Origin of the sequence: Nonomuraea terrae, from assembly GCF_044465245.1 — a bacterium.
Classification (GTDB): domain Bacteria; phylum Actinomycetota; class Actinomycetes; order Streptosporangiales; family Streptosporangiaceae; genus Nonomuraea; species Nonomuraea terrae.
On sequence record NZ_JBITLL010000003.1, the window covers coordinates 841,746 to 954,311 of the forward strand.

General features: G+C 71.7%; 106 protein-coding genes and 1 tRNA gene (2 of these 107 running past the window's edge). 56 read left to right on the top strand and 51 right to left on the bottom strand.

The features are described from left to right. Positions 1-1,741, bottom strand: partial view of a CASTOR/POLLUX-related putative ion channel gene (locus ACIBP6_RS16355; RefSeq protein ID WP_397052855.1) — the 5' portion only. The gene continues 125 nt to the left of window position 1, outside the view; the window shows 1,741 of its 1,866 coding nt (coding positions 1-1,741); the start codon lies at positions 1,739-1,741; its stop codon lies beyond the left edge, outside the window. 171 nt (positions 1,742-1,912) lie between these two features. On the opposite strand from ACIBP6_RS16355, the gene ACIBP6_RS16360 reads away from it, so the two are divergent. Further along, positions 1,913-3,022 (top strand): DUF5925 domain-containing protein, encoded by a 1,110-nt coding sequence (locus tag ACIBP6_RS16360; protein ID WP_397052857.1) that lies wholly within the window; start codon positions 1,913-1,915, stop codon positions 3,020-3,022. Between the two features lie 145 nt (positions 3,023-3,167). Here the strand turns inward: ACIBP6_RS16360 and ACIBP6_RS16365 are convergent, their stop codons facing one another. Then, on the bottom strand, positions 3,168-6,464 hold the full coding sequence (locus tag ACIBP6_RS16365; RefSeq protein ID WP_397052859.1) for a DUF6493 family protein: 3,297 nt from the start codon (positions 6,462-6,464) through the stop codon (positions 3,168-3,170). Beyond that, the gene (locus ACIBP6_RS16370; protein ID WP_397052861.1) at positions 6,461-7,792 is read right to left on the bottom strand and encodes an SWIM zinc finger family protein; all 1,332 of its coding nucleotides are present in this window, start codon (positions 7,790-7,792) and stop codon (positions 6,461-6,463) included. The genes ACIBP6_RS16365 and ACIBP6_RS16370 overlap by 4 nt, the downstream gene beginning before the upstream one ends. An 83-nt stretch (positions 7,793-7,875) precedes the next feature. On the opposite strand from ACIBP6_RS16370, the gene ACIBP6_RS16375 reads away from it, so the two are divergent. The 4 genes from ACIBP6_RS16375 to ACIBP6_RS16390 are packed head-to-tail and all read left to right on the top strand — an operon-like array spanning position 7,876 to position 13,276. Further along, on the top strand, positions 7,876-8,964 hold the full coding sequence (locus ACIBP6_RS16375) for a C39 family peptidase (protein WP_397052863.1): 1,089 nt from the start codon (positions 7,876-7,878) through the stop codon (positions 8,962-8,964). Positions 8,965-8,968: 4 nt separating this feature from the next. Continuing rightward, a complete protein-coding gene (locus ACIBP6_RS16380) occupies positions 8,969-10,828 on the top strand; it encodes a dipeptidyl-peptidase 5 (protein ID WP_397052865.1) in 1,860 nt (619 codons plus the stop codon). Next, a complete protein-coding gene (locus ACIBP6_RS16385) occupies positions 10,825-12,099 on the top strand; it encodes a M20/M25/M40 family metallo-hydrolase (RefSeq protein WP_111184836.1) in 1,275 nt (424 codons plus the stop codon). The genes ACIBP6_RS16380 and ACIBP6_RS16385 overlap by 4 nt, the downstream gene beginning before the upstream one ends. Further along, on the top strand, positions 12,089-13,276 hold the full coding sequence (locus tag ACIBP6_RS16390; RefSeq protein WP_397052866.1) for an erythromycin esterase family protein: 1,188 nt from the start codon (positions 12,089-12,091) through the stop codon (positions 13,274-13,276). The genes ACIBP6_RS16385 and ACIBP6_RS16390 overlap by 11 nt, the downstream gene beginning before the upstream one ends. Positions 13,277-13,281: 5 nt before the next feature. Here the strand turns inward: ACIBP6_RS16390 and ACIBP6_RS16395 are convergent, their stop codons facing one another. From ACIBP6_RS16395 to ACIBP6_RS16405, 3 genes are read right to left on the bottom strand one after another with little or no spacing between them, the layout of a single operon-like run. Continuing rightward, positions 13,282-14,244 (bottom strand): hypothetical protein, encoded by a 963-nt coding sequence (locus ACIBP6_RS16395; protein ID WP_397052868.1) that lies wholly within the window; start codon positions 14,242-14,244, stop codon positions 13,282-13,284. After that, the gene (locus tag ACIBP6_RS16400) at positions 14,241-15,089 is read right to left on the bottom strand and encodes an ABC transporter ATP-binding protein (protein WP_397052870.1); all 849 of its coding nucleotides are present in this window, start codon (positions 15,087-15,089) and stop codon (positions 14,241-14,243) included. The genes ACIBP6_RS16395 and ACIBP6_RS16400 overlap by 4 nt, the downstream gene beginning before the upstream one ends. Then, on the bottom strand, positions 15,086-15,478 hold the full coding sequence (locus ACIBP6_RS16405; RefSeq protein ID WP_397052872.1) for a GntR family transcriptional regulator: 393 nt from the start codon (positions 15,476-15,478) through the stop codon (positions 15,086-15,088). Before ACIBP6_RS16405 ends, ACIBP6_RS16400 begins: the two co-directional genes overlap by 4 nt. Before the next feature lie 178 nt (positions 15,479-15,656). Here ACIBP6_RS16405 and ACIBP6_RS16410 point away from each other — a divergent pair, with 178 nt between their 5' ends. After that, positions 15,657-16,160 carry a hypothetical protein gene (locus ACIBP6_RS16410; RefSeq protein ID WP_397052874.1) on the top strand — a complete coding sequence of 168 codons (504 nt, stop codon included), beginning with the start codon at positions 15,657-15,659 and terminating at the stop codon, positions 16,158-16,160. Positions 16,161-16,208: 48 nt separating this feature from the next. Here ACIBP6_RS16410 and ACIBP6_RS16415 read toward each other — a convergent pair whose 3' ends face one another. The 5 genes from ACIBP6_RS16415 to ACIBP6_RS16435 form a co-directional block, all read right to left on the bottom strand. Continuing rightward, the gene (locus ACIBP6_RS16415; protein WP_397052875.1) at positions 16,209-16,901 is read right to left on the bottom strand and encodes a DUF427 domain-containing protein; all 693 of its coding nucleotides are present in this window, start codon (positions 16,899-16,901) and stop codon (positions 16,209-16,211) included. 90 nt (positions 16,902-16,991) lie between these two features. After that, positions 16,992-17,579: a hypothetical protein gene (locus tag ACIBP6_RS16420; RefSeq protein WP_397052877.1), complete on the bottom strand. Its 588-nt coding sequence runs from the start codon at positions 17,577-17,579 to the stop codon at positions 16,992-16,994. A 95-nt stretch (positions 17,580-17,674) separates the two neighbouring features. Further along, positions 17,675-17,896 (bottom strand): helix-turn-helix domain-containing protein, encoded by a 222-nt coding sequence (locus ACIBP6_RS16425; protein WP_397052879.1) that lies wholly within the window; start codon positions 17,894-17,896, stop codon positions 17,675-17,677. Further along, a complete protein-coding gene (locus ACIBP6_RS16430) occupies positions 17,896-18,393 on the bottom strand; it encodes a DUF2975 domain-containing protein (protein WP_397052881.1) in 498 nt (165 codons plus the stop codon). The genes ACIBP6_RS16425 and ACIBP6_RS16430 overlap by 1 nt, the downstream gene beginning before the upstream one ends. Positions 18,394-18,754: 361 nt before the next feature. Next, positions 18,755-19,222: an adenylyltransferase/cytidyltransferase family protein gene (locus ACIBP6_RS16435; protein ID WP_397052883.1), complete on the bottom strand. Its 468-nt coding sequence runs from the start codon at positions 19,220-19,222 to the stop codon at positions 18,755-18,757. A gap of 155 nt (positions 19,223-19,377) precedes the next feature. On the opposite strand from ACIBP6_RS16435, the gene ACIBP6_RS16440 reads away from it, so the two are divergent. Then, complete coding sequence (locus ACIBP6_RS16440; protein WP_397052885.1) at positions 19,378-19,839, top strand: ATP-binding protein; 462 nt, start codon at positions 19,378-19,380, stop codon at positions 19,837-19,839. Here the strand turns inward: ACIBP6_RS16440 and ACIBP6_RS16445 are convergent. Both ACIBP6_RS16445 and ACIBP6_RS16450 read right to left on the bottom strand, forming a co-directional pair. Next, positions 19,836-20,360: a hypothetical protein gene (locus tag ACIBP6_RS16445; RefSeq protein WP_397052887.1), complete on the bottom strand. Its 525-nt coding sequence runs from the start codon at positions 20,358-20,360 to the stop codon at positions 19,836-19,838. The two genes, ACIBP6_RS16440 and ACIBP6_RS16445, sit on opposite strands and share 4 nt — an antisense overlap. Positions 20,361-20,461: 101 nt before the next feature. Beyond that, positions 20,462-21,433: a response regulator transcription factor gene (locus ACIBP6_RS16450; protein ID WP_397052889.1), complete on the bottom strand. Its 972-nt coding sequence runs from the start codon at positions 21,431-21,433 to the stop codon at positions 20,462-20,464. A gap of 163 nt (positions 21,434-21,596) precedes the next feature. On the opposite strand from ACIBP6_RS16450, the gene thrS reads away from it, so the two are divergent. The 4 genes from thrS (at position 21,597) to ACIBP6_RS16470 (ending at position 26,408) form a co-directional block, all read left to right on the top strand. Continuing rightward, positions 21,597-22,838 (top strand): threonine--tRNA ligase, encoded by a 1,242-nt coding sequence (gene thrS, locus ACIBP6_RS16455; protein ID WP_397053402.1) that lies wholly within the window; start codon positions 21,597-21,599, stop codon positions 22,836-22,838. 89 nt (positions 22,839-22,927) lie between these two features. After that, positions 22,928-24,919 (top strand): TRAP transporter permease, encoded by a 1,992-nt coding sequence (locus ACIBP6_RS16460; protein ID WP_397052891.1) that lies wholly within the window; start codon positions 22,928-22,930, stop codon positions 24,917-24,919. Then, entirely contained in the window at positions 24,916-25,866 is a 951-nt protein-coding gene (locus tag ACIBP6_RS16465) for a TAXI family TRAP transporter solute-binding subunit (RefSeq protein ID WP_397052893.1), read from the top strand. Before ACIBP6_RS16460 ends, ACIBP6_RS16465 begins: the two co-directional genes overlap by 4 nt. 26 nt (positions 25,867-25,892) lie before the next feature. Then, the gene (locus tag ACIBP6_RS16470) at positions 25,893-26,408 is read left to right on the top strand and encodes a DUF1850 domain-containing protein (RefSeq protein ID WP_397052895.1); all 516 of its coding nucleotides are present in this window, start codon (positions 25,893-25,895) and stop codon (positions 26,406-26,408) included. Here ACIBP6_RS16470 and ACIBP6_RS16475 read toward each other — a convergent pair. Beyond that, the gene (locus ACIBP6_RS16475; protein ID WP_397052897.1) at positions 26,303-27,274 is read right to left on the bottom strand and encodes a magnesium transporter CorA family protein; all 972 of its coding nucleotides are present in this window, start codon (positions 27,272-27,274) and stop codon (positions 26,303-26,305) included. The genes ACIBP6_RS16470 and ACIBP6_RS16475 overlap by 106 nt on opposite strands. After that, on the bottom strand, positions 27,274-27,981 hold the full coding sequence (locus tag ACIBP6_RS16480) for a DUF72 domain-containing protein (protein WP_397052899.1): 708 nt from the start codon (positions 27,979-27,981) through the stop codon (positions 27,274-27,276). Before ACIBP6_RS16480 ends, ACIBP6_RS16475 begins: the two co-directional genes overlap by 1 nt. A 71-nt stretch (positions 27,982-28,052) precedes the next feature. Between ACIBP6_RS16480 and ACIBP6_RS16485 the strand changes: the two genes are divergently transcribed. Beyond that, a complete protein-coding gene (locus ACIBP6_RS16485; RefSeq protein WP_397052901.1) occupies positions 28,053-29,561 on the top strand; it encodes a YibE/F family protein in 1,509 nt (502 codons plus the stop codon). 4 nt (positions 29,562-29,565) lie between these two features. Here the strand turns inward: ACIBP6_RS16485 and ACIBP6_RS16490 are convergent, their stop codons facing one another. Then, on the bottom strand, positions 29,566-30,423 hold the full coding sequence (locus tag ACIBP6_RS16490; protein ID WP_132612341.1) for an NAD(+)/NADH kinase: 858 nt from the start codon (positions 30,421-30,423) through the stop codon (positions 29,566-29,568). 147 nt (positions 30,424-30,570) lie between these two features. Between ACIBP6_RS16490 and ACIBP6_RS16495 the strand changes: the two genes are divergently transcribed. Continuing rightward, positions 30,571-31,428, top strand: a complete 858-nt coding sequence (locus ACIBP6_RS16495) for a DUF72 domain-containing protein (RefSeq protein WP_397052903.1) — start codon at positions 30,571-30,573, stop codon at positions 31,426-31,428. A 73-nt stretch (positions 31,429-31,501) separates the two neighbouring features. On the opposite strand, the gene ACIBP6_RS16500 is transcribed toward ACIBP6_RS16495, so the two are convergent. From ACIBP6_RS16500 to ACIBP6_RS16510, 3 genes are all read right to left on the bottom strand, one after another. Next, entirely contained in the window at positions 31,502-32,824 is a 1,323-nt protein-coding gene (locus ACIBP6_RS16500) for an enolase C-terminal domain-like protein (protein ID WP_397052905.1), read from the bottom strand. Positions 32,825-32,832: 8 nt separating this feature from the next. Then, a complete protein-coding gene (kdgD, locus tag ACIBP6_RS16505) occupies positions 32,833-33,747 on the bottom strand; it encodes a 5-dehydro-4-deoxyglucarate dehydratase (protein WP_132612345.1) in 915 nt (304 codons plus the stop codon). Positions 33,748-33,881: 134 nt separating this feature from the next. After that, on the bottom strand, positions 33,882-34,805 hold the full coding sequence (locus tag ACIBP6_RS16510; RefSeq protein ID WP_397052907.1) for a LysR substrate-binding domain-containing protein: 924 nt from the start codon (positions 34,803-34,805) through the stop codon (positions 33,882-33,884). Between the two features lie 170 nt (positions 34,806-34,975). Between ACIBP6_RS16510 and ACIBP6_RS16515 the strand changes: the two genes are divergently transcribed. Genes ACIBP6_RS16515 through ACIBP6_RS16535 form a run of 5 tightly spaced genes read left to right on the top strand, consistent with a single transcriptional unit; the run spans position 34,976 to position 39,735 of the window. Next, positions 34,976-35,983 (top strand): tripartite tricarboxylate transporter substrate binding protein, encoded by a 1,008-nt coding sequence (locus tag ACIBP6_RS16515; RefSeq protein ID WP_397052909.1) that lies wholly within the window; start codon positions 34,976-34,978, stop codon positions 35,981-35,983. Between the two features lie 13 nt (positions 35,984-35,996). Next, complete coding sequence (locus ACIBP6_RS16520) at positions 35,997-36,533, top strand: tripartite tricarboxylate transporter TctB family protein (RefSeq protein ID WP_132612351.1); 537 nt, start codon at positions 35,997-35,999, stop codon at positions 36,531-36,533. 9 nt (positions 36,534-36,542) lie between these two features. Beyond that, on the top strand, positions 36,543-38,072 hold the full coding sequence (locus ACIBP6_RS16525) for a tripartite tricarboxylate transporter permease (RefSeq protein WP_397052911.1): 1,530 nt from the start codon (positions 36,543-36,545) through the stop codon (positions 38,070-38,072). Continuing rightward, entirely contained in the window at positions 38,069-38,464 is a 396-nt protein-coding gene (locus ACIBP6_RS16530) for a universal stress protein (RefSeq protein ID WP_397052913.1), read from the top strand. The genes ACIBP6_RS16525 and ACIBP6_RS16530 overlap by 4 nt, the downstream gene beginning before the upstream one ends. Beyond that, positions 38,461-39,735 carry a glucarate dehydratase family protein gene (locus tag ACIBP6_RS16535; RefSeq protein WP_397052915.1) on the top strand — a complete coding sequence of 425 codons (1,275 nt, stop codon included), beginning with the start codon at positions 38,461-38,463 and terminating at the stop codon, positions 39,733-39,735. The genes ACIBP6_RS16530 and ACIBP6_RS16535 overlap by 4 nt, the downstream gene beginning before the upstream one ends. A gap of 3 nt (positions 39,736-39,738) precedes the next feature. Here the strand turns inward: ACIBP6_RS16535 and ACIBP6_RS16540 are convergent, their stop codons facing one another. The 3 genes from ACIBP6_RS16540 to ACIBP6_RS16550 are packed head-to-tail and all read right to left on the bottom strand — an operon-like array spanning position 39,739 to position 42,743. Further along, positions 39,739-40,473 carry a FadR/GntR family transcriptional regulator gene (locus ACIBP6_RS16540; protein ID WP_397052917.1) on the bottom strand — a complete coding sequence of 245 codons (735 nt, stop codon included), beginning with the start codon at positions 40,471-40,473 and terminating at the stop codon, positions 39,739-39,741. Positions 40,474-40,483: 10 nt separating this feature from the next. After that, positions 40,484-41,611, bottom strand: a complete 1,128-nt coding sequence (locus tag ACIBP6_RS16545; RefSeq protein ID WP_397052919.1) for an L-talarate/galactarate dehydratase — start codon at positions 41,609-41,611, stop codon at positions 40,484-40,486. 4 nt (positions 41,612-41,615) lie between these two features. Beyond that, positions 41,616-42,743 carry an L-talarate/galactarate dehydratase gene (locus ACIBP6_RS16550; RefSeq protein WP_397052921.1) on the bottom strand — a complete coding sequence of 376 codons (1,128 nt, stop codon included), beginning with the start codon at positions 42,741-42,743 and terminating at the stop codon, positions 41,616-41,618. Between the two features lie 218 nt (positions 42,744-42,961). Between ACIBP6_RS16550 and ACIBP6_RS16555 the strand changes: the two genes are divergently transcribed. Genes ACIBP6_RS16555 through ACIBP6_RS16565 form a run of 3 tightly spaced genes read left to right on the top strand, consistent with a single transcriptional unit; the run spans position 42,962 to position 46,871 of the window. Continuing rightward, on the top strand, positions 42,962-43,780 hold the full coding sequence (locus ACIBP6_RS16555; protein WP_397052922.1) for an ABC transporter ATP-binding protein: 819 nt from the start codon (positions 42,962-42,964) through the stop codon (positions 43,778-43,780). Positions 43,781-43,791: 11 nt separating this feature from the next. Continuing rightward, a complete protein-coding gene (locus tag ACIBP6_RS16560; RefSeq protein ID WP_397052924.1) occupies positions 43,792-44,784 on the top strand; it encodes an ABC transporter substrate-binding protein in 993 nt (330 codons plus the stop codon). Next, positions 44,781-46,871, top strand: a complete 2,091-nt coding sequence (locus ACIBP6_RS16565; RefSeq protein WP_397052926.1) for an iron ABC transporter permease — start codon at positions 44,781-44,783, stop codon at positions 46,869-46,871. Before ACIBP6_RS16560 ends, ACIBP6_RS16565 begins: the two co-directional genes overlap by 4 nt. Here the strand turns inward: ACIBP6_RS16565 and ACIBP6_RS16570 are convergent. After that, the gene (locus ACIBP6_RS16570; protein ID WP_397052928.1) at positions 46,832-47,443 is read right to left on the bottom strand and encodes a hypothetical protein; all 612 of its coding nucleotides are present in this window, start codon (positions 47,441-47,443) and stop codon (positions 46,832-46,834) included. The two genes, ACIBP6_RS16565 and ACIBP6_RS16570, sit on opposite strands and share 40 nt — an antisense overlap. Positions 47,444-47,851: 408 nt before the next feature. On the opposite strand from ACIBP6_RS16570, the gene ACIBP6_RS16575 reads away from it, so the two are divergent. Continuing rightward, positions 47,852-48,106: a hypothetical protein gene (locus ACIBP6_RS16575; RefSeq protein WP_397052929.1), complete on the top strand. Its 255-nt coding sequence runs from the start codon at positions 47,852-47,854 to the stop codon at positions 48,104-48,106. 263 nt (positions 48,107-48,369) lie between these two features. After that, complete coding sequence (locus tag ACIBP6_RS16580; RefSeq protein WP_397052931.1) at positions 48,370-49,167, top strand: endonuclease/exonuclease/phosphatase family protein; 798 nt, start codon at positions 48,370-48,372, stop codon at positions 49,165-49,167. Between the two features lie 181 nt (positions 49,168-49,348). On the opposite strand, the gene ACIBP6_RS16585 is transcribed toward ACIBP6_RS16580, so the two are convergent. Next, positions 49,349-54,949, bottom strand: a complete 5,601-nt coding sequence (locus tag ACIBP6_RS16585; protein WP_397052933.1) for a GH92 family glycosyl hydrolase — start codon at positions 54,947-54,949, stop codon at positions 49,349-49,351. Positions 54,950-55,170: 221 nt separating this feature from the next. Further along, complete coding sequence (locus tag ACIBP6_RS16590; RefSeq protein WP_397052935.1) at positions 55,171-56,127, bottom strand: ROK family protein; 957 nt, start codon at positions 56,125-56,127, stop codon at positions 55,171-55,173. Between the two features lie 243 nt (positions 56,128-56,370). Between ACIBP6_RS16590 and mmsA the strand changes: the two genes are divergently transcribed. The 4 genes from mmsA to ACIBP6_RS16610 all read left to right on the top strand — a co-directional run bounded on the left by mmsA (position 56,371) and on the right by ACIBP6_RS16610 (position 62,286). Beyond that, on the top strand, positions 56,371-57,918 hold the full coding sequence (gene mmsA, locus ACIBP6_RS16595) for a multiple monosaccharide ABC transporter ATP-binding protein (RefSeq protein WP_397052937.1): 1,548 nt from the start codon (positions 56,371-56,373) through the stop codon (positions 57,916-57,918). A gap of 5 nt (positions 57,919-57,923) precedes the next feature. Continuing rightward, positions 57,924-59,213, top strand: coding sequence for a multiple monosaccharide ABC transporter permease (gene mmsB / locus ACIBP6_RS16600; RefSeq protein ID WP_397052939.1), 1,290 nt, complete (start codon positions 57,924-57,926; stop codon positions 59,211-59,213). Between the two features lie 89 nt (positions 59,214-59,302). Continuing rightward, a complete protein-coding gene (locus tag ACIBP6_RS16605; RefSeq protein ID WP_397052941.1) occupies positions 59,303-60,385 on the top strand; it encodes a substrate-binding domain-containing protein in 1,083 nt (360 codons plus the stop codon). Between the two features lie 116 nt (positions 60,386-60,501). Beyond that, positions 60,502-62,286 (top strand): bifunctional metallophosphatase/5'-nucleotidase, encoded by a 1,785-nt coding sequence (locus ACIBP6_RS16610; RefSeq protein WP_397052943.1) that lies wholly within the window; start codon positions 60,502-60,504, stop codon positions 62,284-62,286. A gap of 93 nt (positions 62,287-62,379) precedes the next feature. Here ACIBP6_RS16610 and ACIBP6_RS16615 read toward each other — a convergent pair whose 3' ends face one another. Beyond that, complete coding sequence (locus ACIBP6_RS16615) at positions 62,380-62,988, bottom strand: maleylpyruvate isomerase family mycothiol-dependent enzyme (protein ID WP_397052945.1); 609 nt, start codon at positions 62,986-62,988, stop codon at positions 62,380-62,382. A 143-nt stretch (positions 62,989-63,131) separates the two neighbouring features. Then, positions 63,132-63,692 carry a TetR/AcrR family transcriptional regulator gene (locus ACIBP6_RS16620; protein WP_397052947.1) on the bottom strand — a complete coding sequence of 187 codons (561 nt, stop codon included), beginning with the start codon at positions 63,690-63,692 and terminating at the stop codon, positions 63,132-63,134. A gap of 65 nt (positions 63,693-63,757) precedes the next feature. On the opposite strand from ACIBP6_RS16620, the gene ACIBP6_RS16625 reads away from it, so the two are divergent. Together ACIBP6_RS16625 and ACIBP6_RS16630 are read left to right on the top strand one after the other, a co-directional pair. Then, positions 63,758-65,281 carry an MFS transporter gene (locus tag ACIBP6_RS16625; protein WP_397052949.1) on the top strand — a complete coding sequence of 508 codons (1,524 nt, stop codon included), beginning with the start codon at positions 63,758-63,760 and terminating at the stop codon, positions 65,279-65,281. Positions 65,282-65,311: 30 nt separating this feature from the next. Then, the gene (locus ACIBP6_RS16630; protein ID WP_397052951.1) at positions 65,312-66,034 is read left to right on the top strand and encodes a DUF6461 domain-containing protein; all 723 of its coding nucleotides are present in this window, start codon (positions 65,312-65,314) and stop codon (positions 66,032-66,034) included. A 680-nt stretch (positions 66,035-66,714) separates the two neighbouring features. Here ACIBP6_RS16630 and ACIBP6_RS16635 read toward each other — a convergent pair. From ACIBP6_RS16635 to ACIBP6_RS16645, 3 genes are all read right to left on the bottom strand, one after another. Further along, the gene (locus ACIBP6_RS16635) at positions 66,715-67,071 is read right to left on the bottom strand and encodes a DUF488 domain-containing protein (protein WP_397052953.1); all 357 of its coding nucleotides are present in this window, start codon (positions 67,069-67,071) and stop codon (positions 66,715-66,717) included. 565 nt (positions 67,072-67,636) lie between these two features. Beyond that, on the bottom strand, positions 67,637-68,002 hold the full coding sequence (locus ACIBP6_RS16640) for a hypothetical protein (protein ID WP_397052955.1): 366 nt from the start codon (positions 68,000-68,002) through the stop codon (positions 67,637-67,639). 405 nt (positions 68,003-68,407) lie between these two features. Then, on the bottom strand, positions 68,408-68,806 hold the full coding sequence (locus ACIBP6_RS16645) for a lipoyl domain-containing protein (protein WP_397052957.1): 399 nt from the start codon (positions 68,804-68,806) through the stop codon (positions 68,408-68,410). A 765-nt stretch (positions 68,807-69,571) separates the two neighbouring features. On the opposite strand from ACIBP6_RS16645, the gene ACIBP6_RS16650 reads away from it, so the two are divergent. From ACIBP6_RS16650 to ACIBP6_RS16660, 3 genes are all read left to right on the top strand, one after another. After that, a complete protein-coding gene (locus ACIBP6_RS16650) occupies positions 69,572-70,057 on the top strand; it encodes a hypothetical protein (protein ID WP_397052959.1) in 486 nt (161 codons plus the stop codon). 37 nt (positions 70,058-70,094) lie between these two features. Further along, positions 70,095-71,735 (top strand): hypothetical protein, encoded by a 1,641-nt coding sequence (locus ACIBP6_RS16655; protein ID WP_397052961.1) that lies wholly within the window; start codon positions 70,095-70,097, stop codon positions 71,733-71,735. A gap of 300 nt (positions 71,736-72,035) precedes the next feature. Next, positions 72,036-72,272 carry a hypothetical protein gene (locus ACIBP6_RS16660; RefSeq protein ID WP_397052963.1) on the top strand — a complete coding sequence of 79 codons (237 nt, stop codon included), beginning with the start codon at positions 72,036-72,038 and terminating at the stop codon, positions 72,270-72,272. A 24-nt stretch (positions 72,273-72,296) separates the two neighbouring features. Here ACIBP6_RS16660 and ACIBP6_RS16665 read toward each other — a convergent pair. Beyond that, a tRNA-Pro gene (locus ACIBP6_RS16665) sits at positions 72,297-72,373 on the bottom strand. 91 nt (positions 72,374-72,464) lie between these two features. Here ACIBP6_RS16665 and ACIBP6_RS16670 point away from each other — a divergent pair. From ACIBP6_RS16670 to ACIBP6_RS16685, 4 genes are all read left to right on the top strand, one after another. After that, positions 72,465-72,890 (top strand): helix-turn-helix domain-containing protein, encoded by a 426-nt coding sequence (locus tag ACIBP6_RS16670; protein WP_132623517.1) that lies wholly within the window; start codon positions 72,465-72,467, stop codon positions 72,888-72,890. A gap of 68 nt (positions 72,891-72,958) precedes the next feature. Further along, entirely contained in the window at positions 72,959-73,507 is a 549-nt protein-coding gene (locus ACIBP6_RS16675) for a hypothetical protein (RefSeq protein WP_397052965.1), read from the top strand. 89 nt (positions 73,508-73,596) lie between these two features. Continuing rightward, complete coding sequence (locus tag ACIBP6_RS16680) at positions 73,597-74,370, top strand: hypothetical protein (RefSeq protein WP_397052967.1); 774 nt, start codon at positions 73,597-73,599, stop codon at positions 74,368-74,370. 6 nt (positions 74,371-74,376) lie between these two features. Further along, on the top strand, positions 74,377-74,574 hold the full coding sequence (locus ACIBP6_RS16685) for a hypothetical protein (protein ID WP_397052968.1): 198 nt from the start codon (positions 74,377-74,379) through the stop codon (positions 74,572-74,574). 182 nt (positions 74,575-74,756) lie between these two features. Here ACIBP6_RS16685 and ACIBP6_RS16690 read toward each other — a convergent pair whose 3' ends face one another. Beyond that, positions 74,757-75,173, bottom strand: a complete 417-nt coding sequence (locus ACIBP6_RS16690) for an ATP-binding protein (protein ID WP_397052969.1) — start codon at positions 75,171-75,173, stop codon at positions 74,757-74,759. A gap of 16 nt (positions 75,174-75,189) precedes the next feature. Then, positions 75,190-75,960 (bottom strand): SigB/SigF/SigG family RNA polymerase sigma factor, encoded by a 771-nt coding sequence (locus ACIBP6_RS16695; RefSeq protein WP_132623693.1) that lies wholly within the window; start codon positions 75,958-75,960, stop codon positions 75,190-75,192. Between the two features lie 175 nt (positions 75,961-76,135). On the opposite strand from ACIBP6_RS16695, the gene ACIBP6_RS16700 reads away from it, so the two are divergent. Next, positions 76,136-76,495: an STAS domain-containing protein gene (locus ACIBP6_RS16700; RefSeq protein ID WP_397053404.1), complete on the top strand. Its 360-nt coding sequence runs from the start codon at positions 76,136-76,138 to the stop codon at positions 76,493-76,495. Here the strand turns inward: ACIBP6_RS16700 and ACIBP6_RS16705 are convergent. Further along, a complete protein-coding gene (locus ACIBP6_RS16705) occupies positions 76,485-77,213 on the bottom strand; it encodes an ANTAR domain-containing protein (RefSeq protein WP_397052971.1) in 729 nt (242 codons plus the stop codon). The genes ACIBP6_RS16700 and ACIBP6_RS16705 overlap by 11 nt on opposite strands. Positions 77,214-77,271: 58 nt before the next feature. Here ACIBP6_RS16705 and ACIBP6_RS16710 point away from each other — a divergent pair, with 58 nt between their 5' ends. Then, on the top strand, positions 77,272-79,104 hold the full coding sequence (locus ACIBP6_RS16710) for a SpoIIE family protein phosphatase (protein ID WP_397052973.1): 1,833 nt from the start codon (positions 77,272-77,274) through the stop codon (positions 79,102-79,104). A gap of 110 nt (positions 79,105-79,214) precedes the next feature. Next, positions 79,215-80,318: a glycosyltransferase gene (locus tag ACIBP6_RS16715; RefSeq protein ID WP_132619374.1), complete on the top strand. Its 1,104-nt coding sequence runs from the start codon at positions 79,215-79,217 to the stop codon at positions 80,316-80,318. A 41-nt stretch (positions 80,319-80,359) separates the two neighbouring features. Here the strand turns inward: ACIBP6_RS16715 and ACIBP6_RS16720 are convergent, their stop codons facing one another. Further along, positions 80,360-81,421: a PucR family transcriptional regulator gene (locus ACIBP6_RS16720; RefSeq protein WP_132619376.1), complete on the bottom strand. Its 1,062-nt coding sequence runs from the start codon at positions 81,419-81,421 to the stop codon at positions 80,360-80,362. Between the two features lie 75 nt (positions 81,422-81,496). Between ACIBP6_RS16720 and ACIBP6_RS16725 the strand changes: the two genes are divergently transcribed. From ACIBP6_RS16725 to ACIBP6_RS16740, 4 genes are all read left to right on the top strand, one after another. Next, positions 81,497-82,414, top strand: coding sequence for a proline dehydrogenase family protein (locus ACIBP6_RS16725; protein WP_397052975.1), 918 nt, complete (start codon positions 81,497-81,499; stop codon positions 82,412-82,414). Further along, on the top strand, positions 82,415-84,040 hold the full coding sequence (pruA, locus tag ACIBP6_RS16730) for an L-glutamate gamma-semialdehyde dehydrogenase (RefSeq protein ID WP_397052977.1): 1,626 nt from the start codon (positions 82,415-82,417) through the stop codon (positions 84,038-84,040). A 109-nt stretch (positions 84,041-84,149) separates the two neighbouring features. Beyond that, the gene (locus ACIBP6_RS16735; RefSeq protein WP_397052979.1) at positions 84,150-85,112 is read left to right on the top strand and encodes a GlxA family transcriptional regulator; all 963 of its coding nucleotides are present in this window, start codon (positions 84,150-84,152) and stop codon (positions 85,110-85,112) included. A gap of 3 nt (positions 85,113-85,115) precedes the next feature. Beyond that, positions 85,116-85,739, top strand: coding sequence for a DJ-1/PfpI family protein (locus ACIBP6_RS16740; protein ID WP_397052981.1), 624 nt, complete (start codon positions 85,116-85,118; stop codon positions 85,737-85,739). A gap of 3 nt (positions 85,740-85,742) precedes the next feature. Here ACIBP6_RS16740 and ACIBP6_RS16745 read toward each other — a convergent pair whose 3' ends face one another. Continuing rightward, positions 85,743-86,339: a helix-turn-helix domain-containing protein gene (locus ACIBP6_RS16745; RefSeq protein WP_397052983.1), complete on the bottom strand. Its 597-nt coding sequence runs from the start codon at positions 86,337-86,339 to the stop codon at positions 85,743-85,745. Between the two features lie 53 nt (positions 86,340-86,392). On the opposite strand from ACIBP6_RS16745, the gene ACIBP6_RS16750 reads away from it, so the two are divergent. Then, positions 86,393-87,634: an MFS transporter gene (locus ACIBP6_RS16750; protein WP_397052985.1), complete on the top strand. Its 1,242-nt coding sequence runs from the start codon at positions 86,393-86,395 to the stop codon at positions 87,632-87,634. 56 nt (positions 87,635-87,690) lie between these two features. Next, positions 87,691-88,497, top strand: a complete 807-nt coding sequence (locus tag ACIBP6_RS16755; RefSeq protein ID WP_397052987.1) for a serine/threonine-protein kinase — start codon at positions 87,691-87,693, stop codon at positions 88,495-88,497. Between the two features lie 31 nt (positions 88,498-88,528). Here ACIBP6_RS16755 and ACIBP6_RS16760 read toward each other — a convergent pair whose 3' ends face one another. Continuing rightward, a complete protein-coding gene (locus ACIBP6_RS16760) occupies positions 88,529-89,281 on the bottom strand; it encodes a lysophospholipid acyltransferase family protein (protein WP_397052989.1) in 753 nt (250 codons plus the stop codon). A gap of 85 nt (positions 89,282-89,366) precedes the next feature. On the opposite strand from ACIBP6_RS16760, the gene dhaK reads away from it, so the two are divergent. The 3 genes from dhaK to ACIBP6_RS16775 are packed head-to-tail and all read left to right on the top strand — an operon-like array spanning position 89,367 to position 91,347. Continuing rightward, positions 89,367-90,347, top strand: a complete 981-nt coding sequence (gene dhaK / locus ACIBP6_RS16765) for a dihydroxyacetone kinase subunit DhaK (protein ID WP_397052991.1) — start codon at positions 89,367-89,369, stop codon at positions 90,345-90,347. After that, entirely contained in the window at positions 90,347-90,973 is a 627-nt protein-coding gene (gene dhaL / locus ACIBP6_RS16770; protein ID WP_397052993.1) for a dihydroxyacetone kinase subunit DhaL, read from the top strand. The genes dhaK and dhaL overlap by 1 nt, the downstream gene beginning before the upstream one ends. Beyond that, positions 90,973-91,347, top strand: coding sequence for a PTS-dependent dihydroxyacetone kinase phosphotransferase subunit DhaM (locus ACIBP6_RS16775; RefSeq protein ID WP_132619398.1), 375 nt, complete (start codon positions 90,973-90,975; stop codon positions 91,345-91,347). The genes dhaL and ACIBP6_RS16775 overlap by 1 nt, the downstream gene beginning before the upstream one ends. Before the next feature lie 4 nt (positions 91,348-91,351). Here ACIBP6_RS16775 and ACIBP6_RS16780 read toward each other — a convergent pair whose 3' ends face one another. From ACIBP6_RS16780 to ACIBP6_RS16795, 4 genes are read right to left on the bottom strand one after another with little or no spacing between them, the layout of a single operon-like run. Further along, positions 91,352-92,980: a thiamine pyrophosphate-binding protein gene (locus ACIBP6_RS16780; RefSeq protein ID WP_397052995.1), complete on the bottom strand. Its 1,629-nt coding sequence runs from the start codon at positions 92,978-92,980 to the stop codon at positions 91,352-91,354. Further along, the gene (locus ACIBP6_RS16785) at positions 92,977-93,750 is read right to left on the bottom strand and encodes a cyclase family protein (protein ID WP_397052996.1); all 774 of its coding nucleotides are present in this window, start codon (positions 93,748-93,750) and stop codon (positions 92,977-92,979) included. Before ACIBP6_RS16785 ends, ACIBP6_RS16780 begins: the two co-directional genes overlap by 4 nt. A 60-nt stretch (positions 93,751-93,810) precedes the next feature. Continuing rightward, on the bottom strand, positions 93,811-94,446 hold the full coding sequence (locus ACIBP6_RS16790; RefSeq protein WP_397052998.1) for a hypothetical protein: 636 nt from the start codon (positions 94,444-94,446) through the stop codon (positions 93,811-93,813). A gap of 22 nt (positions 94,447-94,468) precedes the next feature. Then, positions 94,469-94,897 carry a CBS domain-containing protein gene (locus ACIBP6_RS16795; protein ID WP_397053000.1) on the bottom strand — a complete coding sequence of 143 codons (429 nt, stop codon included), beginning with the start codon at positions 94,895-94,897 and terminating at the stop codon, positions 94,469-94,471. A 143-nt stretch (positions 94,898-95,040) separates the two neighbouring features. Between ACIBP6_RS16795 and ACIBP6_RS16800 the strand changes: the two genes are divergently transcribed. From ACIBP6_RS16800 to ACIBP6_RS16810, 3 genes are read left to right on the top strand one after another with little or no spacing between them, the layout of a single operon-like run. Next, positions 95,041-96,444, top strand: a complete 1,404-nt coding sequence (locus tag ACIBP6_RS16800) for an aminopeptidase P family protein (protein WP_397053002.1) — start codon at positions 95,041-95,043, stop codon at positions 96,442-96,444. A gap of 47 nt (positions 96,445-96,491) precedes the next feature. Beyond that, on the top strand, positions 96,492-97,121 hold the full coding sequence (locus ACIBP6_RS16805) for a 4'-phosphopantetheinyl transferase family protein (RefSeq protein ID WP_397053004.1): 630 nt from the start codon (positions 96,492-96,494) through the stop codon (positions 97,119-97,121). A 9-nt stretch (positions 97,122-97,130) separates the two neighbouring features. Next, entirely contained in the window at positions 97,131-97,307 is a 177-nt protein-coding gene (locus ACIBP6_RS16810) for a hypothetical protein (RefSeq protein WP_165970045.1), read from the top strand. On the opposite strand, the gene ACIBP6_RS16815 is transcribed toward ACIBP6_RS16810, so the two are convergent. Next, on the bottom strand, positions 97,300-98,229 hold the full coding sequence (locus tag ACIBP6_RS16815; protein WP_397053006.1) for a cation diffusion facilitator family transporter: 930 nt from the start codon (positions 98,227-98,229) through the stop codon (positions 97,300-97,302). The genes ACIBP6_RS16810 and ACIBP6_RS16815 overlap by 8 nt on opposite strands. Before the next feature lie 33 nt (positions 98,230-98,262). On the opposite strand from ACIBP6_RS16815, the gene ACIBP6_RS16820 reads away from it, so the two are divergent. Genes ACIBP6_RS16820 through ACIBP6_RS16830 form a run of 3 tightly spaced genes read left to right on the top strand, consistent with a single transcriptional unit; the run spans position 98,263 to position 101,288 of the window. After that, complete coding sequence (locus ACIBP6_RS16820) at positions 98,263-98,721, top strand: MarR family winged helix-turn-helix transcriptional regulator (protein WP_132619414.1); 459 nt, start codon at positions 98,263-98,265, stop codon at positions 98,719-98,721. Between the two features lie 60 nt (positions 98,722-98,781). Beyond that, on the top strand, positions 98,782-99,432 hold the full coding sequence (locus ACIBP6_RS16825) for an LppX_LprAFG lipoprotein (RefSeq protein ID WP_397053008.1): 651 nt from the start codon (positions 98,782-98,784) through the stop codon (positions 99,430-99,432). Further along, positions 99,429-101,288, top strand: coding sequence for an MFS transporter (locus tag ACIBP6_RS16830; RefSeq protein WP_397053010.1), 1,860 nt, complete (start codon positions 99,429-99,431; stop codon positions 101,286-101,288). The genes ACIBP6_RS16825 and ACIBP6_RS16830 overlap by 4 nt, the downstream gene beginning before the upstream one ends. A 299-nt stretch (positions 101,289-101,587) precedes the next feature. Here the strand turns inward: ACIBP6_RS16830 and aspS are convergent, their stop codons facing one another. The 3 genes from aspS to cmk form a co-directional block, all read right to left on the bottom strand. Further along, positions 101,588-102,853, bottom strand: coding sequence for an aspartate--tRNA(Asn) ligase (gene aspS, locus ACIBP6_RS16835; protein ID WP_397053011.1), 1,266 nt, complete (start codon positions 102,851-102,853; stop codon positions 101,588-101,590). A 295-nt stretch (positions 102,854-103,148) separates the two neighbouring features. Continuing rightward, a complete protein-coding gene (der, locus tag ACIBP6_RS16840; protein ID WP_397053013.1) occupies positions 103,149-104,540 on the bottom strand; it encodes a ribosome biogenesis GTPase Der in 1,392 nt (463 codons plus the stop codon). 39 nt (positions 104,541-104,579) lie between these two features. Beyond that, positions 104,580-105,272 carry a (d)CMP kinase gene (gene cmk / locus ACIBP6_RS16845; protein ID WP_397053015.1) on the bottom strand — a complete coding sequence of 231 codons (693 nt, stop codon included), beginning with the start codon at positions 105,270-105,272 and terminating at the stop codon, positions 104,580-104,582. A 113-nt stretch (positions 105,273-105,385) separates the two neighbouring features. Here cmk and ACIBP6_RS16850 point away from each other — a divergent pair, with 113 nt between their 5' ends. Beyond that, a complete protein-coding gene (locus ACIBP6_RS16850; protein WP_397053017.1) occupies positions 105,386-106,231 on the top strand; it encodes a glycosyltransferase in 846 nt (281 codons plus the stop codon). Between the two features lie 46 nt (positions 106,232-106,277). Beyond that, positions 106,278-106,472, top strand: a complete 195-nt coding sequence (locus ACIBP6_RS16855) for a DUF2795 domain-containing protein (protein ID WP_397053019.1) — start codon at positions 106,278-106,280, stop codon at positions 106,470-106,472. A gap of 59 nt (positions 106,473-106,531) precedes the next feature. Here the strand turns inward: ACIBP6_RS16855 and ACIBP6_RS16860 are convergent, their stop codons facing one another. The 6 genes from ACIBP6_RS16860 to ACIBP6_RS16885 all read right to left on the bottom strand — a co-directional run. Further along, on the bottom strand, positions 106,532-107,680 hold the full coding sequence (locus ACIBP6_RS16860) for an NAD(P)/FAD-dependent oxidoreductase (protein WP_397053021.1): 1,149 nt from the start codon (positions 107,678-107,680) through the stop codon (positions 106,532-106,534). 67 nt (positions 107,681-107,747) lie between these two features. After that, positions 107,748-108,839 carry a prephenate dehydrogenase gene (locus tag ACIBP6_RS16865; protein WP_397053023.1) on the bottom strand — a complete coding sequence of 364 codons (1,092 nt, stop codon included), beginning with the start codon at positions 108,837-108,839 and terminating at the stop codon, positions 107,748-107,750. 73 nt (positions 108,840-108,912) lie between these two features. Beyond that, positions 108,913-109,272 (bottom strand): chorismate mutase, encoded by a 360-nt coding sequence (gene aroH / locus ACIBP6_RS16870; RefSeq protein ID WP_397053025.1) that lies wholly within the window; start codon positions 109,270-109,272, stop codon positions 108,913-108,915. Between the two features lie 69 nt (positions 109,273-109,341). Then, a complete protein-coding gene (locus ACIBP6_RS16875; RefSeq protein WP_397053027.1) occupies positions 109,342-111,321 on the bottom strand; it encodes a pseudouridine synthase in 1,980 nt (659 codons plus the stop codon). After that, positions 111,318-111,899, bottom strand: coding sequence for an SMC-Scp complex subunit ScpB (gene scpB / locus ACIBP6_RS16880; RefSeq protein ID WP_397053406.1), 582 nt, complete (start codon positions 111,897-111,899; stop codon positions 111,318-111,320). Before scpB ends, ACIBP6_RS16875 begins: the two co-directional genes overlap by 4 nt. Positions 111,900-112,485: 586 nt before the next feature. Beyond that, a protein-coding gene (locus tag ACIBP6_RS16885; protein ID WP_132623440.1) for a segregation and condensation protein A crosses the window boundary here: on the bottom strand, positions 112,486-112,566 show its end. It continues 738 nt past the right edge of the window; 81 of the gene's 819 nt are visible here — the last part of the coding sequence; the start codon falls outside the window, past its right edge; its stop codon occupies positions 112,486-112,488.

Sequence of the window (112,566 nt, forward strand, 5' to 3'; positions counted from 1 at the left end):
TGGCGGTCTCGCCCCGGCGCCGCGCCGACTCCACGATCGTGGAGAACGTCACCTTCGTGTCCGTCTTGACGTAGTCGCCGGCGGGGCGCGGGTAGATCTCCGAGCCGCGCGAGTCGAAGAGGTAGCCGAACACGTCCGCCAGGTGCCGGTTCTCGGCGAGCTGGGCCAGCAGCAGGCCGATGACGGTGTCGCTGATGACGATGTCGTCGGCCTCGGTGACCTCGGCCAGGGCCCGGTTGTTCTCGTCGTGCATCTCGCTGACGATCGAGTAGTGCTCGCCGAGCGTGCGCTGCATGTCGCGCAGCTGCAGCAGCGTCATGAGGGTGCGGGTGTCGGAGTGATGGGGGTCGAAGCGGTCGTCGGACAGCACGATGACGTGCTGGAAGAGGCCGACGCCGAGCGACTCCAGCGCGAACCTGTCGGTGGTGTCGCAGTCCTTGACGTTCACGGTGAGGTTCTTCAGGCCGGCGAGGTCCGTGCCGGCCTTGGGGTGGTCGGCGGCGATCTCCAGGACCGCGCCGTGGGTGACGTAGCCGTCGAGGTGGCGGACGATCTGCTCGGCGCGGCCGTTCCAGTTGAGCAGGAGCATGCGCTCGGGCTCGCGGGCCGCGGGCGCCTGGGGGATGACGATGGCCGGCTCGTCCACCGACGGCTTGCCGGCGGCCAGGCGTACGTGGGAGTCGTCGTGGGCGATGACGATGACCTGGTCATCGGCGTCGATGACGGTGTCCATGGGCGGGTTGAGCACGACGCCCGACGGCCGCCGCAGGCCGATCACGCAGGCGGTCTGGTAGCCGTGCAGGGCCTCCCCGTAGGTGACGCCGATAAGCTTCTTCGGGGTGCGCATGTAGATCTCGCCGCCGTCGAAGTTGAGCAGGTCCATGCAGACCACGGACATGCCGGACTGGCGCGAGGACTGCACGATCAGACGGGAGGCCGTGTCGTCGGAGTCGACCAGGTGCACGTCGGGGCCGCCGGCCAGGCGGGCGGCGGCGATGTTGCGGCTGGAGGTGAGCGCCGCGACCACGGGCGGGTGCGGGCCCTGGCGCTTGGCCAGGGCGAGCAGGATCTTGATCACGTGGGCGTCGGGGTCCTCGCCCTCCGGGGAGAGCACGACCACCGAGTTGGCCTCGGCGAGGTTCATCAGGGCGAGGTCGTGCGGCTCGGTCGGCCGTCCGGTGCGGCACACCAGGCGGGTCCTGCCGAGGCCGACGTGCTCGCGGATGGCCTCCTCCATCTCGAGCTTGTCGCGGTCGGCCAGGACGGCGATCACCGAGCCCTTCCGGCTGGCGTGCGCCTTGACCAGCTCGCCGACGATCGTGAACACCTGATCGGACCAGCCGAGCACCACCGTGTGCCCCGACTCGACGATCCGGGAGCGGCCCCGGCGCAGGCGGTCCACCTTCTGCTTGAGCCCGTTGGACAGCAGGCCGACGAGCATGCTCACGATGAAGATGCCGCCGAGCGACCCGGCGAACATCACGGTCATGTACGCGACGGAGCCCTTGTCGCTGGCCACCTTGCTCGGGGTGAGCGCGTGCATGAGCGAGATCCACAACACCTCGCCCGCGTGGCTCACGCCGTCGGGCTCGCCCGGCGCCAGCCACAGCGTGAGCGCGGCGGTGACCGCGATCAGCGCCACGGAGACCACGGCCAGCCAACCGATCAACGAGGTCGTGCCCTTCGACATGGTGTTGTCGAACCAGTACCGCACCCTCTCACGGAACGTGACCTTCGACACTTCCCCGATACCTCCGCGTAAGGAGTGATTTGACCCGACGACACAAGGTACCGGTCGATCTTGTCGCCCGTAGCGACAAAGGATCAAAGCGGTCCGTACGGATTGCGGGATGACGCACTTTTTCCGTCAAATGCTTCGACATCCGACCACGTGGAGGAGATCATGAGCTTCATGTCTGTGATGAGGGAGGTGCCGTCCACGAGTTCCGACTCCTCCGGGGTCCCGATGAACATCTGGCTCGACGACACCGACTCGGCCGTCGACGTCATCGACGCGCTGGCGTTGTCGCCGTTCGCCACGGGGGCCCAGCCATGGTCACGCCTGGCCAATCTGGAGCGCGTACGCCCCGAGGCCACGCTCAGCCCCGCCGAGGGGCGCCTGCTGCGGGCCGCGCGGATCCAGGACGGCTCGGAGTCGCGGCTCATCGCGGGTGACGGCTGGACGCTCCGGGTCGTACGCCACCGCAACCGCACCGCGACCGTCAGCGTGACGGCGATCAGCGACGACCTCGCCAGGTCGGTGCTGGCGGAGAGCATCGCGGGGGCCGAGGAGGCCGCGCCCGACGTCGACCACGTGGAGATGGGCTTCTGGTGGCGCGGGACGCACGGCGGCACCCGTTCGGAGAAGCCGATCACGGCGCAGCCCTGGACGGAGATCAGCAAGAACTACTCGGCCAAGGTCCGCCCCACGCTCGACCGGCTGATGTCGATCACCCCGGCCGACGTGAACGGCCGGCTCATCCTGCTGCACGGCCAGCCGGGCACCGGCAAGACGACGCTGCTGCGCTCGCTGGCCAAGCAGTGGAAGGACTGGTGCCAGGTCGACTGCGTGCTCGATCCGGAGCGGCTGTTCAACGAGCCCGGCTATCTCATGGAGGTGGCCGTCGGGTACGACACCGACGAGGAGGCGCAGCGCTGGCGGCTGCTCGTGCTGGAGGACTGTGACGAGCTGATCAGCGCGGGGGCGAAGGCGCAGGCGGGGCAGGGGCTCTCGCGCCTGCTCAACCTCACCGACGGTCTGCTCGGCCAAGGGCGTGACGTCCTGGTGGCGATCACCACCAACGAGGACCTCACCCGCCTGCACCCCGCCGTGGTCCGCCCGGGCCGCTGCCTGGCGCAGCTGGAGGTGGGGCCGCTGAGCAAGGAGGAGGCCGTCGCGTGGCTGGGCTCCTCCGAAGGCATCGGCCCGTCGGGCGCGACCCTGGCCCAGTTGTACGCCCTCCGCGCCGGCGCCGACCTCACCCCGCCCCCCGCCGACGACTCCACCGGACTCTACCTCTGACCCGCCCGCCCTGCCCCCACCCGGGAGCAGGGTTTCGCCATGCCCGCCGGGGGTCCGGGAGCAGGCATGGCGTGCCTTCTTCTGCGCCGCGTCCCGCTCGGCGCCACGCCGTCCCCGAGGTGTCCGCCTCGGGGACGGCGTGGGGTCAGGTGAGGTAGGTGTGCAGGCGGCGGGCGTGGCGGACGAAGGTGCTTGAGGCCCGGCGTTCGGCGATCTCCGTGACGCAGGGCAGGGCGCCCCGTGCTCCGGCCCGCTGCGCGGCGCGTACGGCGAAGGCGAGGGCCTGGGCGTGCCGGGTGGTCGGCCGCTTGTCCGGACCCGGCAGGAAGGCGGGCAGGAACCCCGTCATGATCCGCCACACCTCCCGGTGCGCCCCGAGCGACGCCGCGGTCTCCAGGGCCTCGAACACCGGCCCCGGCTTGAGCCAGGTGAGGTGAACGAGGAGCGCGAGCTGGCGCCCCAGCGCCTCGGCGCCGAGGTCTCCCCGCGCGGCCCCCTCCACCACGACGCGCGCCCGCTCCTCCGGCGTGCGCCACGCCCGTTCGCCGACGACGTAGGCGTGCACGAGCCCGACGGCCTCCCCCGCGGGCCCGCCGGTCCGCGCCAGCGCCCACGCCGCGGAGGACTCGACGCCGCCCGGCTCCCACAGGTCGGCCAGGTGCGGGACGAGGTGGGCGGCGACGACCTCGCGGTCGGACGGCATCACGTACGGCCACCACCGCAGGGTGCCGCCGGAGTCCTCCCGAGGGTGTTCGCCGGGGTCGGCGAGCAGGGCGTCCACCAGCGGCAGCCCGGACGGCGCCGTGACCTGGACCCGGGGCACCAGGCGGAGCGTCCCGCCGGCGTCGAACCTCCAGGCGATCTCGGAGGTGACCGCCTCCGGCCGTCGGCCGCTCATCCAGGACGCGACCGCCCGGCCCGCCTCGGAGGTCAGCCGCGCGGCCCGCTCCGCGACATCCGGCGGGATCGCGCGGGGCAGCCGCAGCAGCGCTTGCTGCAGGTCGGCGGGCAGGGCGTCGATCCCGTCGCGCTCGTACCCGGCCAGCCGATCCACCAGCTCGGCGGCGTCCAGGTGACCGGTGTCGGCGGTGGGCTCGGCCAGCAGGCGCGGCGGGAGCGCCTCCGCCTCGATCGCGTCGTACACCTCGGCCCACCGCCGCAGCAGGAACAGGTGCGGGGCGGGCACGTCCGCGGGCAACCGCGACTCGCCATGCCGCCCGGCCTCGACCGGCGTCCCGGCCGGCGCGCCGGCCTCTGCCGGACCCGCGAGTCGCTCTGGTCGTCCCGCGGCTCCGGCCACGGGCCACACCAGGTCGCCCAGCCGACTCGTAGCTCCGCCCGACGAACCGGCCGGCCCACCCGGCCGGCTCCCGTCGCCACCTGACGAACCCGCCGGCCCATCCGGCCGGCTCCCGTCGCCGCCCGACGAACCCGCCGGCCCGTCCGGGGGGCTCTCGCCGCCACCTGACGGATCCGCCGGCTCATCCGGTCGGTTCTGGTGCGCGCCGAGTCCGCGTAACCGGTGGGCGGCTCCGGCCGCCGGGCCTCCGGAGCCTCGTGCTCGGATCGGCGCGGTGCCGCGGGTCCTGGGGTCGAGCCCCGCACGGGTGACGATCAGGCGGGCGATCTCTTCGGACCAGCGCTCGACGTGCGTCCACGGACCGGCGGGCGGCTGCGGGCTCATGGGCTCGCTCGCCAGGCGGGCGGCGAGCGCGTCGGGGGTTTCCGCGTGCAGCCGCACGATGCCGGCGAGCCAGCGTTCCGCGGCTTCCCACGAGGAACCGCCGGGGCGGTCGCCCAGGTCCCTGACGGCGGCCACGGGTGCGGCGAACGGCCCTGACCCGCGGGGCCGCGGCAGCGGCACGGGCGTGAACCCGTCGGCATCCGCCTCGGCCGGCTCCCCGCCGAACAACGCCACCAGGGTCTCGCCGAGCTCCGGCGGCAGGACGCCGACCGCGTCCCTGACGGCCTCGGCGCCCACGGCCGTGAACCGCTTGGCGTGCTTGACCGCCGTCCGCACCGCCCGCCCCTGCACGTCGGACGACCCGCAGGCGAACGCGTACGCCAAGGCCGGGGCCAGCGCGTCGAGGTCGGCGGCCGGGTCGCGGGCCACCTGGTCGAGCCAGGCGAGCCCGGCGGTCACCAGCTTGCGCTCGCTCCTGAGCAGCAGCGCCCGGATGGCCTCCGCACGGTCGGCGGGATCGAGGTCGCCGAGGCGTCGGACGTGCCGGAGCGCCATCTCGGCCACCGGTCCTGGCGCGGCGGGCAGCAGCCGCAGGTAGTCGCGGCACCGCGCGCGCACCTCGTCGGGGGACGGGCCGAGCAGCTCGTGCAGGCGTACGAAGAAGCGCAGGTCGGGGGCGGCGCCGCCGCGCAGGAAACGCCGCAGGCAACCGTCGAGCAGCTGGTCGCGGCCGATCCGGCCGGTGCGTTCCAGCTCCGTGAGCGCGGCCAGCCAGGAGGCGGGCGGCGGCTCGCCGGCCGGTTCGTCGCGCAGGACGGCGCCGACGCCCTCCGCCTCGAACAACCGGGGCAGCAGGTGGCCGAGCAGCGGATCGTCGCGCAGGGCCGCGGCGGTGGGTGCGACGGCCGCCCAGGCCGGCACGAGCGGGTCGTGCTCGGGCGGGGTGGCGCCGCTGCGGCGCAGCATGGCCAGCGCGAGCCGGGCCCCCGAGACGGCACGGCGGCTGCCGCGCGGGACGGGTCTCAGCCGCAGCGCGGCGCGGACGGCGAAATCGGCCTGCCACGCGGGCGGGCGCTCGGCCAGGACGCGTTCGACCACATGGTCGGCGTCGGGCTCGTTCCAGGGCTGTTCGAGGTCACGGCGGTTGAGCCAGGCCAGCACGGCCGCGGCGCCGCCGATGACGCCCGCCCCGGCCACCCGGAGCGGGCCGGCCCAGCTCTCGTCGGGCATGGGCTGCCGGACGGCGCTCCAGGGGGCGTCCCACTGGTAGCGCTCGTACTCGTGGACGACGCGGCCCGCGCGGGCGACGTGCCGCCGCCAGGCCGCCTCGTTCGACAGCCGGTGCCGGTCCTCGCGCTTGACGCGCCTGGCCACGGCGCGGCTCTGCGCCACGGAGATGTGACCGGGCAGCAGCGCCGCCACCTCGCGGCGGGCCCGGTCGTCAAGGGCGAGCACGCACGCGGCCACCTGCTCGGGGTCGCCGCTGTCGACCGCGGCCACCACCGCCTCCCACGCCGAGCTCTCCCCCGCCGTCTCCGGCCCGGCACCCGGCCCCTCGACCGGCGTGACGGACATGACAGTCGTGACCGCCTCAACGGCGCCCTGTCCCGGCAGCACGGCCTCGCCGGAGACCAACGCCGAGAGCGGCACCGGCGCGTGCTCCGCGACCTGCGCCGACGCCGCAGGCGGAAGCGGCGCGGACGTCACCGCCTCAGCGGGAACCGAGGGTGAGGGGCCGATGGGGGGGTGGGTGGTCACAGGGTCGCCTCCGCGGGCGTGCGGGCGCGGACGCGGGCCGCCAGGACGTGCTTGCACGGCCCGCGGGAGCCCCGGTGGTCGAACCACCAGGGGCAGGTGCAGACGCCCTCGGCGATGCGCACCCGGCGGACCCCGCCGGGTGTCGTCACCTCGGCCTCGTCGCCTGACAGCAGTCGCACGGCGCCGGACTCGGCCAGTGCCCTGGCGGCCGTGAGGCGCGGGTTGAGCTCGGCCACCTGCTCCTTGTCGTAGGGCAGCTCGCGGTGGAAGTGGCCGGCGTCGTGCAGGTCGTAGCCGACGCGGCCGGCCGTGCCGAGCTGGGTGAGCGCGGCGCGGACCCGATCCAGGGGCAGCCCTGAGCGGTCGGCGAGCAGCCCCAGCTCGACGGTGGGCTCGAAGTTGAGCAGCATGCCGACCACGTCGGCGTCGCCCGCGGCCTCGTCGGTGGCCAGGTCGTCGAGGACGGCGCCCTCGCCCGAGAAGCCGCGCCACGGCTCGGGCGACAGGGCCAGCGTGTAGCGCATGCCGGGCAGCTCCACCTCCCACGCGCTCGCCGTGGAGGACCCGTCGGCGGGCCCGTACACGCGCAGCGCCTTGGCGAACCTGAGCAGCGGCATGAGCGTGGCCACCCGGCCCGCGCCCGACAGGCAGACCCCGCCCGGCGCGGGGCTCGTGGAGACGCGCAGGTCGCGGCCCGCCGGGACGGCCCAGACGGTGGCGCGGGCGCCGCGCGGCAGGGAGCGCAGGAACCGTACGGCGTGCGGCCCGGCCAGCTCGGCCCGCAGGTCCCAGCCGGCGGCGATCACCTGCACCTCGGCGAACCCGCGCAGCCACCGCGACGGCAGCGGCACCTTCTTCTCGACCACCGCGCCGTCGAGCGTGGTGACGGTCAGATCGTCGGGCCCGACGCCCAAGTGAAGCGGGTCGCTCCCGCCGACCCTGGCCAGCGACTCGCGCAGCGGCCCGTTGACGTCGACGTTGGTGGTGCCGCGGTCGAGGACGTCGCCGTCGAGCCCGGTCACGTCGAGGCGGGCGTAGACGCCGCCGCACGCCGAGAACGACTCGAACCTGAGGCGTTCGCCGTCGCAGGTCACCACCGGGTCGCGGGTCCAGCCGGGCCGGGGCTTGTGGTAGCGGGTGAGCGCCACGTCGGCCACGGCGAGCAGCCCGGCGGCGGCCGGCGCCGCGTGGGTGAGCAGGCCGCTGAAGAACCTGGGATGCGTCTGGGGGCCGGATAACGCCGTGCCACCGGAGGTCGAGAGGCCGAGCCTGCCGCCGGCGAGCGTCGAGGAACCGGCGTACGAGTACGCCTGAACGGCTTGAGTCATGCCCCGAACCATAGAGATGATCACCGACACAATCACGCCGGTACGTAAACCATCCGATGTGCGACACGGGGTACAAAACCACAATGTGGCTGGTGCTCACCGTCGATCTGGCCCGCGTCGCCTTCACCCGCTTCGCCGTGCCCGAGATCACCGGGCCCCTGATCAACGGGCCCGGAAGGAACGGGGATGGCGAGTGGACCGGCGAGGAGCACCCCATCGGTTTCGCGGCCACCCAGGTCGTGCCGTCCTGGACCGCGCGCACCGCGCCCGGCTCCTGGATCGAGATCGCGTTGCGCGCCAGGACCGCCTCGGGCGGCCTGACCAAGTGGTACGTGATGGGCCGCTGGTCCGAGCACGGCGACCCGCGCACCTCGGTGCCGGGACAGGGGGACGGGGACGGCGACGTGGCGGTGGACACGTTCGTGGCACGGCGGCCGGTGACCGCCTACCAGGTGCGGGTGGCCTGGCACGGCGCCGGCGCGCGGGTGACCGGGCTGGGCGTGATGGCCTCGGCGCTGCCGCCGCATCCGCCGGAGCCGGCGCCGTTCACGCCGGGTCCCGCGGTGGAGCTGCCGGTGCCGCGGCACGCGCAGCACGCGCACGCCGGGCACCATCCGCGCTACGACGGCGGCGGCGCCAACTGGTGCGGCCCCGCCTCGGTGGCGATGGTGCTGGGGTTCTGGGGACGCGGACCGTCCGCAGGGGAGCTGGCCTGGGTGGGCGACGGCGACCCGGCGCCGGCGGTGGACCACGCGGCGGCGGGCACGTACGACACGAGCTACCAGGGCACCGGCAACTGGCCGTTCGGCGTCGCCTACGCGGGCCGGTACGGGCTGGCGGGGTTCGTCACGCGGCTGCGTTCGGCGGCGGAGCTGGAGTGCTTCGTACGGGCCGGGATCCCGGTGATCACGTCGCAGTCGTTCAAGGCGGCCGAACTGCCCGGCTCGTGCTACTCCACCAGCGGCCACCTTCTCGTCGTCACCGGCTTCACGGCCGAGGGCGACGTCGTCGTCAACGACCCCGCCGCGCCGCGCGACGCCGAGGTCCGCCGGGTCTACCCGCGGGCGGCGTTCGAGCACGTGTGGCTCAGGAGTTCGGGCAGCGGCGGCATCGCGTACGTCATCCACCCTCCCGAAGTTCCTCTTCCTCCTTGTAGCAATGGCAATTGGTGAGTTCATGAGCATTCGACCGATCGACGTGGCCCGTACCGACGGCGGCCCCCAGTGGGTGGAGGCGGTGGAGACGCCCGCCGGCGTCGAGGTCTGGTGGGACGAGCCCCGTCCCCACGAGGGCGGCAGGCGCTGCGTGGTGCGCCGCCTGCCGGACGGTTCCCGGGTGGACGCGCTGCCCGCCGGGTGGAACGCGCGCAACCGTCTCATCGAGTACGGCGGCCGTTCCTGGCGTCCGCTGCCGGACGGCGGCCTGGTCTTCACGAACTGGGCCGACCAGCGCCTGTACCGCCTGGGACCGGGCGGCGCGCCCGAGCCGCTGACCCCGCAGGGCCCAGCCCGGTACGGCGACCTGTACCTGCCGCCGGGCCGCGGCGAGGTCTGGGCGGTCAGGGAGATCGACGACGTGCGGGACCTGGTGGCGGTGCCGCTGGACGGCGGCCCGGTCAGGGCCATCACCAAAGCCCACCATTTCCTGATGAATCCCAGAATTTCGCCCGACGGGCGAAATGTGGCTTGGATCGGCTGGGACCATCCGAACATGCCCTGGGACGGCACCGAACTGTGCGTGGCCCCGCTGACCTCGGAAGGGACGGCGGGCCCGTACGAGGTGGTCGCCGGCGGCCCGCAGGAGTCGGTCGTGCAGGCCGAGTGGCGCGACGAGAGGAGCCTGTACGCGGTGACCGACCCCACCGGCTGGTGGAACGTGCACCTCGTCCCGCTGGACGGCTCCCCCGCCCGCAACCTCACCCCGATGGCGGCGGAGTTCGGCGCCGCGGCCTGGAAGCCGGGCCTGACCTGCCTCGCGGTGGCCGCCGACGGCCGGCTGGCGGTCGTGTACGGCACCCCCGACCACCGCCGCCTGGGCGTACTGGACCCGGGGACGGGCGACCTGCGCGAGGTCGGCGGCGACGCCACCTTCTGGGCCTCGACCGTCTCCGTGGCCGGCGGCAGGGTCGCGGCGGTGAAGGGCACGCCGTACACGCCGCTGGAGGTGACGCTCGTGGACCTCGGCGACGGCGCGCACGAGGCGGTGTCGGCGCGCAAGCCGCTGCCGGAGCGCGCCCTGCTGCCCACGCCAGAGGCCGTGACGATCGAGGGCGTGCACGCGCACCTGTACCCACCGCTGGACGCCCGCGGCCCCGGACCGTACGTGATCTTCGTGCACGGCGGGCCCACGGGGAACCTGCCGATCGTGCTCGACCTGGAGATCGCGTACTTCACCAGCAGGGGCATCGGCGTGGCCGTGGTCAACTACGGCGGCTCCACCGGCTACGGGCGCGCGTACCGGGAGCGGCTGCGCCACCAGTGGGGCGTGGTGGACGTGCAGGACTGCGCCAAGGTGGCGCGCGGACTGGTCGAGCGGGGCCTGGCCGACGCCGCGAAGATCGCGATCCGCGGCGGCAGCGCGGGCGGCTGGACGACGGTGGCGGCGCTCGTGCACAGCGACGTGTTCGCGGGCGGCGTCGCGCACTACGCGATCACCGACCCGGAGAGCTGGGCGGCCGAGACGCACGACTTCGAGTCGCGCTACCTGGACGGCCTGGTCGGCCCGCTGCCGGAGACGCGGGAACGTTACACCGAGCGCTCGCCGCTGCTGAACGCCTCCCGCGCGTCCGGCCCGTGCCTGATGCTGCACGGTCTGGAGGACGCGATCGTGGACGTCGGCCAGGCCGAGCGGTTCGTCGGCGAGCTGGACAAGCACGGCAGGCCGTGGGCCCTGCTCACCTACCCCGGCGAGCAGCACGGCTGGCGCAGGGAAGAGACCATCGTGGCGACGCTGGAGGCCGAGCTGGCCTTCTACGGGCTGATCTTCGACCTGGAGACACCCGAGGTGCCGCCGCTGACCCTGAAGGGAAGATCGTGAAGAGCGTTGCCGAGATCTGCTCGGATCTGATCAGGTTCGACACCACCAACCCGGGCTCCGGGGAACGCCCGGCCGCCGAGTACGTCGCCACGCTGCTGGCCGACGCCGGGCTGGAGCCGGTGGTGTTCGAATCGGCGCCGAAGCGGACCACCGTGGTGGCCAGGATCGACGGCGACTCCCCCGACGCGCTGCTCGTGCACGGCCACCTCGACGTGGTGCCCGCCGACCCGGCCGAGTGGCGCACGCACCCGTTCTCCGGCGAGATCGAGGACGGCTGCGTGCACGGGCGCGGCGCGGTCGACATGAAGGGCGCGTGCGCGATGACCCTCGCGACCGTGCTCGGCATGGCGGCGCGCGGCGAGCGGCCCAGGCGTGACCTGGTGCTGGCGTTCCTGGCCGACGAGGAGGCGACCGGCGACTACGGCTCGCGGCACGCGGTGACCGAGCACCGGGAGCTGTTCGACGGCGTCACCGAGGCGATCAGCGAGTCCGGCGGGTTCAGCGTCGCCTCGGGCGAGCACCGGGTGTACCCGATCGCGGTGGGCGAGCGCGGCACCTCGTGGATGAAGGTGACCGCGCACGGCGTGGCCGGCCACGGGTCGCGCCCGGCGGTGGACAACCCGGTCGCGACGCTGGCGCACGCGCTGTCGCGGGTGGCCTCGTACGAGTGGCCGGTACGGCTGACGCCGTCGGTCGCGGCGCTGCTCCGGAGCCTGTCGGAGATCACCGGGCAGCCGATCGACCTCGACCGGCTGGACGAGGAGGCGGCCCGGCTCGGCGCGCTCGGCGGTCTGTTCCGCGGCCAGATCCGCAACTCGGCCAACCCGACGATGCTGGAGGCCGGTTACAAGGTGAACGTGGTGCCCTCGACAGCCGAGGCGCACGTGGACGGGCGTTACCTGCCGGGGCTGCAGGAGGAGTTCCTGGAGACGATCGACGAACTGCTCGGGCCGAAGATCACCCGGGAGTTCGTCAACCTGGAGGAGGCGCCGGCGGCGCCGTACCCGTCGGCGTTCTTCGACGAGCTGGCGGGCACGCTGGTGGCCGAGGACCCGGGGGCGCGGCCGGTGCCGTACGTGCTGGCCGGGGGCACGGACGCCAAGTCGTTCGCCCGCATCGGCATCCAGGGGTACGGATTCACGCCCCTCATGCTGCGGCCGGACCTCGACTACTTCGGCATGTTCCACGGCAAGGACGAACGCGTCCCGGTGGAGGGCCTGGAGTTCGGCACCCGCGTCCTGACCCGTCTGTTCACCGCGCATGCCGGATGACGTGACGGCGTGGCTGGCCGGGCGGGCGATCCCGCTCGGCCGGCTGGAGCCGCTGAAGGACGTGCTCGACGGGGTGACGCTGGTCGGGCTGGGCGAGTCCACCCACGGCAGCGCGGAGTTCTTCTCGCTCAGGTGGCGGCTCACCGAGTTCCTGATCAAGGAGCTGGGCTTCACCATGCTGGCGATCGAGGCCAGCGCCGCGGCGGCGCGGGCCGTGGACGCCTACGTGACCGGCGGGACCGGCGACCCACGCGAGGCGCTGGCGGGGCTGGGCTTCTGGACGCTGAACACCGCCGAGATGCTGACCGTGATCGAACGGCTGCGCGAGCACAACCGCACCGCCGCGCGTCCCGTACGGTTCACCGGCGTCGACCCGCAGCACCCGGGAGCGGCGCTGCGCGCGTTGCGCGCCTGCCTGGGCGAGGACGCCGCCGAACTGCTCGACCCGCTCGACGGTCTCGTCCACACGACGCCGCGGCCCCGGTGGGAGCCGCTGGACCGGCAGGCCGAGGCGGACGCGCGACGGCTGGAGGAGTACGTGGCCGCGCACGGTCCCGCCGAGGCGCGCGAGCACGCCAGGATCGTGCGGCAGTTCGCCGACATGGCGAGCAGGCCGTACCGGCACGCCGATCCCCTGCGGACGCTCGGCGTGGCCCGCGACCGGCACATGGCCGAGAACGTGAACCTGCTCATGGCCGAGCCGGGCGCCAAGATCGCGCTGTGGGCGCACAACGGGCACATCATGAAGGGCCGCTACAGCGGCGGCACCGTTCCCTCGATGGGCCTGCACCTGGCGCGCGACCACGGCGCGGCGTACTACGCGCTCGGGGCGACGTTCGGGAAGGGCGTGTTCCGCGCGCACCGCATGCGGTTCGGCCGGATGGTACGCCGCCGAAGGCCCGCGCGTTTCCGCGTCCCCCTGGCCGGCGCGCCGCGCGTGGTGGAGGCGCGCCTGGCCGCGGCCCATCCCGGCGACCACGTGATCGACCTGCGCGGCGGGGAGCGCCCGGAATCCGTGGCCGGCTGGCTGGCGGCGACCAGCCACATGCGCGCCTTCGGCGCGGCGGCCGGCCGGCTCACCGCGAAGTTCGCCTTCATGCCGACCGTGCCGGCCGAGCAGTACGACGGCCTCGCCTTCCTCCAGCAGGTCACCGCCTCCACCCCGCTCGACCGGTGACCACCTCAGCCCGGACGGCGGAGGGTGCGGTGCACGGCCAGGCCGCCGAAGGCCGCTGAGGCGAGCAGGAGGATGCCCGCCTCCGTCCACTGGAAGCGCCAGAACCTGGACGGCGGGTGGTAGTACATGGCATACCGGTAGCCCTTGGCGAACAGGCATTCCTGCCACGCCTCGGCGTTCCTGGAGCTGCGCCCCGCGTCCGCCCGGAGCGGGCAGCCGCTGCCGGCCGGGTCGGCGACCTCCCTGCCGGACGGCTCCACCCAGGCGGCGCGCACCAGCCGGGCGTCGACGTCGTCGAGCACCACCGTCCCCGTCAGCTCGGCCCGCGCCGGCTCGGCGTAATGGTCGCTCAGCCCGAACAGCGCGGCCATCGTCGCCGCCACCCCGGCCACGACCAGCGCCATCGCCGGCAGCGTCCGCCGGAACACGGCGCCGGCCAGGGTGCCGAGCGCGAACGCGTACAGCCACCACGCCGCGGGCGCCACCCCGACCATGTTGAACACGCCGATGTTGCCGAACGAGGAGTCGATTCCCGCCCTGAAGACCGGCCGCCACAGGCTCATCATGAGCGACAGCAGCAGCCCGCCCGCCACGACCGCCCCGGCCAGCACCGAGAGCTTGACCGCCAGCCACCGCCACACCGGCACCGACTGGGTCCAGGCCAGGCGGTGGGTGCCGCGCTCGTACTCGCGGCCGAGCAGCGGCGCTCCCCAGAACGCCCCGATCAGCGCGGGCAACACCAGCGGCATCCAGCCGAAGACGGAGTAGACCGCGTCGTAGCGCCGTCCCAGCGCCACCTCCAGGTCGGCGCAGGCCACGGCGGGGCCGGGACAGCCCGGCGGGGCGTGCCCGGCGACGTACAGCCTCGCCTCCACCGCCGATCCCAGCAGCAGCGCCCCGAGCACCGCGAGGAAACCGGCCGTGAGGAGGATCTGCGCCCGGTGCTGGCGCCACGTCACCCAGATCACGCGCCCACCCCCGCCAGGCCGGGCAGGGCCGCCGAGGCGGGGCTGCGCAGGTAACCCATGACGAGCTCGTCCAGGCTCGCGCGGCGCGCCCGCCAGCGCGGGTCCGGCACGGGGCCGCCTCTGACGAGCAGGCCGGCCTGCCGCCCGGTACGGCCCTCCCCCACGACCGACACCCCGGCCGGGGACGGCGTGTCGGCGGGGCCCGTCAGCACGAGGTGCCCGGCGAGCAGGTCCTCGATGTCGCCGCTGACCTGGAGCCGCCCGTCGTTCAGCACGACGAGCCAGTCACAGGTCTCCTCCAGGTCGGAGACGACGTGCGAGGACAGCAGCACGGTCAGCTCCCGCTCGGCCGCCTCCGCCATGATCGCGCGCATCACGTCGTGCCGGGCGAGCGGGTCGAGGTTGGCCAGCGGCTCGTCGAGGACGAGCAGGTCGGGCCGCCTGGCCAGCGCGAGCGTGATCGCCACCTGCGCCCGCTGGCCGCCCGACAACGCGCCCGCCCTCCGGTCCAGGGGGATGCCGAGCCGGGCGAGCCGGTCGGCCGCCGCGTCGCCGTCCCAGCGGGTGTTCATCCGGCGGCCGAAGGCGAGCGTCTCGGCGACGGTGAACCCGTCGTACAGCGGCTTGTCCTGCGCCACGAACGCCGCCTCCCCCGCCACGCGCACGCTGCCCCGCGCGGGCCGCAGCAGGCCGACGGCGGCGTGCATGAGGGTGGTCTTGCCGGCGCCGTTCGGGCCGACGAGCGCCGCGACGCGCCCGGCCGGCACCGCGAGCGAGCAGTCGCGCAGCGCCCACGAGCGGCGGTAGCGCACGCCCAGCCCGGTCGCCTCCAGCGCGGGCCTCACGCCGCCCCCTCCTTCGCGGCATCGGACAGGACCACGCTGAACAGCGCCCGCAGATCCTCCTGATCCAGCCCGGCCGCCCTGGCCTCGCGCACCCACGCCTCCAGCCCGCGTCGCAACCGCGTGTGGTCGGCGAGCGTCGGCCCGGCGACCCCCTGCCGCACGAACGTCCCCATGCCCGGCCGCCCCTCGACCAGGCCCTCGTGCTCCAGCTCGCGGTACGCCTTCAGCACGGTGTTGGGGTTGATGGCCAGCCGCTCGACCACTTCACGAGCGGTGGGCAACTGGTCACCCGGCCGTAGCTCACCCAGCCTCAGGGCCTGCCTGACCTGGTGGACGAGCTGCAGGTACGTCGCAACCCCCGAGCCGCGGTCGAGATGAAACTCGATCACCAAAACACCCTTTCACTAATTGAGTAGTGAAAGGGTGTTGCATCACCCCGTCGGCTGTCAACCGAGGGCCGCGGGGGGATCACATAGTCGCTGTGCGGCCAGCGAAGTATCGCCTGGTCGTGAAGCCGTCCGCTTCGTACGGTTCGAGCGACAGTTGTCTCGACCAGGCGAGGGGCGAATGACAACGAACATCGGTACCCAGCAGGAACTCCCGAAGGCCACATGGCGGACTTGGATGGAGGGCCGGCTAAGGAGCCCATTCAAGGGGTCGAGGGCCGTCAAAAGCACCCTCGACATCCCGTCACCGGCGATCGAGAAGAATGCGGCCGAAGATCCCTTGGTGGAGATCAAAGCGGCCCTGCAGAGAATCGAGGACACCCTCCTCCGTCGAACCGAGCCCACTCCCACCACTACCGCCGAACACCACCTCGGCGAGATGCTTCTGGCGTATGTGGAGGACAAGCGCTGGAACCAGCTTTGGGCCCACAAACTGCTGGAGGATCCGGAGGGCAAGGCCGAAGAGCACTCGCCTGGAGCAAGGCTGCTCGCCCACACGGTCCTGAAGCATCACCACGTCATCAATGAAGGACAAGCTGCGACATTCAAGAGATGGGCGGAGCGCGGTGAAGTCGATCCTCCGATTCAGGATCCTGGTCCGCCTCCGTCAGTGTCGTCGGCATGAGCCCAGCCGGCCGGTGTGTGACCGGCCGGCGGGATCAGGACGGGCGGGTCAGGAGAACTTGGTCTTGGGGCGGGGCTGGAGGACGTCGTCCACGTAGACGTCCAGCTTCTCGTCGTAGAAGGCGATCAGCCCGGCGACCTTCTCGCTCTCCGGCAGCGGCGTGCGGTACGACCAGGCGAGGTCCTTCTCGCCGTTGACCGTCCAGTATTGGGCGCTGCCCTTGTACGGGCAGTGCGTGACGGTGTCGGAGGACTCCAGCAGGTCGAGCCGTACGTCGGTCTTCGGCAGGTAGTAGCGCGGCGGCAGCCCCGTCTCGAAGAGGATGCGCGGGCTGCGCGAGTCGGCCACGGTGACGCCGCCCACCTCGACGCGCACGTGCCGCTGGCTGGGCAGGATGTCCACCCTGGTGTACGGGTCGCGCGGGTGGGTGAAGACCTCCTCGTCCTCCTCGAACCAGGCGTCCATGGCGTCCCACTCGAACCGGATGTGGCCGCGGATCTCCTCCAGCGGCGACTCGGGGTAGGACAGCGCCGCGTCCTTCGCCTCGGCGGTGCCGGAGGTGACCGTGTAGACCACGGCGTCGCCCCTGCTCGGGGAGTGCTTGGTCGCTCCGGTCGGCTTGAGCGCGGAGGCGTCCACGTCGTCCGCCGGGAAGTAGTAGGCGGGATAGTACGGCACCTCCCACACCAGGAGAGCGGAGGTGGTGTCGGCCACCACCCGGCCGCCGAGATAGGTCCTCACACGCTTGGCCGTACGCTCGACGCGCACCCGGCCACGATTCGTGACGTCCATGTTCGCGCCAACCCCGCCGGCGAGCCCGCTATTCCGCGCTCACCACTGCCCGAAGGCGGCCAGCGTCGCCCACGTCGTCAGCGTGCCGACCGCCGCGCCCGCCGCCACCTGGGCCGCGGTGTGGTGCGTGAGGCGGACGCGGGCCCAGCACACCAGCGCCACGACGGCTCCTCCGATGAGCGCGGCCGGCCACGGGGGCAGCACATCCGTGAGCACGACGACCGTGCCGGCGGACACGGCGGCGTGGAAGGAGATCTTCCAGCGCAGGGTGATCGGCACGGTGACGCCCAGCGCGATGAGCATCGCGGTCACCGTCGCGACGAGCAGCGTCGGAGCGCCCAGCAGGATCAGCAGCGCCAGCGCCACCAGCACGGCCGCCGCCGCCGCGAGCAGCGGCCCCGTACGGCGGGCGCGGTCCACGATGTGGTGCGAGTCGAGGCGCCCGGAACGCACGCCCAGCGCGATCACCGCCGCCGGTATGCCGCCGCACAACGCCGAGGCCACCAGGCCCCAGGCCGCGCCCGTCCACCCCTGGGCGAGCAGGCCCACGACGGGCGGCATGACGATCACCAGCACCTGCGGCGCCAGCAGGTCCGTCACCCGCCTCGCCACCCTGTCGGCCGTCATGCCAGGAAAGACTACGCGATCATGCCCGGCCCCCACCCGGCGGCGTACGCACGCGGCTGCGCCTCCGTGACCCCCGGATCGGTGACGTACCGGGGTCACCGCTCCGCGGCGGCTTCCGGCTCCCAGCGCAGCAGATCTCCCGGCTGGCATTCGAGCACCTCGCAGAGCGCGGCCAGCGTCGTGAAGCGCACCGCCTTGGCGCGGCCGTTCTTGAGCACCGCCAGGTTGGCGGGCGTGATCCCGACCCGGTCGGCGAGCTCCCCCACGGACATCTTCCGCCTGGCCAGCATCACGTCGATGTCGACGACGATCGCCATCAGATGACCTCGTCCAGCTCGGCCTCCAGCCGCGCCGCCTCGATGTCCCGCGCGACGGCCTGCGCGAGCAGCATCCGCAGCACGAGCACGACGAGCGCGACCCCCAGGATCGCCACGACGACCCCGCAGACGAGCAGGACCACACCGGGGGCGACGGCCTCACCGGGCGCCAGCAGGACCGCGAGCACGAACGTCAGGACGGCGGCCGCCACGAACGCCCCGATCACGACGTGCACGTACCGGAAGGCGGCGTGCGAGAACACCGTGCCGCGCCGCACCATCGTGACCAGCCGCCACACACAGACCAGCACGACCTGCGCCGTCACGACGCCCAGCAGGATCGTCACGAGGTAGGCGGGGATCGGGTACGCGAGCTCCGAGTCGAGCCCATCGAGATCCGCGGCCAGCAACGGCACCATGACCGCCTGCACGAACACCGAGCCGGCGAGCAGCACCACGAGCACGGCGCGCAACGCGAGCACTGTCAGCTTCCCCATCACCGCTCCATCCATCGACCAACGATGGGAATCTATCGAAATTCGATAGATGCGGCAAGAGGGTCGGCAGAACGGAACGGGGCTGCCGGCGGAAGGGCGCGGTGAAAGCCGTCCGCGACCCAGCCGCCTCGGCCGCCTACGCCGAGCTCGGCCCGCTGGCCGCGCGCGATGGGAAGGCGGCCTGCGCGCTCTTCTGCTCGCCGAGCGGCGCACACCGGCATCGAGGCTCTGCCACCTGCCGCATCCGACGGCAGGGGCGCGTACGGCCTCGGGAGCGGCGGCGTTGACGCGCAGGCCCGTCGCCCGCGATCTCGAGGCGGCGCCGAGGGCTACGTCGCGGGCGGGTCGCGTTACGCGCCTGTCAGGGCTTGGTGGCGGCGTTGACGATGCGGGTCGTGGAACGGCCCGGGATGGCGGCCATCTCCCAGCAGTCGGCCCCCAGGATGGCCGCCGCCGCGGCACGGGCCCCCGCGTGCGGGTCGCCCGCCGTGTGGGCCAGCGCGCCCGGCCGCATCGGCGCGAGCAGGTCGATGTAGTCCTCGGGCCCGTGCGCCTCGGGCGGGCCCGTCACGATGAAGACCCCGGTGACGAAGCGGAGCGCGGCCAGCACCTCGGCGCGCTCCGCCGATGGGTTGAGCGGCCGGCTCGGCCCCTTCCACGCACGCACGCGCGGGTCGTCCTCGACGCCGACGACCAGGGGCAGCCCGCGCGCCGCCACCGTGCCCAGGTAGCGCACGTGGCCCACGTGCAGAATGTCGAAGACGCCGGTCACGACCACCGCACCCGGCCGTTCGTACGGCTGCACCCAGACGGCCTCCAGGCTGCTCACGCGACCTCCTGCCAACCCTTCGGGCCTCGACGACTCGTCGATCGCAGCGTACTCGGTCGTCACCAGCACTCGCGCAGCCGACCTTGGGACAGACCATTCCTACCTTTTCGCGATAATCTCCGGGACCCCTGCCGCGCGTCTCATAACGTCACCGGATGTTGGGGGAGGTCGCCGTGGCACCGCAGGACTCGCAGCTGCGCACCAAGGGGGATGATCACGATCTTGAGGCCCGGTTGCCGGGGACACCGGCGCAGGTGTCCAGGGCCAGGGGGCTGGTGACCGACGCGCTCGGCCGCGACCACCCCCTCCACGACGACGTGGTGCTGCTCACCAGCGAGCTGGCCACGAACGCGATCCTGCACAGCAGGTCCGGTGACGGGGGCTCGTTCACGGTGACCGTGACGAACTCGGAGGCGTCCGTGCGGGTGCTCGTCTCGGACGCGGGTTCGGACGGGCCGCCGTGCGTGTGCCGGACGAGCGCGCGGTCCACCAGCGGACGCGGCCTGCCGCTGATCGAGGCCCTCAGCCACCGCTGGGGCTTCACCCGCGAGGACGGCTCCACCACGGTCTGGTTCGAGCTGCAGCACACGCGCGTGCCCGCCGCGGTGGCCGTCTAAGCGCAGCGCAGCGGTCCACCGGCCGGGATCCCGAGCGGAGAGCACGCGACGGCCCCGGCCGACGGGCCGGCCGCGGGCTCCACGGCGGGTGTGTGCTGGGCGCCACGCCGATCCCCCGCCTCCGGCGCGGCCGCGGAGCCCGTACCGGGGCCCGAGCGCATGGTGTCCCCGCCGGGACCGCCGTCGATCAGGTTGTTGCCCAGCCCGCCGAGCAGGACGTCGTCGCCCTCCAGCCCGCAGATGCGGTCGTCGCCGTCCCCGCCGTCGATGGTGTCCGGGCCGTCGGTGCCGACGATCACGTCCGGGCCGGCGGTCCCGATCGTGGGCGTGCCGGGCTGTGCCACGATCGTGGCCTTCTGGCCGAAGCACGGCGCCTGCTGCCCGCCGGGGTCGGCGAGCGCCGGCGACAGGATCGTTCCGGCGGCGATGACGCCGAGCGGAATGGCCGCCGCGATCAGCAGCCGGGTCCTCGCCCGGGCGGCACGCGTACCGGCGCCGGACATCTGGCCATGTGCACTCATTTTCATCACAGTCGGCAGTCGATCATCACGAATACCGCGTGGCGCACCAACGACTCGCGATTCCGGCATGCCCTATAGCAGCCGATTCATCGGTCTTTAAGCTAGGCGTCGAGGCGGCACAGGCCCTCGGCGAGAGCCTTGGTGGTGAGGCGGGTGCGGCTGTCGCAGCCGAGTTTGGCGAAGATGTGCTCCAGGTGCGTGGTCACCGTGCGGACGCTGAGCACCAGCGCGGCGGCGATCTGCGGGTTGGAGTCGCCGGCCGCCACCCGGGTGAGCACGTCGAGCTCGCGGCCGGTGAGGTCGTACGGCAGCGGGCACGGCCGCTCGGCGGCGACGGCCCCTTGGAGCGTGCCCTGGAAGCCGACGCCCGCCCGCAGCAGCCGCACCTCGTGCCAGCCGCCGTCGCCGCCGAGCCACAGCCCGTGCCGGCTCAGCTCGCGTGAGTCGATGAACGTCCGCGCGTACGCCGCCATCGCCGGGTCGTCCCACAGCACGACGGAGGTCTCGCGGCCGGGGACGCGGCGGCGGGTGCCCAGCCGGTCGTAGGCGACCGCGCGGAAGCCTGGCGGCAGCCCCACCGGATCGATCACGCACCTGCTCAGGTCGGTCACGTGGGCCAGCATGGGGGTGACGGCGGCCAGCAGCGCCGCGGTGAGCCGCGGGAAGGGGTCCTTGGAGGCGAGGTGGAGCAGGCCGGTGTAGCGGCCCTCGCTCAGGAACAGCGGCGCCGTCAGCCCCGCCCGCCAGCCGTAGGGGGCGAGGTGGCGCCGGAAGTAACGCTCGGTGCCTGGCTCGGGCATGGCGACCGGCGCGCGGGTGGCCAGGGCCCTGCGGTAGGCGTCGAGCCCGGCGTACTCCTCGGCGGCGTCGCGGTCGATGCGGGCGTGGCCGTCGGAGACGACGCTGTGGTGGCGGCCGGTGGCCGGGTCGAACGCGACGAACTCGTAGGCGTCGAGCGGCACCACCCGGCGCAGCGCCGCCATCGCGCCGTGCGCGCCGCCGCCGGCCGCGACCTGGTATCCGACCTCGGCGAACGCCCGGAGCCGACGCACGTCCAGGGTGATCTCGGCCACGCAAGGTTTATATCATTTGCCGAATTCCGCCCGACGCTTTACCGAACCTCGCATCACCCGGCAGCCGGAAAACGGGGCGGCCGGTCGTGCGTACGGATGTTAGGGTCCTGTCCATGCAGCGCGCCTTCGTCACGACGACGCCGGACCCCGTCCCGGCGCGCTGATTCCATGCTTCCCGGGCGGACGCCCGGGAGCACGGTCGTTCGCCCTTTCCCGCGAAAGGTTGATCATGAACGACCACCGCAGGCTCGGCCGTGAGCTCGGCATCTTCGACACCGACCCGCTGATCGGCTCCGGCCTGCCCTACTGGCTGCCCGCCGGGGCGGCCGTGCGCAAGGCCGTCGAGGACTACGTGCACGAGCTGGAGCGCCGCGGCGGCTACCTGCACGTCAACTCGCCCGTCCTGGGCAAACGCGAGCTGTACGAGCGCTCAGGCCACTGGGCCCACTACGCCGACGACATGTTCCCGCCGATGCGGGTGGGCGGCGAGGAGTTCGTGCTGCGGCCCAGCCTGTGCCCGCACCACGCGCTCATCTACCGCTCGCGCGGGCGCAGCCGCCGGGAGCTGCCGCTGCGCATCGCCGAGCTGGGCGGAATGTACCGCTCGGAGCTGTCCGGGGTGCTCGGCGGGCTGACCAGGGTGCGGGCCATCCAGCTGAACGACGGGCACGTGTTCTGCGCGCCCGAGCAGGCCGCGGCCGAGGTGTCGGCGGCGCTCGACCTCATCGAGGCCGCCCACGCCCAGCTGGGCATCAGTGCCGCCCGTTACCGGCTCTCGCTGCGCGGCGACGGCGCGAAGTTCGTGGACGATCCCGGGATGTGGGAGCGCTCGGAGGCGGCCCTGCGCGCGGTGCTGAAGGAGCGCGGGCGCGACTTCGACGAGGAACGCGGCGAGGGCGCCTTCTACGGGCCGAAGATCGACATCCAGATCGCCGACCCGGCCGGGCGCGAGGCCACCCTGTCCACCGTCCAGGTCGACTACTTCCAGCCCGAGCGCTTCGACCTGCGCCACGCCGGCGGGGACCGGCCGGTCATGGTGCACCGCAGCGTCGTCGGCGGCATCGAGCGCCTGGTCGCCCACCTCGTCGAGGTGCACGGCGGCGCGTTCCCCGCCTGGATGGCGCCCGTGCAGGCGGTGGTGCTGCCGGTGTCGGACGCCGAGCTGCCCGCCGCCGAGGACGTGCTGCGCCGCTGCCTGGCCGCCGGGCTGCGGGCGGAGCTGGCACCGGCGGACCGGGGCAGCCTCGGGGCCCGGATCAGGGCGCACCGGCTGGTGCCGTACCAGCTGGTGGTGGGGCCGCGCGAGGCGGCGGGCGGCGGCACCTCGGTACGGCTGCGGGACGGACGCCAGGCGGGCGGCGTGCCCGTCGAGCGGCTGGCGGCCGAGGCGCGGCCATTGTTCTGAAGCGGGGAAATCAAATAGGTAACGGCCTCTTCCCTAAATAGGTAAAGCGCTCATAAAGTCCCTGCAACGCCGTGTCGGGGAGGAGCGACTTGACCGAGCTCAGCAGTCGTGAGGCGGACCTGGTTTCCGCCCACGAGCAGGAACGACCGGCGCGGCGGCTCGGCGGGCCCCTGCGGCTCGGCGTGTGGGTCGCGGGCGGGCTGCTCTCCGCGTATTCGCTGGTGGTGGTGTTCCAGCCGGTGGAGGCGCTGCAACACCGCATGACCTTCCTGGCGGTGGCGCTGCCGCTGGTCTTCCTGTCCTACCGCTCGGGGGTGTCGTCTCTGGCGCGGCGGCTGCTGCGGCGCCCGCCCCGCGAGCAGCCGCCCGCGCCCGCCGCCCAAGGAGCGGCGGAGGCGCCGCGGGAGTGGCCGAGCGTCGGCGACTGGCTGCTGGCCGCGGCCTCGCTGGCCGTGCTGCTCTACCCGCTGATGAACATCGACGCCTTCCGCGACCGCGGCTCCGGCGCGGCGCTGACGGACCTCGACATCGTGGCGGGGCTGGTGCTGACGGTGCTGCTGCTGGAGGCGGTACGGCGCACGGTCGGCTGGGCACTGACCATTATCTGCGTCATTTTCCTGATTTATGCCTATTACGGCGCATATTTGCCGATTAACTGGCCGATCGGGCACCGTGGCTTCGACCTCAGCCAAATCGTCTCGCAACTCTATACGGGCACCGAGGGCTTCTTCGGCGTCCCCATGCAAGTAGCCGCCAGCTACATCATCCTTTTCACGATTTACGGCGCTGTACTGGACTTTTCCGGCGCGAGCCGGTTCTTCATCGACCTGAGCTTCGCCGCCTTCCGCAGGTCCCGCGCCGCTCCCGGCCGTACGGTGACGATGGCCGGCTTCCTGCTCGGCACCGTCTCGGGCTCCGGCGTGGCCACCACGGTCAGCCTGGGCAGCGTCGCCTGGCCGGTGCTGCGCCGGGCCGGCTATCCCAGGGAGCCCGCGGGCGGCATCCTGGCCGCCGGCGGCATCGGCGCGATCCTGTCGCCGCCCACGCTGGGCGCGGCGGCGTTCATCATCGCCGAATACCTGCGGGTCAGCTACCTCGAGGTGCTGCTGTACGCGACGATCCCGACGCTGCTGTACTACCTCGGCATCTTCCTGGCCATCGAGGTCGACTCGCGCCGCTTCGGCACCCAGGCCGTGCCGGTGGACGCGCCCAAGGCCGGCCGGCTGCTGCTGCGCTTCGGCTACCACTTCAGCTCGCTCATCCTCATCGTCGTGCTGATGGCGCTGGACCGCTCGGCGTTCCAGGCGGTGGCGATCGCCACGGCGGTGGCCTTCCTGCTGTCGTTCCTCGACCCGGCGCACCGGATGGGCCCCAAGCGGGTGGCGCAGGCGCTGGCCAAGGGCACGCTGGAGGTGCTGCCGGTGACCGCCGTGTGCGCGGCGGCGGGCATCATCGTCGGCGTCATCACGCAGACCGGCCTCGGGCTCAACCTGGCCGACATCATCGTCAGCCTGGCCGCGGGCAACCTGCTGCTCACCACGGTGCTGGCGGCCGTCGCGGTGCTGCTGCTGGGCCTGGCGGTGCCGGTCACGGCGAGCTTCATCATCGCCGCCGTGATCATCGGCCCGGCGCTGTTCCAGCTCGGCGTCTCGCAGGCCGAGGCGTACATGTTCGTCTTCTACTACGCGGTGCTGTCGGAGGTGAGCCCGCCCACGGCGCTGTCGGCCGTCGCGGCGGCCGCGATCACCGGCGGCAACACGTACCGGACGATGATGATGACCTGGCGCTACACGCTGCCGGCGTTCCTGGTGCCGTTCGCCTTCGTGCTGACGCCGAACGGGCAGGCGCTGCTCTTCCAGGGGCCGATCGGCACCGTGCTGCTGATGACCGCGGTCTCGGCGGTCGCCGTCGCCGCGCTCGCCATGGCGACCGGCGGGCTGAGCGGCGTGCCGGAACGCCTGCTCGCCGCGGTGGCCGCGGTGCTGCTGCTGTTCCTCGAGCCCGTCCCCATCGTCGCCGGCCTGGCCGTCCTGGCCGTGGCCGCCGCCGTGCACCTCGTCAGAAGAAGGAGAACAGCGTGAAGCGGATTCTCGCGATAGTCGCCATCGCCGTCCTGGCCGCGGCGGGCTGCGGAGGCGGAGCCGCGGGCGGCGGCTCGGGCAACCGGCTGTCGATCGCCACGGGCGGCACGACGGGCGTCTACTACGTCTACGGTGGCGGCCTGGCCAAACAGCTCTCGTCGAACATCGCCAACACCCAGGCCACCGCGTCGGTCACGTCGGCCTCCGTGGAGAACATCAAGCTGCTGGCCTCCGGCCGGGCCGACATCGCGTTCTCGCAGTCCGACACGGCCGCCGACGCGGTCAACGGCAAGGACACCTTCACCGCCCCGCAGCCGATCAAGGCCATCGCCCGCATCTACGACAACTACGCGCACGTCGTGGTCTCCCCCGGCGTGGAGGCCAACACGGTCGCCGACCTGAAGGGCAAGCGCGTCTCGCTCGGCCCGGCGAACTCCGGCACCCAGGTCGTGGCCCGGCGCATGCTGGAGGCGGCCGGGGTCGATCCCGACACCGACATCTCCAAGCAGCAGCTGTCGATCAACGAATCGGTGCAGGCCGCCAAGGACGGCACCATCGACGCGTTCTTCTGGGTCGGCGGCGTGCCCACGGCCGGCATCACCGACCTGGCCACGAGCAAGCCCGACATGAAGATGCTCGACACCTCCGACGTGCTGCAGACGATGCAGGCCACCTACGGCGAGCAGTACGTCTCGCTCGACGTGGACATGTCCGTCTACAAGCTGTCCGACTCGATCAAGACGGTCGGCATCGCGAACGTGCTGCTGGTGCCCGACTCGATGGACGAGCAGCTCGCGTACGACATCACCAAGACGCTGTTCGCGAAGAAGGCCGAGCTGACGGCCGTGCATCCGGAGGCGGAGAAGCTCGACCCGGCGCTCGGACAGCAGGTGGCGCCGGTCCAGCTGCACCCGGGCGCGGCGCGCTACTACCAGGAGCAGGGCTGATCCGACTGCTGCCGGCGCTGGCGGCGGTGGTGGCGCTCTGCTCCGCCGGCGGCGCCGGGCCCCTGACCGTGAACGGCCTGCCGGTGTCCGGCCGGGCGTTCGCGATCGGGTACGTGCATTCGATCTACCAGGCGCCCTCCGCGGAGGTGTTCACCGTGGAGGGCCGCCGGTTCACCATGCGGGCGGTCGTGTCGGGCAGCGGGGGCGTGCTCGACTACTACGCCCTGGACGGCGAGCGTTCCCGCACCCCGGACGGCGCGTGGGTGCTGCGGCTGGCCGAGCCGGCGACGTACGAGGAGCTGTCGCTGCTCACCACGTCGATCGGCCGCAGGACGCTGATCTCCGGTGGCCGGTGCCTGCCCCTCAGCCGGAGCGGTGACGTGCGCCTGGCCCTGGAGCTCACCCTGGACGTGCGAAGCGAGCCCTGCCCACGGCCCTACAGCCAGTCCTTCTTCTTGAAGACGGCGTACAGCGCCACCGAGGCCACCGCCACCAGCATCGCGGACATGAAGAAGCCCCACGGCTGGCCGGAGCCCGGATAGGGCACGTTCTGACCGTAAAAGCCGGTGATCATGGTGGGCACGGCGATGATGGCGGCCCAGCCGGTGACACGCTTCATGATCTCGTTGAGCCGGAAGCCCTGCTGGGACAGGCGGGTCTCGCGGACGTTCGCGAGCATCTCGCGGATGGACTCGACCGCCTCGTTGACGCGCACCACGTGGTCGCGGACATCCTCGTAGTACGGGGTCATCACGCGGTCGCCGACGATCTCCTGGTCGCGGCGGAGCAGGGTGCCGAGCACCTCGCGCATCGGCATGGTGATCTTGCGCAGGCGGGCGGTGTTCTTGCGCAGCGTGTACGTCTCGCGCTGCAGCGTCCTGCCGTCGCGCACCTCCTCCTCGAACAGCGACTCCTCCAGCGCCTCGGCCTGCCCGTCGAGGTCCTGCACCACCGCCATGTGGCGGTCGACCACGTAGTCGAGCAGGCCGTGCAGCAGGAACGTCACGCCGTGCCCGGCCAGCCGGGAGGTGGCGTCCCAGCGCCGCATGACCGCGCCGATGTCGAAGTGCTCGTTCTCCCGCACGGTGACCAGGGCGTTGCGGGTGACGAAGACGTTGACCTCGACCGGGACCACGCGGTCGCCCTCGCAGTGGACGCCGTAGACGGTGACGAACAGGTGGTTGTCGTAGACGTCGACCTTGGGTCGCTGGTGGCCGTTGAGCACGTCCTCGAGGGCCAGCTCGTGCAGGCCGAGCTCCTCACCGATCAGGCCGAGGTCGGCGGCCGACGGCGAGCACAGGTCGAACCACGCCGTGCTGGCCGGGTCGGCCACGTGGTCGGAGACCTCCTCGACGGGGAAGCCTTCCTTTTCGAGGACGCCGTTGCGGTAAAGACGCGTGTGCAGCACTAGCAGAGTGTGGCAAATCGCCGGGCGTTACGCACGGCCGCGCCTCCCGGATCGTTGTTGAAGTACACGTACGCGTCCTCCCAGCCCGCCTCACGCACGCGCCTGACCCATGACCGCAGCGCGGTCTCGCCGTACTCGAAGCCCGCCCGGCCCTCGTGCAGGCGCACGTAACCCCAGCCCGCCGTGCGCCAGGGCGGGTTCTGCGGACGGCCCAGCCGGTCGGCCCAGCACAGCGCGGCGCCGTGGGCGAGCAGGATGTCGCGCACCTCGTCGGTCCACCACGACGCGTGGCGCGGCTCGACGGCCACCCGCACGTCGCCGCGGAAACAGGCCAGGCACCGGTCGAGCCGCTCGGGCGCGGCCTTCAGCGTCGGCGGCAGCTGCAGCAGGATCGGGCCGAGCTTCTCCTTCAGCTCCGAGGCCGCTCCCATGAGGCGCCGTACGGGCTCCTCCGGGTCCTCCAGCCGCTTGATGTGGGTCAGGAACCTGCTGGCCTTGACCGCCATCACGAACCCGGGCGGCGTGCGGTCGCGCCAGGCCGCGAACGACTCGGCGCTCGGCAGCCGGTAGAAGGCGTTGTTGCTCTCCACGGTGCGGAACTCGGCCGCGTACGTCTCCAGCCAGAGCCGCTGCGGGACGCCCGGCGGGTACAGCACCCCGCGCCAGTCCTTGTACTGCCACCCCGAGGTGCCGACCAGCCACGTCATGCCATTGCCCCTGCCCCGTGCGCCGGGGTGCAGTACTGTCCTGTCCGTCACCGAGGAGGACGTTTCACGCGATGGGCGCCAATCACGCGCACGGCACCGCCGTGCCCATGTCGCGGCGCACGATGGTGGCCGGTCTGGCCGTCCTCGTGCCGCTGGCGGTCATCACGCTGGCCGCGCTGCTGTGGCTGTGGCCCGAGGGCAAGGCCAGGGAGGCCGCACCGCAGTCCGGCGTCGAGCGGCTCACCGGCACGGTCACCGCCGTCGCCCTGAAGAGCTGCCCCGTGGTCCCCGACGGGTCGCCCCGGCCTGACCCGGCCACCTGCGGCACCGCGACCGTGACCGTCACCGAGGGCGCCGACGCGAGCCAGGACGTCCAGCTGCGGCTGCCGAGCGGGCCGGGCGCTCAGCACTTCGCCGCGGGCGACGACGTGATCCTGCTGCGCGACGCCGACGGCGCGTACCAGATCTCCGATCACGACCGGGCGGTGCCGTTGTGGATGTTCGGGGCGGCGTTCGCGCTGGCGGTGATCGCGTTCGGCCGCTGGCGGGGGGTCACGGCGCTGGTGGGGCTGGCGGTGACGTTCGTGCTGCTGCTGACGTTCGTCATCCCGGGCATCCTGGAGGGGCGGCCGCCCATGCTGGTCGCCATCGTCGGGGCGGCGGCGATCATGCTGGCCGTGCTCTACCTCACGCACGGCTTCTCCCCGACCACCTCGGTGGCCGTGCTCGGCACGCTGTCCAGCCTGACGCTGACCGGGTTGCTGTCGTACGGCGCGCTGGGGTTCGCCCGGCTCAACGGCGTCACCGACGACAGCGCGCTGGCGCTGGACATGAGCCTGCCGATCGACACCCAGGGCCTGCTGCTGGCCAGCATCATCATCGGCGCGCTCGGGGTGCTCGACGACGTCACGGTCACGCAGGCGGTGACGGTGGCCGAGCTGGCGCACGCCAACCCGTCGTACGGTTTCGCCCGCCTCTACCGGGCCGCCGCGCGCATCGGGCGGGCGCACATCGCCTCGGTGATCAACACGATCATCCTGGCGTACGCGGGGGCGTCGCTGCCGCTGCTGCTGCTGTTCAGCATCGGCGAGCAGCCGCTCGGCGAGGTGATGGCGACGCCGGTGATCGCGCAGGAGATCGTCCGCAGCGTGGTCGGCACGCTGGGACTGATCGCCGCGGTGCCCATCACCACGGCCCTGGCCGCCCTGACCGCCACCCGCCGCCCCGAGCCGCCCGCCGGGCAGGACGACGGCCCGCCCCTGAGGCCGAGCGACGCCCTTCCGGCCAGGCGCTCCCGGCGGCGCGACGACGCGCCGCCGGGCGACGACTTCTTCGCCCCGCTCCCCGACGACGAGGACTTCTTCTCTCCCGAGCGCCACGACGGCGTCGCCCCGCGCAGGGCCGCCCCGAGGGAATCCGGGGACACCGGCCCGCGGCCCGCCCACGACGGCGCCGCCCGGGCATGGCCAGGCCACGACGGCGCGGCGCCGGTCGAGACCGGGAGCCTCTTCACGCCGCAGCAGCACCCCGACGCCGGGGCGGAGCGGCCCGCCCGGCACCGCCGGCGCTCTGGCGGCTGAGCGTCTAGCAGGGTTCGACGCTGCCGTCGACGCGAAGCTTGCGGCGGGCGCGTTCGTAGAAGGTGGTGCCGAGGCGGACGACCTTGGCCGCCGCCGGCCAGGCGGACACCGTGATGGAGTCGCCCGGCGACAGGTGGCCGACCACGGCCCCGTCGACCTCCACCGCCAGCCGCCCGCTGGTCGGCAGCACCTGGAGGGCGACCTCCTCGTCGGCGGGCAGCACCAGCGCCCGGTTGAACGCCGAGTGCGCGGCGGCGGCCACCACGAGCACCGCCTCCACGCGGGGCGAGACGAGCGGCCCGCCGGCGGAGAAGCTGTAGGCGGTGGACCCGGTGGAGGTCGCCACGATCACGGCGTCGGAGGCGTACCGGACGAACGGGCTCCCTGCCGGGGTGACCATCACCCCGGCCAGCCCCTCCCCCGGGGTGCGCACGAGCGCGATGTCGTTGAACGCCGTCACCTCGGCCCCCGCCACCTCGGCGCGGATCGCCATGCGCGGCTCGATGGTGTACGCGTGCGCGTCGATGGCCGACAGCGTCTGCTCCAGCTCGTCCACGTCGATCTCGGCGAGGAAGCCGAGCCGCCCCAGGTTGACCCCGAGGATCGGTGTCGGCCGCCCGGCCAGCAGCCGCATCGTGCGCAGCATCGTGCCGTCGCCGCCGAGCCCGACCAGCAGGTCGGCCCGATCCACGAGTGTCGCGGCGTCGACCGCCACCGCCGAGCAGTCGATGCGGTCCACCTCCTCGTGCAGCCCGAGAACGGTGACGCCCTTCTCCGCGGCCCAGCGGAGGATGATCTCGATCGCCTTCTTGGAGTCGCGGCGAGGATGCAGCACCAGCCCGACCGTCCCGACCATGCCCATGCAGTCAGCCTACGTGGCCCGGACCGGCGGCGGTCGCGCCGCCCTCCACCGAGATGCCGTGATGCCGAGGGGGCGTGATGGGGTGATGCCGAGGGGGCGTGATGCCGAGATGCCGAGGGGGCGCCGGCTTCGGTAGCGTCTTGCGCCATGCGGCTTCATGTGGGATGCGCGATGTGGACGCACGCGCGCTGGCAGGGGCGCTTCCTGCCCGCCCGGCTCCCTCCGGGCGACCGCCTGCGCGCCTACGCCTCCTGGTGCGATGCGGTGGAGGGCAACACGACGTTCTACGCGACCCCGTCGCGCGAGACGGTCGAGTCGTGGGCCCGGCAGACACCAGCGGACTTCCGGTTCGTGGTCAAGCTGCCCAAGCCGATCACTCACGAACACCGCCTCATCGGGGCCGAGGACGAGCTGCGCGCGTTCCTCGACGCGATGGAGCCGCTGGGGCCGCGCCACCACGCCCTGTGGGTGCAGCTGCCCGGCTCGTTCTCCCCCGCCGACGTCGGCGCGCTGGCGGCGTTCCTGCGCCGGCTGCCGCGCGGCCACCGCTACGCCGTCGAGGTGCGCCACCCCGCGTTCTTCGCCGAGGAGCGCGCCGAGCGCCTGCTCGAACGCGTCCTGGCCGGGGCGGGCGCGGAGTGGGTGCCGTTCGACACGACCGTGTTGTTCCGCAGCCCGCCGACCAGTGACGCCGAGCGCGACGCGTGGACGAAGAAACCGCGGGTGCCACGGCGTGCGCGGGCGCTGACCGGCCATCCGATCGTCCGCTACCTGGGGCGCGACGCCGAGGAGCGCACGGTGCGGGGCTGGCGGCCGTGGGTGGACACGGTCGTGGAGTGGCTGCGTGAGGGCCGCTCCCCGACCGTGTTCGTGCACACGCCCGACAACGCCGACGCCCCGGCGCTCGCCCGCCGCTTCCACGACGAGGTGCGGGCCCGCCTGCCAGAGCTGGCCCCGCTCCCCGAGCCGGTCGCCGCGGACGAGCCGCCGCTGACGCTCTTCTGAAGCCTCAGTGCACCAGCTTCTGAAGCCTCAGCACGTGAGCTTCTGAAGCCTCAGCGCACGAGCTTGTGAAGCCTCAGCGCACGAGGCAGGGCCGCTTCGGGTCGAACACCCAGCCCTCGATGAGGAACCGCATGGCCACGGCGTCGTCCCGGGCGCCGAGCCCGTGGACGAGGTACAGCTCGTGGGCCGCCGCCAGCGCGTCCCGGTCGAGCTCGACACCCAGGCCCGGCGTGTCGGGCACGTCGATCGCGCCGTCGGTGATCTGGAACGGCTGCGTGGTGAGCGCCTGGCCGTCCTGCCAGATCCAGTGCGTGTCGAGCGCCGTGATCTCGCCCGGGGCGGCCGCCCCGACGTGCGTGAACATCGCCAGCGAGATGTCGAAGTGGTTGTTGGAGTGCGAGCCCCACGTCAGCCCGAAGTCGTGGCAGAGCTGGGCGACGCGCACCGACCCGGCCATCGTCCAGAAGTGCGGGTCGGCCAGCGGGATGTCGACCGCGTTGGAGCGGATGGCGTGCGCCATCTCCCGCCAGTCGGTCGCGATCATGTTGGTCGCGGTGGGCAGGCCGGTGGCGCGGCGGAACTCGGCCATCGTCTCCCGCCCGGAGAAGCGGCCCTCGGCGCCGCACGGGTCCTCGGCGTAGGCGAGCACGCCGCCGAGATCGCGGCAGAGCCGGATCGCGTCGGCGAGCAGCCAGCCGCCGTTGGGGTCGAGCGTGACGCGGGCCTCGGGGAAGCGGGCGGCCAGCGCCTTGACCGCCTCGACTTCCTCCTCGCCGGCCAGCACGCCGCCCTTGAGCTTGAAGTCGGTGAAGCCGTAACGCTCCTGGGCGGCCTCGGCCAGTGCGACGACGGCGTCGGGGGTGAGCGCCTCGCGGCGGCGCAGCCGCGACCAGCGGTCGTCGCCGCCGTCATCGACGGCATACGGCAGGTCGGTCCTGCCCGCGTCGCCGACGTAGAAGAGGTAGCCCAGCATCGGCACGCGGTCGCGCTGCCGGCCCTCGCCGAGCAGCTCGGCCACCGGCACGCCGAGGTACTGGCCGTGCAGGTCGAGCAGGGTGGATTCGAGGCCGGTGACGGCGTGCACGGTGGTGCGCAGGTCGAACGTCTGCCGCCCGCGCCCCCCGGCGTCGCGGGCGGCGTACCGCTCGGCGACCGCCCGCAGCAGGCTGCGGTAGCGGGCCACCGGCCGGCCGACGAGCAGCTCGGCCGCCTCCTCGACCGTCCGGCGGATCGCCTCGCCGCCGGGCACCTCGCCGAGGCCGGTGCGGCCGTCGGAGTCGGTGGTGATGACGACGTTGCGGGTGAAGAACGGCGCGTGCGCGCCGCTGAGGTTGAGCAGCATGCTGTCGTGACCCGCGACGGGGACGACCTCGACACGCTCGATCGTGGGAGACACCGCGGCTCCTAGCTGATCTTGTTGACGAGGGCGGTCAGCTCGGCGAGCTCGTCCTCGGTGAGGTTCGACAGCGGCGGCCGCACCGGGCCGGCCGGGCGCCCGACGGCGGTCAGGCCCGCCTTGATGATGGACACGGCGTACCCCTTCGTCCGGTCGCGGATGTTCAGGTACGGGACCACGAACTCCTTGATGCGCCGGTAGACCGCGTCGCGGTCCTGGGCCCGCACGTCGGCGTAGAAGTCGAGCGCGTACTGCGGCACGAAGTTGAAGATGGCCGAGGAGTAGGTGCTCATGCCGAGCTGGAGCAGCGGCAGGGCGAAGGTCTCGGCGGTGGGCAGGCCGCCGATGTAGGCCAGGCGGTCGCCGACGGCGGCGTAGATGCGGGTGAGGTTCTCGATGTTGCCGACGCCGTCCTTGAAGCCGACGAGCGTGGGGTTCCGCTCGACCAGGGCCTCGACGGAGCGGTCGACCAGGACCGCGTTGGCCCTGCTGTAGACGATGACGCCGAGCCCGGTGGCGGCGCAGACCGCGGAGACGTGCTCGACCAGGCCCTCCTGGCCGGCCTCGGTCAGGTAGGGGGGCATGAGGAGCAGGCCGTCGGCGCCGGCGGCCTCGGCGGCCTTGGCCTGCGCGACCGCGTTCGCGGTGCCTCCGGTGGCCGGTGCCACGACCGGCACCCGGCCGCCGACCTCGTCCACCGCCGCGCGCACGACCCGGTCGATCTCCTCAGGGGTCAGCGAGAAGCCCTCGCCCGTGCCTCCCGCGGCGAACAGGCCCGCCACCGGGTATCCGCTCAGCCAGGACAGGTGCTCGCGGTAGCGAGCCTCGTCGAACTCCAGGTCCTGCGTGAAGTGGGTCACGGGGAAGGACAGCAGGCCGCTTTTGAGCTGCGTGGCGAGCTCTTGTGGGGAGTAGTCGGGCATGACGGTCGCTCCTCGTTTGACGTGCGGCCGCGGGAGGCTCCACGAGGCCGGTCCGGTCTGTCGCCCGTCAGGCTAAGGAGAAGGAGTGATTCCTGTCCAAGTGCGATTCTGTATCCGTCGATACCGGCAGGGCATCATGACGGCGACTCCAGGTCCGGCAGGAGATCCAGCACGCGGGCGAGCGCGGGGTTGGTGGAGCCGCGGTCCCAGATGACGTGCAGCTCGACCGGTTCGTTCGTGGCGCCCCCGCCGGGGTCGAGGGGATCGCCGCCGCCGCGTACGAGGTCGCAGTAGGCGACGTGCCGGACGCCGAGCGAGCGGGCGCTGGCGGGCACCAGTGCCACGCCGCGCCGGGCCGCCACCAGCAGCACGGCGGTGAGGATCTGGTGGACCTGCTGCTCGATGCGCGGGTGGGCGTTGGTGAGGAACCGGACGGTCAGCTCGTGGAAGTACCGCGACTGGACGGGGCTGTAGCTGATCACCGGCAGGCCGTCGAAGTCGTCGGGCGCGAGCGGCCGGCCGAGCCCGGCCAGCGGGTGGCCCTCGGGCACCACGGCGCACAGCGCCTCCCGGAAGACCACGCGGGAGTCGAGCGTGGCGATGTCGAACGGCGGCCGGGCCAGGCCCAGGTCGAGCTCGCCGCGCAGCAGGCCGTCCACCTGCCCGGCGGTCACGCGTTCGTGCAGGATGACGTCGATCTCGGGCAGCTCCTCCGCCAGCCGCTTGAGCAGCGTGCCGAGCATGCTGATGGCCGAGACGGCGGTGAACCCCAGCCGTACGGTGCCGGCGGCGCCGCTGGCGATCCGGCGGGCCCGGTCGCCGGCGGTGTCCACGAGCGAGAGCATGCGGCGCGCGTCCTCCAGGAAGCCGCGGCCGGCGTCGGTGAGGATCACCCGCCGGTTGTCACGTTCCAGGAGGGTCACGCCGACCACGCGCTCCAGCTTCTGGATGTGGCGGCTGAGCGGGGGCTGCGTCATCCGCAGTCGGGCGGCCGCGCGGCCGAAGTGCAGCTCCTCGGCCACAGCCACGAACGCCCTGATTTGGTCAAGCGTTAGCATGATGCGCAGACTGTATCACTCGATACCGAAATGAGCCTGGACAGGCATCGAGCCTGGTACCTAGTCTCCGGAGACTACAGAGCGGAAACCTTGCCGTAACCTGACGCGACCCCCTGTCCGCTCCATGACAGTCCCGGGTGGCGCCGCCCCCGCACGAAGGAGTAAGTCCCATGCCGAGATACCGGACCATCCCCCGCCGCGTCCTCATGGGCGTGCTCGGCGCCACCGCCGCGATCACGCTGACCGCGTGCGGTGGTGTCAAGACGACCTCCTCCGGCGGCGGCGACGGCGAATATCCGACGGGCAACATCGAGTTCAGCGTCGGCGCGTCCGCCGGCGGCTCCACCGACCTGATCACCCGGGCCCTGGCCCAGGGCATCGGCAAGGAGCTGGGCGTCTCCGCCCCGGTCATCAACAAGCCGGGCGCCAACGGCGCGCTCAACGCCAAGGAGCTGCAGGCCGCCAAGCCCGACGGCTACAAGATCGCGGTGCAGAACGCCTCGCTCTTCACCATCACGCCTCTCACGGTCTCGCCCGAGGAGGCCACGAAGATCGAGGACTTCGACGTCATCACCGGCATCTCCCGTGACGACTACGTCATGGCCACCAGCGCCGAGTCCGGCTACAAGTCGATCGACGACCTGAAGAAGGCCGGCAAGACCATCCGGTACGGCACCACCGGCGTCGGCACGGGCGCCCAGCTCGCCTCGGCCCTGACGTTCAAGAGCGCCGGGATCGAGTCCACGGCGGTGCCGTTCGACGGCGGCGCCCCGGCGCTGACCGCGCTGCTGGGCAACCAGGTCGACGTCTCGACCATGCAGATCGGCGAGGGCATCGAGAACATCAAGGCCGGCAAGCTCGTCCCGCTCGCCGTCTTCTCCGCCGAGCGCATCCCGTACCTGCCGGACGTCAAGACGGCCAAGGAGCAGGGCTACGAGGTCCAGGTGACGCAGTACCGGTTCCTGACCGCGCCCAAGGGCACGCCGGAGAACGTCAAGACGCGCCTGCTGGATGCGGCCAAGAAGACGTTCGCGACGCCGGAGTACCAGCAGTTCAACGAGCAGAACTCGCTCACCCCGATGGAGATCTCCCCCGAGGAGGTCCTCAAGGCGCTGCAGAGCGACACGGCCACGTACAAAGAGCAGCTGAACGAGTTCGGCATCAGCCTGACCGGCTGATCGAGGAGTGAGCATGTCTCAGCCCGACCCCACGCCGTCCGGCGTCGCGGACGCCGGCCTCCAGGAGGAGGTCGAACGGCTCCACGCCGAGATGGAGGAGGCGCGCCCGCCGCACGCGGGCCCGATCTCCCAGGCCGCGGCGGCCCTGGTGGCGCTCGTCGTCGGCGTCCTCGCGGCGACCGGCTCCTACGCCCTCGGGCTGGGGCGGCTCACCCAGCCCGGCCCGGGTCTGTGGCCGTTCGCCATCAGCGTCGTCATCGTCGTTCTGTCCGTGGTGCTCCTCGTGACCGGCCGCAGGCTGGAGGACACCGAACGCTTCTCGAAGTCGAGCCTGCTCACCGCGGTCGCCCTGGTGACGCTCGTGGCGCTCGCCGCGCTGCTGCCGGTGATCGGCTTCGAGATCCCCTCGCTGCTGCTGACGTTCGTCTGGCTGCGCTGGCTGGGCAAGGAGTCGTGGCGGTCGTCCATCGTGATCAGCATCGGCGCCGTGGCGGCGTTCTACGTGATCTTCGTTCTGCTGCTGCAGATCCCGCTCCCACGCCTCATCTGAGAAAGTCGCATGGACATCTCCCCGATCCTCAATGGCTTCGGCGTCGTGTTGGAGCCCACAAACCTCCTCTACTGCCTCGTCGGCGTCATCATCGGCATGCTCATCGGCGTGCTGCCCGGCCTCGGGCCCGGCGCGACGATCGCCATCCTGCTGCCGATCACGTACGGCATCGACCCCGTCTCGGCGATCATCATGCTGGCGGGCATCTTCTACGGCGCCCAGTACGGCGGCACCATCACCTCGGTGCTGCTGCGCCTGCCGGGCGAGGCGTCCTCGGTGGTCACCGTCTTCGACGGGTTCGCGCTGGCCAGGCAGGGCCGGGCGGGCACCGCGCTGGGCATCGCCGCCATCGGCTCATTCGTCGGGGGCACGGTCTCGATCATCGGGCTGACGGTGCTGGCCCCGGTCGTCGCCGGCTTCGCGCTCGACTTCGGCCCACCGGAGTACGCGGCGCTCGGCATCCTCGGCGTGCTGCTGGTCTCGGCGATCGGCAACGGCAACCGGCTCAAGGCCGTCATCGCCGCCTGCGTCGGTCTGCTGATCGCGACGGTGGGCCGCGACACGTTCACCGGCGCCGAGCGCTTCACCTTCGACAGCCTGAACCTGGCCGAGGGCATCGACTTCATCCCGATCGCGATGGGCCTGTTCGGCCTGAGCGAGATCCTCTACAACATCGAGGAGCGGCACAACCAGGTGCACTCCCCCGCGAAGGTCGGCAACGTGTGGCCCTCGCGCAAGGATCTCGGCCAGGCGAAGGGCGCCATCGGGCGCGGTTCGCTCATCGGCTTCCTGCTGGGCGTGCTGCCCGGCGGCGGCGCGGTGCTGTCGTCGCTGGCGGCGTACGCGGTGGAGAAGCGCCGCGCCAAGCAGCCCGAGCGCTTCGGGCGCGGCGCCGTCGAGGGCGTGGCCGCTCCTGAGACCGCCAACAACGCCGCGGCCACCTCGTCGTTCATCCCGTTGCTGACGCTCGGCATCCCGGCGAACGCGACGATGGCCCTGATCTTCGGCGCGCTGCTCATCCAGGGCATCCAGCCGGGGCCGCAGCTCGTCACCGAGCACCCCGACGTGTTCTGGGGCGTCATCAACTCGATGTACATCGGCAACATCCTGCTGCTGATCATGAGCATCCCGATGGTGGGCGTGTTCGTGCGGATCCTGCGGGTGCGCCCGGCCATCCTGGCGCCGATCACGGTGCTGATCACGCTGCTGGGCGCGTACACGGTGCGCAACCAGGTCTACGACATCTTCCTGGTCATCGCGTTCGGCGTGCTCGGCTACCTGATGAAGAAGTTCGGGTTCGAGCCGGGGCCGCTCGTGCTGGCGTTCGTGCTGGGCTCGATGATCGAGAGCTCGGCACGGCAGTCGCTGCTCATCTTCGGCGGCGACCCGGCCGGGTTCCTCACCCGTCCCATCTCGGGCACCGTGCTGGCCGTGGTCGTGATCGTGGCGGCCTGGCCGCTGATCCGCAAGGCGCTGCCCCGCAAGAAACCGGCCGCCGTTCCCGGCGACTCCGATCGTGTGGAGGAGAAGACCCCATGACCATCCTCGTCGGCTACCTGCCGACGCCCGAGGGCGAGGCCGCCGTGCAGGCGGGCCTGCGCGAGGGCGCGCTGCGCGGCGAACGCGTGATCATCGTGAACTCCCCGCGCCGGGGCGCCCCCGTCGACGAGCACATGGTCGGCGAGGCGGCCCGCGACGAGCTGCTGCGCCGTGCCGAGGAGGCCGGCGTCGAGGCCGAGGTACGCCAGCCGCTGCATGACGACGACCTGCCGGAGACGTTCGACCGGCTGGTGGAGGAGACCGGCGCGAGCCTCATCGTCATCGGGCTGCGGCACCGGTCGCTGGTCGGCAAGTTCGTCCTGGGCAGCGCGGCGCAGCGGATCCTCATGGAGGCCGAGGTGCCGGTGCTCACCGTGAAGGCCGCCAGGTGAGCGCCCCGGTCGCGGGCCGGGTCAGCGGGGTCACCGTGACCCCGGTCGCCTTCCGCGACCCGCCGCTGCTCAACGTCGTGGGCGTGCACCAGCCGTACGTGTTGCGGGCGATCGTCCAGGTGCACACCGACGAGGGGCTGGTCGGGCTCGGGGAGACCTACGCCGACCAGGCGCACCTCGACCGGCTCGGCGCGGTGGCCGCGGCGCTGCCCGGCGCGGACGTGTTCGACCTGCACGGCCTGCGCCGCGTCGTGACGGAGGTGCTCGGCGCGTCCACGGGCGGGGCGGGTGCGAGCTTCGGCGGCATGCTGGAGGTCTCCAGCGCGGTCGACACCGTGGCTTCGCCGTTCGAGGTGGCCCTGCTCGACCTGCAGGGCAAGGCGCTCGGGCGGCCGGTGAGCGACCTGCTGGGCGGCGCCGTGCGCGAGCGGGTGCCGTACTCGGCGTACCTGTTCTACAAGTGGGCCGGCCACCCCGGGTACGACGAGGACACGTGGGGCGAGGGCCGCACGCCCGAGCAGATGGTCGCCCAGGCCCGCCGCATGGTCGACGAGTACGGCTTCACGGCGATCAAGCTCAAGGGCGGCGTGTACGAGCCCCGCCACGAGATCGAGACCGTCGAGGCGCTCGCCGCCGCGTTCCCCGATCACCGGCTGCGCATCGACCCGAACGGCGCCTGGACGGTGGCGACCTCGATCGAGGTGGCCGCGCGGCTGTCGGGCGTCCTCGAGTACCTGGAGGACCCGACGCCAGGCATCGAGGGCATGGCCGAGGTCTCCCAGCACACCGATCTGCCGCTGGCCACGAACATGTGCGTCATCGCCTTCGAGCACCTCAAGCCGGCCGTGGCCGCCGACGCCGTGCAGGTCGTCCTGTCGGACCACCACCTGTGGGGCGGGCTGCGGCGTTCGGCGCTGCTGGGCGGCATCTGCGAGACGTTCGGGATGGGGCTGTCGATGCACTCCAACTCGCACCTGGGGGTCAGCCTCGCGGCGATGACCCACCTGGCCGCGGCCACCCCCAACCTCACCTACGCCTGCGACACCCACTACCCGTGGAAGACGGAGGACGTCGTGAGGCCGGGGGTGCTGGAGTTCCGCGACGGCGGCGTGGCCGTGCCCTCCACGCCGGGGCTCGGGGTCGAGCTGGACGAGGACGCGCTCGCCGCCCTGCACGAGCAGTACGTGACCTGCGGCCAGCGCGGCCGCGAGGACACGGCGTACATGCGCTCGATCGTCCCCGGCTTCACGCCCAACACCGCCCGCTGGTAGCGGTCAGGGGGCCTGCAGCCGCGCGCGCGAGTTGGACAGGTGCAGCCGCATCGCGGCTCGCGCGGCGGCGGCGTCGCGGTCGGCGATGGCGCGGTAGATGTTCTCGTGCTCCAGCGTCACCCGCGTGAGGTGGGTGGCGTCGGAGACGGTGTAGACGTGCTCCAGGCGGGTGCGCGGCAGCATGATCATCATGGGGCCGAGCGAGGAGAGCAGGTCGGAGTAGAACCGGTTGCCCGACGCGAGCGCGATCTTGAGGTGGAACGCGAAGTCGGCCTCGACCGCGTGCCCCGGCTGCTCGCCGGAGCGCCCGAGGTCGACCAGCGCCCGCTCGACGGCTTTCAGCTGAAGGTCCGTACGCCGCTCCGCGGCCAGCCCGGCGGCCTCCGACTCCACGCCGATACGGAACTCGATCATGTCGAGGACGTCGCGGTGGGTGCGGATGCGGGACGCCTCGACGGAGAAGGCCGTCGAGGCGGGCACGTCCAGCACGAACGAGCCGCGCCCCTGGAACGTCTCGACCAGCCCCGCCGCCTGGAGCCGCGAGACGGCCTCGCGCACCACCGTGCGGCTCACGCCGAACTCCTGGATGAGCGAGGATTCGGTCGGCAGCTTCTGGCCCGGCTGGATCTCACCGGCCAGGATGCGCGCCTTGAGCCGCTCGACCAGCTCGTGGGCGAGCCCGCGCCCGGTGTCGCGGTCGAGCTTCTCCCCTGAGCGGGGCTGGTGATCGGGCGGCACGGCTGACAATCTACTCGGCCGTCCCGAACGCGACGTCGTCCACGAGCCACTCGTGGCGGCGTTCGCTGAGCGTGAGCCCGAGACCGGGCCGGTCGGGGACGAGCATGCGGCCGCCGTCGATCCGCAGCCGCTCCTCGAACAGCGGTGAGAGCCACTCGATGTGCTCGACCCAGGAGTCGCGCGGGTAGGCGGCGGCCAGGTGCACGTGGATCTCCATCACGAAGTGCGGCGCGACCTGCAGATGGGCGTGGTCGGCCAGCGCGGCGACCTTGAGATAGGGGGTGATGCCGCCGACGCGCGGCACGTCGGGCTGCAGGAAGCCGACCGCGCGCAGGTCGATGAGGCGGACGAGGTCGGGCACACCGGTCAGCATCTCCCCCGTCGCGATCGGGGTGTCGAGCGCGGCGGCGAGCTGGGCGTGCCCCTCGGCGTCGTACGCGTCCAGCGGCTCCTCGATCCACACCAGGCCGAGCTCCTCCACCGCCCGCCCGAAACGCAGCGCGGCCGGCCGGTCCCACTGCTGGTTGGCGTCCACCATCAACGGCGTGTCCGCACCGATGTGCTCACGCACGGCCGCCAGCCGGCGCAGATCCTCCCGCATGTCCGGCTGCCCGACCTTGATCTTGATGCCGCCGATCCCGTCGGCCAGCGACGCGGCGGCGCGCTCCTTGACCTCCTCGATCGGCGCCTGGAGGTAGCCGCCGGAGGTGTTGTAGACCCGCACCGCGTCGCGGTGGGCGCCGAGCAGCTTGGCCAGCGGCAGCCCGGCGCGCCTGGCCTTGACGTCCCAGAGCGCGGTGTCGGCGGACGCGATGGCCTGCGTGGCCGCTCCCGACCTGCCCACCGACGCGCCGGCCCACGACAGCCGGTCGTAGAGGCGCCCGATGTCGGACGGGTCCTCGCCCAGGAGGTTCTCCGCGATCTCCTTGGCGTGCGCGAACTGCGCCCGGCAGCCGGCCCGCGTCGTGTAGGAGAACCCGAGCCCGGTCAGGCCGTCGTCCGTGACGATCTCGCAGGTCAGGACGTCGATCTGGGTCAGCGGCCGCTGCCTGCCCGTCGCGACCTTGGCGTCGCTGACGGCGTGGGCCAGCGGCACGGCGTAGTGGCCGAGGCGTACCGACCTGACGCGGTCGCCCACGGCGTCAGGCCTTCCCGAACTCGACGCCGTCCACGGCCCACTTGCGGCACTGCTCGCTCAGCGTGAACCCGAGCCCCGGCCGGTCCGGGACGACCATGCGGCCGTCGCGGGTCTCCAGCCGCTCGTTGAACAGCGGGTTGAGCCACTCGAAGTGCTCGACCCAGGGCTCGCGCGGGTAGGCGGCGGCCAGGTGGAGGTGGATCTCCATGGCGAAGTGCGGGGCCAGCTGCAGGCCCGCGTGGTCGGCGAGGGTGGCCAGGCGCAGGAACGGCGTGATGCCGCCGACGCGCGGGGCGTCGGGCTGGATGATGTCGGCGGCGCGGGCCTCGATGAGCCGGACGTGCTCGGCGACGCTGGAGAGCATCTCCCCCGTCGCGATCGGGGTGTCGAGCGCGGCGGCGAGCTGGGCGTGCCCCTCCGCGTCGTACGCGTCGAGGGGCTCCTCGATCCACACCAGGCCGAGCTCCTCCACCGCGCGGCCGAAGCGGAGCGCGGTCGGCCGGTCCCACTGCTGGTTGGCGTCCACCATCAACGGCGTGTCCGCACCGATGTGCTCGCGCACGGCGGCCAGGCGGCGCAGATCCTCCTTCATGTCCGGCTGGCCCACCTTGATCTTGATGCCGCCGATCCCGTCCGCCAGCGACTTCGCCGCACGCTCCTTGACCTCCTCGATCGGCGCGTGCAGGAAGCCCCCTGAGGTGTTGTACGTCCGGACGGAGTCGCGGTAGGCGCCGAGCAGCTTGGCCAGCGGCAGCCCGGCGCGCTTGGCCTTCAGGTCCCACAGGGCGATGTCGATCGCGGCCAGCGCCTGGGTGGCCACCCCGGAGCGGCCCACCGAGGCGCCCGCCCACAGCAGCGTGTCGTACACCTTGCCGATGTCGGACGGGTCCTGACCGAGGAGGTTCTCCCCGACCTCCTTGGCGTGGGCGTACTGGGCCGGGCCGCCCGCCCGCTTGGAGTAGCTGAAGCCGACGCCCTCGTGGCCGTCCTCGGTGGAGATCTCGGCGAAGAGGAAGGCGATCTCCGTCATCGGCTTCTGCCGCCCTGTCAGCACCTTGGCGTCACTGACGGGGACGTCGAGCGGAAGGGTGACGGAGGACAGGGAGACGTGGCGGATGCGGTCGGAGGCCATGGCGGATCCCAGCAGTGAAGTCGGACAAGTCGCATGTCATCGTACGAGTTGCCAAGTCATCTGACAACACGGCGCTGGACAACGTCCTCGATCGCCCCGCCTCGATCAGCCGCCGCCGCCCGGAGTCGCCGGCCGCCGAGCGCGCCACTCTCGTGCCATCTCTGACATAAGACGACCTGGAGTAATATTTCGGGAAAGGTTAGGCTAACCTAAGGCCCATGACCGAGGAGATCGCCCTCCGCGGCGCGGAGCTGCGCCTCAGCTATCACGGCACCCCCGTGGTCGAGGACGGACGCATCACGTTGCGCCCGGGCCACGTGACCGCTCTGGTGGGCCCGAACGGCAGCGGCAAGTCCACGCTGCTGCGCGCGCTGGCCAGGCTGCACCACCCCGACGGCGGCGCCGTGACGCTGGGCGACGGCGCCGACGCGCTGCAGCTGACGGCGCGCGACTTCGCCCGGCGGGTGACCCTGCTCGCGCAGAGCCGCCCCACGCCGGGCGGCGTGCGGGTCTCGGACGTCGTCGGGTACGGCCGCCACCCCTACCGGCGGCGCTGGCGGGCCGCCGACCCCGGCGGCGCGGCGGCCGTCGCCAGGGCGATGGAGCTGACCGGCGTGACGCCGATGGCCGACCGGCCGGTGGACGAGCTGTCGGGCGGCGAGCTGCAACGCGTCTGGCTGGCCACCTGCCTGGCGCAGGACACCGGCGTCCTGCTCCTGGACGAGCCGACCACGTTCCTCGACCTGCGTTACCAGGTGGAACTGCTGGAGCTCGTCCGCGACCTGGCCGACGGGCACGGCGTGGCGATCGGCGTCGTCCTGCACGACCTCAACCAGGCCGCCGAGATCGCCGACCACGTCGTGCTGCTGCACGAGGGGCGGGTCCGCGCCGACGGCCCGCCCGCGCAGGTGCTCACCGAGAGCCTGCTCAGCGACACCTACGGCATCCGCATCGAGGTCAGTCACGACCCCGGCAGCGGGGCCGTGACCACCCGGCCGATCGGCCGCCACAGCAGAACCGCCCCCGCGACGACATGACAGGAACCACCATGCGCAGCGCCCTGACGGCCCCTCTGACGGCACTGGCCGCCATCGTCCTCCTCGCCGCCTGCGGCACGACCGAGGCCCCGGTGGCCGAGCAGGCCCCCTCCGGCGGCACCACGCCGTCGGCCGCCCCCGTGACCGTGACCGACAGCCGCGGCAAGCAGATCACGCTCGACCGCCCGGCCACCAGGGTCGTCACCCTGGAGTGGGCCGAGACCGAGATGGTGGCCTCCCTCGGCGTCATGCCGGTGGGCGCGGCCGACGTGGCGGGGTACGGCGTCTGGAACACCTCCGTCAAGCTCGACCCGTCCGTCAAGGACGTCGGCAACCGGCAGGAGCCCAGCGTCGACTCCATCAGCGCCCTGCAGCCCGACCTGGTTGTCATGGAGGCCGTGCGCGACTCCGCGCTGGTCACGCAGCTGGAGTCGTTCGTGCCGGTGCTGGTGACCGAGGGCAGCGACGCGACCGGCAACCTCGCGCGCATGCGCGAGGACCTCGACATGATCGCGACCGCGCTCGGCAAGACCGCGGAGGCCGGCAAGGTGCTGGCCGAGTTCGACGCGGCGCTGGCCGAGGGCAAGCAGAAGATCGCCGCGGCGGGCGCCGCCGGTAGCCCGTTCGTCATGGCCGACGGGTGGAAGCAGGGCAGCACGATCTCGATCCGGCTGTTCGGCAAGGGCTCGCTCGTCTCCGACGTCGCCACCGAGCTCGGCCTGAAGAACGCCTGGACGGGCAAGGTCGACGAGATGTGGGGCCTCGGCACCACCGACGTCGAGGGCCTGACCACGCTCAAGGACCCCGCGATCCGCTTCTTCTACAACGCCTCCGACGGCGACGACGTCTTCGCCGACGGCCTGGCCGGCAACGCCATCTGGAAGTCGCTGCCGTTCGTGGAGAAGGCGCAGGTCACCAAGCTGCCCAACGGCATCTGGACCTTCGGCGGCCCCCTGTCCAGCCGCCAGTACGCCGACGCCCTGGTCAAGGCGTACGCGGGGTGAGCACGGACGTCCTGACCCCTCCCGGAGCGCCGCCCGCCACGCCGCTGCGGCGGCTGGGCACGGCGGGAGTGGTCCTCCTGACGCTGGCGGTCACCGTCCTGGTGGCCGCCGTGCACGTCACGCAGGGCACCTCGTCGGTGGGCGCGCTGGACCTGCTGGCGCTGCCGTTCGGCGGCAGTGACGAGGCCGCCCGCGTGCTGCTCGCCTCGCGGCTGCCCCGGCTGCTGGCCGGGGTGTGCGTCGGCGTCGCGCTGGGCGCGGCGGGGGCGCTGCTGCAGGCGGTCGCCCGCAACGCGATGGCCTCCCCCGACACGCTGGCCGTCAGCGCCGGGGCGTACCTGGCGGTCGCCGCCGCGGCCGCGTTCGGGCTGACCCTGCCGGTGGCGTTGTCGGGCGGGCTCGCGCTGCTCGGCGGGCTGGCCGCCGCGGCCCTGGTGCTGGCGCTGTCGGCGGGCGGGCGTACGGGGACGACCCGGCTGATCCTGGCCGGCTCGGCCACCGCCCTGGCGCTCAGCTCACTGACGAACCTGTTCATGATCCTTTTCGAGCAGGAGACGACCGGGCTGTTCGCCTGGGGCAGCGGCTCGCTCGTGCAGAGCGACCTGAACGCGGTCACCCAGATGGGCCCGGTGATCGCCGTGGCGCTGGCGGCGGCGGTGCTGGCCGGGCCGCGCCTGGACATCCTCGGCCTGGGTGACGACACCGCCACGGTGCTCGGCGTGAAGGTGCGCCGGCTGCGCTTGTGGCTCACCCTGCTGGCCGTGCTGCTGTCGGCCGCCGCGGTGACCGTCGCGGGGCCGATCGGGTTCGTCGGGCTGTGCGCGCCGGTGATCGTCCGGCTGCTGCCCCGGTCCATTCCCGGGCTGCACCGGCACCGGGTCCTGGTGCCGATGTCCGGGCTCGCCGGGGTGCTGGTCGTGCTGGGCTCCGACATCGCGCTGCGCGCTCTGCTGGGCGCGCAGGCCGGGGTGGAGGTGCCGCCGGGCGTGGTGACCACCGTGCTCGGCGCGGCGGTGATGATCTGGCTGGCCCGCCGCTACCGCGACGCGGGCCCGACCCGCCGTCCTCCGGCGGTCCGTACGGGTGCGACGCGGTCGCGGGCCGCGTTCACCGCCGTGGTCGCCCTCTGCGCGGCCCTGCTGGCGGGGGCGCTGGTCCTCGGCATGCTGGGCGGGGACAGGTGGCTGCTCACCGGCGACGTGGTCAACTGGCTGCAGGGGCGCAGCGGGCGGGCGCTGACGTTCGTCCTCGACCAGCGCTGGCCGCGCGTCATGGCGGCCGTACTGGCCGGGACCGCGCTGGCCGTGGCCGGTGCGGCCGTGCAGGCCGTGTGCCGCAACCCGCTCGCCGAGCCCGGCATGCTGGGCGTCACCGCGGGCGCGGGCGTCGGGGCGGTCGCGCTGCTGACGCTGGCGCCGCTGGCCGGCATCTGGACGATGTCCGCGGCGGCTGGCGTGGGCGCGCTGGTCACGTTCGCCGTGGTGTACGGGCTGTCGTGGCGGGGCGGGCTGAGCTCCGACCGGCTGGTGCTGATCGGCGTCGCCGTGCAGGCGGCCTGCACCGCCGGAACCGTGCTGATCATCGTGCTGTCCGACCCGTGGAACACCGCCAAGGCGCTGACCTGGCTGTCGGGCTCGACGTACGGCCGGGTGCCCGAGCAGTTGATCCCCGTCGCGCTCGCCCTCGTGGTGACCGTGCCGCTGCTGGCGTGGCTGCGCCGCGACCTCGACCTGCTCTCCCTGGACGAGGACACGCCGCGCATCCTCGGCGTCCCCCTGGAGCCGGTACGGCTGGCCGCGCTGGGCTGCGCCGTGCTGCTCGCCGCGGCGGCGGTGTCGGCGGTGGGGGTGGTCGGCTTCGTCGGCCTGGTGGCCCCGCACGCCGCCCGCGCCCTGGTGGGGGCGCACCACGTGCGGGTGCTGCCGGTGGCGGCGCTGCTCGGCGCGCTGCTGGTGAGCCTGGCCGACACCTTGGGGCGTACGGTCATCGCTCCGGCGCAGGTGCCGGCGGGCCTGGTGACGGCCCTGATCGGGACGCCGTACTTCGTCTATCTCCTGTGGCGCGCCCGCGCCCAGCGCGACGCCTGAGACCACGCGACGCCTGCCACCGCGACCGCCCCCATCACCGCGACGACCGCTGGCAGGCCGGTCCGGTTCGGGGTGGACGGGGGCGCGGCGGCCACCCGGGTGGGTGTCCCCAGGGCGGCGATCAGTTCGGGGGTGAGCGGCTGCATGCCCTGAGCCTTGTCGGTGGAGCGCAACGGCTGCTCACCGGCGGGAATGAGCATGTTGCCCGAGCACAACGTCGTGGCCGGCTTCCGGTCGCGGGCACCGGCGAACACCAGGTAGCGGGCGCCCTTCACGAACTCGTATCCGCAGGCCGCCCCCTGCGCCGCGGTCTCCACCTGGACCTCGGCGTCGAGCCCGCCCTTGTAGACATGGTCGGGGCGGAGCCTGGCGGTGACGCTGCCGCCGTTGAGCATGGGCTCGTCCACGCGGAGGTCGGAGACGGTAGCGGAGAAGACGGCCGCCGCGTCGCTGACGTACTGCTGCGGGGTACGCGTCGAGCATGAGCAGCCCGAGCGGGCCTCCGCCGTTCCCGCAAAAGCCATCGACAGGGACGCCACCAGGGACAACACCGCGAGTGTACGCATCATCATGTCCACCACCACGTACCGCGGACCTGATCGGTTCGCCTCCCCTGCTTCCTCCCGTCAAGAGGCAGAGGCATTATCACGCTCCGTGACGGGGCGCCGCTCTCGGCGTTCGTGCGCGCGCAGACATGCCGTATTGCTTGAATGCGCACGGGCGAATACAGGAAGAGGGCACAGAAAAATGACATGCATGCCGCCCTGGAACCCCGCGCTCAGGCCGCGAAAGACGTGAAGACCCTCTTCGACCAGCGGCGACTGGCCCGAGAACGTGATCGGCGCCCTCGACGGCTATCACGACGGCATCCACCAGTCACACGACCTCCTGTCTCGCCTGTACGAGCTGGTCGAGGAGGAACCGCCGACTCCTCGCACCCCACCCCGGATCCCGAAGAGTTCAGCAGACGATGGCGGACCGTGCGAGAGCAACAGGCCAACCGCCTGAAGGCGGACCAGGAGGAGGTGGCGGCGCACATGTCCGCCGTGCAAGACGCGGTGATCGGATCCCTGACGGCCGCGCACGAACGCTACGGCCTGATGGGCCGGCTCATCGAAGAACTGCTCGCCCACCACAGGGAAGCGCCGGTCGAGCAGAACGGAAATTCCGGCCGCGCGCCCGAGCGGATTCCACCCCGGCCTCCAGAGGAGCCGGAATTCCGGAACAAAAGTTAAATCACTCTTCCGGCGCTTGTTCCGGCGCGGCTGACATGTTCTCGCCGGGCCGTGTCGGAAGCGGCCAGGACACATTCCGGCACCGCCGGACGAGTCGCGGAACATTCCCGGCATACACGTTCCGTAACAGTCCGTGCGTCAGGCACCTTGTGGTGGTGCGGTCCGAAAGGACCGGGCGGCCGGGGTGACCTCCGCGTGAGAGAGCGGTGAACTCTTTTCGAGCAGCCTTTCGGATCACGGTGCGCGCCACCACAATGACCGCCGTGATCCGATTCCCCCTGACGCGTCTGCGTACCCTGATGCTCGCCGGTCTGACGGCCGCCGGGCTGCTGCTGTCCCCCGCCGCCGCCATGGCGCAGCCCGGGAACGTGCAGGACGCGCGCCCGCCGTACTCACTGCTGCAGATGAACATCTGCGACAGCGGGTACGCCGGCTGCTTCGCCCGCACCCAGTACCCGAAGGTCCTCGACGAGGTGGTCGAGCGCATCCAGGCCAACAACGTCAACGCGGTCACCCTCAACGAGGCGTGCAGCGGCGACGTGGCCGAGATCGCCCGGCGCACCGGCTACCACTACCGCTTCGCCACGGTCGTGTACAACGGCGGCCCGCTGGCCTGCAAGACGCCGGGCGGGCGCGGCGAGTTCGGCAACGCCGTGCTGACCAAGGAGGCGATCAAGGCGTCGCAGGACGAGCCGTACTCGGTGTTCAGCGGGGTGGAGCAGCGGCGCTGGGTCTGCGTGACGACCGCCCGCGGCGTGGACGTGTGCACCAGCCACCTGTCCACCGACGGCGAGGCGCCCGGCACCGCCAACTCCACCCAGTGCGCCGAGCTGGGCAAGGTGCTCGCCTCCCGCGGCCGCCCGACGATCTTCGCCGGCGACGTCAACCGCCGCGCCTCCTGCGCCCCCGAGGGCCACTGGACCCTGACCGACGCCGCCGCCACCCAGGCCCCCGGCATCCAGCACGCCTACGGCACCCTCTCCTCGCCCACCCTGGAACTCGAGCCCGCGACGTACACCGACCACGACGCCCTCGTGATCCGCGCCGGCCTGCCCAAGTAACCCGACGGGTGGCCCGCGTCCACAACGACTCGGGCCACCAACCCGGCTTTCCCATGTCGACGGGCTCGTCAGCGGCGCCTGACGGAGCGACCGCGACCACCTGCCTGCTCAGGATCTCCGGGTGTACGCAAGGAGCCGCCGGCGATCGAGGTCGTGATCGCCGGCGGCTCGCCGGCTCAGGTCAGTTCGAGGTGACCTCGAAGGGGGCCTCGACCTCCGTCCTCGATGCGGCGCCGGTCAGCGTGACGCCGGCCGGGCCGGGTCTCGCCGTCCCCGGGACGCTGAGGGTGGCGCCCGAGATGACGCCGTCGCCGTTCGCCTGCACGGTGACGGAGGACAGGCCGTCACCGAAGGCGATGGTGACCGTTTCCTTGGGCGCGAATCCGGAGCCGTCGACGACGATCGCCGTGCCGCGCGGTCCCGAGGTCGCCGACAGCAGCGCCTGCGGACGGTACGTCCGCGCCTGCGGCTCCTCGGTCACCTGGACGGTCGCCGTCGCCGGCGTCCGCGAGGACGTGCCGGCGGCGGTGACGGAGTACCGGCCGGGCCGGCCGGACGCCTCGACCGACGTGCGTAGCGTCCCCGTGGGCGAGGCCTTCACGGTCAGGCTCCGCGCCGGGCTGGTGCCCAGCTTGACCGTCACCTGCTCGCCGGCGGCGAACCCGCTGCCCTCGACGGTGACCGGGTCTCCGGCGGCGGCGGAGGCGGACACCGAGATCGACGGCCGCGCCCCGGCCCGCGCCACCGTCACGGTGAACGTGCCGGTGGTGCTCGCCAGCGTGTCCCACGCGGTGACCCGCACCGTGTACGTGCCGTCCTGCGCGTAGGTGTGCCGTCCGGTCATCGCACCCGACGCGTCGACGGTGACGTCGTCGGGAACCGTGCCGTCACCCCACTGGACGCGCGCGTGGTAACCCTCCGGCCCGGCGGCGCCACCGGTCACGGAACCGAGACCGGTCGAGAGCAGCTCCCCCGGAGCGGCCTTCTGGTCCGCAAGACCGCTGATCGCCAGCGCGGCGGCGGGGGTGCCGTCGTCGGCGACCGCGAACACGTGGATCCTGCCCGCCGACGCGGGGTCGCCGGTCTGCGCGGGCAGGGTGACCGAGACGAGCGTCTTGCCGTCCGGGATGCGGTACGGCGCGGTGGCGAACAGGAACGGCTGTGCGCTGTCGCGGCTCGTGCCGTGCAGCCGGTACGCGGCCTTGGCGACGACGATGTTGCCGTACGTCGGCGTGCCGCCCGCGTTGCCGCCCAGCGTCCAGTCGCTCAGCTGGATCGGGACGGCGGCGGTGCTGCCGTCGCTGAACGTCGCCGTGCCGGTCGTGCTCTGGCCGCCCTGCGTGCCGGCGCCGACGAACGAGACGTGCTTCGCGTCGTCCGGCAGGTCGAGCTCGATCGTCCTGCCGTTGCCGGCCGCGTTGTCGGGCTGGCCGGCGGGGACCGCCGGCAGGGTGAAGTGCAGCGCCGTTCCTGGCACCTCGTGCCGGCTGCCCTGCGTCACACCTGCCGCAGCGAGAGCGGCCCGCGAGTACGCCCACGACTTGGCGTCGCAGTCCGCCGCGAGGACACCCTCGTCGCCGACGCAGACGGTGTCGAACGCCGCGGTGAGGCCGGAGCCCGGCGCGTACGCCACGTCCACGCCGACCGTGGCCGAGCCCTGGCCGGTGCCGTCGGTCACCGTGACGCTCGCCTGGTGGTGACCGGGCTTGGCATAGGTGTGCGAGCCGCGCACGCTGTACACGCTGCGCGAGCTCAGCGTCAGGGTGCCCGCGGTGGCCGGTGAACCGTCACCCCAGTCGATGGAGGCCTGGTAGCCGGTCGCGGCGCCCCCGGTGACCGTGGCCAGCGGCACCGACACCGCGACGCCGGTGCTCGCCCGCACGCCGCTCGCGCCGGTGACCGTGATGGCGCCGCCGCCGAGCTGGACGTCGCCGCCGGCGAGCAGCTCGATCTCGGCGAGGTTCGCCTGCGCCGCGCCGGCGGTCTTGGTCACGACCAGGCGGAAGCGCGCGTACCGTCCCGGATCGCCGATCCTGAACGGCCGGGTCTCGTTGCGCCACCGGAACTCCTCGCCCTTGCGGGAGTCGACGGTGGCCCAGGTGATCCCGTCGTTGGAGCCCTCCAGCCGCCAGTCCGCCGGATCACCGGCGCTCGCCCCCGAGGTGAGCGTGTAGTAGGCCGGCGTCTGCCGGCCGCTCCGGAACGCCCAGCCGATCTGCGGAGTGCCGGAGGCGAAGGTCAGCTGGGTGACCGACGAGTCGTCGAACAGCTTCGACGCGTCCTGCCCGTCGCTCGCGGTCGCGGTGCCGAGTCCGGGCCCCGTGGTGTCCTGGAACGGCTTGGGCGCCGCGTCGCCCTTCGTCAGCGACGGTGGCGCGTCGTTCTTGCCGGTCCCCCAGGACGACGGCCGCGGGCCCATCTGGAAGTCGATCCTGCCGCCGCGGGCGAGCGCGGAAGCGTCGAGGGACACCCCGCGCTGCTGCTTCCCGTTGACCTTCACGCTCTGCACGTAGACGTTCGCCGTGCTGTTGTCCCTCGCGTTGACGACGATGTCGCCGCTCTCGCGGTGGACGGTCATCTGGGCGAACTGCGGGGAGCCGATGGCCCACTGGGAGGAGCCCGCCTGCAGCGGGTAGATGCCGAGCGAGCTGAGGACGTACCACGACGACATCTCGCCGTTGTCCTCGTCGCCCAGGTAGCCCTGGCCGATCTCACCGCCCGCGTAGAGACGCTGCAGGATCTCCCGGACGATCGCCTGCGTCCTGGCGGGCGCGCCGGCGTAGTCGTACATGTACGGGATGTGGTGGGACGGCTGGTTGCTCATGCCGAGCTGGCCCATGCGCACCGCGCGGGCTTCCAGCATCTCGTGGATCAGGGTGCCGTACCCGCCGAACCGGTCGGCGTTCTCGGGGGTGCTGAAGAACTCGTCGAGCTTCTGCTTCAGCGCCTGCCGCCCGCCGTACAGGTTGGCCAGGCCCTGGCCGTCCTGCTGCGCGGTGAACGCGAAGTTCCAGCCGTTGGTCTCCGTGTAGACGCCGCCCCAGTCCCGCGGGTCGCCGGCGAGGAAGTTGCCACTGGCGTCGCGCCCGCGGAAGAACTTCCCGTTCTGGTCGAAGAGGTTGACGTAGTTGCGGGCTCGCTGCAGGAAGTACTCCGACTCCTCCTTCAGCCGCTTGCGCTGCGCCTTCGGCGTGTCCTTGTCCTCGGCCAGGCCCGCGGCCATGTTGCCGATGCCGTAGTCGTTGATGAAGCCTTCCAGCGCCCACGACACCGACTCGCCGGTGGAGGTCGGGGTGTAGCCGAGGAACAGCGAGGACTCGATGCCCTTGCGGCCGACCTCGCTGCGCCCGGACGCGACGGTCGCGTCCTTGACCGCCGCGTCGTACGCGGCGAGCGGGTCGGGCAGCTCGACGCCGGTGAGGTAGGCCTGCGCCAGGGAGACGTTCGCGCTGGTGCCGGTCATCAGGTCGGCGTAGCCGGGTGACGACCAGCGGGCGATCCACCCGCCGTCCCGGTACTGCTGGACGAACCCGTCGGCGATCCTCGCCGCGACGTCCGGGTAGAGCAGCGCGTACGCGGGCCACACCGTGCGGTAGGTGTCCCAGAACCCGTTGTTGACGTAGATCTGCCCGTCGACGATCTTCGCGCCGGTCTGCGTGGCCGTCGACGTGCCGGTGGGCGCCGACACCGGGCTCGCGTACCGCCAGCGCGGCTCGGCGGCGGTGCCGGTGTTCTCCGACTGGGAGTTCGGATACAGGTTCAGCCGGTACAGGTTCGAGTACAGCGTCACCAGCTGCGTCTCGGTCGCGCCCCGCACCTCGACCCGGCCGAGCCGGTCGTTCCACGCCGTGGCGGCCGCGGCGCGGATCTGCTCGAAGCTCCTGCCGGAGACCTCCAGGCCGAGGTTCCGGTGTGCCTGCTCGACGGAGAGGAACGACGTCGCGAGGCGCAGCGTCACCTGCCGCTCGGCGGAGACGTCGAAGGTGGCGGACGTGGCGGAGGCCGCCGCCGGCGCCCGGTCGAAGGTGCCGGAGACGAACATCCGGCTGCGCCCGGCCGACAGGCCGGTTCCGTTGTCGACCCAGCCGGTGATCGTGCCGTCGGTGCCGATGGTGAACGTGCCGTTGTGGAAGACGAGGCTTCCGGCGGCCTGCCCGGACGGGAAGGTGAACTGCATGATCCCGCCGTGGTCGGTGGGCGACATCTGCGCGACCAGGCCGTTGCGCAGCGTGACCAGGTAGAGGTCAGGCCGCGCGGTCTCGTCGTCGTGGCTGAAGGCGGCCGCCCGGCCGCTGGGCGGCCCGGTGAGCGGCCCGCCGCCCGGCACCGGCATGACGGACATCTGGTTGCGGTCGCCCATCCACGGGCTGGGCTCGTGCGAGATCGCGAGTCCCTGCAGCGTGGGCAGGTTGTCCGCGTTGTTGGCCCGCTGGTAGTCGTACAGCCAGGTGTCGGAGGCGGCGTTGGTGGTCGGCGTGAGGAAGTTGAAGCCGTTCGGCATCGCCGTGATCGGCAGGGTGTTGCCGCGGGAGAACCCGCCCGTCGCGTTGGTCCCGCGCCGGGTGTCGACGTAGTTGGTGAGGCTGGACCCGTCGATCGGCGCCGGGGCGGCCGTCAGGGCGAGATCGTCCAGCCAGCCCTGGAACCGGGTCGACGCGGTCGCCGCGGGATTGTCGTAGGCGAGCAGGACGCGGTCGATCGTCTTGCCGTTCGCGACCGTCCCGATGTCGGACCGCACCGCGTTCCACTGGTCGGCGTAGAGCACCTTCGCCGCGCCCTGCCCGGCGGCCGTCAGCGGGTAGCCGTGCTGGTCGAGCGGGGACAGCTCGCTCAGGTAACTGCCGTCGGTGAAGTGCAGGTCGACGGCGGCGTAGGTGGACGGGTACCGGTCGTCCCCGCCGGTGAACTCGGGGAAGATCGTGTACGACAGCCGCGTCTTGGGCCCGACCGGGATGTCGACGTCGAACAGCTTGTTGGTCGCGTACGAACGGCCGTCGGCCTTGGCGCCGCCCGAGTAGCGCAGCGAGGCGACTCCGGTGAAGCCGGCCCCCGGCTTCATGGTGGGGCCGTTGACCGGGCCGGCGCCGGCGACGCTGACCATCGGGGTGACGGGCGGCGTGACGTCCGAGCCGTCGCTGATGTTCCAGTCGGCGAGCTGGACGAGCGAGTCACCGGAGTTGGCGGTGATGTTCAGCCGGTAGTAGCCGTAGGCGGTCGTGTTGCCGAAGGCGTAGGTGTTGCCGGCGAACCGGCCGCTGAAGCTCACACCCGTGTGCCTGTCCAGGTCGGTCCACGTGCTGCCGTCGTTCGAGCCCTGGAGGGTGAAGTCCCTGGGGTCACGGCCCGGCGCGTCGTTCGCGGAGGTCAGCGCATACTTGACCACCACCGCGGGCTTGACCAGCCGGTACGTCACCCAGCCGGTCCGGTCGAACGTCAGCCACTTGGTCGACGGGTCGGCGTCCTTGAGGTTCGCCGCGCTCTCGCCCGGCGGGTTCTCCGCGCTCGCGGTCACCGCGCCGATCTGGCCGAGCAGGCTGCCGGGCAGTTCGGTGGAGCTCGATCCGCTCAGGTTCGACTGGACCGGCTTGCCGTCGGCGCCGACCTCGACGGTGCTCTGCGCGGGTTGAGGATCGGAGGACTCGATGGACGAGGCGAAGTCGCCGGGCGGCGCCGCGGCGCTCGCTCCCTGTGCGGGGGCGAGCACCCACATCGGCAGTGACAGCGCCGCGGCCGCGGCTAACCGCCGGAGGGACAGCCGGCGGGCGAAGGAGGGAGATGGCATCACGAAGGGCCTTTCGACTCGACGAACGTCGAGTGCGTCGAACGTCGGGGTGAACGCCGGCTGCGACGGAGCGGGATGTCGCGCCGGACTCGCCGGGATGGCCGGCCGTCACGGTAGGGCACATCCGGCTGAAGATCGCCGCTAGCCTGTCCACCTCAGACAACGTTGTCAAGCCTCATCGCGTAACCTCGCAGAAACGCTCCGTTCGCCCGGGCGGGGCCTCAGGCGAGGGAGGCGACGCCGCGGCCGACGTAAGCCTCCGGGACGAGCACCAGCGCCGCGGCCCCGACCAGGCCGGCCGCGCCGCCGAGAGCGGCCGTCGTGACCGTCAGCCCCTGCAGGAAGCCCAGCCGCGCGTGCTCGGTGATGGCCGCCCGCAGCGGCGGGAAGAGCAGGTCGTGCGCGGCCGCCACACCGCCGCCGATCACCACCCGCGACAGGTCGCCGATCGCCGCCGTGGAGACGATGCCCGCCGCGAGGGCGTGGCCGGCCCGCCGGAACGCCTGACTCGCGTACGGGTCGCCCTCCCGGGCCGCGGCCGCCAGCTCCACCCCGGTCGGCGCCGGCACGGGCGCCCGCCACCCCTCCTTCAACGCCCACTCCACCATGCTCGGCCCGCTGCTCATCGCCTCCACGCAACCGCGCCCACCGCAGGGGCAGGGAACGCCGTCGAGGTCGACGACCACGTGGCCGATGTGGCCGGCGTTCCCGGTCGGGCCGGCGACCAGGCGGCCGCCCTGGATCAGTCCGCCCCCGACACCGGTGGAGACGACGATGGCCAGCAAATCGTCCGCGCCCTGCCCGGCACCGCGCCAGTGCTCCCCCGCCGCGGCGCAGCTGCCGTCGCCGGCGAGCCGTACCGGCACCCCTGGGACGAGCTCGGCCAGACGCTCCAGCAGGGGGAAGCGGCGCCAGGCCGGGATGTTGACCGGGCTGATCGAGCCGTCGGGCAGGTGGATCGGGCCGGCCGAGCCGACGCCGACGCCGATCACCCGCGCCGGGCCGGCGACCGCGCGCAGCTCCAAGACCAGTTCGGCCACCGGCCGCCAGACCGTCTCGGGGTCAGGGGAGGCGGCCGTGGGCCGCACGCGGCGGTCGGCGACGGTTCCGTCGGGGGCGATCAGACCGGCGGCGACCTTGGTGCCCCCGATGTCGAGGGCGAGGGCGAAATCGGACACGGGACTCCCTAGGGGGTTCATCGAGACAACGTTGTCACAGTAGCGGCCACCGCCCGAGTATGGTTCCCCCCGAAGGCCGGCGGCACGGCGCCGATGGGGCGCACGCCCGATCGGGAAATACCTGTTTCGACATCGGGATGCGTTACGAAATGGCCACATCAGTTGACACACTCGTCACGTCGGAGCAGTCTCTACCCGCTGCCCGATGACAACGATGTCACGACGATCTAGGGGGAAGACGTCATGCGCGACGCACCCGTCCTGCTGGAGATGCGTGCGATCACCAAGGAGTTCCCCGGGGTCAAGGCGCTCTCCGACGTCAACCTGGTGGTCCGGCAGGGCGAGATCCACGCGATCGCCGGGGAGAACGGCGCCGGCAAGTCCACGCTGATGAAGGTGCTCAGCGGGGTCCACCCCTACGGCAGCTACACCGGCCAGATCCTCTACCAGGGCACGGAGAGCCGGTTCTCCGACATCCGGGCCAGCGAGAACGCCGGCATCGTGATCATCCACCAGGAGCTCGCCCTGGTGCCCGGCCTGTCCATCACCGAGAACATCTTCCTCGGCAACGAGCCGCGCCGCGGCGGCGTGATCGACTGGAAGACCGCCAACCGCCGGGCGCTGGAGCTGATGGCCCTGGTCGGCCTGGAAGAGGACCCCGACACGCTGATCAAGGACATCGGCGTGGGCAAGCAGCAGCTGGTGGAGATCGCCAAGGCGTTCGCCAAGAACGTGCGGCTGCTCATCCTCGACGAGCCCACCGCCGCGCTGAACGAGACGGACTCCCAGCACCTGCTGGAGCTGATGCGCGACTTCAAGCAGCGGGGCATCACCTCGATCATCATCTCCCACAAGCTCAACGAGATCGCCGAGATCGCCGACGCGATCACCATCCTGCGCGACGGCCACACGATCGAGACCCTCGACATCAAGGCCGACGGCGTCGACGAGGACCGGATCGTGCGCGGCATGGTCGGCCGCGAGCTGCACAGCCGCTTTCCCGACCACACCCCGGACATCGGCGAGGTCTTCTTCGAGGTACGCGACTGGACGGTCCGGCATCCGGTCGCGAGCGACCGCCTGGTGGCCAAGAACGCGAGCTTCACCGTGCGCCGGGGCGAAATCGTCGGGTTCGCCGGCCTGATGGGCGCCGGGCGCACCGAGCTGGCGATGAGCATCTTCGGCCGCTCGTACGGCGTCTACGCCTCCGGGCAGATCTTCAAGGACGGCCGGGAGATCGTGATCAAGTCCGTGTCGGACGCCATCGAGCACGGCCTGGCGTACGTCAGCGAGGACCGCAAGTCGATCGGCCTGAACCTGCTCGACGACATCAAGACCTCGGTGGTGTCCGCCAAACTGTCCAAGATCACCAGCCACGGCGTGATCGACCACGTACGCGAGCACCGGGCCGCCGAGGACTACCGGACGAGCCTGCGCGTCAAGGCGCCCACCGTCGACGAGCCGGTCACCACGCTCTCCGGCGGCAACCAGCAGAAGGTCGTGCTGGCCAAGTGGATGTTCACCGATCCCGACCTGCTGATCCTCGACGAGCCCACCCGGGGCATCGACGTGGGCGCCAAGTACGAGATCTACGGCATCATCCAGCGCCTGGCCGACCAGGGCAAAGGCGTCATCGTCATCTCGTCGGAGCTGCCCGAGCTGATCGGCCTGTGCGACCGGATCTACACGGTCTTCGAAGGCACCATCACCGGCGACATCCCCCGCCGGGACGCCGACCCGGAACTCCTGCTGAAACAGATGACCTCAGTGAAGAAAGCACAGCGATCATGAGCCGCGTGAAAGAACTCCAGAAGTCCCTGTTCGGAGGCAACACCTCCAACGCCCGGCAGTTCGGGATGATCTTCACGCTGGTGGCGATCGTCCTGCTGTTCGAGATCCTGACCAACGGTCTCACGCTGAACCCGGGCAACCTCATCTCCCTGGTGAGCCAGTACTCCTACATCCTGCTGCTGGCCATCGGGATGTTGATGGTCATCGTCGCCGGGCACATCGACCTGTCCGTCGGCTCGATCGCCGCGTTCGTCGGCATCGTGGTGGCCAAGGTGATGCAGGACTACTCGGTGCCATGGTTCCTCGCCGTCCTGATCGGCCTGGCGGTCGGCGCCGTCATCGGCGCCTGGCAGGGCTTCTGGGTGGCGTACGTCGGCGTGCCGGCGTTCATCGTCACGCTGGCCGGCATGATGCTCTTCCGGGGCGGCAACCAGTTCATCGGCAACGCCAACACCATCCCCGTTCCCGAGGGGTTCCGGGTCATCGGCTCCGGCTTCCTGCCGGAGGTCGGCCCCGACACCGGTTACAACAACCTCACGCTCCTGCTCGGCCTGGTGGTCTGCGTGGCGGTGGTCGTCCGGGAGTGGCGGGGCCGCCGCACCCGGCGGGAGATGGGGGCCGACGCCGCCCCGATGTGGATCTCGGTGATCCGGGTGGCCTTCCCGCTCGCCGTGGTGGTGTTCGCGACCCTGCAGTTCGCCGGCGGACGGATCGGCACGAGCTTCCCGGTCTCCGGCATCATCCTCGGCGTCCTGGTCGTGATCTACTCGTTCATCACCCGCAACACCGCGGGCGGCCGGCACATCTACGCCGTCGGCGGCAACGCCCGGGCCGCCGAGCTGTCCGGCGTCAAGCTGAAGCGCGTCAACTTCATGGTCATGATGAACATGTCGGTCCTGGCGGCCCTGGCCGGCATGATCTTCGTCGCCCGCTCGGCCGCCTCCGGCCCGCAGGACGGCATCGGCTGGGAGCTCGACGCGATCGCCGCCGTCTTCATCGGCGGCGCGGCCGTCTCCGGCGGCCTCGGCACGATCAGCGGCTCCATCGTGGGCGGCCTGGTCATGGCCGTGCTCAACAACGGCCTGCAGCTGCTGGGCGTGGGGTCCGACCGGGTGCAGATCATCAAGGGCCTGGTCCTGCTGCTGGCCGTCGCGTTCGACGTCTACAACAAGAAGCAGGGGCGCTTCTCCGTCATCGACTCGCTGATGCGCCCCTTCCGCCGTGACACCCCGACCGGCCCGGCCTCTCCCGCCGAGCCGGGCCAGGAACGCGGCAAGAGTCCGGTGGCCGGCTGACGGCCGACCGGCCACCTACGCGGTAAGCCTCCACCTCGTCATATTTCCAAGAAGGGCAGCTGAAAATGCGCAATATCCTGGTCAGGGGTGTGGCAGCCGCAGCCGTCGCGCTGCTGACGCTCACCGCCTGCTCCCAGCGTTCACAGGACGCCGGCACCGACGGCGCCTCGGCGGAGGCCGCGAAGGGCTTCCCGGCCAACTCGGTGATCGGCGTCGCGCTGCCGGCGAAGACGTCGGAGAACTGGGTCCTGGCCGGCGACCTGTTCACCGACGGCCTGAAGGAGGCCGGCTTCCAGTCCGACGTGCAGTACGCCGGCTCCTCCACCACCGTCGCCGACCAGCAGTCGCAGATCCAGGCGATGGTCACCAAGGGCGCCAAGGTGATCGTCATCGGCGCGACCGACGCCGCGCAGCTGAGCACCCAGGTGGAGGCCGCCAAGGCCGCCGGCGCGGTCGTCATCGCCTACGACCGGCTCATCAAGAACACCCAGGGCGTCGACTACTACGTCGCGTACGACAACTTCAAGGTCGGCCAGCTCCAGGGCCAGGCCCTGCTGGACGGCATGAAGGCGAAGAAGCCGGAGGGCCCGTACACCATCGAGCTGTTCTCCGGCTCCCCCGACGACAACAACTCGGCGGTCTTCTTCGACGGCGCGATGAGCGTGCTGAAGCCGGCGATCGACAGCGGCGACGTGGTGGTCGGCTCCGGCCAGACCGAGATCAAGCAGACCGCCACGGACGGCTGGAAGGCCGAGAACGCCCAGCGGCGGATGGACTCGCTGCTCACCTCGACCTACACCAGCAAGACCCTGGACGGCGTGCTCTCCCCCAACGACACGCTGGCCCGCGCCATCCTGACCTCGGTCAAGGGCGCCGGCAAGCCGGTGCCGGTGGTGACCGGCCAGGACTCCGAGGTGGAGTCGGTCAAGTCGATCGTGGCCGGCGAGCAGTACTCCACGATCAACAAGGACACCCGCAACCTGGTCAAGCAGACCATCCAGATGGTCAAGGACCTGCAGGCCGGCAAGGACCCGCAGATCAACGACACCAAGTCGTACGACAACGGCGTGAAGGTCGTCCCGGCCTACCTGCTGGAGCCGCAGATCGTCACCAAGGACAACGCCGCCGAGGCCTACGCCAACGACCCCAACCTGGCCCCTCTGACGAAGTAGCCGCGTGGGTCCCGTACTACGGGACCCACCGCCCTTCTGTCCGCTTTATCCCGATCTTCACTTGCGCGGCGATCAATGGCCCGCGGGCCGTCACCTCACGGTGATCGAATCCCGCCATGCAACAGAGCAGCTTCCGGCGCTGGACGATGCTGTCCGCCGTCCTGGCCGTTTCGGCCGTCACGACCCTGCAGACCGGCGTCGCCCAGGCCGCTGAGGCGCCCGTGGACGTGCAACTGCTGTCCATCACCGACTTGCACGGGTACCTCACCCCGCAGAACGACGCCGCGAACGGCACGGTGAAGGACGCCCAGGGCAACAGCATCGTGGTGGGCGGCGCCCCGTACATCGCCACGCACCTGAAGAACCTGAGGCAGGGTCACAAGAACTCGATCACGTTCACCACCGGCGACGACTTCAGCGGCTGGCCCACCGAGGTGGCCTACCACCAGGACGAGCCGACGATCGAGTTCCTCAACGCGATCGGCGTGGGGTTCGCCGCGGTGGGCAACCACGAGCTCGACCGGTCTCTGGAGTTCCTGCGCGACCACATGGGCAAGGGCAGCTGTTTCGGCGAGATCGACGTGGACAGCTGCTTCACCGACTCCACCGGCCGCAGATTCCGGGGAGCGGACTACACGATCTCCTCCGCGAACATCACCCGCAAGGGCTCCACGAAACCGATCTTCCAGCCGTACGTCATCAAGCAGGTGAAGGTCACGGGCGGCAGGAACGTCCGGATCGGGTTCATCAACCTGACCACCCCCACCACGGTCACCGGTTCGACGTCCTACCAGCCGGGCCTGGACAACCTGCCGCTGGTGGAGACCGCGAACAGGTACGCGGCCGAGCTGAAGCGCCGCGGCGTCGAGGCGATCGTGGCCAACGTGCACGAGGGCGGGACGGCCGGGGACGCCTACGACCGATGCGGCACCCCCTCGGGACCGGTCTTCGACTTCGCCGAGCAGGCCTCCCCCGACATCGACGCGATCATCACCGGCCACTGGCACGCGCTGTTCAACGACTGCGTGATCCCCGACCCGGCGGGCAACCCCCGGCCGGTGGTGGAGGCGGCCAACCACGGGCGCCTGATCAACGAGATGAACCTCAAGATCGACCCGCGCACCGGTGACGTCATCCGCTCCGCCACCACCACGGTGAACCACCCGGTCACCCGGGACGTCACCCCCGATCCCGCGATGACCCGGCTCGTCGACTACTGGAAGACCCGCGCCGCCCGGACGGCCGCCCGTCCGGTCGGCAGGATCAGCGGTGACATCACCCGCGCCCGCGCCGCCGACGGCGAGAGCTCGCTGGGCAACCTCATCGCCGACGCGCAGTACGCCGACGCCGTACGGACGGCCGGCGGCCCCGTCGACCTCGCGCTGGTGGCCACGGCGCCGCTGAAGGGCTCCAACAGCCTGCGCGGCGATCTGCGCTTCGCCAAGGGCGCCGACCCGGCCGACGGCGACGGCACCGTCCTGTTCGGGGAGGCCTGGGCCGCGTACGGCTACGCGAACCCCGTGATCACCGCCTCCGTCACCGGGCAGCAGCTGGAGCAGGCGCTGGAGCAGCAGTGGCGGACGCAGCCCGACGGCACGGTGCGCTTCAGCCCGCTGGCCGTCTCAGCCGGCGTCCGGTACTCCTATGACGCCTCACGGCCGGTCGGCGACCGGGTCGACCCCGCCGACGTGCTGGTCGACGGCACGCCGCTGGACACCGGACGGACCTACCGGGTGGCCGCCCTCGCGTACACCCTGATCGGAGCCGACGGCTTCGACGCGCTGACCGCCTTCACCGACCCGGTACGCGGCTCCCGCGACTACGACGCCTTCCGCACCTACCTCCAGTCCAAGGACACGATCGCCCCTCCCGCACTCGACCGCGTCACCGCCGCCCTCTGAGCATGGCCCCGCCCGCCCGGCCGGGCGGGCGGGGCCACGACGGCGAGCCGGGAGTGACCTACCCGGGGCTGCCCCGCCTCGGCCACCGACCGCTCAGGCCATCGCGCCGCGTTCGCGCAGCGCGTCCACCCCGTCGCCGGTCAGCTCGTCGCAGTACGCCATGCGGCCCGTCATGGCCATGGTCAGCGCCAGAGTGGTGCCGGACACCAGCGGCCCTGAGCCGGCGGCGAAGGGCCCGTCGGTCGCGGCCAGCCGCAGCCCGGCGACGCGCTTCCCGGCCACGACGACGAGGTCGGAGCCCTGGTAGTAGCGGGCCACCCTGGTGAGCGTCTCGATCGGGTGAGCCCGGCGGATGCCCAGCGGCCGCCGGATGTCCTCACCGTGCACGATGGTCTCGCCGAGCATCGCGATGACCGGCAGCGGAGGCTTGGTGGTGCTGGCGACGACGCTGCGGAACCTCGCGAGCGTGTCGGCGGGACTCTCGCCCAACTGCTCGCCCAGCCGCTCAGCCACCTGCCGGTCGAAGTCGAACCGGCACCGGATCACGCCCGCCAGCCACCGTACGGGTCCCAGGCTCGCCCCCGCCGTCAGATGTGCCAGCACCTCGCGCACCGACAGCCCGGCGCACAACGACGGCGTCGCCCACCCCGCATCACTCAACGACCCGAGATCGTCGGCGAGGGCCGCTCGTTCCTCGTGCACGAGCGACCACGTAGCACCCTGCTGTCCCAACACGGATCATTCTCCCACCGGCGTTCGTTCCTGCTGTCCGCCGAGAAGACTCCCACCGACGAACAGAATCATCGCCCCTGAGCACATTTCCCACCGGACGTCCGAGCCGCCGCTCATACCTCGTCGATCGCGTCGGCGAGGGCGCGCAGGCCGGTCGCGATCTCCCGTCCGCTGGGCAGTTGATCCGGGTTGATCAGCCACTGGACGATCAGCCCGTCGGCCAGCGCACCGGTCACGGCCGACAACGCGCGTGCGGTGCCGGCGTCCAGCTGGGGCCGCTTGGTCCTGGAGCTCTCGATCCCCCTGGCCAGCTGGTCGGCGTAGAACTTCGCGAACCGCTCCTTCAGCTCGGGCGAGCGTTCGGCCTGCGCCCATGCCTCGACATGCGCGACCAACAGGGGCCGGTGGGCGTCGAACTCGCCCAGGATGCGATCCCAGACCTCGGCCGGCTCCGCCCTGTCGTCCGCGCTCCACTGCAGCCACCGCTCGCTCAGCTCCGCGATGGCCTCGATGAGGGCGGCGTCCAGGAGGGCCTCCTTGGAGCCGTAGTGGTACCCGATCGAGGCCAGGTTGGCTCCGGATGCGGCCACGATGTCGCGCGCGGTCGTCCGAGCGTATCCGCGCTCGTACAGACAGCGTTTCGCTCCTTCGAGCAGGTCCTCACGGTTTCCCATGGGCACGAGCCTAACGTATACATACGTCCTTGACGCGCGTCTAGTACATCCGTATACATAGGGAGGTGACTCCTCCCCGGGCGAAGGCCGGCCGCAAGGAATGGACCGGCCTCGCCGTACTGACCGTGCCCGCCCTGCTGGTGTCCATGGACCTGACCGTGCTGTTCATGGCGGCGCCCTGGATCAGCGCCGACCTGGGGCCCAGCGGCAGCCAGCTGCTGTGGATCATGGACGTCTACGGTTTCCTGATGGCCGGCCTGCTCATCACGATGGGCACCCTGGGCGATCGCATCGGCCGCCGGCGACTCCTGATGACCGGCGCCGCCGCCTTCGGAGCCGCCTCGCTGCTGGCGGCGTTCTCCACCAGCACGGAGATGCTGATCCTGGCGCGCGCGCTGCTCGGCATCGGCGGGGCCACCCTCGCCCCGTCCACACTCGCGCTGATCCGGAACATGTTCCACGACGATGTCCAGCGACGCACCGCGGTCGCGGTGTGGACCGGCGCGTTCAGCGTCGGCACCCCGCTCGGCTCGGTCGTCGGCGGCCTGCTCGTCGAGCACTTCTGGTGGGGCTCGGTCTTCCTGCCGAACATCCCGGTGATGGCGCTCCTGCTGGTCCTGGCCCCGCTGCTGTTGCCCGAGCACACCGACCCGCGCCCTGGCCGCTTCGACCTGCTCGGCGCCGCCCTGTCGATGGCCGCCATCCTGCCGGTCATCTGGGGGTTGAAGAAGCTGGCCGAGGACGGCCTGAGCACACCGCCGCTCCTCGCCATCGCCGCCGGCCTGGCCTTCGGCCACGTGTTCGTACGCCGCCAGCGCGCAGCCGCCCACCCCTTGATCGACATCCAGCTGTTCGCCCGCCCCGCGTTCTCGGCGTCGATCGGATCGAACGTCGTGCTCACCGTGGCATCAGCGGGAGTCGGCATGCTCGTGGTCCAGCACCTCCAGCTCGTTCTCGGCCATCGCCCCTTCGTGGCCGCGCTGTGGATGATCCCCATGGTCGCCGCCGTGATGTCGGGAATCGCGGTCGGCACCGTCATCGTCCGCCGGCTGCGCCCCGGGCCCGTGATCGGCGCCGGCCTCGCGCTCGCCGCCGCCGGCTTCGCCCTGCTCACCCGGCTGGACGCCGACGACACCGTCGCGTCACTGCTGACCGGCTACGGCGTGCTCGGCTTCGGCATGGGCATGGCCATCACCCTGGCCTACAACCTCGTGGTGGCGACCGCACCCCCGCACAAGGCCGGCGCGGCAGCCGCCCTGAACGAGACGGGCACGGAGCTGGGCGGCGCCCTCGGCATCGCCTTCCTCGGCAGCATCGCCACCGCCGTCTACCGCCGTGACCTCGCCGCCACCCTCCCACCCGACCTCCCGCCGGCCACCGCCGACGCGGCCGCTTCGACCTTGGGCGCGGCCCTGGCCACAGCCGAACACCTGCCGAGCCGGCTGGCCACCCCGTTGACCCAGGCCGCGACGACGGCGTTCACCAACGGGATCAACACCACCGCGGTGGTCGGAGCAGTCCTCCTGGCTCTCACCGCGGTCACGGCCACCATCGCACTCCGCGACGTCCAGCCCGACGTTCCGAACTGAGTGTCGGTACGGCCTGCCACCATGTCCCGCATGACGGCCCTGTTCCCATGGCTCAACGTGTCCGAGAACGCGGGCGGCGGCCCACTGGGCGTGATCTACAGCGTGGCCTTCTTCCGCGGCCTGGACCCCGCGGAGGTGGTGCGCCGCTTCAGCCACGGCGAGGACTCCGGCCAGGAGTCCGACTTCGGCGGGCTCAACGACAACGCGTACGAGTTCATCAACAAGACGGACGGCGGGAACGGCGGCGGCTACGTGGGCGTCTTCCGATCCGGCGAGTGGTCGGTGGCCATCGAGCCCTACGGCTGGATGTCCACCGACCACGAGGTGGTGACCAGGCTCTCACGGGGCTGCGAGATGCCGGCGGTCACCCGCCACGACTACGCCGCCGAGCACAGCTTCGAGTACGCGATCGACGGCACCGTCGTCACCGGCTACCGCCTGCGGCACCCGCACGACCGCTACGGCTCCGCCCCCGACCGGCTCGACACCTTCATGCGGGAGCTCGGCCTGCGACTCGACAACCCACCGGACGAGGCCGCCTGGGACGACAACTACGCCACCGCCGTACCAAGCGGCTTCGCCCTGGCGGCGAAGGTCACCGGCGTACCGCTCGCCCCCGACATGCTCGACCGCCCCCTGCTCGTGGGCCCATCGCGAAAAGATGACCCTCTGATCCGGCTCCCCTGGGCACCCGAGGGGCGGGGCACGCCTCTCGCCGCAAGCTGTATGGCCCCTGCGGGTTATCGGGAGTAGCCCCCGTTGCCTGTCGCCGTAGAGACGGTACGGATCGTAAGAGCCACGTTGAGGGCGTGGAGTTCTTAGCGGAACGCGAGTGGAATGCCGGCGTGCACGGCCCGACGAGCCCAGCTCGCCGCGGCGAATGCACGTGGGGAGCACCCTGTCCGAATCCAGCGACTCGAAGCGTCCTGGTGCGTGATGCGAGCGGAGAGAGCTGGTGGGCCGTGTGCGACAGACACTTCGCCGACTCTCCGGTGTTCCGGTAAGCAACTCAACAGGCCGGCCTGTAGGCCCGTCTGACATCGGTATGCCACGTCTCACCGATCCGGCCCGTACTCCCGGTGGAGTCGCCGCGATGTGCAAGATCTTCATCTGACGATCACCCCGTCAGATGCGAAAGGGTGTCACCCTGCTCGACCAGCTTCGAGCTGGTCGGGGCGACAGGATTTGAGCCTGCTACCCCTGACCCCGGAACGTTGCGGTTGGTGGTTCCCCAGCTTGGGGCGGCCTATAGACGATCATCGACGAGTGTGGTCACATGGGACGCGTTCACGAGTGCGCAAGCCGCGCGGTCCCCGACTTCTCCCGCGGGTCTCGCCGGCTGCATGGCGTCGCAGCGGCGCGCCCTCTCCTCGTCGTCCCACAGTTCGCGATCCGGCCGACAACCAGGCAGAGCGCGCATGGCAGCGGAGAGCTCACGTATCGGCCCTTCCACGCAGATAGTCACGCAGCACGACGGCCTGATTGTGCTCGGTGTCCCTGGCGGAGTACAGCAGCGTCACCGGGCCCTTCCTGGCAGCGTCGAGCAACGGCCGCACGGCCTCGCTTTGCTGGTCCAGCTCGGCGCGGTAGCGCTCGGCGAACTCCGCGAACCGCTCCGGCCGGTGCCCGAACCACTGGCGCAGCTCCGCCGACGGCGCCACGTCCCGCGCCCATCCGTCGAGCCGCAACTCGTCCTTGCGCACCCCGCGCGGCCACATCCGATCCACGAGGAACACCGCGCCCTTGGCCTGCTCGTGGTCGTAGACGCGCTGGATCTCGATCTCCCCCATGAGGAGATGATGCTCAGCATCCGGGCGCTCCGAACGTGCCGGCTCGCCGGGCCTGACCGACGCTTTGGCGGCGACGGGTGAGGGAGTGTGGGGGATCGGTAGCGGCGGGCAGAGTTCACGCAGCCTACATGGACGTGCTTGCCGATCGAGCGTGCGACTCGGGCGAGGTTTGCGGCGGCGGTACTGCCCGGCTGCTGCCCCGCCTCATCGCGGGCTGCACCTCCGGGCCACCGTTCATCGACCACCGCCGACCCGGCCCCGGCAAGAAGATCGACGCCCACGACCTGTGCCCCGACACCCGGACGGGCTCGCCTGTCCTACGGCCAGGCCCCGCGCCCTCCAAGACATCCACACCAACACCGGTGGCGAGGTCGGCACCGGATGGGACCTTCACGAGCTCCGCCACTTGGGCGAACCCGGGGTCCCCTTGCTGCTGTTCACGGCCAAGTCCCGCCACAAGAAAAAACAGCACGCCCACCGCTACTTCAAACCGTCAGCCGCACCACCCTGCCCCGATACCGCCGCGCAGTTCAACGCTCACCGACGAACCAGACACCAAGGCGCATCATTCCACGGCCACAAGTTCGTCTGCGCATGTCCAGGTGTTGCCCCAGGTGCTGCTGTGCTCGTGCTCCACCTGGGAGATCAGTACCGCCCGGTAGCGCTCAGTTTCCTCCATGGACACCGACCGGAAGGCCATCCCCTGCGGCGCGCTGCCGTTCTGGAAGAAGCGCATCGCCAGGACGATCTTGGTGTTGACCATCGCTACGAAGAGGTTGTAGAGATTCACCCCGGTATAGACGTTGTTCACGCGCTCCGCCAGGGCGATGTGGAGATGCCTGGGTATGCTACCGAACCCGATGATCTGACCGATGACGTCACCGCGCGAGACGAATGAACCTACCGAGACGCTCGCATCCAGATGCGGCATAGAAGGCTTCGATGCCGCCGGAAGAAGCAGGATATTGCCTGACCGTAATCTGATCGCCCTATATGCCCCCGCTGGGTGACGAGGGCCGGAAGATGCTCGTCACCTTCCCATCGAAGGCCGCGCGGACCTCTGAACCCTCCGGCGCTCCGAGATCCATGCCGAACGCGAGAGGCCAGCTTGTCCCGGCGCGCCTACCCTGACCTGGACTGCCGTAAAACAACTCATCGGCGCCGGAGGTGAATGGATTCAGATATCTCAACGCCGAATGACATGGCACTACCTCCTCTTCTGGTACATGCCGATCCGGCAGTGCGGCGGCGAACGGAATTCGGTCCCTCGAATACGGCGACGTGGGTGGGCGCACGCCCGTTCATTCCACGTGGTGGAATGAACGGGCGTCCGGCCTCAATCTGCGGGAGTGATCTCCTGCGGGCCGACGACGCCGAGAGTGGCGCCGGGTGCGGCTGTCTGACCCTCGCCAACCGCGATCTCCTGGAGAACGCCGTCGGCGGGCGCGGGAATCTCGGCGTTAACCTTGCTGGACTCCACCTCTGCCAGCGTCTCCCCGGCTGCTACCGGGTCGCCGACCTCCTTGTGCCAGCGCACGACGGTGGCCTCGGTCTCCGACTCGCCCAGGGCGGGCATCACGACGGAGGAGTTCTGCTCGGGAGGCTGTGTGGGATCTTGAAGAGGCGCCTCGGGTTCCGCGGTGGCGGGTGCGACGCCTGCCGTGAGGGCAAGAGTCGCGGCGAGGCAGGATTCGCCGATGATACGGGGAGCGCGTCCCCGGCCGGCTTTCGTCATGACGCTCCATCCATAGCGGGTAGTCGTACAGCTTCTCTTTCCGCTGCGGATTCGCCTTTCCCGTAAGGGACTTCGACGCCCAGCATACTGGCAGCTGTCATTTATGAGCGTCAAGGCTCCGCTATCCTCACAACACGTCCTCGGGCAAACGTTTCGACCCTGATATTTGTCCTGACCATGGTGAGACGTAAATACATTTTACAAAGTCATTCAGCGCTTTGTCGGTGAATGCGGTCAGGTTACCCGAGCGCGGACGGCTCGCTCGTCCGAGGGGTGAGTCTCGTCGAAGTCGACTCATATGATCGCTGCCCCGGATGTAGAGGGCTCTATGCGCCGCTGTCTGGGCGGATGCGGGGCTGACTGTCACGAGGCTGTGGCGCACCAACAAAAGCGGAGGTGAGGCAGGCATCTGGTTATCTGACAGATGCTCGCCGACATTTTTCCGAGACCTTGCCTCGTGCACATACGGCCACGCATTTCGGATGGGCCAGGTTTTGATGCGGTTTGGGGCCCGCATGGTTGCCATGCCGCCCGAAGCGACCGATAGGTTTGAGGTATAGGGGCATGGCCATAAGGAAGCCGCCATAGTGCTGAGCAAATACGCACACAATAGCGTGCCTCGGCAGAGCGGTGCGGTGCACACGTGAGGTCATGCAGATAATCCCTCTCTTAGCCGCTTTTTGAAGCCGGTGACTTCGTCGCGCGGGGGCACGCTGGGCCCCAGGTGCTGCGCCTATCGCAGTCAGGTCAACTTAGGGGGACACAATGACCGCGACAGCAACAATCCAGCAGATCTACTGTCTACGTCATGCGACCGGAACGGATCTCGGTGTCGTCCAGGGGCTGGCCGGCCTAGTGCCGGTGAAGCTGCTGAGCGAGCTGGAAGGTGGGACGCTGGCGGACTTCGTCAAGGGCCTGCCAAACGTCACGGCGGCCATCGACAGCGCACGGTCCGATCCGGACAATCTCTTCATCACGACCAGCACCTCGGGAGACGTGGAGGACTCCATCTGGCCGCCCGGCCACGAAACCGTCGACATGCAAGCCGACCAGAGCCAGGCACCAGGCATCGACGTGCCGGTGGAGTTCTCACAGAACATCTCACTCTGGGATCACGACAGCGCGAGCAGCAACGACCTGCTGGGATCGATCACCATCTTCGAGTCGGAGCAAGGAGCCGGGGAGATAGCCAAACTTGCCAAGTCGGAGGTCGAAACCTCCTATTACTACGTCACGTACCTGGTCCACTGACTGCCGGAAGGCCGTCAACCGAGGAAGGGGCCGGACGATGGGCCTGCTCGCGATCAGACTTCCGCACATTGCAAGCTACGACTTCGGAGTCGGGGTTGACCGGCTCTCGGGAACGGCGATGAACCAGGCGGTAGTCGCGAAGCCATCGCCTCCCACACAAGCGGGAGGCATCCGGATGTCCTTCGACGTCACTCGGATCAAAACGAGCGAAGACCTGCAGAAGAAACTTGGGATCGACGTCGAGGCATCGGCCGGGTGTGCCACCTTCGGCGCGGGCGCTTCGGCGCGCTTCGGCTTCGTAAACGAAACCAAAGTTCAGTCAGCCTGCCTGTTCATGGCCGTCACGTCCGTCGTGCGCTTGGCCGACCTGAGCATCGACCATGCGGTGCTCACTGACCCGGCGAAAGAGGTGAACGCCCGCCCGGACGTGTTCAGCGCGAGGTACGGCGACATGTTCTGCCGGGCGTGCAGCCGCGGTGGCATCTTCGTCGGCGTTCTACGGCTCGAGGTGCAGGACGCCCGCGAAGCCACGGAACTGGAGGCGGAGCTCCAAGGTTCGTACGGAGCTTTCTCAGCGGAGGCCAAGACCACGTTCACGAGCTCTATCGAGAAACATAACGCGCGGGCGCACTTCACCCTCTACACCGAGGGAGGACCCGAGCTGGACATCGACGATCCGTTCGATCCCGAAGAGCTACTCGACCACGCGAACGATTGGCAGAAGGCTATGCGCGATGAGGCCGAGGAGAACGCCGTGCCATACGAGTGGACGCTTTCGCCACTGACCATCGCGGAAGGGCCGACGCCGCCGAACGCCGCACAGCTTCAGCACGCACAGGATGTCCTGCTGTTCTGCGCGCATGAGCGTTCTGACCTGCTCGACAAACTCAACGGGTACAACTGGGTGAACGACCACGCGGAGGAGTACGACTGGACCGGCGAGGTCGCTCTGGAACAAATATGGCAAGCCCTGGTAAATACTCAGGACGATCTCGACCTGGTGTCGCAGTGCGCCAGCAGGGCGATCAACGATCCCACGTCGGCAGTCATGCCCGCACAGTTCGCCGCGAGCCAGTCGAAAATCTACCCGTCCACGGTCGCGTTGGCGCTGCCGCAGAAGAACCCCGCTGCTGTTGGCCCTCCAGTGGATGACCTCACGCTGACGGCCGATGGCCGCTCGTTCCCGATCGGTTTCCCAGTGACCCACCGCGACGTTCCTGACAGCTTCGAAGCCACCACTCAGGTGACGGTCGACTTCGGTGGCCCGGTGGCGGCCGACTTCGGCAACGTGGGCATCACTAGATCTCCTCGCCATGTTGGGATCGGGATAGTCAGCAGTGAGAACAACAGTCTCTCTGGCGTCGCGATGCAAATCGAGGCAGACGGACGGAAGGTCGGTAGGGTGAGCGGCAGCATTGGGGTCGACCGTATGTTTTCGGCCCAGGCAACGCCCTTCTTCGGTGATGTCCTACACCTCAAGATCCGCGTCAAGAACCGGCACGTCATCGGCACGCTTTTCAGCCTGGACGGCCAGGAATTTATGCCGACCGCGTCGAAAATTATGGTCAGTCGCAATCCTCGCCTCGGGTCGCCTTGCAGGCTCGCTCTTTTCGCGTACTCCATGGATGATTCGCAGGTGGTAGCGCATTTCACCGAGCCCACCATCACTCCGCTCTGATTTACAGTGCTGCGTTTGGCCTCCAAGGAGTACGGCCAGCTGGACACTCGGCTGCTCCCACTTCTCAAGGGACAACCAAGCTCGGCGAACTATCCGTGAACCTTCCGGAACGGACCAGGATCTGGAGCGGCTGAGGCGCTTTCGGCGGAAGAGAGCGCTTAAGGCGCACCGGCGGAAGGACAAGAAGGCGGCTGGCGACAAGTGGCAGGCTCACGGGCTTGTCTTCGGCTCACTCGTCGGCACACCGCTCGACGCCCACAATGGCAGACGAGCGTTCCCGGAGATCACCAAAATGCCGGGATGCCCGTTGTACTCCTGGACCCTCGGGGGATGCGGCACAGCTTCGTCTCGCTGCTGTCCGAATCCGGCGTCCCCCTGGAGGACATCGCCCGGCTCGTCGGCCACAGCGGGACGGCGGTCGCCGAAGCCGTCTACCGCAAGCAGATCTGGCGCGTTTTCCGGCCAGGAGCGGCGGCGATGGACACGCTCTTCGCCCGGTCACTCACCCATGCGAAAGGGTGTCACCCTAGCGAGTGACACCCTGCTCGACCAGCGTCGATCTGGTCGGGACGACAGGATTTGAACCTGCGACCCCTTGACCCCCAGTCAAGTGCGCTACCAAGCTGCGCTACGTCCCGGTTGTGTCGATCGCCCCCTGCGGGGCGGGACGTCATAACCTTAGCGCACATCGGAGGTGCGCGCGTACACGGAAAGCGGGAGGCGGCCGGGGTGGGGCGGAAGGCGACCATCGATCGTGAGGAACTGGCCAGGCTCGTCGCCGAGGGCATGAGCGTGCAGGATCTGGCCGCTCATTTCGGGGTGAGCGAGTCCGGGGTGTTGCAGGCGAAACGGGCCGCCGGACTGGTCAAGCCGATGCTCGACCACAGCGCCGCCGTCCCATGGAAGCTGGCCCGTGCGCACAGCCAGTCGGGGCCGGCCACCAATCTGCGGAACCTGTCGGCGGCGGCGCAGGGCAAGCCGCCGGCGGCCGAGAGGCTGAACACCGCGCTGCGGTGGGCGCAGCGGCTGGTGGACTCCGGGCTCGACGTCCGGTACGACCCCGCGGAGGGGTTCAGTGAGGCCCCCGCTCCCCCAGAGGGCTCACATGTCGCAAAGGTGCTCGCAGCAGCGCGAAAAGGCATAGAAGGCGGCTGATACACAAGTTTTACCTGGCTGTACGAGGGCAGTCGCTGGTCTCAACACAGAGACCGGAGGCGAAAATCATGACCACCTGGGCATGGGTGGCCGTCGTCGTGGTCGTGGTGGTGGCGCTCGCCGCAGTGGGCTATTTCATGCTGCAGCAGAACAAGCGCCGCTCCCATCTGCGCGAACGCTTCGGCCCCGAGTACGAACGCGTGGTAGCCGAGCGCGACAACCGCCGTGAGGCGGAGCAGGAGCTGCTCGATCGCGAGCAGCGGCACGCGGAGCTGGACATCCGTCCTCTCCCCGAAGAGGCACGCGACACGTACGCCAATCGCTGGACCGAGGTCCAGGAACGCTTCGTCGACGCACCGGCGTTCGCGGTGACAGAGGCCGACCAGCTGGTCACGGCCGTCATGGCCGAACGCGGTTACCCGACGGAGAACTTCGAGCAGCGGCTGTCCGACCTGTCGGTGGGGCACGCGGCGACGCTCGACCACTACAGAGCGGCTCACGAGATCAGCGGCCGGGCGGCCAGGAAGGAGGCCTCCACGGAGGACCTCCGGCAGGCCATGGTGCACTACCGCGCGCTGTTCGAGGAGCTGCTGGAAGAGACCCCCCGAGGACGGTGAACGATATGACAGGCGACGAGCTCAAAGTGCCGTCGCAACGCAGAGACCAGACCGAGGCCCGTGACGGCACGGACAGGGATCGGTCCCCCATGGATCACACCGACACCGACAGCGACCGCACCGACGCGGACGCGACCGTCCGGGATCACGGCGACGCGGACGTGACGGGCCGGGACCCGGACGCCAGGGACGGCGTCGGCGCGGCCGGCGACGTCACGCACGAGTCCGGCGCGGAGCGGCGGAACGACCTCGCCGACGACGACGAGGAACCCCGCCGCGGGACGGACCACGCAACGGCAGGCGAGGACGGGCGCGATCCGGGGTACACCGGTGACCCGGCCGCCCGGAGCCCGCGGCACGACGACGAGTACGCGGCCGCCGTCCCCGGCGCCGTCACGCCGGCTCCCGGGATCCCCGCGACGGCCGTCGAGGCGGACATCCTCGAGGACCCGGCCTACCGGGATCCGTACGCCCGGACGGACGGCGACCTGCCGGCCGAGCCGGGGGACGGCCGGCCCGCCGGTGAGGCGGCGCCGGCGCACGCCGCGCCCGACGAGATCTTCCTGTTCGACCAGGATCCGACCGAGGTGCAGGCGCGCTGGCGCGACGTGCAGGCGTCCTTCGTGGACGACCCGGGCGAGGCGGTCCAGCGGGCGGACGGGCTGGTGGAAGAGGTGGTGGAGTCCCTCACCAGCACGCTGACCAGCCGAACGGACGCCCTGCGCGGCCGGTGGAAGGACGCCGGGAGCGCCGACACCGAGGAGTTGCGGCAGGCGTTCCGCGAGTACCGGAGCGTCCTGGAGCGGCTGCTCGCCCTGTCCAGCAAGTCCCCCAGTCAGTATCAGAGTCAGGAAACGAGGTGACATGACATGCTCGCGATCGTCGCAGCGATCATCTTCGGGCTCGGCTTCCTGCTCGATCTCGTAGGCGCGTCGATTCCCGGCGGGTTCTCCGGCATGACGTTCGCCCTGCTGGGGCTGGCACTGCTGGCCCTGCACCAGGCAGGCGTCGGCACGGCGAGCATCCGCACGGGGTCCGGCAACTGGCGCGGCAGAGCCCGCCGGTAACGCCGGTGGACCGAAGCCGGGGACCCGAAGCCGGGGACCCAAAACCGGGGACCCAAAACCGGGGACCCAAAACCGGGGACCCAAAACCGGGGACTCGGACGGTTGAGTGAAGCCGCCGGCGCGGCGTCCGCTGACAGGGCGCGCGCCGGCGGCCACCGACGAGGCTCACGAAAGCGGAGGAGTCAGCCGTCCTTGCCGGGGAAGCGCATGACGACCGTGCTGCCCTGAAGGCCGACCCGCAGCGTCAGGTCGGACGACAGCAGGCGGGCGACCCACAACCCCATCCCGCCCACGGCCCCCGGCATCGGCCCCGGCTTCCACACGCCGCCGTCGTGCACCTCGACGACCAGGTCCCCGCTGCTGGTCCACGTCCGCATGGACGCCGTATCGGCGCCGTGGGTGACGGCGTTGGTGGCCACCTCGTTGACGGCGATGACGAAGTCGCCGATCGCGTCCTCGGGCATGCCGGCCTGGCGGGCCTCGGTCTCGGCGAACTGCCGGACCCGCGGCAGGTCCGGCAGCGCGAAGCGGAGCTGTTTCACGGGCGCGCCGGGTGGCGGGCTCACGAGGCCCGCCTCAGGCTCTGCGCCTTCGTTCACCCGGCGACCGTCCTCGTCAGCCGACCAGCTCGGAGCGTAGCTGGTCGAGAACTTTGCGAAGGATGCGTGACACATGCATCTGTGAGATTCCGAACTCGGCCGCGATCTCGGCCTGCGTCATGTTGCCGAAGAAGCGCAGCAGGAGGATGTGCTTCTCGCGGGACGGGAGCGCGTCGATGAGCGGTTTGACGGCCTCCCGGTCGACCATGGTGCTCAGCGTGTCGTCGTCCTCGGGGATGACGTCGCCGAGCGAGGCCGCGTCGTCGTCGGTGCCGAGCGGCGCGTCGAGTGACAGGGTGCTGTACGCGGCCGAGGCGTCGAGCGTGAGCAGGACGTCCTCTTCGCTGATGTTCATCTTGGCGGCCAGCTCCGCCACGGTCGGGGACCTGCCGAGATCCTGGCTGAGGTCGGCGACCAGCCTGTTGAGCTCCGAGCGGCGTTCCTGGTAGAGACGGGGCACCCGGATGGCCCAGGTGCGGTCGCGGAAGTGCCGCTTGACCTCGCCGGTCATCGTCACGACCGCGTAGCCCCTGAACGCGTGGCCGAGGGTCGGGTCGAAGCCGTTGACGGCTTTCATCAGGCCAACATACGCGGCCTGGAGGAGGTCCTCCAATGGTTCGCCGCGGTAGCGGTAGCGTCGGGCGATCTCCATGGCGAGCGGCCTGTGCATCTCGACGATGCGCTCGCGCAGGCGTTCCTTCAGGCTGTCGGGGGTCTCCTCCTTGACCATCTCGGCCAGGAGTTCTTCCGCGGTCATGTCCTCGAGGATGTATTCCTGCACAGCCATCGCTGCTCCTCATATGGATTCGCAGGCGGCCTCCCCAAGCGAAAAAGCCCAGGCAGAGGCACGCCTCGCTCTACTCTCGAGACCAAAGCCCTCTGCTGGACCTCGGATCCAGTGTCCCCCCTCCCGCGGGAAGTATTCCTCGGTCGTGCGGTGACAGTAGGGTTGCTCCGTGACAATGCCGGAGAACGGTGAGGGGCCCCTCGCGGCCCTGCGCCTCACGTCGTCGACCGTGGACGAGATCACGGTGATCCGTGTCGACGGCGTGCTCGACGCCACGACTCGGGAGCAGTTCGCCGACTACCTGGCGATGGCTGGCGCCGACCTGATCCTCGACCTCGCCGGGGTGACGTTCATGGACTCGCGCGCGCTGGGCCTGATCGTGCACCACTGGCAGACGAGTCTCACCTCGGGGGCCAAGTTCGCGCTCATCGGGGTCGAGTACACCAAGTCCAAGGTGATGTGGATCACGGGGCTGGCGCAGCGGCTGCCGATCTACGACACCCTGGGCGACGCGCTCGCCGCACTCAAGAGCTAGGGCGACGCGCCGACTTGCGCTGGTGCTCGTCGACGAGTCTCCTGGCCAGGTCGGCCACCTTGACCTGGTGATGCTGGGAGATCCGGCGCAGCTCGTCGAAGGCGGCCTCGGCGGTGCATCCGCTGGTCTGCATGATGATGCCCTTGGCCTGGTCGATGACCGACCGGCCGGCGAGGGCCTCCTGCAGCTGGGCGGCGTCGGTGCGCACCTCCTCGAACTCCCACATGTTCGACATGGCCACGCCGACCTGCTCGGCCAGCATGTCGGCGAGCGCGTGGGCGCCCTGCGGGGAGAACGCCCCGGGCCGTACGGAATAGAGGCCGACGACGAGCAGGGCGGGCGGCACCTCGATGGGCACCACCAGCGCCGAGCGCACGCCCCAGCGGGTCGCGAGGGCGTCGTAGCGGGGCCAGCGCGTCTCTTTGAGCACGTCGGTCACGGTGGCGCGGCCGCCGCTCTGCCGGGCCTCGATGGACGGGCCCTCCCCGAGCTCGCGTTCGCCTTCGACGAGCATGATCAGCTCGCTGTGGGAGCCGGAGACCAGCACGCGGTGCTCACGCCAGTGTTCGGCGGAGGCTCCCGAACATCCCGGGACCCCCGCGGTGAGTGCCGTGGTCAGGCCGCGCAGGACGCTCTCGGTCGAGGTGTCCTCTCCCAGCCGGCCGAGTGCGGCCAGGTCACGCGCCAGCCCAGGAGTGATCATCGCGGTCGATTCCATAGCAAGAAGCTTCTACCCCTTATGGCTAGCATTATCCCGAGTGGCGTAGCGTCAGACCATGACGATGCCGGACCTCGAACACGCGCTGGACGCGCTCGCCGGGCGCGTGTCCTCGTTGCGCGAGGCGAGGACCGCCTACCCCGGTGACCTTGCGCCTATCCTCGACGCCTCGCTCGCCGAGCTCGACACGGCCGCCGAGCTGCTGGCCGAGGCACGCGAGGCGCTGCGCAAGGCCCCCAAGCGCGCGGGCGGCAAGAAGGACGGCGCGCAACGCGAGCTGAAGCTGCTGCGCCAGGTGTTCCGCGCGTTCCCCGTGCCCGTCGTCGTGCTCGACGGCGGCGGCGTCGTCCGGCGGATCAACCCCGAGACCTCCCGCATGCTGGGCAGCCCGGACGGCTACCTGGTGGGCCGGTCGTTCCCGCTGCTGGTGGACGTGTCGCGGCGGGCGGCGTTCCGCTCGCACCTGACGTCGGTGCTGCAGACGGGGCAGCCGTCGGCGTTCGAGACGAGGCTGGCGCACCAGGGGCGCGCCCACGTCGTGCAGCTCGCGTTGACCCGGCTGACGATGCCGGGCGAGCCGCAGCAGATGGTGGCGGCGGTGGCGCTGCCGACCGAGGTGCAGTTGCCCGAGCCGGGCACGCTCCGGCCCGAGCAGTCCGACGGCGCGCTGCTGCTGGCCGCGGCCCGGCGGCAGGACCTGCTGGCCAAGATGGCCGCGCTGCTGCTGGACGAGGAGGCGCTGCTGCGCCCCGTCGCGCTGCACCGCGCGACGCGGCTGCTGGCCGCCGAGTGGGCGGACTGGGTGATCGCCGACGTCATACGTGACGGGGTGCCGCGCCGTTCCGTCGTCATGGCGCCCAAGAACCACCCGCTGGGCGACCTGGTGCGGCAGGTCGAGTCCGCCGACCCGGCGGGCAGCCAGGTGGTCGGGCAGGTGCTGGAGCGCGGCTCCGGCGTGGTGCAGGAGATGGTGGACGACGAGACGCTGCTCGGCTTCTGCGCCGACGGCCCGGTGCTGACGGCGATGGGCGCGGGCTCGCTGCTGAGCGTCCCGATCGGCCGCGGGGACGGCGTGCTGACGCTGGTGCGCTCGCACGACAAGCAGCCGTACGCGCTGGCGGACCTGGCGGTGATGCAGGAGGTGGGCCTGCAGCTCGGGCTGGCGGTGCGGGCGCAGACGAGCTTCCAGAGCCGTTCGCGGGCGGCGGAGTCGCTGTCGGCGAGCGTCGCGCCGCGCAACCTGCCCGACGTGCCGGGCTACGAGGCGGCGGCGGTCTACCATCCGGGCTCGTCGGTGGGGGCCGAGTTCTACGACGTGTTCCCGGTCTCGGGCGGGTGGGGGTTCGCGCTGGGCGGCGCGGCGGGCAAGGGCGAGGAGGCGGCCTCCGTCAGCGCCATGGTGCGCGGCGGGCTGCGGGTGCTCAGCGTCTGGGAGACCGACCCCGACCTGGTGATGCGCAAGGTGAACGAGGCCCTGGTGGCGCAGGGCACCGGCATGTTCGTGATGGCGGTGGCCGGGTTCGTGAAGGGCCGCGGGATCCGCCTGTCGTCGGCCGGCCACCACCCCGCCGCGCTGCTGCAGCCCGACGGCGGCGTGCGCTTCGCCGTGGGCGGCGGCGTGCCGCTGGGCATCTCCCCCGAGGCCGAGACCGGCGTGGAGGCGCTGACGGTGGCCCCCGGCGAGACGCTGGTGCTCTACTCGGAGGGGCTCATCTCCTCCAGGAACGAACGCGGCGAGCCGTACGGCGAGGAACGGCTGGCCGACGCGCTCAGCCGGTGCGCGGGCCAGGCACCGTCCACCGTGGTCAAGGCGGTGGAGGCGGACCGGCACGCGTTCTCGGGCGGCCAGGTCTGGGACGAGATCGTGGTGTTCGCCCTGCGCGGCGTCTGATCCGCAAGGGTTTGCGAATCAGTCGAACCTGGGTATGGTCAAAGGCGTAGTACGACGTGCCTAAGACGCAGGCACACCCTTCAGGCTTTTTCACGCTGCAGAGGTGTGCCATGAACATTGCGATCGTCGCTTCCGCCAACGGCAAGCAGCGCCAGCGGATCCTGTCCGTCGCACGGGAGCTGGGGCGCGAGCACCACGTCACCATCTACTCCCGCCGTGACAACGCCGAGGACAAGCCCAAGACGCGGGTGGCCCCGGGGGTCACACTGGAGCACATCGACGTGGGGCCGGCCCTGGAGCTGACGCCCGACGACGTGGCGCCGTACCTGAACGACGTCGGCGACCATCTGATGCGGCGGTGGAGCCAGCACCGGCCGGACGTGATCCACGCGCACTCGTGGACGGGCGGACTGGCCGCCGTGGCGGGCGCGAAGGGCCTGGGGGTGCCGGTCACCCAGACGTTCCACACGGTTGACGCCACCCACATCGAGGTGGAACGGGCGCTCGGCCGCCGGGCCAACGCGGTGATCGCGGGCTCGGGCGACGAGGAGTCGGCCCTGATCCGCCTGGGGGTGCCGCGCAACAACATCGCGATCGTGCCGTACGGCGTGGACACCGAGCGTTTCCAGCGCCGGGGCGCGGTGGCCTCGAAGGGCAACCGCAGGCGCCTGCTGCACGTGGGCCCGCTGTCGATCGAACGCGGCGCCCACACCATCGTGCGGGCCCTGCAGGGGCTGGGCGACGTCGAGCTGGTCATCGCGGGCGGTCCTGAGCCAGAACAGCTGGAGCAGGACCGGGACGCGCGCCGCCTGCGCGCGCTGGCCGAGCAGCTCGGCGTGGCCGACCGGGTGACGCTGCTGGGCCAGGTCAAGCGCTCGGCGGTGCCGAAACTGATGCGCAGCGCGGACGCCGTGGTGTCGGTGCCGCGCGAGGCCGTGACGGGGATCGTCGCGCTGGAGGCGATGGCGTGCGGCGTGCCGGTGATCGCCTCGGCCGTGGGCGCGCACCTCGACTCGATCGTCGACGGGGTCACCGGGCTGCTGGTGCCGCCGGACCGGCCGGCCCGTACCGCGCGGATGGCCCGCGAACTGCTCACCGACCCGACGCTGCGGACGGCGCTCGGGTACGCGGCCGCGGACCGGGCGCGCTCGCGCTACTCGTGGGAGCGGGTCAGCCAGGAGCTGGTCCGGGTCTACGAGGCGGCCTGCGCCTGACGAGATCCGACGTAGGAGGGGCCCGGACGCCGGGCCCCTCCTCACGTGCCGGGGAGCAGCCGGGCGGCCTTGAGACCCAGGTGCAGGGCCAGGCGGTCGTCGCCGTCGCCCAGGTCGCGGTGGGTGAGGCGCTCGGCCTTGCCCAGCCGGTAGTAGAGCGTCTGACGGTGGATGCCGAGCTCCGCGGCGGTCCGCTGGACGTGGCCGCCGCGGTCGAGGTAGATCTCCAGGGTCTGGGCCAGCTCGGCGTCGAGCGCCGCGGTGCCGGCGGCCAGCTCGCGCAGGTCGGCCTGGCCGAGCCGGGCCAGCAGGCGGTGCACGCCCAGGTCCTCCCAGCGCGCGACCGGCGCGTGACGGGGGAAGTGCTCGGCGATGCGCAGCGCCTGGCGGGCCTCGCGCCAGCTCAGCCAGGCGTCCGCCGGGTCGGCCCTGGGCCCGCCGACGCCGGCCGCGGTGCCGTACGCGCTCTGGACGCTCTGCGCCACCTCTGCCGCGAGGTGGGCGGGGCTGAGCAGGGCGACCGGCGAGCCGGGGCGGGCCAGGACGCCGCGCGGGAGCGTCCAGAGGGCGGCCAGGCGCTCCTCGGACTCGCGTACGGCGATGGCGGTGACCGGGCCGGGCAGCTCGACGGTGGCGTTCGCGCGCTCCTCGGGATCGGCGGACAGCAGCGCGCGCAGCTCGCGCCCGAGGTCCTGACGGCTCCTGGCCTCCTGGGCGAGCGCGGCGGCGGCCGTGGCCACCAGCGGCGCGGCGGAGCGCAGCCGTTCGTCGGTCAGCTCCCCCGAGTCGAGCAGCCACAGGTAGCCGTAGGTGACCTCGGCGTGCCGCAGCGGCCAGCAGACCCGGGCCAGGACCTTGAGCTCGGCGTCGGCGGGGATGCGGACGGGGGCGCTCGCCCGGGCGATGCCGTAGCGTTCGAAGTATTCGCGCACCTCCCCCGTGGCGCGCCGGCGCAGGATGGACTCCTGGCGGACCGTGTCGATGTCGCCGTGCTGCGCGCCGTAGGCCAGCAGCCGGAACGATCGATCCTCCAGCGTCGCGGACGCCCCCAGCCGGGCGGCGATCTCGTCGACGATCTCTTGTAGGTCGGCGGAATTGTGCATTTGTATGACAGCGTCCCACACTGCGCGTTACGCGCGTCGATGGCCCCCTCTGACCTGGCTTTTTAGACTTGAAGCATGCTGGGTCAACTGCTGCTCGCCGCTTCCAACAGCGGCGTCGTGCGCCGCGCTGTGTCGGGCTTCCCTCTCACGAAGAAGGTCGTGGACCGATTCGTGGCGGGCGAAAGCGTCGAGGAGGCCCGCGACGCCATCGAGCGGCTGTGTGACGCCAAGCTCGCCGTGACCGTCGACCACCTCGGCGAGGAGACGCGCGACGCGCGCGCCGCCGAGGCCACCGCGAACGCCTACATCACGCTGCTGCAGGCGCTCGAGCCGCTGCGGCTGGGCGCCAGGGGCGAGGTGTCGGTGAAGTTGTCGGCCGTCGGGCAGCGGCTCGACGACGCCATGGCCCTGGAGCACGCCCGCGAGATCTGCGCCGCCGCCGCGGCCGTGGGCGCCACCGTCACGCTCGACATGGAGGACCACACCACCGTCGACTCCACGCTGGGCATCCTGCGCAAGCTGCGCGAGGACCACCCGTCGACGGGCGTGGCCATCCAGGCGTACCTGTTCCGCAGCGAGGACGACTGCCGTGACCTGTCGGCGGAGGGCTCCCGCGTCCGGCTGGTGAAGGGGGCCTACCGCGAGCCGGCCTCCGTCGCGCACCAGGGCAGGACCGCCGTGGACAAGGCGTACGTGCGATGCCTGCGGATCCTCATGGCGGGGAAGGGTTACCCCATGGTGGCGACGCACGACGATCGCATGATCGCGATCACCGAGCTGCTCGCCGACCGGTTCGGGCGGACGATCGGCGACCACGAGTTCCAGATGCTCTACGGAATCAGGACCGACCTGCAGGAGTCCCTCGCCGGGGCCGGCCACACGGTCCGCGTCTACGTCCCCTACGGCGACGACTGGTACGGCTATTTCATGCGCCGCCTGGCGGAGCGCCCGGCCAACGTCGCCTTCTTCCTTCGTGCCCTTGGGGGTAAGTAAATGGATGCCATCAGCAACGTCCCCGTGCCCGAGAACGAGCGCGTGTACGGCTACGCTCCCGGCAGCCCCGAGCGGGCCGCGCTGGAGAACCGCATCAAGGAGCTGGCCGGGGCGTCGATCGACCTGACCATGACCATCGGCGGCGAGCAGCGTCTCGGTGGCGGGCCCGCCATCGACGTGGTGCAGCCGCACAACCATGCCTCCGTCCTGGGCCGGACCAACGACGCTTCGGCCCGGGACGTGCAGGACGCCGTCGACAGCGCCCTGCGGGCCGCGCCGGCCTGGCGGGCGCTGCCGTTCGACGAGCGGGCGGCGATCTTCCTGAAGGCGGCCGACCTGCTGTCGGGCCCGTGGCGGGCGACGCTGAACGCGGCGACCATGCTGGGCCAGTCGAAGTCGGCGCAGCAGGCGGAGATCGACGCGGCCTGCGAGCTCATCGACTTCCTGCGCTTCAACGTGGCCTACGCGCGCCGGCTCTACGCCGAACAGCCGAACTCGTCGCCGGGCGTGTGGAACCGGATGGAGTACCGGCCGCTCGAGGGCTTCGTACTGGCGATCACGCCGTTCAACTTCACCGCCATTGCCGGAAATCTGCCGACCTCGGCGGCCTTGATGGGGAACGTCGTCGTCTGGAAGCCGTCGCCGACCCAGCAGTTCGCCGCGCACTTCACCATGCGGCTGCTGGAGGAGGCCGGGCTGCCGCCGGGCGTGATCAACCTGGTCACCGGCAACGGGCAGGCCATCTCCGAGGTGGCGCTGACCCACCCGGCGCTGGCCGGCATCCACTTCACCGGCTCGACCGCCACGTTCCAGCACCTGTGGCGCACGATCGGCGCGAACATCGCCTCCTACCACGGCTACCCGCGCCTGGTCGGCGAGACCGGCGGCAAGGACTTCGTGCTGGCCCACCCGTCCGCCGACCCGGCGGTGCTGTCCACGGCGCTGATCAGGGGCGCGTTCGAGTACCAGGGCCAGAAGTGCTCGGCCGCCTCGCGCGCGTACGTGCCGCGCTCGGTCTGGAACCGCATGCGTGACGACTTCGTCGCCACCGCCGAGTCGCTGACCGTGGGCGACGTGACGGCCGACCTGTCGACGTTCATGGGCGCGGTCATCGACGGCCGGGCGTTCGCCAAGCACAAGGAGGCGATCGACCGGGCGCGCGCCGCGGCGGACATCGACGTGCTCACCGGCTCGTACGACGACTCCGTGGGCTACTTCGTCAAGCCGACGATCCTGGAGTGCGCCGACCCGACCGACGAGATCTTCGTCAAGGAGTACTTCGGGCCGATCCTCGGCGTGCACGTCTACGACGACGGCGACTTCGACGCCGTGCTCGACCAGATGGAGGGCATCGCCCCGTACGCGCTGACCGGGTCGATCATCGCCCAGGACCGGTACGCGATCAACGCCGCGTCCGAGCGGCTGCGCTTCGCGGCGGGCAACTTCTACGTCAACGACAAGCCCACCGGCGCGGTCGTCGGCCAGCAGCCGTTCGGCGGCGGGCGCGCCTCGGGCACCAACGACAAGGCCGGCTCGATCTTCAACCTGACGCGATGGGTGAGCGCCCGCGCGATCAAGGAGATCTTCGTGCCGCCGACCGACCACCGTTACCCGCACATGGGCTGAGGCCCGTTGTCACCAGAAGCCCCCGGGTCCTGCCCCCGGGGGCTTCTGGCGTAATGTGCAAGATTCGTGTCGTTGACGCCATGTCCCGCCCGGGACCAGCATGGAAGGCATGCAACGACGCGTCCTGATCGTCGTCTTCCCCGGCTTCCAGCTCCTCGACATGGCGGGGCCGGCGGACGTGTTCGGCCTGGTCGCCCTGCTCTCCCCCGGCGACTGCTACCGGGTGCAGATCGTGGCCGTGCGCGCGGGCGAGGTGAGCGCGGGCAACGGCGTCACGGTCAACGCGTCGGCGCTGTCGGAGGTCACCGGGCCGGTCGACACGCTGATGGTGGCCGGCGGCATGTCCGTGCCGGAGCACGTGGCCGACCGGGAACTGGTCGCGGGGATCGCGGCGCTGGCCGGGCGCGCCCGGCGGGTGGCCTCGGTCTGCAACGGCGCGTTCCTGCTGGCCCAGGCGGGCCTGCTGGAGGGCCGCCGGGCGACCACGCACTGGCTGGCCGCCGGTGAGCTGAGCCGCCGTTACACCGGCGTCGAGGTGGACGCCGACCCGCTCTACATCGAGGACGGCCACGTCTGGACCTCCGCCGGCGTCCTGTCCGGCGTGGACCTGGCGCTGGCGCTGGTGGCCAGGGACCACGGCCACGCGCTCGCCCGCAACGTCGCCCGCGGCCTGGTCGTCTACCTGCACCGGCCGGGCGGGCAGAGCCAGTTCAGCACCCCCATGCGGGCCCTGACGCCGCGCAGCGAGCCGCTCAGGGAGCTGCAGGCCTACATCGAGGCCAACCCGGGCGCCGACCTCAGCGTGCCCGCGCTCGCCGCGCGGGCACGGATGAGCGAGCGCCACTTCTCACGCGTCTTCACCGAGCAGACCGGCATGTCACCCGGCCGGTACGTCGAACGCAGCCGCGCCGAGGCCGCCCGACGGCTCCTGGAGGTGACCGGCCTGCCGCTGGACACCGTGGCCAGGGAGTCGGGGCTCGGCTCTTCGGAGACGCTCTACCGCGTCTTCCGGCGACATTGGCGCATCACCCCCGGCGACCACCGCCGCCGGTTCCAGTCGAAGGAGAAATGACCCATGCACGCCGTCATCCCGCTCTATCCCCGGTTCACCGCGCTCGACGCCGTGGGACCGTACACCGTGCTGGCCTTCGCCCCGGGCTGGACGGTCACGTTCGCCGCCGCGCAGGCGGGGCCGGTGACCGACGACCGCGGCTCGCTCACGCTGGCCGCGACGGCCTCGTTCGCGGACGTGCCGGCGCCGGATGTCATCGTGGTCCCCGGCGGGCTCGGCACCCTGGACGTCATGGAGGACGAGGCGCTCGTCGGGTGGATCCGGCGGGCGCACGAGCACACCCGCTGGACGACCTCGGTCTGCAGCGGCTCACTGCTGCTGGGGGCGGCAGGGCTGCTCGCGGGCGCCAAGGCCACCACCCACTGGGCCGTGCTCGACCTCCTGGCAAACGCCGGGGCAGAGCCGGTGAGCGAGCGCGTGGTCGAGCACGGCAAGATCGTGACGGCCGCCGGGGTGTCGGCGGGCATCGACATGGCGCTGACCCTGCTGGCGCGGGCGGCCGACCCGGTGACCGCGCAGAGCGTCCAGCTCGTCATCGAGTACGACCCGCAGCCTCCGTTCACCAGTGGCTCCCTGAAGACCGCCCCCGAGGGCCTGGCCGAGCGCGCCCTGGCCCTGCTCACCTGACCGTCAGCCTTCCGCGACGGCGCCCAGGGGGAGGACGTCGAAGTGCACGACCACGTGCGCGACGTCCTCCCCCGGAGCCGCGTCGTCCCTGCCGTCCGACACGGCCCGGAAGCGTTCCAGCACCGCGAACACCTCGTCGCGCATCAGCTCCGTCTCCTCCGCGGTGAGCCGCAGCGACCGCCGCCCGTACGCGCCGGCCTCCAGCCACTCCTGCGGCGCCTGATCCGCCGCGCGCCGCCAGCGGGCCAGCTCCGCGCCTCGCTGCCGCACGAGGTCGTCGAGGAGGCGCTCCATCGCGCTCACCGCCTCGGGGTCGCCGGCGGGCGGCTCGCCGTAGGAGAAACCGCCGGGCGTGACGCGCCAGTACTTCTCCTTGCCCCGCCCCATCCCCGGCACGATCTCGATCATGCCGTGCCGGGCCAGCTCACGCAGGTGGTAGCTGGTCGCGCCGGTGTTCTGCCCCAGCAGGCCGGCGAGCCGGGTGGCGGTGGAGGGGCCGTGCTCGTCGAGCAGCTCGTACATCCGCAGCCGCAGCGGATGGGCGAACGCCTTCAGGGCGTCCGCGTCGAGCGTCCGGGCGGAGAAGCTCTTGCTCGCCATAGTGTGCAAGCATATCTTTGCAAAGAAATCTATGCACGCTTGGGAGTGAACCCGTGGGACGTTCGTTCGGGTACCTGTGGTGGTCCACGGGAGCGTCCAACCTGGCCGACGGCGTCCTGAAGATCGGCGCGCCGCTGCTCGCCGTCTCCCTGACACGCTCGCCCGCCCTCGTGTCCCTGGTGGCCGCCGCGGGCACGCTGCCCTGGCTGGCGCTGGCCCTGCACGCGGGCGCGCTCGCCGACCGCGCCGACCGGCGCCGGATCATGGTCGCCGCGAACCTGGCCAGGACCGCCGTGCTCGCCGCCGCCGCGCTGGGGGCCTGCCTCGGCCTGCTCAACCTGTGGCTGCTGGTCGCCGCCGTGCTGCTGGCAGGCGTGTGCGAGGTCTTCGCCGACCTGACGGCGCAGTCCGTCCTGCCCATGACCGTCGCCCGGGAGGACCTGACGAAGGCGAACGGCCGCGTGTCCACCGCCCAGATGATCGGCAACGACTTCGCCGGCGCCCCTGTGGCGGGCCTGCTCGTCGTGGCCCTGCCCGCCGCCGTCTTCGGCGCTCCCGCCGTGCTGTACGCCGCCGCGGCCCTGCTGCTGCTCGGCATGCGGGGCGCCTACCGGCCCGCCGCCCCGGCGGGCGGACGGCGCCCGCTGCGCCGGGAGATCGCCGAAGCGCTGCGCTACCTGTGGTCGCACCGGATCCTGCGCAGCCTCGCGATCACGGCCGGCCTGCTCAACATGGCCAACTCCGCATACTTCGCGGTGTTCGTGCTGTGGGCGGTCGGCGACGAGTCGCGCATGGGGCTGGAACCGGGCCAGTACGGCCTGATGACCGCGGCCTTCGCCGTCGGAGCGGTGCTCGGCTCGCTGCTGTCCGCGCGGGTCTGCGCCCTGTTCGGCGAGGTCAGGACGCTCCTCGGGGCCTGGCTGGCGACCAGCCTGCTGCTCCTGGCGCCCGTGGCCGTGCCGTCGGCGTGGGTGCTCTACCCGACCGCCGTCCTGTGGGGGATGACCGGCGCGGCCGGCAACGTCCTGGTGATCTCGACGCGGCAGCGGCTCATCCCGGCCGAGCTGCTGGGCCGGGTCAACTCGGCGTACCGGCTGATGGGGATGGGCGGGATGCCGCTCGGCGCGGCGCTCGGTGGTCTCGCGGCCGAGGTTGCCGGGATCGGCGTGGTGCTCACGGGCGCGACGGTGGTGTGCCTGGCCGCGGTCGCGCTGGTGTGGCGCGCCCTGTCGGATCGAATTTCCGGCACCCTGACCAGCGAGCCCACACTTGCTGACATATCCAGATCACGTTAGGCACGCACGGAAGCGCGGCGAAGTGACATGATTATCCCCGAGCATGAGGGGATGGTATGCGGAAGATCGGCGGACGGTACCTCCTGCACGAGGAGGCCGGTCGTGGGGGTATGGGAGTCGTCTGGCGCGCCTTCGATCAGCTTCTCCACCGTACGGTGGCGCTGAAGGAGCTGACCTTGGCCGGGGAGGCCGAGATGGTGCGCCGCCGGGTGCTGCGCGAAGCCCGGATGGCCGCGGGGCTGACGCATCCCAACATCATCACGGTGCACGACCTGATCGAGGAGGGCGGCAAGCTCTGGATCGTCATGGAGTACCTCGACGGGCTGTCCTTGCATCAGCTGCTCTCACAGGTGGGCACGCTGCCCGCGCAGTCGGTGGCGGCCATCGGCCAGCACCTGCTGGCGGCGCTGCGTACCGCCCACCAGGCGAGCGTGCTGCATCGTGACGTGAAGCCCGCCAATGTCATGCTGACCGGCGACCGGGTGGTGCTCACGGACTTCGGCATCGCGACGGCCGAGGGCGACATCCGGATGACGACGTCGCGGCGGCTGCGGGGCACGCCGGCGTTCATGGCCCCCGAGCGGCTGCACGGGGGGCCGGCCTCCAAGGAGGCCGACATGTGGTCCTTCGGCGCCACGCTCTACAGCGCCATCGAGGGCCAGCCGCCCTATCCGGGCCAGGACGCGGCGACGGTGCTCGCCATGGCGCGCAGCGGGCCGTACCCGCCGCCGCGTCGGGCCGGGGTGATGCGTCCGCTCATCGAGGGCCTGCTGCACCACGACCCGGTGCGCAGGTTCACGCCGGAGCAGACGGCGACACTGCTGGCGGGCATGCGGGCGAGCGCGTACCAGGCGGCCATCTGAGAGGGGCGGGCCCGGCCCGCCCCCGCGTGTCTCAGTCGTCCTGCCTGCTCGCCCGGGCCTCGGCCTCGGCGGCGTCCATCGCCGCTGCCTCCTCGGGTGTCGGCGCGCTGCCGCCGAGGTGGGCCGGCTGCCACCACGCGCCCGGCGGCACCTCCGGGTACGTGCGCTGCGCCCGGTCGACCAGCTCCGACAGCCGGGCGTGCAGGTCGGTGGTGTGGTCGTTGACGTTCTCGCCGCGCTTGGGGTACATCGGCTCGCCCACCAGGATGGTGAGGGGCACGTGGCGCTGCAGCAGCTTGCGCGGCCGGCCCTTGGTCCACAGCCGCTGACCGCCCCACAGCGCCACCGGGATGATCGGGGTGCCGGTGGCCTGGGCCATGCGGATGGCGCCGCTCTTGATCTCCTTGACCGTGAACGACCGGCTGATCGTGGCCTCGGCGAACACGCCCACCACCTCGCCCGCCTTCAGCATGCGCAGCGCCGTGGCGTACGAGCTGGCGCCCGCGCCCCGGTCGACCGGGATGTGGTGCATCCCGCGCATGAGCGGCCCGGAGACGCGGTGGTTGAACACGTCCTCCTTGGCCATGAAGCGCACCAGGCGCTTCGACGGCAGCGCGGCGAAGCCCGCGAAGATGAAGTCGAGGTAGCTGATGTGGTTGCTCACCAGCACCGCTCCCCCGGACCTCGGCACGTGCTCGGTGCCCTCCATGTGAAAACGCAGGTCGAGCACGCGAAACAGGGTCCGCGCGGCGGCGATCACCGGCGGGTACACGATCTCAGCCATGACCAGAAGGTAGCAGCCCCGCCGGACCACCCCCATCCTCCGGCGCACGCTTGCGCGGTCGTGAAAGAGGGCAGATGTTCAAACCATGAAGAAGCTCATCAACACGGCAGAATCCGTCGTTGAGGACGCGCTGAACGGCATGGCCGCCGCCCACCCGTCGCTGCGGGTCCGCGACAGGGTGGTCTACCGGGCCGAGGGTCCCCTCCCGGGCAAGGTCGGTGTGGTGTCGGGCGGCGGCTCGGGTCACGAGCCGCTGCACGCCGGATTCGTCGGGTACGGCATGCTCGACGCCGCCTGCTCCGGCGAGATCTTCACCTCACCGGTCCCCGACCAGATCGTGGAGGCGACCCAGGCGGTCGACGGCGGCGCCGGCGTGCTCCACATCGTCAAGAACTACACCGGCGACGTGCTCAACTTCGAGATGGCCGCCGAACTCGTCGAGGACGTCGAGGTCGCCAGTGTCCTGGTCGACGACGACGTCGCCGTCCAGGACTCCCTCTACACCGCGGGCCGCCGCGGCACCGGCGCCACGCTGTTCGTGGAGAAGATCGCCGGCGCGCTGGCCGAGGAGAACGCACCGCTCGCCGAGGTCGCCGCCGTGGCGCGCGAGGTGGACGAGCGCAGCCGTTCGTTCGGCATCGCCCTGACCTCCTGTACGACCCCGGCGGCCGGCAAGCCCATGTTCGACCTGCCGGAGACGGACGTCGAGCTGGGCATCGGCATCCACGGCGAACCGGGCAGGGCCCGGGTGCCGATGCGTCCGGCCCGCGAGCTGGCGGTCCTCGCGATGGAGGCCATCCACGCCGACCTGCCGCTCCGCGACGACCTGCTCGTCATGGTCAACGGCATGGGCGGCACCCCGCTCATGGAGTTGTACGTGGTGTACGCGGAGGTGGCGGCGTTCGCCCGCGGCAAGGGGGCGCGGGTGACCCGCTCGCTGGTCGGCAACTACGTGACGAGCCTCGACATGCAGGGCTTCTCCGTGTCGGTCTGCCGGCTCGACGAGCGGCTGACCCGGCTGTGGGACGCGCCCGTCGAGACGCCCGCGCTCCGTTGGGGGCGCTGATGGACGCCTCCCTGTGCGTGGCCTGGTTCGAGGAGGCGGCCCGGCTCGTCCACCGCGACCGCGACCGTCTGACGAGGCTCGACGCGGAGATCGGCGACGGCGACCACGGCACCAACCTCGACCGCGGGCTGACCGAGGTCCGCAAGGCGCTGGCCGAGTCCCCGCCCGGCTCCCCCGCCGAGGCGCTGACGATCGCCGGCACGACGCTGATCCGCCGTGTCGGCGGCGCCTCCGGCCCGCTGTACGGGTCGGTGTTCCGGCAGATGGGCAAGGCGCTGCGGTCGCCGGTGACGCTGGCCGCGTTCTCGGCGGCGTTCGAGGAGGGCGTCGTGGCGGTCGAGCGGCTGGGCAAGGCGGCGCTGGGCGACAAGACCATGGTGGACGCCCTGGCCCCGGCCTCCCGGGCGCTGGCCCTGGCCGTACGCGACGGGGTGGGCGTGCGGGAGGCGGTCGAGCAGGCGGCCCGCGCGGCCGCCGAGGGGGCCGAGGCGACGATCCCCATGCGCGCCCGCAAGGGGCGCGCCAGCTACCTCGGCGAGCGCAGCGTCGGCCACATGGACCCGGGCGCGGCCTCGTCGGCGCTGTTCATGGAGGCGCTGGCCACCGTGGCGCGCGAGGCGGCGTGATGGTGGGGCTGGTCCTGGTCTCCCACAGCGCCGGTCTGGCGGCGGAGACGGCGGCGCTGGCCCGGGGCATCGCCGGGGCCCAGACGCCGGTGGCGGGGGCCGGCGGCACGCAGGACGGCGGGCTCGGCACGAGCACCGACCTCATCGAGGAGGCGGTGCGCGCCGTCGACCAGGGCGACGGCGTGGTGCTCATCCCCGACCTGGGCAGCTCGGTGCTGTCCGCCCGGCTGCTGGAGGAGGAGGGGCGCGTGGTGATCGCCGACGTGCCGTTCGTGGAAGGGGCGATCTCGGCGGCGGTGGCCGCGGGCGCGGGCATGCCGCTGGCCGACGTGCTCGCCGCCGCCGAGGAGGCCCGCGCCTTCCGCAAGCTCTGACGGCTCAGTGGCCCTTGAACGCCTCCTCCAGCCACCAGGAGCCGCGCTCCCGTGTCACCTTGGCGTGCACCAGGAGGGGGCCGTCCAGCGGCCCGCGCGCCCACTCCCCGACCTCCGACAGGTCCTCCGGCCGGGTGACGGTCACGGCGGGGATGCCGTGGCCCCTGGCCATGGCGGCCAGGTCGGCCGGAGGGAACCTGACCGTGTCGAGCGGTTGGTCGTGCGGGCCGAAGTGATGCACCTCGGCGCCGTACGCCTCGTCGTCGTAGACGACGATCACCATGGGCAGGCGCAGGCGGACGACGGTCTCCAGCTCCGCCAGGCCCATGAACGCGCCGCCGTCGCCGAGGGCGGCCACCGGGACGCGGTCAGGTCGGGCCAGCGCCGCGCCGATCGCCGTCGCCAGGCCCAGCCCGACCGACTGGAACGCCTGCGTGAAGCAGAACCCGCCTTCGTCCGGGACGTCCAGGAACATCGACGGATATCCCATGAAATTTCCGGAGTCGACGGAGACGATCCGCTCCGGAGGCAGCAGGTCGTCCAGGGCGATGGTGAGCGTCCGCGGGTCGATCCGGCCCCCGCCGCTCTCGTCCTCGTACGGCACCACCCGCCAGCGCCCCTCCGCCTCGATGCGCCGGGCGATCTGCGGCGTACGGTATCCCGGCCCCTCGGTCAGCCGGCCGGCCACTGCCCGCGCCACACCCGCCACGTCGCCGGTCACGCCGAGGTCGGCGGGCACGTGCGTCTTGAACGCGGCGGGGTCGAGGTCGACCTTGACCACCTTCGTCCCCGGTGAGACGAGCGTGCCGTGGCGGGTGGTCCACATGTTCAGGGCGCAGCCCCAGGCCACGATCAGGTCGGCGCCGCGGATCAGCTCGGCGGTCAGCGGCGTGGCGAAGCCGCCGGAGACGTCGAGGTCCCACGGGCTGCCGCGGAAGAGCCCCTTGGCCACCGCGGACGTCGCCAGCAGCGCGCCCGCGCGCTCGCCGAGCTCCTCCAGCTCCCGCCGCGCCCTCCTGGCGCCCCGGCCGGCGATGAACACCGGCCGCCGCGCCGCCGCCAGGGCCCGCGCCAGCTCGGCCACCGTGCCGTCGTCCCACGTGGGTGCGGGGGCGGACGCCGCAAGGGCGGGCAGGTCGAGCGGCCCGTCGTAGGGCATGGACTGGACGTCGAGCGGCAGGTTCAGCAGGACCGTGCGCCGCTCCTCCACCGCCACCCAGTACGCCTCGGCCGCCCGCTCCACGGGGTTGTCCGCGGCGGTGAGCCGCATCGGCACCGCCCCCACCGCCGTGGCGAGCGCGGCCTGGTCGATGTGGAAGTTGGAGGTGGCCTCGGTGGCCTCACCGGCCAGGACGACCAGCGGCGTACGGCTCTTGGCCGCCTCGGTGACGCCCGTCATCGCGTTGGTGAGCCCCGGCCCCTGGTGCACGGACACGACCGCGACGCCGTCGGTCATCCGGGCGTACGCGTCGGCCATCGTCGCGGCCCCGCCCTCGTGGCGCGCGGCGACGAAGTGCGAGCCGCCGGCGAGCAGGGCGTTGGTGACGTGGAAGTTGCCGCTGCCGACCACCCCGAACGTCATCTCGGCGCCGCACGCGGCCAGCGCGCGGCCGACGGCCTCGGCGAAGATCAACGTTCCACCAGGGCCAGGACACGGACCGGGCTGCCCGAGCCGTGCACGATGGGCAGCGGCGGGGCCACCACGACGGCGCCGGTCACCGGCAGGCGGTCGATGTTGCGCAGCTGCGTGAGGCCGTACTTGCCGGCGCCCAGGAGGAAGGAGTGGCACGGGAAGGCCGGGTCGAAGGAGTGGGCGGCGCCCGCGTCGGTGCCGACGGTCTCGACGCCGAGGCCCAGGATCGGCGTCTCGGAGGCCAGCCACGAGGCGCACTCCGCCGAGATGCCGGGCGTGTGCGGGCCGCTCTCGTCGGCGTTGATGAAGGACGCCTGGTCGGCGGAGCGGGCGTCCCAGCCGGTGCGGTAGAGCAGCCAGCCGCCCTCGGGCAGCGGGCCGTTGGCCCGCTCCCACTCCTTCACGTGGTCGATCTGGAGCAGGAAGTCGGGGTCCTTGGACGCCTCGGCGGAGAAGTCGAGCACGACGGCGGGCGCGATGAGGCTGCGCACGGGCACCTGCGAGACGTCCTCACCGTCGCGGCCGGTCACCCAGTGGACGGGGGCGTCGAAATGCGTCCCCGTGTGCTCGCCCGTGTGGATGTCGTTCCAGTACCAGGCCGGGCCGCGGTCGTCGTAGCGGCTGATCTCCTCCAGCCGGAACGGGATCGTGTTGCCGAACGGCTCGGGCAGCTGCAGGATCGGCGTCTCCGCCGTGAGGGGCGCGGTCAGGTCGATCACCTCGATCGCGCCGTTGCGCACACTGTCCACGAAGCTCTGCAACACCGACATGTCGTCCTCCTTGTTCGCGTGAGCGCATCCTCCTATGCTCCACCGGGCCGTGCCAACAGCTCACGCCGCGGTCCACTCGGCGCAACCGCCGGTGTGGAACTCCTTGTCCGCGGGCTGGATGGTGACGCTCGCCGGTCCCGTGGGCATCCCGCTGGCGATCACGCCGCCGGTGGCGTTCATCCTGACCCAGTAGCACATGGTGAACCCGGCCACGGGGCCGGTCGTCCGGTAGGTGCCGGGCTGGACGTCCGTGCCGACCGCGAGCGTCCGCAGCAGGCCGGACGCCGGGTTGACGGCGGGGCCGGTGGCCGTGGGGAGCGTCTCGCCAGGGCCGGTCTGTCCGGGCACGGTCTGCTCCGGTGGGATCACCCCGGGCGGGGTCTGGCTCGGCGGCGTCAGGCCGGGCGGCGTCTGACTCGGTGGCGTCTGACTCGGTGGCGTCTGGGCGGGTGGCGTGGCCTCCGGCGGCGTTCCGAGGGTCTCCTGCGGGGCGGGCTCGCTCTCCGTGACCGTCACGGTGACCTGGGGCGCGGACGAGTCGGGCTCCGCGCCGGCGCCGAACCCCACGAACACCCCCAGCAGGAACCCCAGCAGGGCCGCGAGCCCCGACACCAGCAGGATGATCGGCGGACTGCTCGTCGCCCTCGGGTACTCCGGCACCGGGGCGTATTCGGGAGGGGGCGGCCCGTACATCACGGGACCAAGCGTCCCACCCCTGTCAACGGTGCAGGTAGTCGACCAGGGACGCCTTCTCCGTCTCCAGCTCCTCGATGGCGCTCTTGACCACGTCGCCGATGCTCACGATGCCGACGAGCCGGCCGTCCTCGACGACGGGCATGTGCCGGAAGCGCTGCGTGGTCATGATGCGGCGCAGCGAGTCGACGTTCTCGGCGGGCGTGACCGTGTGGACCTCGGTGGTCATGATGGCCGACACCGGCTCGTCCAGGACCTCCGGGCCGCGGTCGTGCAGGCGTCGCACGACGTCGCGTTCGGACACGATGCCCTGGATGGTGACGTCGTCGGAGGACACCACGACGGCGCCGATGTTGTGTTGGGCGAGCTTGGCGAGCAATTCCCGCACGGTCGCCCCTGGGGCGACGGTCGTGACGTCGGCGCCTTTGGCGCGAAGGATCGTCCCGATGAGCATGTGCACCACCCCTTCGCCCTCAGTGTTCCAAGCCAGCACGCGGGCAAACAACCCCATGGGGGTGTGGCTTGCGACTCCCGTAGGCTGCATCCGGTACGGAATGCCGTACAAATACTGAAATATCACCCCAGGGAACACGCCAGATGACCGAGCCGCTCAACACCGGAAGTCACGACCTGCCCGTCACCGAGGAGCTGGCCGCGTTCATGCGCGCCGGCTGGGCCGGCGCCCGCGCGGGCGAGGCCCCGGCCGCGGTCACGGCGCGGCCCATCACGCCGTGGGCCGCCAAGCGCCGCGCCGCGCTCGCGCAGCGGTTCCCCGGCGAGCGGCTGGTGATCCCGGCCGGCACGCTGAAGGTCCGCAGCAACGACACCGACTACCGGTTCCGGCCGCACAGCGCGTACTCGTACCTGACGGGCGCGGGCGAGTCGGACGACGTGCTGGTGATCGAGCCGTCCGGCGAGGCGATCCTGTACGTACGGCCCCGCGCGCCGCGCGAGGAGGGCCAGGAGTTCTACCGCGACCGCCGCTACGGCGAGTTCTGGGCCGGTCCGCGCCCCGACCTGGCGGAGGCCGCCGAGATGTACCAGATCGAGTGCGCGCACATCCGCGACCTCGACCTGAGGACTCCGGCGCGGGCGCTGCGCGGCGTGGACGCCACGGTGGACGCGCGGGTGCCGCGGGGCGACGGCGACGCCGAGCTGGAGTCGTTCCTGGCGGAGATGCGGCTGGTCAAGGACGAGTGGGAGATCGGCGAGCTGCAGTCGGCCGTCGACTCGACCGCGCGCGGCTTCGAGGACGTCGTGCGGGCACTGCCTCAGGCGATCGGCCACCCGCGCGGCGAGCGGTACGTGGAGGGCGTCTTCGGCCTGCGGGCGCGGCTGGAGGGCAACGCGACCGGCTACGACAGCATCGTCGCGTCCGGTTCCCACGCGTGCGTCCTGCACTGGATCCGCAACGACGGCACCCTGAACCCGGCCGACCTGCTGCTCCTCGACGCCGGCGTCGAGACCGACACCCTCTACACCGCCGACGTCACGCGCACGTTCCCCCTGTCAGGGCGTTTCAGCCCGGTGCAGCGGCAGGCGTACGAGCTGGTGTACGAGGCGCAGAGCGCGGCCATCGCCGCCCTCCGGCCGGGCGCCCGCTTCCGCGACTTCCACCAGGCGGCCATGCGCGTCATCTGCGACGGCCTGCGCGACTGGGGCCTGCTGAAGGAGTCGACCGACACGCTCATGGAGACCGGCCTGTACCGTCGCTACACGCTGTGCAGCAGCGGCCACATGCTGGGGCTGGACGTGCACGACTGCGCCAAGTCGCGGGCGGAGGTCTATCTCGACGGTGTGCTGGAGGAGGGTCACGTGCTGACCGTGGAGCCCGGCCTGTACTTCCAGCCCGACGACCTGACGCTGCCCGAGGAGCTGCGCGGCATCGGCATCCGCATCGAGGACGACCTCGTCGTCACGGCCGACGGGGCCCGGCTGATGTCCTCGGCGCTCCCCCGTCACCCGGACGAGATCGAGTCCTGGATGTCGGCCCTGTCGTGAAGGCGCGGTCCTAGGATCGTCGTGTCAACGGCAGGAGGTGTCCCTCCGTGCACACGAACGACCGAGGAACGACGATGGGCCCCTTGGCGATGGGCGGGCGCCCCGAGGAGGTGCGCGCCCCGGACGACTGGCTCACCGGCGTGGAGCGGGAACGGGCCGGGCGCTTCCGGTTCGAGGACGACCGCGACGGTTTCGTGGCCGCCCACCTCCTCGCGCGCCTCTGCGCCGCCGCCGTGCTCGGCGCCGATCCGGCGGAGCTGACGCTGCGTCAACACTGCGAGCTGCACGGCCACGGCCACGGCAGGCCGTACGTCGAGCAGGCCCCCGAGCTGGGCCTCAGCCTCAGTCACACCCGCGGCTACGTGTGCGCGGCTGCCGGGCCCGGCAGGGTCGGCGTGGACGCCGAGCGCGTCCCGAGGGGCCCGCTGGACACCGTGCTGGCCGATCGCGTGCTCACCCCGCGCGAGCGGGGGATGGTCACCGGCAACGACGAGCTGATCAGGCACGTCACCCGCAAGGAGGCGCTCGTCAAGCGCGGCGAGCTGGCGCTCGGCCGGCTCACCGCGGGCGGCGACGACCTCACGGGCCGGCACCTGCTGGAGTGGAGCGCCGGGCCGGACATCAGGGTGGCGGTCGTCACCGACGCCCCCGCGAGGAGGGTCCCCATCCCCGATTAGGGTGGGGGCATGTTCTACCGGAAGCCTCTCGAAGAGCGGATCGCCGACCGCGTCGCCAAGCGCAGGCCGCTCGAAGAGGGCAAGACGTTCGAGCACGGACCGGCGAAGTTCGTGTTCGTCTCGCTGCTCGTCGCGGTCGTGCTCATGCACGTCGTCGGCGTCGCGATCGTCATGGCGTTCACCTGAGCCGGCCGCCGTGGGTGGGGTGCAGGAAGACCTGGGCGATCCCGGGGAAAGCCTCCCGCAGCCGCCGGTCGAGCTCGTCGCAGGCCGTCTCCACCCCCGCGGCGGTGGCCTCGTCCCTGAAGTCGATCCTCGCGGCGACCAGGATGTCGCCGGGGCCGATCATCATCGTGAGCAGCTCCACCACGTCCTCGACCTCGCGCTGCGCGACCAGCACGGCGCGGATGCCGGTCTCGACCTGCTGCGGCGCGGCCCTGCCGATGAGCAGCGACAGGTTCGACCGGATGAGGACGAGCGCGACGACGAGCAGGAGCACGCCGATGGCGACCGACGCGGCGCCGTCCCAGACCGCCGAGCCGGTGAGCTGCGAGCCGGCCAGCCCGCCGCCGGCGATCAGCAGCCCGATCAGGGCGGCCGCGTCCTCGAACAGCACGGCCTTGAGCGCGGTGTCGGACGTCAGCCGCACCAGCCGCACGGGCGCGATCCCCAGGCCGGCGGCCTGCCGGCGCAACTGCGTGTACCCCTTGGCGAACGACAGGCTCTCCATGACGAACGCGACGGCCAGCACGACGTACGACGGGGTGAGGTTCGCCAGCTCCTCGCCGTGGCTGATCTCGTGCAGGCCGTGCGTGACGGAGAACCCGGCCCCGCCCACCAGGGTGGCGACCGCCGCCATCGTCGCCCACACGAACCCGGCCTTGCCGTGGCCGAACGGGTGCCGCCGGTCGGCGGGCCGCCCGGAGCGGCGCACCGCCACCAGCAGGAGAAGCTCGGTCACGGTGTCGGCGGCGGAGTGTGCCGACTCCGACAACATCGCCGCCGAGCCGCCGATGAGGCCGGCGACGAGTTTGGCCAGCGCGATCGCGAGGTTCGCCGCGCCCGCCACGAGTACGGTGGCCAGGCTTTCTCCCGACTTGCCGCCCATGGGGCATCACCCTACGTGCGCTAGATTGGGATCATGAGCCCGCCTCGCTGGCTATCTCCCGCCGAACAGCGCGCCTGGCGTACGCATCTGGCGCTGCACAAGTTGCTCATGCACCGGCTCGACCGTGAGCTGCAGGAGCACTCTCTGTCGCTGAACGACTACGAGATCCTGGTCAACCTCTCCGAGAGCGCCGGGCGCCGCATGCGGATGAGCGATCTGGCCGACGCCACGATCCAGTCGCGCAGCCGGCTGTCGCACCAGATCTCCCGCATGGAGGCCAAGGGGCTGGTGCGGCGGGAGGACTGCCGCGACGACCGGCGCGGCACGTTCGCGGTGCTGACCGACGAGGGCTGGGAGGCGATCCAGCGGCTGGCGCCCGCCCACGTGGCGGGGGTGCGCGAACACTTCGTCGACCGGCTCACCGACGACCAGCTCGAAGCGATCGAGTCGTGGTTCGCGCCGATCGTGGACCACCTGAAGAAGCTGCGCTGACACCCAACCGATATCGCCCGCGGCGCACGGACTGTCGCCGGCGCTCGCTACGATCCGCTCATGCTCAGAAAGCTACTGATCGTGGCGGTCCTCGCGCTGACGGCGGCGTGCTCGTCCGGCGGCGCCGGGGAGGAGCTGCCCGCCGGGCCGGAGCTGATGAAGAAGGCCTCCGAGGCCATGAAGGCCGTCAAGACGGCCGGCTTCTCGATCGCGACGGAGGGTGAGCCCAACGTGCCGGTCAAGACGGCCGACGGCAGGCTCACGGCGCAGGGCGACGCCGACGGCACGATCACGCTCGAGGTACTGGGCACCCTGCAGGAGCTGACGTTCACCGTGGTCGGCGACACGGTCCACTTCAAGGGGCCGACGGGCGGCTTCCAGAGGATGACCCGTGAGCAGCTCGCCCAGGTCTACGACCCGTCGGTGATCCTCGAGCCGACCAAGGGCATCGCCCAGCTGCTCGCCTCGGCCACCGGCCCGAAGGTGGAGGGCGTGGAGGGCGAGTCGTACCGCGTGGCCGCGACCTTCCCCGGCCAGGTGCTCGGCCAGATCGTCCCCGGCGTCACCGAGGGCGTCAACGGCACGCTCTGGATCGACCGGGCCACCAGCCGGCTCACCAAGGCGGGCATCCCGCTGCGGGGCGGCACCGTGACGGTGTCGTTCAGCGACTACGACGTGCCGGTCACGATCACTCCGCCCGCCGCCGGATGAGGCGCGCCCGCCGGGTCGCGCTCGGCGCGGGCGGGGCCGTGGTGCTGCTCGCCGCGCTCGACGCGTACGTCGTGGTGACGGTCCTCGCCGCCGTCGCCGAAGACGTCGGCATCCCGCTCAACCGCCTGGAGCGGGCCACCCCGATCGTCACGGGCTTCCTGCTGGGGTACGTCGCCGCGATGCCCCTGCTGGGCCAGCTCTCCGACCGGTACGGACGACGGCCGCTCATCCACGCCTGCCTGGCGGTGTTCGCGCTCGGCTCGGTGCTGACGGCGCTGGCGGCCGGGGAGCTGATGGTGGTGGCCGGGCGCACGGTCCAGGGGGTGGCCGGGGGCGCGTTGCTGCCGATCACGATGGCGCTCATCGGCGACCTGTGGGACGAACGCGAGCGCCCGGTGGCCCTGGGCGCGGTCGGCGCGGCCCAGGAGCTCGGCAGCGCGCTCGGGCCGCTGTACGGCGGTTTGCTGGCGCTGGCGCCGAGCACGGTGGTGGCGGGCGTGGAGCTGGGCGGCTGGCACGCCATCTTCTGGATCAACGTCCCCCTGGCAGCCCTCGCCGCCCTGGCCATCCACGTGACCATCCCAGCCCGCCCCACCGCACCGACCGGCGCAGCCGCCCCCACCCCCAGCGGCCCGACCCCCGGATCCCCCGTCACCACCACAGACGACCTTCCCACCACCGGCAGACCCCTCCCGGCGGAGAACCGCTCTCACGCGGACGGCCCCCTCACCGTGCACTCCCGCCTCAGCGCCCCGGCCGGCCCTCGCGAACCGAACAGCCCTGACGACCTGGCCGGGCCTGACGACCTGGCCCAGCCTGACGACCTGGCCCAGCCTGACGACCTGGCCGGGCCCCGGGGGCCGAACAGCCCTGAGGCCGGTCCTCGCGACCCGGGCAGCGCCGACGGCCAAGGCGGTGCCAGCGGCCAGGGCGGTGCCGGCGGCCAGGGCGGTGCCGGTGGGGCGCGGCCGCGGGTTGATGTGGTCGGCGGGTGCCTGCTGGCGTTGGCGCTCGGGCTGCTCGTCGTCGGGTTGTACAACCCCGACCCGGCGCATGCCGTCCTCCCGCCCTGGGGGTTGCCGCTGATCGCGGCGGGAGCGGTGACCGCCGGTGGGTTCGTCTGGTGGGAGATCCGCTCCCCCGTACGCCTCCTCGACCTCACCGGCGCCCCCAAGACGCCGATCCTCGCCACCCTGGGCGTGAGCTTCCTGACAGGGGCCGCGCTGCTCGTCACCATGGTGTTCGTCCCGCTCGCCGCCCAGACGTTGCTGAGCATGGACGAGCTGGAGGCGGCGCTGTTCCTCGCCCGGTTCCTCGCCTTCCTGACCGTGGGCGCGGTGCTGGGCGGCCTGCTGGCACGCAGGCTGGGCGACCGGTACGTCGCGGTGGCGGGCATGGCGATGGCGATGGCCGGTTACGCGCTGATGAGCCGCTGGCCATCCGACCTGGCGAGCGCGGGCCTGGCGCTCGACCGCGACCTCATCATCGCCGGGCTGGGTCTCGGCCTGGTGATCGCGCCGGTCTCCTCGGCGGTCCTCCGGGTCAGTACGGCGGCCCAGCACGGTGTGGCGTCGGCCGCCGTCGTCGTGGCCCGGATGATGGGCATGCTGATCGGCATCGCGGCGGTGTCGGCGTGGGGCTTCCACCGCTTCCAGTCGCTGACGGCCGACCTGGACACGCCCCTGCCGTTCGGCGTGGACCCGGAGACCTACCAGCAGCAGCTGTCCCACTACGCCGCCCAGGTGCAGGCAGCCCTGCACACCGAATACACCGAGATGTTCCTGGTCACAGCCGTCATCTGCCTCCTCGGCGCCGCCATCGCCCTCCTGGTCCCCCAGCGCACCAACCCCGCGTGAGCGACCTCGCCTGAAGCGGCCGACCCCGTACGGCGGTGAGCCCACGCGACGATGGCGGGTCTGAAAGGGCCATGGGCCCACACCGCGGTGGGCCGGCCCGACGATGGCGGGTCTGTATGCGGGTCTGAGCATCCGGCCGCGCGGCGGTGGGCCTGCGCATCGGCGGGGCCATACCCCGATGTGCGGGCGCGCGGGTCTGCGTGGCGACTTGCGCAGCCGGTGTGCCAGGACCACCACCGCGGCCCCGGGGCTGTCCGCCCAGGGCCGCGGTGGCTTTACCGCTCAGGGCCGCGGGGAGGTCACGGCGAGAGGCGGTGGAGGTCGCGGGGGAAGGCGGTGGTCTGCCGGATGTTGGCGGCGCCTGTCAGACGTGCCGTCCATCGCTCCAGCCCGAGCGCGAACCCGCCGTGCGGCGGCATCCCGTACCGGAACGCCTGCAGATACCCCTCGTACGCCTGCGTGCCCTCCCCCCGGGCGGCCAGGGCGCGCACGTAGTCGTCGTAGCGGTGCAGCCGCTGCCCACCCGTCACCAGCTCCAGCCCGCGGAACAGCAGGTCGAACCCGTTGGAGTAGCCGGGCCGCGCCGGGTCGGGGTGGGTGTAGAAGGGCCGCTTGGCCATCGGGTAGCCGGTGACGAAGAGGAACTCCGACCCGTGCTCCTTCATCGCCCACTCCGACAGCCACCGTTCCTGCTCCGGCGACAGGTCGGGCTCGGAGGACGACGTCAGCCGCTGCGCCTCGCTGAAGTGCACGGCCGGGATCTCGGCGGGCACCTCCGGCAGTATGACGCCGAGGAGGTCGAGCGCGCCCGGGGCACGGCGGCGTACCGACTCCAGCATGCCCGCGACGGCCTCCCGCAGCACCGCCATCACGTCCCGGTGGTCGCGCACGAAGCCCAACTCGGCGTCGAGGCTCGTGTACTGGGCGAGGTGGCGTACGGTGTCGTGCGGTTCGGCGCGGAAGACGGGCCCGACCTCGTAGACCCGCTCGAACACCCCGACCATGGCCTGCTTGTAGAACTGCGGCGACTGCGCCAGGTATGCGGGCCGGCCGAAGTAGTCGATGCCGAAGACGTTCGCGCCCGACTCGGTGGCCGAGCCGACGATCTTCGGGGTGTGGATCTCGGTGAAGCCGAGCCGGTCGAGCGCCTCACGGAACCCGGCCACGCTCGCGGCCGAGATCTCCAGGGGTGCCCGGAGCATCGGATGGCGCAGCGCGACCGGCGCGTGGTCGAGCACCGTCGGCAGGGCGGCCGAGACCACGGGGCGGTAGAGGTCGAACGGCGGCGGCGCACTCGGCTGCGCCAGCACCTCGATCTCGGGTGAGACCAGTTCGTAGCCTCCGGGTGCCTGGGAGCCGGCGGCCACCGTACCGGTGACCTTGACGACGCTCTCCTCCGGAGGCAGGTCGCCGGACGCGGCCACCGCCTGGGTCAGGCCGCTGCGGTCTCTGACGATGAGGAAGGACACGGACTTCAGCCGCCGGCGGCGATGGACCCAGCCGGCGATCGTCACTCGTTGCCCGGCGTGCTCTGCGAGCTCCGCCGACAGGACACGAGAGATCATTACAGCTCCTCACGAGGAATTGCATGACCCCTTGGGAGTGCGGGGGAGAAGGGAGCTCCCGGTGCCACCGCACTTTCGCCGCCTCGCGGAGGAGGCGGCCTCGAAGGACCCTGTGACGGGGGTCAGACCGGCGGGGCATTTCCTCCCCGCACTCGGGAGTGTCTTCACCGGCGGGGCACGGGACCGCCTTCGCAGCTACCGGCGGCTCTCTGGACCTGCGCGGTCCGCTGGCTACTCGTCTCCGTCGACGTGTTGCCGCCGATCCTACGATCACCCGGGACCGGCGGCAAAACGATTACTTCTCCTTCTTGCCGCGCTTCTCGCGGATCTTCATCGTGACCTCGATGGGCGAGCCGGCGAAGCCGAACTCCTCACGGATGCGCCGCTCGATGAAGCGCCGGTAGGTGTCCTCCAGCCAGCCGGAGGTGAACAGCACGAACTTGGGCGGCTCGACGGACGCCTGCGTGGCGAAGAGGATCTTCGGCTGCTTGCCGCCCCGGACGGGCGGCGGCGTCTGCTGCACCAGCTCGGTGAGGAACGCGTTGAGCCGCGCCGTCGGCACCCGCGTGGACCACGAGTCGAGCGCCTTCTCCAGCGCCGGCACCAGCCGGTCGACGTGGCGGCCGGTCTTGGCGGAGATGTTGACGCGCAGCGCCCACGGGGTGCGGACGAGCTGCCGGTCGATCTCCTTCTCCAGGTAGTAGCGGCGGTCCTCGTCGACGAGGTCCCACTTGTTGAACGCCACCACCATCGCCCGGCCCGACTCGATGACCAGGCCGATGATGCGCAGGTCCTGCTCGGTGAGCGGCTCGCTGGCGTCGATCAGCACGACGGCCACCTCGGTGCGCTCCAGGGCCGCGCGGGTGCGCATGGCGGCGTAGAAGTCGGCGCCCTGCAGCTCGCGGTCGCGCCGCCGGATGCCGGCCGTGTCGACGAAGCGCCAGGTGCGCCCGCCCAGCTCGACCAGCTCGTCCACGGGGTCGCGGGTGGTGCCGGCCATCGGGTCGACGAGCACGCGCTCCTCCCCCGCCAGCTTGTTGAGCAGCGAGGACTTGCCGACGTTGGGCTTGCCGAGCAGCGCCACGCGGGCGGGCCCGCGCTGCGCGTCGAAGGTGACCTCGGGCGTCTCGGGCAGCGCCTCGAGCACCACGTCGAGCAGGTCGCCGCTGGAGCGCCCGTGCAGGGCCGAGACCGGGTACGGCTCGCCCAGCCCGAGCGACCACAGCGCGGCCGCCTCCAGCTCCATCTGCTGGTTGTCGACCTTGTTCGCGGCCAGGATGACCGGCTTGCCGGACTGCCGCAGCACCGAGCCCACGGTCTCGTCGGCGTCGGTCGCGCCCACGGTGGCGTCGACCACGAACACGATCACGTCGGCCAGCTCGACGGCGACCTGGGCCTGCTCGGCGATGCGCAGGTTCATCCCCGTGGCGTCGGGGTCCCAGCCGCCGGTGTCGACCACGGTGAAGCGGCGGCCACGCCAGTTGGCCTCGTACGTCACGCGGTCGCGGGTGACACCCGGGACGTCTTCCACGACCGCCTCGCGGCGGCCGATGACGCGGTTGACCAGCGTGGACTTGCCGACGTTGGGCCGCCCCACGATGGCGACGACGGGCAGCGGAGCCTCGTCGCCGTGCTCGGTGATCTCAAGTTCGTCGAGGTCGGCCTCGACCCAGTCCCCCGTAGACACGATATTTCGTCCTTAATGTGAGTCCCGCACCCGATCGGGTCAGGTGCGCTCGTGTATCTGGTCGCGGCCACTCAGGGAAGCCTGCTCCGCGACCAGCCTCAACACCTCGGCGATGACCTCGTCGAGAGTCAGCGCGGTGGTGTCGAGTTCGACGGCGCCTGCCGCCATCGACAAAGGGTCGGTCTTGCGTGTCGAGTCGAGCGCGTCGCGCCGGGCCATGGCCTGCTGCTGCGCCTCCACCGTCGAGCCGGCCACCTCGGCGCTGCGCCGGCGGGCGCGGGCCTCGGGGCTCGCCGTCAGGTAGACCTTGACGGGGGCGTCGGGCCAGACGACCGTACCGATGTCACGGCCCTCGACCACGATGCCGCCGGCGCCGATGATCTCGCGCTGCGACGCGACCAGCCGCACCCGTACCTCGGGCACGGCCGCGACGACGGAGACCGCGCCGGTGACGTCGGCCTGCCTGATCGGCCCGCCCACGTCGACGCCGTCGACGTGGATGGTGGGACCGTCGGGGTCGGTGCCGGGCTCGATGGACGGCTCGACGCAGCGGGCCGCGATCGTGGCGGGATCGCCGAGGTCGACGCCCTGGCTCAGCATCCACCAGGTCATCGCGCGGTACATCGCCCCGGTGTCGAGGTAACGCAGGCCCAGCGCCCGGGCGACCCCGCGCGACACGCTCGACTTACCCGACCCCGAAGGACCGTCCATGGCGACGACCAGACCGGTCACGGCCTCTCCCTCTTCACGTTTTGTCCGACGCGAAGAGGCTACCGTGTCCCGCTCGGTCGGCGATCCAGCCACTGCGGATGACTAAGGGACCGGCGGGCGGTAAGTGACACCATGTGAGGAACGGATCCCGGGTCACGGTGGTGGTGGCGACCAAGGACAGGCTACGGACGCTGACCCGTACGCTGCTCCTGCACCCGCGCCCGGTGATCCTCGTGGACAACGGCTCGGCGGACGGCACTCCCGCGTTCGTCCGCCGCCACTTCCCCGACGTCGAGGTCGTGGAGGCGGGCGTCAACCTGGGCGCGCCCGCGCGCAACATCGGCGTCAAGCAGGCGAAGACCCCGTACGTGGCCTTCGCCGACGACGACTCCTGGTGGGCGCCAGGGGCGCTGGAGCGGGCGGCGGACGTGCTGGACGCCCATCCCCGGCTGGCGGTGCTGGGCGCGCGCGTGCTGGTCGGTCCGCAGGAGCGGCTGGACACGGTGTCGGAGCAGATGCGCGACTCGCCGCTCGGCGTGGAGTCCGACCTGCCGGGGCCGAGCGTGCTGGGGTTCCTGGCGTGCGGGGCGGTGGTGCGCCGGGACGCCTTCCTGGAGGCCGGCGGGTTCGACGAAGTGATCTTCTTCTTCGGCGAGGAGGAGCGGCTGGCGGTGGACCTGGCCGCGAAGGGCTGGGGGCTGGCGTACGTGGACGACGTGGTGGCACACCACCATCCCTCGCCGCCGAAGGACCCGCGCGGCCGGCAGGTGCTGGCCACCCGCAACGCCGTGCTCACCGCTGTGCTGCGCCGCCCGTGGGGGGTGGTGGCACGGCGCTCCCTGGACGCCCTGCGCCGCGGCCCGGCCGGCTGGGAGGGCCTGCGTACGGCGGTGCCGCGGCTGCCCCGGGCGCTGGCCGAGCGGCGGAGCCTGCCGGTCGCGGTGGAGCGGGCGCGGCGCGTCCTGGAGCGGCCCGGCTGACGGCGCACGTCGTTACCTCCCCCGGGGTGGGGGCAGCAAGGGGGGCATGAGCACTGCACCGAATCCGATCGACCTGCAGAAACACCTCAGCGGAGTGGACTACCCCGCGAGCAAGCAGGATCTCATCAAGGCCGCCCGCGACCACAACGCGAGCAACGAGATCGTCCAGGCTCTGGAGGCCATGCCCGACCGCGAGTACGACGGCCCGAACGCCGTCAGCGAGGCGGTCACCAAACGCTAGACATCATGGAGGCGCGGCGGGCTCGCCCGCCGCGCCTTTCGTCATCCGCGCCTTTCCCGTCATCCGAGCCCGGCGGTGAGCGCGAACGCCCGTACGGGCACCAGACCCCGTTTGAGCATCCGGAACGTCGGGAACGGGCTGCTGCTCACGGCCTCCTTGTAGGCCACGGCGAGCCGCCCGGTCAGGTACCACCGGCGCGGGCTGTCGTCCGGCCGGGTGAACTGGATGACGGCGTCCCGCCGCCCCAGGCTGAGCGGCTGGTGGAAATAGCCGAACCTGAACGGCCTCGGCGTCCTGCCGCGCAGCTCGTCGGCCAGCACGTCGCCCGCATGCAGGCCCATGGGGATGCCGCCCTGGCAGGTGCCGTGCAGGACCCCGAACGGCTGGCTGACCGCCGCGGCGTCGCCGACGGCGTACACGTCGGGGTGGGACACCGAGCGCAGCGTCGCGTCCACCACGATCCGGCCGCGCGTGTCCACGCTCAGCCCGGACGCGGCGGCCAGGGGCAGGCCGCGGGTGCCGGCGGTCCAGAGCGTGGCCGCCGCGTCGAGGTGCTCGCCGCCGGCCAGCTCGATGCCGCCCGGGAGCACCTTCATCACCTGCACGCCCGCGCGCACCTCGACGCCGAGCCGTTCCAGCGCCTGGTCCAGGTACGTCCGCGCGGCCGGCCCCATCATGGCGCCCGGCCGTCCCCTGCTCAGCAGGACGACGTGCAGGCGGGGGTGGGACTCCGCGATCTCGGTGGCCGACTCGACGCCGGTGAGCCCGCCGCCGGCCACGACCACCGTGCCGCCCGTGAGGGAGCCGAGCCGTTCGGCGAGCCGTACGGCCTGGTCGTGGCGGTCGTAGACGTACGCGTGCTCGGCCACGCCGGGGACCGAGGCGTCGGTGACGGCGCCGAGGGCGTAGACGAGCTTGTCGTAGCCGAGCACGCGGCCGTCGTCGAGCCGGACCTCACGCGCTGCGGGGTCGAGCGCGGCCACCCGGCCCAGCACCAGCTCGACGCCGGAGCCGGCGACCACGTCGGCGAGCAGATGCTCGGCCGGCCGCTGCCCCGCCGCCGTCTGGTGCAGGCGGAGCCGCTGCGTGAACCTCGGCGAGGCGTTGACCAGCGTGACCCTGCCGCCCGTCCGACGGGTCCCGCGCGCGGCCCGCAGAGCCGCCGCGACGCCGGTGTAGCCTGCGCCCAGTACCAGGATGTGAGTCATTGCGTGCCTCCTGAAGGTCGTTCGCCGGTGAAGACGAATCGAGGAGGCGCGGATGTGACATCGGCTCCTAGGGAACCTGCCAGCCCCGCTCGTGCAGCGCACGGGTGAGCGTGACGGCCGCGTCGGGCTCGACCGACAGCTCGGCGATGCCCAGGGGCAGGCCGGGGGCGTGTTCCAGGCGGACGTCCTCGACGTTGACGCCGACCTCGTCGCACGCCTGGAACAGCCGGGCCAGCTGACCGGGACGGTCGCCGATGACGACCTGGACGACGGCGTACGCGGGGGCGGGGCCGCCGTGCTTGCCGGGAATGCGGTCGTGGCCCGCCACGCCGCGCTTGAGCAGCTGGACGATCTCGTTGGTGGCGGTGCCGTCGCCCTCGGCCAGGGCACGCAGGGCGTTCGCGGCGTCGGCCAGGTCACCGGCCACGGCCTCCAGGACCTCGGCGACCGGGGAGGCGTTGCCCGACAGGATGCCCAGCCACAGTCCGGGGTCGCTGCCCGCGATGCGCGTGACGTCGCGTACGCCCTGGCCGGCCAGGCCGAGCGCCACGTCGGTGGCGTCGGCCAGGCGGGCGGCGACGGCGACGGCCGCCACGTGGGGCGCGTGGGAGACCACGGCGACGGCACGGTCGTGGTCGGTGGCGTTCACCTCGACCGCGTTGCCCCCGCACAGCTCGATCAGCCGCAGCACGGCCGCCCGCGCCTCCGGGTCGGCCTCCTCCGTCGGGCACAGCGCCCACGGCCGCCCGAGGAACAGATCGGCCCTCGCGGCCCCCGGGCCGGACTTCTCGCGCCCGGCCAGCGGGTGCGAGGCGACGTAGGAGGACAGGTCGCAGCCGAGCTGCGCGGCCCGGTGGATGGGCTCGGCCTTCACGCTGGCGACGTCGGTGTAGAACCGGGCGGCGTCGATCCGCTGCAGCTCCAGCAGCTCGGTGGCCACGTGGGCCGGCGGCACCGCGATGATCGCCAGGTCGGCCCGCCCGACCGGCTCGCCGCCGTCGGGACGCCACTCCTCGCCCGCCCCGAGCTCCCGCGCCAGCCGTACAGCTCCCGGATCGCGGTCGGCGAGCAGCACCCGCACTCCCCGCTTGCGCAGCGCCAGCGCCGTGGACGTGCCGATGAGGCCGGTGCCGACGACGAGCACGGTTCGTAGATCCATCTTGGTTCCTGAAGGCTGTTCGGTGGACGGGGCCTCGGGGCGCGCCCCGCCTGCATGATCTGTTTTGCGCAGCTTACTGCGCGATGTCCTGCCTCAGTGCCACCGCACCCCGCAGATAGACGTGGTTGATCTCCGAACGCGGGCGGTCCGTCTCGACGTGGGCCATGAGCCGTACGACGCGCGGCAGCGCGCCTGGCACGCCGATCTCGGTGCAGCAGATCAGCGGCACCTCGTGGAAGCCCAGCTTGCGCGCCGCGAGCGCGGGGAACTCGGCCGTCAGGTCGGGGGTGGCCGTGAACAGCACGCTGATCACGTCGTCGGGAGTGAGCTCGTTACGCTCCATGATCGCGTTGACCAGCTCGGTCGTCCCGGCGAGAATCGCGTCGCGGTCGTCGGCGTCCACCTGGATCGCCCCGCGGATCGCCCACACCATGTGGAATCGTCCCCTTCGATAGCCGGAGAGCCCGTGCGGAGTGCGCACGGGCTCCTGCGTCCGGTCAGATTACAACTTCACCGCGGCGTACAGGTCGCCGACCTCCTTCAGGGTCAGCGCCCTGACGGTGCCCGGCTTCGTCCGGCCCAGCTTCACCGGCCCGAACTCGATCCTGGCCAGGTCGATCACCCGGTGGCCGGACTCCTCCAGCATCCGCCGTACGACGTGGTTGCGGCCCTCGTGCAGGACGACCTCGACCAGCGCCTGCTGGCCGTGCTCCTGCACGACGGTGAAGCTGTCGGCCCTCGCGATGCCGTCCTCCAGCTCGATGCCCTGCTTGAGGCGGCGGCCGAGATCGCGCGAAATCGGCCCCGGCACCTTGGCCCAGTACTTCTTCTGCACGCCGTAGCTGGGGTGCGTCAGCCGGTTGGCCAGCTCGCCGTCGTTGGTGAGCAGCAGCAGGCCCTCGGTCTCGGTGTCGAGCCGGCCCACGTGGAACAGCCTCGGCGCCAGCTCCTCGACGTAGTCGGCCAGGCACGGGCGGCCCTGCGGGTCGTTCATGGTGGAGACGACGCCGATGGGCTTGTTCAGGGCGTAGTAGACGAGGTCGGGCGCGGTCGGGATGCGCTTGCCGTCGACGTGGATGACCTGCTTGGCCGGGTCGACCTTGGCGCCGAAGCGGCGGACCACCTGGCCGTCGACGGTGACACGGCCGTCGCCGATCATCTCCTCGCAGGCCCTGCGGCTGGCGACACCCGCCTGGGCGAGCACCTTCTGCAGCCGTACGCCGTTGGGGACCTCGGTGGTGTCGCGCTCGTCGGTGTAGCCCTCGGGGTAGAGGTCGCGGTCGCGCAGGGGCTGCCGGTTGGCCTTCACCCGGGCCTGCTGGGGGCTGCCGACCGGCGGCTGCGACTCCTGCCGCCTGCCGCCGACGGTCTGCACGTCGTCGCGACGGGGCGAGCGCGGGGCGCGCCGGTCGTCGCGGGGGGCGCGCTCGTCGGCGTCGCGCCTGCCGTAGCGGGCGCGCGCAGAGCCGACACCCGCGGCGTCGTCCCGCCGCCCGCCACGTCCGGCCCGGAATCCGCCCCGGTCATCACGCTCGGTACGCTGCTCGCGCCCGTAACGGTCCGGGCGCTCACCACGGCCGTACCGGTCGTCCCGGTCACCGCGAGAGGGTCGGTCGTCCCGGGCGTACGGGTTCTCACGGTACCCGCGGTCGTTGCCCCGCGAGCCCTGGCCACCACGGTCACCGCCCGCGAAGCGGTCGTCCCGTGCGGGCCGGTCGTCGCGCGCGAAGCGGTCCTGGCGCACGGGCCGGTCGTCACGCGTGAAACGGTCGCCGCGTGAACCGCGCTCGTCGCGCGCAGGGCGGGCGTCACGCGAACCGCGGTCGTCGCGCGCAGGGCGGGCGTCACGCGAGTAGCCCCGGTCATCGCGCGTGAAGCGGTCGCCGCGTGCGGGACGGTCACCGCGTGCGGGACGGTCGTCACGGGTGAAACGGTCGCCGCGTGCAGGACGGTCGTCACGTGCGGGACGGTCGTCGCGCGCGAAGCGATTGTCACGTGGGCCGCGGTCGTCGCGGGTGAAGCGATCGCCGCGCGGACCACGATCGTCGCGCGCAGGGCGGGCGTCACGCGGGTAGCCGCGGTCGGTGTCGCCATCGCGCCTGCCGTACCGGGCGCGGGATCCGCCCCGGTCGACGCGGAGGGCGTCGCGGCCGTCGCGGGCTCCGCCGCGGAAGTCGTCCCGGCGGGACGCCTCGCGTCCGCCGGCCCCGCGGGAGTCGCCCGCACGGGAGTCGTCGCGGCGGGACGAGCCTCGCCCGGCACCGCCTCGGGGGCCCTCGTCGCGGTAGCCGCCACGGGCGTTGTCGTCACGGAAGTCGTTGTCACGGAAGCCGCCGCGGCGGGCGCCCTCGTCACCGCGGGAGCCCCCGCGGTTGCCACGGGCGTCACCGGAGCGGAAGGCGGGACGTCCGTCTCGGCCGGAGCCGCCGGTACGTCCACGACCGCGTCCATCACCGGACGGGGTGCTGCGCCTGTTGATCACTGTGTTGTCTCCTCGAGGTTTTCCACGTCGTCGGGGAGGAAGGGCGCGAGCTCGGGGAGCTCGCTCAGGTCCCGCAGTCCCAGACGTTCAAGGAAGTATGAGCTTGTCCGGTAGAGCACTGCCTGGCTCTCCGGGTCGGTGCCGGCCTCTTCGACCAGCCCCCTGGCGACGAGCGTCCTCATGACGCCGTCGCTGTTGACGCCGCGGATGGCGGCGACGCGGGCACGGCTCACCGGTTGCCGGTAGGCCACGACCGCGAGGGTTTCCAGCGCGGCCTGGGTCAGCCGCGTCTGCTGGCCGTCGCGTACGAACCGCTCGACCAGGGGCGCACAGTCGGCACGGGTGTAGAAACGCCAGCCGCCCGCCACTTCTCTCAAGTCAAAACCCCGCCCGGAGGCGGTGTATTCCGCGGCCAGGCCGCGCAGGGCCGCCGCGACCTCGTGGGTGGGCCGCTCCAGCACCTGCGCGAGGGTCACCTCGGCGACGGGCTCGTCGACGACCATCAGGATCGCCTCCAACGCCGCCTCCAACGGCGGCGCCGCGACAGCGGGCCCGTCATCGTCAACGGGCAGGTCCACACCAGCGGGCAGGTCCACCCCGGTTGGCAGATCCACACCGGCGAACACGTCCTCGCCGGCGATCCCCCTCGCCTCGGCGGAGTCGAGAGCGCCGCCCGGCTTGCTGAAGCCCACGGCCCCGTTCGGCTCGCCGAAGTCGCCGGCCCCGGCGGGCTCGGCGACCTTTGTCGCGCCCGCGTCTTCGGCCCCGGCCCCCGACGACCCGTCAGCCGCCGCCTCCTCCGCCCCGACACCGGTCACCGGGTCGGCCGCCCCTTCTCCGGGCTGGACCTCCGGCTGCACGGTGTCGGAGAGCAGCGCGGCGGGGCCGGCGTCACCAGCCACCGTCGCCTCAACCGGGGCAGGGCCGGCTTCCGCGTCGCCGGCACCCTGAAGGCCCGAAACGCCCTCGGCTCCGTGGAGGTCGGCGACGTCCCGGAGGTCGCCGGCCGAGCGGTCATCGGTGTCCGCCTGGTCCTCGGGCAGCAGCGGGTCGTCCTCCACAGGAGGGGCGCTCGGCTGGACGAGGGAGCCAGGGAGAGTCATCCAGGCGGGCAACGGAGGGTCGGAATCCGGGGACTTGCGGGGGTTGGGCAGGGGGTTGTCGTCAGTCATCAGATGGTTTCTCCGCGGATTCCTCGTAGTCGTCGCCCACCGCGACGTCCCCGTCGTCGGAGCCGGTCCAGGT

Excerpts from the sequence above, each read along its gene's own strand:
- ACIBP6_RS16360 (WP_397052857.1), top strand. The coding sequence starts at position 1,913 with ATGTCTGTGATGAGGGAGGTGCCGTCCACGAGTTCCGACTCCTCCGGG.
- ACIBP6_RS16370 (WP_397052861.1), bottom strand. The coding sequence starts at position 7,792 with ATGACTCAAGCCGTTCAGGCGTACTCGTACGCCGGTTCCTCGACGCTC.
- ACIBP6_RS16375 (WP_397052863.1), top strand. The coding sequence starts at position 7,876 with ATGTGGCTGGTGCTCACCGTCGATCTGGCCCGCGTCGCCTTCACCCGC.
- ACIBP6_RS16380 (WP_397052865.1), top strand. The coding sequence starts at position 8,969 with ATGAGCATTCGACCGATCGACGTGGCCCGTACCGACGGCGGCCCCCAG.
- ACIBP6_RS16390 (WP_397052866.1), top strand. The coding sequence starts at position 12,089 with ATGCCGGATGACGTGACGGCGTGGCTGGCCGGGCGGGCGATCCCGCTC.
- ACIBP6_RS16410 (WP_397052874.1), top strand. The coding sequence starts at position 15,657 with ATGACAACGAACATCGGTACCCAGCAGGAACTCCCGAAGGCCACATGG.
- ACIBP6_RS16420 (WP_397052877.1), bottom strand. The coding sequence starts at position 17,579 with ATGACGGCCGACAGGGTGGCGAGGCGGGTGACGGACCTGCTGGCGCCG.
- ACIBP6_RS16425 (WP_397052879.1), bottom strand. The coding sequence starts at position 17,896 with ATGGCGATCGTCGTCGACATCGACGTGATGCTGGCCAGGCGGAAGATG.
- ACIBP6_RS16430 (WP_397052881.1), bottom strand. The coding sequence starts at position 18,393 with ATGGGGAAGCTGACAGTGCTCGCGTTGCGCGCCGTGCTCGTGGTGCTG.
- ACIBP6_RS16440 (WP_397052885.1), top strand. The coding sequence starts at position 19,378 with ATGTTGGGGGAGGTCGCCGTGGCACCGCAGGACTCGCAGCTGCGCACC.
- ACIBP6_RS16445 (WP_397052887.1), bottom strand. The coding sequence starts at position 20,360 with ATGAGTGCACATGGCCAGATGTCCGGCGCCGGTACGCGTGCCGCCCGG.
- ACIBP6_RS16480 (WP_397052899.1), bottom strand. The coding sequence starts at position 27,981 with ATGACGTGGCTGGTCGGCACCTCGGGGTGGCAGTACAAGGACTGGCGC.
- ACIBP6_RS16485 (WP_397052901.1), top strand. The coding sequence starts at position 28,053 with ATGGGCGCCAATCACGCGCACGGCACCGCCGTGCCCATGTCGCGGCGC.
- ACIBP6_RS16490 (WP_132612341.1), bottom strand. The coding sequence starts at position 30,423 with ATGGGCATGGTCGGGACGGTCGGGCTGGTGCTGCATCCTCGCCGCGAC.
- ACIBP6_RS16495 (WP_397052903.1), top strand. The coding sequence starts at position 30,571 with ATGCGGCTTCATGTGGGATGCGCGATGTGGACGCACGCGCGCTGGCAG.
- kdgD (WP_132612345.1), bottom strand. The coding sequence starts at position 33,747 with ATGCCCGACTACTCCCCACAAGAGCTCGCCACGCAGCTCAAAAGCGGC.
- ACIBP6_RS16510 (WP_397052907.1), bottom strand. The coding sequence starts at position 34,805 with ATGCTAACGCTTGACCAAATCAGGGCGTTCGTGGCTGTGGCCGAGGAG.
- ACIBP6_RS16515 (WP_397052909.1), top strand. The coding sequence starts at position 34,976 with ATGCCGAGATACCGGACCATCCCCCGCCGCGTCCTCATGGGCGTGCTC.
- ACIBP6_RS16520 (WP_132612351.1), top strand. The coding sequence starts at position 35,997 with ATGTCTCAGCCCGACCCCACGCCGTCCGGCGTCGCGGACGCCGGCCTC.
- ACIBP6_RS16525 (WP_397052911.1), top strand. The coding sequence starts at position 36,543 with ATGGACATCTCCCCGATCCTCAATGGCTTCGGCGTCGTGTTGGAGCCC.
- ACIBP6_RS16530 (WP_397052913.1), top strand. The coding sequence starts at position 38,069 with ATGACCATCCTCGTCGGCTACCTGCCGACGCCCGAGGGCGAGGCCGCC.
- ACIBP6_RS16550 (WP_397052921.1), bottom strand. The coding sequence starts at position 42,743 with ATGGCCTCCGACCGCATCCGCCACGTCTCCCTGTCCTCCGTCACCCTT.
- ACIBP6_RS16555 (WP_397052922.1), top strand. The coding sequence starts at position 42,962 with ATGACCGAGGAGATCGCCCTCCGCGGCGCGGAGCTGCGCCTCAGCTAT.
- ACIBP6_RS16560 (WP_397052924.1), top strand. The coding sequence starts at position 43,792 with ATGCGCAGCGCCCTGACGGCCCCTCTGACGGCACTGGCCGCCATCGTC.
- ACIBP6_RS16570 (WP_397052928.1), bottom strand. The coding sequence starts at position 47,443 with ATGATGATGCGTACACTCGCGGTGTTGTCCCTGGTGGCGTCCCTGTCG.
- ACIBP6_RS16585 (WP_397052933.1), bottom strand. The coding sequence starts at position 54,949 with ATGCCATCTCCCTCCTTCGCCCGCCGGCTGTCCCTCCGGCGGTTAGCC.
- mmsA (WP_397052937.1), top strand. The coding sequence starts at position 56,371 with ATGCGCGACGCACCCGTCCTGCTGGAGATGCGTGCGATCACCAAGGAG.
- ACIBP6_RS16610 (WP_397052943.1), top strand. The coding sequence starts at position 60,502 with ATGCAACAGAGCAGCTTCCGGCGCTGGACGATGCTGTCCGCCGTCCTG.
- ACIBP6_RS16620 (WP_397052947.1), bottom strand. The coding sequence starts at position 63,692 with ATGGGAAACCGTGAGGACCTGCTCGAAGGAGCGAAACGCTGTCTGTAC.
- ACIBP6_RS16630 (WP_397052951.1), top strand. The coding sequence starts at position 65,312 with ATGACGGCCCTGTTCCCATGGCTCAACGTGTCCGAGAACGCGGGCGGC.
- ACIBP6_RS16635 (WP_397052953.1), bottom strand. The coding sequence starts at position 67,071 with ATGGGGGAGATCGAGATCCAGCGCGTCTACGACCACGAGCAGGCCAAG.
- ACIBP6_RS16640 (WP_397052955.1), bottom strand. The coding sequence starts at position 68,002 with ATGCCGCATCTGGATGCGAGCGTCTCGGTAGGTTCATTCGTCTCGCGC.
- ACIBP6_RS16645 (WP_397052957.1), bottom strand. The coding sequence starts at position 68,806 with ATGACGAAAGCCGGCCGGGGACGCGCTCCCCGTATCATCGGCGAATCC.
- ACIBP6_RS16650 (WP_397052959.1), top strand. The coding sequence starts at position 69,572 with ATGACCGCGACAGCAACAATCCAGCAGATCTACTGTCTACGTCATGCG.
- ACIBP6_RS16655 (WP_397052961.1), top strand. The coding sequence starts at position 70,095 with ATGGGCCTGCTCGCGATCAGACTTCCGCACATTGCAAGCTACGACTTC.
- ACIBP6_RS16660 (WP_397052963.1), top strand. The coding sequence starts at position 72,036 with ATGCCCGTTGTACTCCTGGACCCTCGGGGGATGCGGCACAGCTTCGTC.
- ACIBP6_RS16675 (WP_397052965.1), top strand. The coding sequence starts at position 72,959 with ATGACCACCTGGGCATGGGTGGCCGTCGTCGTGGTCGTGGTGGTGGCG.
- ACIBP6_RS16680 (WP_397052967.1), top strand. The coding sequence starts at position 73,597 with ATGGATCACACCGACACCGACAGCGACCGCACCGACGCGGACGCGACC.
- ACIBP6_RS16685 (WP_397052968.1), top strand. The coding sequence starts at position 74,377 with ATGCTCGCGATCGTCGCAGCGATCATCTTCGGGCTCGGCTTCCTGCTC.
- ACIBP6_RS16695 (WP_132623693.1), bottom strand. The coding sequence starts at position 75,960 with ATGGCTGTGCAGGAATACATCCTCGAGGACATGACCGCGGAAGAACTC.
- ACIBP6_RS16700 (WP_397053404.1), top strand. The coding sequence starts at position 76,136 with ATGCCGGAGAACGGTGAGGGGCCCCTCGCGGCCCTGCGCCTCACGTCG.
- ACIBP6_RS16705 (WP_397052971.1), bottom strand. The coding sequence starts at position 77,213 with ATGGAATCGACCGCGATGATCACTCCTGGGCTGGCGCGTGACCTGGCC.
- ACIBP6_RS16710 (WP_397052973.1), top strand. The coding sequence starts at position 77,272 with ATGACGATGCCGGACCTCGAACACGCGCTGGACGCGCTCGCCGGGCGC.
- ACIBP6_RS16715 (WP_132619374.1), top strand. The coding sequence starts at position 79,215 with ATGAACATTGCGATCGTCGCTTCCGCCAACGGCAAGCAGCGCCAGCGG.
- ACIBP6_RS16720 (WP_132619376.1), bottom strand. The coding sequence starts at position 81,421 with ATGCACAATTCCGCCGACCTACAAGAGATCGTCGACGAGATCGCCGCC.
- ACIBP6_RS16725 (WP_397052975.1), top strand. The coding sequence starts at position 81,497 with ATGCTGGGTCAACTGCTGCTCGCCGCTTCCAACAGCGGCGTCGTGCGC.
- pruA (WP_397052977.1), top strand. The coding sequence starts at position 82,415 with ATGGATGCCATCAGCAACGTCCCCGTGCCCGAGAACGAGCGCGTGTAC.
- ACIBP6_RS16735 (WP_397052979.1), top strand. The coding sequence starts at position 84,150 with ATGCAACGACGCGTCCTGATCGTCGTCTTCCCCGGCTTCCAGCTCCTC.
- ACIBP6_RS16740 (WP_397052981.1), top strand. The coding sequence starts at position 85,116 with ATGCACGCCGTCATCCCGCTCTATCCCCGGTTCACCGCGCTCGACGCC.
- ACIBP6_RS16745 (WP_397052983.1), bottom strand. The coding sequence starts at position 86,339 with ATGGCGAGCAAGAGCTTCTCCGCCCGGACGCTCGACGCGGACGCCCTG.
- ACIBP6_RS16755 (WP_397052987.1), top strand. The coding sequence starts at position 87,691 with ATGCGGAAGATCGGCGGACGGTACCTCCTGCACGAGGAGGCCGGTCGT.
- ACIBP6_RS16760 (WP_397052989.1), bottom strand. The coding sequence starts at position 89,281 with ATGGCTGAGATCGTGTACCCGCCGGTGATCGCCGCCGCGCGGACCCTG.
- dhaK (WP_397052991.1), top strand. The coding sequence starts at position 89,367 with ATGAAGAAGCTCATCAACACGGCAGAATCCGTCGTTGAGGACGCGCTG.
- dhaL (WP_397052993.1), top strand. The coding sequence starts at position 90,347 with ATGGACGCCTCCCTGTGCGTGGCCTGGTTCGAGGAGGCGGCCCGGCTC.
- ACIBP6_RS16775 (WP_132619398.1), top strand. The coding sequence starts at position 90,973 with ATGGTGGGGCTGGTCCTGGTCTCCCACAGCGCCGGTCTGGCGGCGGAG.
- ACIBP6_RS16785 (WP_397052996.1), bottom strand. The coding sequence starts at position 93,750 with ATGTCGGTGTTGCAGAGCTTCGTGGACAGTGTGCGCAACGGCGCGATC.
- ACIBP6_RS16795 (WP_397053000.1), bottom strand. The coding sequence starts at position 94,897 with ATGCTCATCGGGACGATCCTTCGCGCCAAAGGCGCCGACGTCACGACC.
- ACIBP6_RS16800 (WP_397053002.1), top strand. The coding sequence starts at position 95,041 with ATGACCGAGCCGCTCAACACCGGAAGTCACGACCTGCCCGTCACCGAG.
- ACIBP6_RS16810 (WP_165970045.1), top strand. The coding sequence starts at position 97,131 with ATGTTCTACCGGAAGCCTCTCGAAGAGCGGATCGCCGACCGCGTCGCC.
- ACIBP6_RS16815 (WP_397053006.1), bottom strand. The coding sequence starts at position 98,229 with ATGGGCGGCAAGTCGGGAGAAAGCCTGGCCACCGTACTCGTGGCGGGC.
- ACIBP6_RS16820 (WP_132619414.1), top strand. The coding sequence starts at position 98,263 with ATGAGCCCGCCTCGCTGGCTATCTCCCGCCGAACAGCGCGCCTGGCGT.
- ACIBP6_RS16825 (WP_397053008.1), top strand. The coding sequence starts at position 98,782 with ATGCTCAGAAAGCTACTGATCGTGGCGGTCCTCGCGCTGACGGCGGCG.
- ACIBP6_RS16830 (WP_397053010.1), top strand. The coding sequence starts at position 99,429 with ATGAGGCGCGCCCGCCGGGTCGCGCTCGGCGCGGGCGGGGCCGTGGTG.
- aspS (WP_397053011.1), bottom strand. The coding sequence starts at position 102,853 with ATGATCTCTCGTGTCCTGTCGGCGGAGCTCGCAGAGCACGCCGGGCAA.
- ACIBP6_RS16855 (WP_397053019.1), top strand. The coding sequence starts at position 106,278 with ATGAGCACTGCACCGAATCCGATCGACCTGCAGAAACACCTCAGCGGA.
- ACIBP6_RS16860 (WP_397053021.1), bottom strand. The coding sequence starts at position 107,680 with ATGACTCACATCCTGGTACTGGGCGCAGGCTACACCGGCGTCGCGGCG.
- ACIBP6_RS16865 (WP_397053023.1), bottom strand. The coding sequence starts at position 108,839 with ATGGATCTACGAACCGTGCTCGTCGTCGGCACCGGCCTCATCGGCACG.
- aroH (WP_397053025.1), bottom strand. The coding sequence starts at position 109,272 with ATGGTGTGGGCGATCCGCGGGGCGATCCAGGTGGACGCCGACGACCGC.